At 52.4% G+C, this 103,456-nt stretch carries 95 protein-coding genes and 1 riboswitch; of the genes, 60 read left to right on the forward strand and 35 right to left on the reverse strand.

What is annotated here, in order from left to right:
- Positions 1–79 precede the first annotated feature (79 nt).
- A complete protein-coding gene (locus Q1A69_RS09580; protein WP_299584555.1) occupies positions 80–355 on the forward strand; it encodes a hypothetical protein in 276 nt (91 codons plus the stop codon).
- A gap of 1,248 nt (positions 356–1,603) precedes the next feature.
- On the opposite strand, the gene Q1A69_RS09585 is transcribed toward Q1A69_RS09580, so the two are convergent.
- Positions 1,604–5,944: a CapA family protein gene (locus tag Q1A69_RS09585; RefSeq protein WP_299584558.1), complete on the reverse strand. Its 4,341-nt coding sequence runs from the start codon at positions 5,942–5,944 to the stop codon at positions 1,604–1,606.
- 575 nt (positions 5,945–6,519) lie between these two features.
- On the opposite strand from Q1A69_RS09585, the gene Q1A69_RS09590 reads away from it, so the two are divergent.
- Positions 6,520–7,788, forward strand: coding sequence for an MFS transporter (locus Q1A69_RS09590; protein ID WP_299584560.1), 1,269 nt, complete (start codon positions 6,520–6,522; stop codon positions 7,786–7,788).
- A 159-nt stretch (positions 7,789–7,947) separates the two neighbouring features.
- On the opposite strand, the gene Q1A69_RS09595 is transcribed toward Q1A69_RS09590, so the two are convergent.
- A complete protein-coding gene (locus Q1A69_RS09595; RefSeq protein ID WP_299584563.1) occupies positions 7,948–9,984 on the reverse strand; it encodes an NADPH-dependent 2,4-dienoyl-CoA reductase in 2,037 nt (678 codons plus the stop codon).
- A 228-nt stretch (positions 9,985–10,212) separates the two neighbouring features.
- Entirely contained in the window at positions 10,213–11,106 is an 894-nt protein-coding gene (locus Q1A69_RS09600) for a LysR family transcriptional regulator (RefSeq protein WP_299584566.1), read from the reverse strand.
- Between the two features lie 111 nt (positions 11,107–11,217).
- Here Q1A69_RS09600 and Q1A69_RS09605 point away from each other — a divergent pair, with 111 nt between their 5' ends.
- From Q1A69_RS09605 to Q1A69_RS09625, 5 genes are all read left to right on the forward strand, one after another.
- Entirely contained in the window at positions 11,218–11,895 is a 678-nt protein-coding gene (locus tag Q1A69_RS09605) for a histidine phosphatase family protein (RefSeq protein WP_299584569.1), read from the forward strand.
- Positions 11,896–11,924: 29 nt separating this feature from the next.
- Positions 11,925–13,157 carry an acyl-CoA dehydrogenase family protein gene (locus Q1A69_RS09610; RefSeq protein WP_299584572.1) on the forward strand — a complete coding sequence of 411 codons (1,233 nt, stop codon included), beginning with the start codon at positions 11,925–11,927 and terminating at the stop codon, positions 13,155–13,157.
- Positions 13,150–14,205 (forward strand): phosphotransferase, encoded by a 1,056-nt coding sequence (locus Q1A69_RS09615; RefSeq protein WP_299584575.1) that lies wholly within the window; start codon positions 13,150–13,152, stop codon positions 14,203–14,205. Before Q1A69_RS09610 ends, Q1A69_RS09615 begins: the two co-directional genes overlap by 8 nt.
- A 54-nt stretch (positions 14,206–14,259) precedes the next feature.
- Positions 14,260–15,036: an SDR family oxidoreductase gene (locus Q1A69_RS09620; RefSeq protein ID WP_299584578.1), complete on the forward strand. Its 777-nt coding sequence runs from the start codon at positions 14,260–14,262 to the stop codon at positions 15,034–15,036.
- Positions 15,037–15,124: 88 nt separating this feature from the next.
- On the forward strand, positions 15,125–15,814 hold the full coding sequence (locus Q1A69_RS09625; RefSeq protein WP_299584581.1) for an SDR family oxidoreductase: 690 nt from the start codon (positions 15,125–15,127) through the stop codon (positions 15,812–15,814).
- 159 nt (positions 15,815–15,973) lie between these two features.
- On the opposite strand, the gene Q1A69_RS09630 is transcribed toward Q1A69_RS09625, so the two are convergent.
- The 5 genes from Q1A69_RS09630 to dinB form a co-directional block, all read right to left on the reverse strand.
- Complete coding sequence (locus Q1A69_RS09630) at positions 15,974–16,732, reverse strand: ABC transporter substrate-binding protein (RefSeq protein WP_299584584.1); 759 nt, start codon at positions 16,730–16,732, stop codon at positions 15,974–15,976.
- 139 nt (positions 16,733–16,871) lie between these two features.
- A complete protein-coding gene (locus Q1A69_RS09635) occupies positions 16,872–17,450 on the reverse strand; it encodes a hypothetical protein (protein WP_299584587.1) in 579 nt (192 codons plus the stop codon).
- 123 nt (positions 17,451–17,573) lie between these two features.
- The gene (locus Q1A69_RS09640) at positions 17,574–18,023 is read right to left on the reverse strand and encodes a hypothetical protein (protein WP_299584590.1); all 450 of its coding nucleotides are present in this window, start codon (positions 18,021–18,023) and stop codon (positions 17,574–17,576) included.
- Between the two features lie 13 nt (positions 18,024–18,036).
- A complete protein-coding gene (locus Q1A69_RS09645) occupies positions 18,037–18,564 on the reverse strand; it encodes a sigma factor-like helix-turn-helix DNA-binding protein (protein WP_299584593.1) in 528 nt (175 codons plus the stop codon).
- 375 nt (positions 18,565–18,939) lie between these two features.
- Positions 18,940–20,016 carry a DNA polymerase IV gene (gene dinB, locus Q1A69_RS09650; protein WP_299584596.1) on the reverse strand — a complete coding sequence of 359 codons (1,077 nt, stop codon included), beginning with the start codon at positions 20,014–20,016 and terminating at the stop codon, positions 18,940–18,942.
- Positions 20,017–20,101: 85 nt separating this feature from the next.
- On the opposite strand from dinB, the gene Q1A69_RS09655 reads away from it, so the two are divergent.
- The gene (locus Q1A69_RS09655) at positions 20,102–20,644 is read left to right on the forward strand and encodes a carboxymuconolactone decarboxylase family protein (RefSeq protein ID WP_299584599.1); all 543 of its coding nucleotides are present in this window, start codon (positions 20,102–20,104) and stop codon (positions 20,642–20,644) included.
- A 74-nt stretch (positions 20,645–20,718) separates the two neighbouring features.
- On the opposite strand, the gene Q1A69_RS09660 is transcribed toward Q1A69_RS09655, so the two are convergent.
- The 4 genes from Q1A69_RS09660 to mutS all read right to left on the reverse strand — a co-directional run bounded on the left by Q1A69_RS09660 (position 20,719) and on the right by mutS (position 24,825).
- Positions 20,719–20,886, reverse strand: coding sequence for a DUF1328 domain-containing protein (locus Q1A69_RS09660; RefSeq protein WP_299584602.1), 168 nt, complete (start codon positions 20,884–20,886; stop codon positions 20,719–20,721).
- A 92-nt stretch (positions 20,887–20,978) separates the two neighbouring features.
- On the reverse strand, positions 20,979–21,656 hold the full coding sequence (locus tag Q1A69_RS09665; protein ID WP_366525568.1) for a polysaccharide deacetylase family protein: 678 nt from the start codon (positions 21,654–21,656) through the stop codon (positions 20,979–20,981).
- A gap of 56 nt (positions 21,657–21,712) precedes the next feature.
- Positions 21,713–22,036, reverse strand: a complete 324-nt coding sequence (gene fdxA, locus Q1A69_RS09670) for a ferredoxin FdxA (protein WP_020411359.1) — start codon at positions 22,034–22,036, stop codon at positions 21,713–21,715.
- Between the two features lie 137 nt (positions 22,037–22,173).
- Positions 22,174–24,825, reverse strand: a complete 2,652-nt coding sequence (gene mutS / locus Q1A69_RS09675; RefSeq protein WP_299584608.1) for a DNA mismatch repair protein MutS — start codon at positions 24,823–24,825, stop codon at positions 22,174–22,176.
- Between the two features lie 1,992 nt (positions 24,826–26,817).
- On the opposite strand from mutS, the gene Q1A69_RS09680 reads away from it, so the two are divergent.
- From Q1A69_RS09680 to Q1A69_RS09725, 10 genes are all read left to right on the forward strand, one after another.
- The gene (locus Q1A69_RS09680) at positions 26,818–27,252 is read left to right on the forward strand and encodes a hypothetical protein (RefSeq protein ID WP_299584611.1); all 435 of its coding nucleotides are present in this window, start codon (positions 26,818–26,820) and stop codon (positions 27,250–27,252) included.
- A 142-nt stretch (positions 27,253–27,394) separates the two neighbouring features.
- Positions 27,395–27,874: an SIMPL domain-containing protein gene (locus Q1A69_RS09685; protein ID WP_299584614.1), complete on the forward strand. Its 480-nt coding sequence runs from the start codon at positions 27,395–27,397 to the stop codon at positions 27,872–27,874.
- Positions 27,875–27,893: 19 nt separating this feature from the next.
- Positions 27,894–28,061, forward strand: coding sequence for a hypothetical protein (locus tag Q1A69_RS09690; RefSeq protein ID WP_299584617.1), 168 nt, complete (start codon positions 27,894–27,896; stop codon positions 28,059–28,061).
- 104 nt (positions 28,062–28,165) lie between these two features.
- Entirely contained in the window at positions 28,166–28,741 is a 576-nt protein-coding gene (locus Q1A69_RS09695) for a hypothetical protein (protein ID WP_299584620.1), read from the forward strand.
- Positions 28,742–28,862: 121 nt separating this feature from the next.
- Positions 28,863–29,366 (forward strand): hypothetical protein, encoded by a 504-nt coding sequence (locus Q1A69_RS09700; RefSeq protein WP_299584623.1) that lies wholly within the window; start codon positions 28,863–28,865, stop codon positions 29,364–29,366.
- 433 nt (positions 29,367–29,799) lie between these two features.
- The gene (locus tag Q1A69_RS09705) at positions 29,800–30,108 is read left to right on the forward strand and encodes an alpha/beta fold hydrolase (protein WP_299584801.1); all 309 of its coding nucleotides are present in this window, start codon (positions 29,800–29,802) and stop codon (positions 30,106–30,108) included.
- A 471-nt stretch (positions 30,109–30,579) separates the two neighbouring features.
- A complete protein-coding gene (locus Q1A69_RS09710; protein WP_299584626.1) occupies positions 30,580–31,119 on the forward strand; it encodes a hypothetical protein in 540 nt (179 codons plus the stop codon).
- 73 nt (positions 31,120–31,192) lie between these two features.
- Positions 31,193–31,552 (forward strand): 2OG-Fe(II) oxygenase, encoded by a 360-nt coding sequence (locus Q1A69_RS09715; protein ID WP_299584629.1) that lies wholly within the window; start codon positions 31,193–31,195, stop codon positions 31,550–31,552.
- Between the two features lie 140 nt (positions 31,553–31,692).
- Positions 31,693–31,866: a hypothetical protein gene (locus Q1A69_RS09720; RefSeq protein WP_299584632.1), complete on the forward strand. Its 174-nt coding sequence runs from the start codon at positions 31,693–31,695 to the stop codon at positions 31,864–31,866.
- A gap of 569 nt (positions 31,867–32,435) precedes the next feature.
- On the forward strand, positions 32,436–33,179 hold the full coding sequence (locus Q1A69_RS09725; protein ID WP_299584635.1) for a sporulation protein: 744 nt from the start codon (positions 32,436–32,438) through the stop codon (positions 33,177–33,179).
- Positions 33,180–33,410: 231 nt separating this feature from the next.
- Here the strand turns inward: Q1A69_RS09725 and Q1A69_RS09730 are convergent, their stop codons facing one another.
- From Q1A69_RS09730 to Q1A69_RS09740, 3 genes are all read right to left on the reverse strand, one after another.
- On the reverse strand, positions 33,411–34,463 hold the full coding sequence (locus Q1A69_RS09730) for a nitronate monooxygenase (protein ID WP_299584637.1): 1,053 nt from the start codon (positions 34,461–34,463) through the stop codon (positions 33,411–33,413).
- A 113-nt stretch (positions 34,464–34,576) separates the two neighbouring features.
- The gene (locus Q1A69_RS09735) at positions 34,577–35,314 is read right to left on the reverse strand and encodes a TIGR04219 family outer membrane beta-barrel protein (protein ID WP_299584640.1); all 738 of its coding nucleotides are present in this window, start codon (positions 35,312–35,314) and stop codon (positions 34,577–34,579) included.
- Between the two features lie 227 nt (positions 35,315–35,541).
- Complete coding sequence (locus tag Q1A69_RS09740) at positions 35,542–36,414, reverse strand: LysR family transcriptional regulator (RefSeq protein ID WP_299584643.1); 873 nt, start codon at positions 36,412–36,414, stop codon at positions 35,542–35,544.
- Positions 36,415–36,555: 141 nt separating this feature from the next.
- Here Q1A69_RS09740 and leuC point away from each other — a divergent pair, with 141 nt between their 5' ends.
- The 21 genes from leuC to Q1A69_RS09845 all read left to right on the forward strand — a co-directional run bounded on the left by leuC (position 36,556) and on the right by Q1A69_RS09845 (position 62,195).
- Positions 36,556–38,004 (forward strand): 3-isopropylmalate dehydratase large subunit, encoded by a 1,449-nt coding sequence (leuC, locus tag Q1A69_RS09745; RefSeq protein WP_299584646.1) that lies wholly within the window; start codon positions 36,556–36,558, stop codon positions 38,002–38,004.
- Positions 38,004–38,651, forward strand: coding sequence for a 3-isopropylmalate dehydratase small subunit (gene leuD / locus Q1A69_RS09750; RefSeq protein ID WP_299584649.1), 648 nt, complete (start codon positions 38,004–38,006; stop codon positions 38,649–38,651). Before leuC ends, leuD begins: the two co-directional genes overlap by 1 nt.
- A gap of 13 nt (positions 38,652–38,664) precedes the next feature.
- Positions 38,665–39,738, forward strand: a complete 1,074-nt coding sequence (leuB, locus tag Q1A69_RS09755; RefSeq protein WP_299584652.1) for a 3-isopropylmalate dehydrogenase — start codon at positions 38,665–38,667, stop codon at positions 39,736–39,738.
- A gap of 107 nt (positions 39,739–39,845) precedes the next feature.
- Positions 39,846–40,961 carry an aspartate-semialdehyde dehydrogenase gene (gene asd, locus Q1A69_RS09760; RefSeq protein ID WP_299584655.1) on the forward strand — a complete coding sequence of 372 codons (1,116 nt, stop codon included), beginning with the start codon at positions 39,846–39,848 and terminating at the stop codon, positions 40,959–40,961.
- A gap of 191 nt (positions 40,962–41,152) precedes the next feature.
- Complete coding sequence (locus Q1A69_RS09765; protein ID WP_299584658.1) at positions 41,153–42,148, forward strand: Asd/ArgC dimerization domain-containing protein; 996 nt, start codon at positions 41,153–41,155, stop codon at positions 42,146–42,148.
- A gap of 197 nt (positions 42,149–42,345) precedes the next feature.
- Positions 42,346–45,636, forward strand: a complete 3,291-nt coding sequence (locus Q1A69_RS09770; protein WP_299584661.1) for a FimV/HubP family polar landmark protein — start codon at positions 42,346–42,348, stop codon at positions 45,634–45,636.
- A 169-nt stretch (positions 45,637–45,805) separates the two neighbouring features.
- Positions 45,806–46,699 (forward strand): tRNA pseudouridine(38-40) synthase TruA, encoded by an 894-nt coding sequence (truA, locus tag Q1A69_RS09775; RefSeq protein WP_299584803.1) that lies wholly within the window; start codon positions 45,806–45,808, stop codon positions 46,697–46,699.
- A 141-nt stretch (positions 46,700–46,840) separates the two neighbouring features.
- Positions 46,841–47,452, forward strand: coding sequence for a phosphoribosylanthranilate isomerase (locus tag Q1A69_RS09780; RefSeq protein WP_299584664.1), 612 nt, complete (start codon positions 46,841–46,843; stop codon positions 47,450–47,452).
- 310 nt (positions 47,453–47,762) lie between these two features.
- Positions 47,763–48,986: a tryptophan synthase subunit beta gene (gene trpB / locus Q1A69_RS09785; RefSeq protein ID WP_299584667.1), complete on the forward strand. Its 1,224-nt coding sequence runs from the start codon at positions 47,763–47,765 to the stop codon at positions 48,984–48,986.
- Positions 48,987–49,078: 92 nt separating this feature from the next.
- Positions 49,079–49,888, forward strand: coding sequence for a tryptophan synthase subunit alpha (trpA, locus tag Q1A69_RS09790; RefSeq protein ID WP_299584670.1), 810 nt, complete (start codon positions 49,079–49,081; stop codon positions 49,886–49,888).
- A 158-nt stretch (positions 49,889–50,046) separates the two neighbouring features.
- Positions 50,047–50,901 carry an acetyl-CoA carboxylase, carboxyltransferase subunit beta gene (gene accD, locus Q1A69_RS09795; RefSeq protein ID WP_299584673.1) on the forward strand — a complete coding sequence of 285 codons (855 nt, stop codon included), beginning with the start codon at positions 50,047–50,049 and terminating at the stop codon, positions 50,899–50,901.
- A gap of 95 nt (positions 50,902–50,996) precedes the next feature.
- On the forward strand, positions 50,997–52,256 hold the full coding sequence (gene folC, locus Q1A69_RS09800; protein ID WP_299584675.1) for a bifunctional tetrahydrofolate synthase/dihydrofolate synthase: 1,260 nt from the start codon (positions 50,997–50,999) through the stop codon (positions 52,254–52,256).
- Positions 52,249–52,902 carry an SPOR domain-containing protein gene (locus Q1A69_RS09805; RefSeq protein WP_299584677.1) on the forward strand — a complete coding sequence of 218 codons (654 nt, stop codon included), beginning with the start codon at positions 52,249–52,251 and terminating at the stop codon, positions 52,900–52,902. Before folC ends, Q1A69_RS09805 begins: the two co-directional genes overlap by 8 nt.
- A 291-nt stretch (positions 52,903–53,193) precedes the next feature.
- On the forward strand, positions 53,194–53,688 hold the full coding sequence (locus tag Q1A69_RS09810) for a CvpA family protein (protein WP_299584679.1): 495 nt from the start codon (positions 53,194–53,196) through the stop codon (positions 53,686–53,688).
- Between the two features lie 42 nt (positions 53,689–53,730).
- Positions 53,731–55,218 carry an amidophosphoribosyltransferase gene (gene purF / locus Q1A69_RS09815; RefSeq protein ID WP_299584682.1) on the forward strand — a complete coding sequence of 496 codons (1,488 nt, stop codon included), beginning with the start codon at positions 53,731–53,733 and terminating at the stop codon, positions 55,216–55,218.
- A gap of 101 nt (positions 55,219–55,319) precedes the next feature.
- Positions 55,320–56,501 carry an O-succinylhomoserine sulfhydrylase gene (locus tag Q1A69_RS09820; RefSeq protein ID WP_299584685.1) on the forward strand — a complete coding sequence of 394 codons (1,182 nt, stop codon included), beginning with the start codon at positions 55,320–55,322 and terminating at the stop codon, positions 56,499–56,501.
- A 177-nt stretch (positions 56,502–56,678) separates the two neighbouring features.
- Positions 56,679–57,590 (forward strand): AAA family ATPase, encoded by a 912-nt coding sequence (locus Q1A69_RS09825; RefSeq protein WP_299584805.1) that lies wholly within the window; start codon positions 56,679–56,681, stop codon positions 57,588–57,590.
- A 4-nt stretch (positions 57,591–57,594) separates the two neighbouring features.
- Positions 57,595–58,596, forward strand: a complete 1,002-nt coding sequence (locus tag Q1A69_RS09830) for a DUF58 domain-containing protein (protein ID WP_299584688.1) — start codon at positions 57,595–57,597, stop codon at positions 58,594–58,596.
- Entirely contained in the window at positions 58,596–60,620 is a 2,025-nt protein-coding gene (locus tag Q1A69_RS09835; RefSeq protein WP_299584691.1) for a DUF3488 and transglutaminase-like domain-containing protein, read from the forward strand. Before Q1A69_RS09830 ends, Q1A69_RS09835 begins: the two co-directional genes overlap by 1 nt.
- A 36-nt stretch (positions 60,621–60,656) precedes the next feature.
- Positions 60,657–61,865 (forward strand): MFS transporter, encoded by a 1,209-nt coding sequence (locus tag Q1A69_RS09840; protein WP_299584694.1) that lies wholly within the window; start codon positions 60,657–60,659, stop codon positions 61,863–61,865.
- Between the two features lie 72 nt (positions 61,866–61,937).
- Positions 61,938–62,195: a DUF3175 domain-containing protein gene (locus Q1A69_RS09845; RefSeq protein WP_299584697.1), complete on the forward strand. Its 258-nt coding sequence runs from the start codon at positions 61,938–61,940 to the stop codon at positions 62,193–62,195.
- 40 nt (positions 62,196–62,235) lie between these two features.
- Here Q1A69_RS09845 and sppA read toward each other — a convergent pair whose 3' ends face one another.
- From sppA to arsC, 4 genes are all read right to left on the reverse strand, one after another.
- A complete protein-coding gene (gene sppA / locus Q1A69_RS09850) occupies positions 62,236–64,104 on the reverse strand; it encodes a signal peptide peptidase SppA (RefSeq protein ID WP_299584700.1) in 1,869 nt (622 codons plus the stop codon).
- Positions 64,105–64,185: 81 nt separating this feature from the next.
- A complete protein-coding gene (locus tag Q1A69_RS09855) occupies positions 64,186–64,533 on the reverse strand; it encodes a DUF2069 domain-containing protein (protein ID WP_299584703.1) in 348 nt (115 codons plus the stop codon).
- Between the two features lie 10 nt (positions 64,534–64,543).
- The gene (gene wrbA, locus Q1A69_RS09860) at positions 64,544–65,164 is read right to left on the reverse strand and encodes an NAD(P)H:quinone oxidoreductase (RefSeq protein WP_299584706.1); all 621 of its coding nucleotides are present in this window, start codon (positions 65,162–65,164) and stop codon (positions 64,544–64,546) included.
- Positions 65,165–65,509, reverse strand: coding sequence for an arsenate reductase (glutaredoxin) (arsC, locus tag Q1A69_RS09865; RefSeq protein ID WP_299584709.1), 345 nt, complete (start codon positions 65,507–65,509; stop codon positions 65,165–65,167).
- Between the two features lie 126 nt (positions 65,510–65,635).
- Here arsC and Q1A69_RS09870 point away from each other — a divergent pair, with 126 nt between their 5' ends.
- The 7 genes from Q1A69_RS09870 to Q1A69_RS09900 all read left to right on the forward strand — a co-directional run bounded on the left by Q1A69_RS09870 (position 65,636) and on the right by Q1A69_RS09900 (position 72,351).
- Positions 65,636–67,024 carry a YihY family inner membrane protein gene (locus Q1A69_RS09870; protein ID WP_299584712.1) on the forward strand — a complete coding sequence of 463 codons (1,389 nt, stop codon included), beginning with the start codon at positions 65,636–65,638 and terminating at the stop codon, positions 67,022–67,024.
- Positions 66,999–67,400 (forward strand): TlpA disulfide reductase family protein, encoded by a 402-nt coding sequence (locus Q1A69_RS09875; protein WP_299584715.1) that lies wholly within the window; start codon positions 66,999–67,001, stop codon positions 67,398–67,400. Before Q1A69_RS09870 ends, Q1A69_RS09875 begins: the two co-directional genes overlap by 26 nt.
- A 145-nt stretch (positions 67,401–67,545) precedes the next feature.
- Positions 67,546–68,910: a cation:dicarboxylase symporter family transporter gene (locus Q1A69_RS09880; protein ID WP_299584718.1), complete on the forward strand. Its 1,365-nt coding sequence runs from the start codon at positions 67,546–67,548 to the stop codon at positions 68,908–68,910.
- Positions 68,911–69,274: 364 nt separating this feature from the next.
- Positions 69,275–69,847, forward strand: a complete 573-nt coding sequence (locus Q1A69_RS09885; protein WP_299584721.1) for a glycine zipper 2TM domain-containing protein — start codon at positions 69,275–69,277, stop codon at positions 69,845–69,847.
- Between the two features lie 65 nt (positions 69,848–69,912).
- Entirely contained in the window at positions 69,913–70,230 is a 318-nt protein-coding gene (locus tag Q1A69_RS09890) for a PepSY domain-containing protein (RefSeq protein ID WP_299584724.1), read from the forward strand.
- A gap of 83 nt (positions 70,231–70,313) precedes the next feature.
- Complete coding sequence (locus Q1A69_RS09895; protein WP_299584726.1) at positions 70,314–70,988, forward strand: response regulator transcription factor; 675 nt, start codon at positions 70,314–70,316, stop codon at positions 70,986–70,988.
- A gap of 10 nt (positions 70,989–70,998) precedes the next feature.
- Complete coding sequence (locus Q1A69_RS09900) at positions 70,999–72,351, forward strand: ATP-binding protein (protein ID WP_299584729.1); 1,353 nt, start codon at positions 70,999–71,001, stop codon at positions 72,349–72,351.
- Between the two features lie 34 nt (positions 72,352–72,385).
- Here Q1A69_RS09900 and Q1A69_RS09905 read toward each other — a convergent pair whose 3' ends face one another.
- From Q1A69_RS09905 to Q1A69_RS09930, 6 genes are all read right to left on the reverse strand, one after another.
- Complete coding sequence (locus Q1A69_RS09905; protein WP_299584731.1) at positions 72,386–74,188, reverse strand: acyl-CoA dehydrogenase; 1,803 nt, start codon at positions 74,186–74,188, stop codon at positions 72,386–72,388.
- Positions 74,189–74,474: 286 nt separating this feature from the next.
- A complete protein-coding gene (locus tag Q1A69_RS09910; protein WP_299584734.1) occupies positions 74,475–75,548 on the reverse strand; it encodes an MJ1255/VC2487 family glycosyltransferase in 1,074 nt (357 codons plus the stop codon).
- On the reverse strand, positions 75,545–76,051 hold the full coding sequence (locus Q1A69_RS09915; protein ID WP_299584737.1) for a phosphatase PAP2 family protein: 507 nt from the start codon (positions 76,049–76,051) through the stop codon (positions 75,545–75,547). Before Q1A69_RS09915 ends, Q1A69_RS09910 begins: the two co-directional genes overlap by 4 nt.
- Before the next feature lie 255 nt (positions 76,052–76,306).
- Positions 76,307–77,374 carry a saccharopine dehydrogenase NADP-binding domain-containing protein gene (locus Q1A69_RS09920; RefSeq protein ID WP_299584740.1) on the reverse strand — a complete coding sequence of 356 codons (1,068 nt, stop codon included), beginning with the start codon at positions 77,372–77,374 and terminating at the stop codon, positions 76,307–76,309.
- A 137-nt stretch (positions 77,375–77,511) separates the two neighbouring features.
- Positions 77,512–77,721, reverse strand: a complete 210-nt coding sequence (locus Q1A69_RS09925) for a DUF1653 domain-containing protein (protein WP_299584743.1) — start codon at positions 77,719–77,721, stop codon at positions 77,512–77,514.
- A gap of 9 nt (positions 77,722–77,730) precedes the next feature.
- Positions 77,731–78,051, reverse strand: coding sequence for a DUF3301 domain-containing protein (locus Q1A69_RS09930; protein WP_299584746.1), 321 nt, complete (start codon positions 78,049–78,051; stop codon positions 77,731–77,733).
- A 54-nt stretch (positions 78,052–78,105) separates the two neighbouring features.
- On the opposite strand from Q1A69_RS09930, the gene Q1A69_RS09935 reads away from it, so the two are divergent.
- The 3 genes from Q1A69_RS09935 to tmpT all read left to right on the forward strand — a co-directional run bounded on the left by Q1A69_RS09935 (position 78,106) and on the right by tmpT (position 80,491).
- Positions 78,106–78,801, forward strand: a complete 696-nt coding sequence (locus tag Q1A69_RS09935) for an SDR family oxidoreductase (protein WP_299584749.1) — start codon at positions 78,106–78,108, stop codon at positions 78,799–78,801.
- A 279-nt stretch (positions 78,802–79,080) separates the two neighbouring features.
- Positions 79,081–79,593 (forward strand): DUF1097 domain-containing protein, encoded by a 513-nt coding sequence (locus Q1A69_RS09940; RefSeq protein WP_299584752.1) that lies wholly within the window; start codon positions 79,081–79,083, stop codon positions 79,591–79,593.
- Between the two features lie 259 nt (positions 79,594–79,852).
- Positions 79,853–80,491, forward strand: a complete 639-nt coding sequence (gene tmpT, locus Q1A69_RS09945; RefSeq protein ID WP_299584755.1) for a thiopurine S-methyltransferase — start codon at positions 79,853–79,855, stop codon at positions 80,489–80,491.
- Positions 80,492–80,530: 39 nt separating this feature from the next.
- Here tmpT and Q1A69_RS09950 read toward each other — a convergent pair whose 3' ends face one another.
- The 3 genes from Q1A69_RS09950 to Q1A69_RS09960 all read right to left on the reverse strand — a co-directional run bounded on the left by Q1A69_RS09950 (position 80,531) and on the right by Q1A69_RS09960 (position 82,620).
- Complete coding sequence (locus tag Q1A69_RS09950) at positions 80,531–80,809, reverse strand: GIY-YIG nuclease family protein (RefSeq protein ID WP_299584758.1); 279 nt, start codon at positions 80,807–80,809, stop codon at positions 80,531–80,533.
- Positions 80,810–80,852: 43 nt separating this feature from the next.
- A complete protein-coding gene (locus tag Q1A69_RS09955) occupies positions 80,853–81,941 on the reverse strand; it encodes a PA0069 family radical SAM protein (protein WP_299584761.1) in 1,089 nt (362 codons plus the stop codon).
- 223 nt (positions 81,942–82,164) lie between these two features.
- Positions 82,165–82,620, reverse strand: a complete 456-nt coding sequence (locus Q1A69_RS09960; protein ID WP_299584764.1) for a hypothetical protein — start codon at positions 82,618–82,620, stop codon at positions 82,165–82,167.
- A 695-nt stretch (positions 82,621–83,315) separates the two neighbouring features.
- On the opposite strand from Q1A69_RS09960, the gene Q1A69_RS09965 reads away from it, so the two are divergent.
- The 4 genes from Q1A69_RS09965 (at position 83,316) to Q1A69_RS09980 (ending at position 88,434) form a co-directional block, all read left to right on the forward strand.
- The gene (locus tag Q1A69_RS09965) at positions 83,316–83,918 is read left to right on the forward strand and encodes a LysE family translocator (RefSeq protein WP_299584766.1); all 603 of its coding nucleotides are present in this window, start codon (positions 83,316–83,318) and stop codon (positions 83,916–83,918) included.
- A gap of 133 nt (positions 83,919–84,051) precedes the next feature.
- Positions 84,052–85,335, forward strand: coding sequence for a hypothetical protein (locus Q1A69_RS09970; RefSeq protein ID WP_299584768.1), 1,284 nt, complete (start codon positions 84,052–84,054; stop codon positions 85,333–85,335).
- A 75-nt stretch (positions 85,336–85,410) separates the two neighbouring features.
- A complete protein-coding gene (locus Q1A69_RS09975; protein ID WP_299584770.1) occupies positions 85,411–86,697 on the forward strand; it encodes a hypothetical protein in 1,287 nt (428 codons plus the stop codon).
- Between the two features lie 492 nt (positions 86,698–87,189).
- Positions 87,190–88,434 carry a sodium:proton antiporter gene (locus Q1A69_RS09980; protein ID WP_299584772.1) on the forward strand — a complete coding sequence of 415 codons (1,245 nt, stop codon included), beginning with the start codon at positions 87,190–87,192 and terminating at the stop codon, positions 88,432–88,434.
- 166 nt (positions 88,435–88,600) lie between these two features.
- Here the strand turns inward: Q1A69_RS09980 and Q1A69_RS09985 are convergent, their stop codons facing one another.
- From Q1A69_RS09985 to Q1A69_RS10015, 7 genes are all read right to left on the reverse strand, one after another.
- Positions 88,601–89,224: a LysE family translocator gene (locus Q1A69_RS09985; protein ID WP_299584774.1), complete on the reverse strand. Its 624-nt coding sequence runs from the start codon at positions 89,222–89,224 to the stop codon at positions 88,601–88,603.
- Between the two features lie 257 nt (positions 89,225–89,481).
- Positions 89,482–90,300, reverse strand: a complete 819-nt coding sequence (locus Q1A69_RS09990) for an AraC family transcriptional regulator (protein WP_299584776.1) — start codon at positions 90,298–90,300, stop codon at positions 89,482–89,484.
- 192 nt (positions 90,301–90,492) lie between these two features.
- On the reverse strand, positions 90,493–91,518 hold the full coding sequence (gene tdh / locus Q1A69_RS09995) for an L-threonine 3-dehydrogenase (protein ID WP_299584778.1): 1,026 nt from the start codon (positions 91,516–91,518) through the stop codon (positions 90,493–90,495).
- Positions 91,519–91,595: 77 nt separating this feature from the next.
- Entirely contained in the window at positions 91,596–92,795 is a 1,200-nt protein-coding gene (gene kbl / locus Q1A69_RS10000) for a glycine C-acetyltransferase (RefSeq protein WP_299584780.1), read from the reverse strand.
- 81 nt (positions 92,796–92,876) lie between these two features.
- The gene (locus Q1A69_RS10005) at positions 92,877–93,092 is read right to left on the reverse strand and encodes a hypothetical protein (RefSeq protein ID WP_299584782.1); all 216 of its coding nucleotides are present in this window, start codon (positions 93,090–93,092) and stop codon (positions 92,877–92,879) included.
- Positions 93,093–93,150: 58 nt separating this feature from the next.
- Positions 93,151–93,279, reverse strand: a riboswitch (SAM-I-IV-variant riboswitch).
- 65 nt (positions 93,280–93,344) lie between these two features.
- Positions 93,345–94,778 carry an aldehyde dehydrogenase family protein gene (locus Q1A69_RS10010; RefSeq protein ID WP_299584784.1) on the reverse strand — a complete coding sequence of 478 codons (1,434 nt, stop codon included), beginning with the start codon at positions 94,776–94,778 and terminating at the stop codon, positions 93,345–93,347.
- 14 nt (positions 94,779–94,792) lie between these two features.
- Positions 94,793–96,409: a 5-guanidino-2-oxopentanoate decarboxylase gene (locus tag Q1A69_RS10015; RefSeq protein WP_299584786.1), complete on the reverse strand. Its 1,617-nt coding sequence runs from the start codon at positions 96,407–96,409 to the stop codon at positions 94,793–94,795.
- A 287-nt stretch (positions 96,410–96,696) separates the two neighbouring features.
- On the opposite strand from Q1A69_RS10015, the gene pdxH reads away from it, so the two are divergent.
- The 7 genes from pdxH (at position 96,697) to Q1A69_RS10050 (ending at position 102,795) form a co-directional block, all read left to right on the forward strand.
- Positions 96,697–97,335, forward strand: a complete 639-nt coding sequence (gene pdxH, locus Q1A69_RS10020) for a pyridoxamine 5'-phosphate oxidase (RefSeq protein WP_299584788.1) — start codon at positions 96,697–96,699, stop codon at positions 97,333–97,335.
- 248 nt (positions 97,336–97,583) lie between these two features.
- Positions 97,584–99,275, forward strand: a complete 1,692-nt coding sequence (locus tag Q1A69_RS10025; protein ID WP_299584790.1) for a molecular chaperone HscC — start codon at positions 97,584–97,586, stop codon at positions 99,273–99,275.
- Positions 99,275–100,690 (forward strand): RDD family protein, encoded by a 1,416-nt coding sequence (locus Q1A69_RS10030; RefSeq protein ID WP_299584792.1) that lies wholly within the window; start codon positions 99,275–99,277, stop codon positions 100,688–100,690. Before Q1A69_RS10025 ends, Q1A69_RS10030 begins: the two co-directional genes overlap by 1 nt.
- Positions 100,690–101,031, forward strand: a complete 342-nt coding sequence (locus Q1A69_RS10035) for a cupin domain-containing protein (protein WP_299584794.1) — start codon at positions 100,690–100,692, stop codon at positions 101,029–101,031. Before Q1A69_RS10030 ends, Q1A69_RS10035 begins: the two co-directional genes overlap by 1 nt.
- 76 nt (positions 101,032–101,107) lie before the next feature.
- The gene (locus Q1A69_RS10040) at positions 101,108–101,476 is read left to right on the forward strand and encodes a hypothetical protein (protein ID WP_299584796.1); all 369 of its coding nucleotides are present in this window, start codon (positions 101,108–101,110) and stop codon (positions 101,474–101,476) included.
- Positions 101,477–101,836: 360 nt separating this feature from the next.
- Positions 101,837–102,265 (forward strand): hypothetical protein, encoded by a 429-nt coding sequence (locus Q1A69_RS10045; RefSeq protein WP_299584798.1) that lies wholly within the window; start codon positions 101,837–101,839, stop codon positions 102,263–102,265.
- Positions 102,266–102,624: 359 nt separating this feature from the next.
- Positions 102,625–102,795, forward strand: a complete 171-nt coding sequence (locus Q1A69_RS10050) for a hypothetical protein (protein WP_299584799.1) — start codon at positions 102,625–102,627, stop codon at positions 102,793–102,795.
- Positions 102,796–103,456: the final 661 nt, after the last annotated feature.

The raw sequence follows: 103,456 nt of genomic DNA on the forward strand, positions 1-103,456 counted from the left end.
AAGTCCTAGTCAGATATTGGGAGAATATACGGCTGAGGCAGCAACCTAAAGGGTGATGCACTTCAGAGTTGAATGCAAGTTGTTTATAAACGGTAACGTCAAAGATTTTGATATGTGGCATAAGGTTTTTATAAAGTTCAAGCCTAGACTAAAAGAAATGGGGGTAACCGTTACTTCTATTTATCGGGAGATTGACAATCATCAGAGTTTGACTGTGGTGCATGAGTTTTTATTAAAAGAGGATGCGATAAAATATGTCAATAATGCGGAAATGAAAGAGGTCCGAAAACAAGCGGGGGTACTTGCAGCTCCAAAGATTTGGTATACAGAAATGCTGTCATCAGAAAGATGGTAGCTTCCGCTAGGGTGGAGAATTATCAAATAACCATGAGCGTTTGAGGATCTTAGTGTGGTGGTTTAATACTTTCGAAAATTTAGCTTAGATGATAAAGCTGCTAAGCGAGATAAAATCTGAGGTAGAAAGTAAACGTCTGTGTTTCGAGGTTGAGCTCAAGAAAGAAGTGGTGTTCGACTAAATTTCGGTGAGTACACCGAGTTAGTTCAGTTTCGGCGAGGAGTTAAACAGCTGAGGATGGAGAAGGAAATCCTAAAAAAGGTTGGCGCCTTGTTTGGAAAAGAAGTGAAGTAAGCTATAGATTAATTAATATTTAGGAATACAGGTTTTCTATCATAGTATTCTACTGGTTAATGCATTCAGAAAAAGTAATTATTACGATTGGTTCTGCCGCAGTAATGGCTCTGCGGAGGGTTGAGTATTAATATTTTAAGGTTTTATTTGCGTAATCCTGACAAGGCCTTGGTGGTTTTCAGTTGATGAGTTTTCTGTATGTAGAAGACCTTAATGTTGGATGATGTCGAGCTCTCAAAACAATGAAAATCTTTGTTTGGTTGTAATATGCGAAAAATATTTCAGCCTGAGGATTAACTGTAAGCTTCAGTTGCCAGTCCGAGGAAATGTTTTAAAATGGAATTTTTTACTGGCTGCTAAAGCCAAGTTTGGACTGCCGATATTTAGTACATTTGGAATTTACAATGCCGGTTATACCTGGCGGTGCGTATCGACCTCTACTCGTGCCGGCTTGTCGGATCGAGTTTGGACCGCCTGATGGAAATCGCACAGGTGATGCGTTTATTGAGACAGCCATCAATTTACGTGCGCTAACAAAAGAACATATACATCATTCTGATCGGCATGGCCTGTCAGCCATACTTGGCAAGCACTCTTAAATCAGAGAGGGAAGGTGTGCTCAATGATACGAAAGGGAAAGCTCACTCACTGAGTATTTTCTAGTTACCAAAACGGGAGTGGTTTATCGGAACTGTTTATCCAGCAGGTGAAGATGCTTTAGCGAATGTAAGGACTTTACAGCTCACTTCGAGGCCATGCGATGCTGGGGTAGCAGCACTCATGAAATTTTAGAAATAAGCTTTATTGGGTATTCGAATGGACTGGATGGCAATAGCTTTAAGGTCATATTTTCTTTTAGCTTATAGTCTAAACGGTGAGTTTCTTTGGTAATGACCTAGCTGTGATTTTCTAGTGCTCATTTCTAGTATTGATTGATTGTTATTTTAGGATGAGTTAGGTGTTGTAGGTGGCCTGATTCAGACTGATTTCTCCCAAGCGCCTAGCCGCTTCATCTATATTTCCATTCAGTGCATAGACTACAGCAATTGCAGAAACCGCATTGTGTAACATGCTGATACTTGGTGCTGGTATCCTTATCATTATTTTCCGATTTGACAATTTTAATGAAACTTGACTCCCAAATTCATCCGTATGTATTTTGGTTATACGAATTTCAGCTTGTGGGCTTTCACCAAAGCGGATGACCCTTCTAGCATACTTTTTTGCCTCTTTTAAAACATAATCAAAGCAGTGAAGGTGTTCTCCCACAATGGCAATGGCAGATCCCGACAGTCCATTATAAATGCGAGACTTACACTTGGCCGTATCTTCGATACTTTTTTCCATTTGACTGGTCTGAGAAATGTCGATATCGGTAATCAGAGAGATTGTTGGTTTTATACGGTGTGTAATGGGGTTCGATTTTATACGGAGAGCACTTTGCGCGATTTCAATGATAGCAATTTCATGATCCTTGTTAAGGTTGGCTAATATAGAAGTGGCGTTAACACGAGAATTGTAATTTTTAGGACTGGTGAGTACTTTTTCCCTGGGGTCAAGCATTTCGCCTATCATCTTTAATGTAGCGGATTTCCCCGCTGTACCGGTTATAGCGATTACTTCACCGTCAAAACGCTCTCTAGCTGCGAAACCTAACTCCATAATGGCTTTGATGGGGTCATCAACCTTCAATACAGGCAGATTTTTTGGGAGTCCTTCGACAGGGCGGGAGACTATTACGCCAGCAAGTTGGTGGGCAAAGGTAGGTACCTCTTTATGGGAATCCCAAAATTTTGCCGAAACATTTTCGCTCCGTTCATGATGGGAGCGATCCAGGTTTGTATGGGCTGCAAAGAGAATCGGCCCTGACGATTGCTCTATAAAACGACTATCAGAAATCACATTGCGGACAAACCAATTATTGGGTGGTGGTACAAGCCAAGTACCACCAGTAATATCTGTTAGTTGTGTCGCATTCCAGGTTTGTCCCGGCGGATGATGATAAATGCTGGAAGGGAATACTGTTCTGTATTCTGGAATCCTACGATTTTGGCGTTTTTTATACGTCGAAAAATCCTGCCGAGTTATCATTCCTATAACTGGAATTGGCTTGATTTGGGTTTGGTTGGAGATTAGGCCAATGTGCAATTGTAGATCGGTTTCAATGAGGTCCTGACTAGCGGGGGCTCTGAGCCCATAGAGGTCACGATAGATAATGCCAGGATTCCATTCACTAGTAGGTAGCTGCCAGTCACAGGGATCATGATCCATGAACCTCCCCCAAGTTGGCATCGAAGTCGGAGTGTCCGGTATTGCTTGAAAATCCAATCTAAAATCTTCATGAACTTTATTTTCAGCAGACCAGAAAGACTCGACCCACAGTGTCTGACGAGATTTGAGTTCTCGAGGATAAAATCGAACACCCAGTAACACAAGGGGGCCAATTTTTAGTGGTGCGATACGAGCATCGGCGGGCACACTTGCTACCTGCCACTGTGGCTTTGGCGGACGTTTAGCCAGTATCCTATCTTGTTGGTGGGTTGTTGGACTTAAAGTGGGAAGTTTTTCTGTTGTGCGTTCAGGAGGTGTGAGCCTTAGCGTAGCGCTACCATCCCTGTGTAAATGAAGCCTTGTCCCCAAAGATAAGCAGATATTGGAAAATTTTTCACTGAGTTCTCCAGCGACTCTGCCACTTAGTTGCCGGCTAAAGCCGAATCCTACTCCAACGGGCACAAAGGTGATTTGTTCAATCCCGCTTGTACTGAGTTGTAAACGAAAAATACCACTGTCTGCCAGGCTGTTGCGCACGGCATCGAAAAGCAGGTCTCCAGCATCGTGAATTATGGGTCGCTCGCGGTAAATTTCTATGCCTTGTAGATTGTGGGTGCTTGAGCCGAGAACGCCATCAGCGCCGGCCTCAATGATTCGGTGAGCAACGGCGATCTGCTTAGAACTGGGATAGAGTTCCCGGTTGGCTTCCCAGTGTACAGCTACCAATATGACATGAGCTTTCTTTCGTGCCGCTGCAATTCGGGGTTTCAGTGTATCGATCCAGAGATCCGGTATCGACAGGGGAAGGTACGCACACCCGGCATTGGTGGGGCCGGCAGCAAAGCGAGGTTGGCTGGCATCTAGGGAAAAGATAGCCACATTGATGTTTCCGGCAGGTCGGATAATGGGAGTAAGTGCTTCTTCAAAGGTTTCCCCAGAACCTGTATAGCCGATTCCTGTCGTGTTAAGCCAAAACTCCTGCTCCAGCAGAGCGGTTGCTCCATAATCACCACAATGATTATTGGCGGTGGTAACGATATCGACACCGGCGTTAAAAAGTACAGATAACATCTCTGGTCTAGCGCGGTAATAACTGGGTGATGCTTCCCCCTTTGGGATTCCTTGCTCGCCATCTGTTGCAACTACACACTCCAGGTTGACAACACTGAGGTCGGCATTATTTAGCGCTGGGATTTCTCCCAAGACCTTTTTTATTCCCAGTTGTGCTGTGCGGTAATGTTGTCGGCGACCAAGATTAACACCGCCACCCCAAGCGAGAACCGATTTAATCTGCAAATCTTTGGAGGTTACGGTTTTATCGCCAGGATCTTCATCCACGTGGTAGGGTAGTTTCAATACAATCTGTTGCCCTTTCGCCTTGTTTGTGACTAGATATTCCCTGTAAGCGATCAATCCTGAAAGGTAGTGTTCGACGTCATCTATACGAATTCTAAAAGCGAGGTGCCGAATAAAAAAACTTCCCAGAATCTTTGCCGGATTTTTGAAGAACATGGCAAATTCTGGCCAGAAATAACCATTAAAAAGGTAGTTGGCCCGCTTATGCAGAGCACGATAGAAGTGCTCAAGATCAATTTGATCCAGTAGATACTGGAATTTCCCTTGCGAATGGATTTTCGAGATGAGTTTCTCCGCGGCCATCATTAATTGGAGTAGTGTGGGAAATGTAACGATGTTTCTTTCCACAAAATTTAGGTGGTTTGCAAAATTTCGAATACCAAACTGATAATATTTTTCTTCTGGGCGATAGATAGTGAGTTCGTTCACAGAGTGGCTGAGCCAATAGTCGTGGGCACGCCAGTGCTCGGACACAATAAAGTACTCGAAAGCTGTTTCGACTATTGCTAACCAGCGCGGATTTTTGTTCCAGCCATAAAGGCGTATAAGCGCGAAAGCGGCCTCACCGTCGTGGCAGAGGATACGGCGTTGCACTTTCTTGTTGAGCGATGGGTATTCGAGTACATGGCAAAATTGTCCGCTATCCGGGTTTTGCATATACTCTATGCCTCTGCCTAGCTGCTCTGTGAGTTCTGTATAAGTTCTGCTCTGCACAACCTCTGAATACTTAACCAAAGCCAATAGGCTCATTGCATTGCTGCCAAGTTTGATTTCGTTACTTGACTCCACTAAAAATGCAGCAGTTTCACCGGATTCGAGTGTTGCGATCTTGATTGATTTTTTCGCTAGGTATTTCAGTGTTTGCTGAATAGCTTTGAGTAGATCGGGGTCTTTACTGACTTCCCAGGCCTCTATCATGGAGTAGGTGCTACTGGCGTGATGAAGGTTATTGTAAGTTTCAATTTCCCGGTCAAAGCAGCTATGCCAGCCATATTGAAAACGGCCATTGGATTTAACCTGCTTAGCCAGATAACGACTGCTGCTTAGTATTAGCCTGGTTATCTGTGTGCTATCGCTTTCTTTAATCGCCCGACGACCTGCATCCAGACCCGACGGGTAAAGGTGAATAGGATCCTGCGCATTTTCACAGAAAATACCCTCTGTGGAGAGGATTACAATATTTTTGTCTTCGGGAAAATCCAGCTTTACTTGGGGGCCAAATCGGATTTGGCTATAAGATGTAAAGTTCTTTTCGTTGAGGATGGCATGGTCTATACGATTACCACCGTCGAGCATGGCGTTGCCGTTAAGCTCTTGCTCCAGAAATGCAATTTTACAATCTAAATCAAGCGCTAAACCGTAGCGGAAGTAACCTCGTTTGGTGTTGGCAAGTATTTCATGAAACCCGGCGAGGGTCGTGGCACTTTTGCTGGTGACCCAGTCTACCCGTAACCAGCAGGGCTCGATTTTAGAGCGCTGAGCGGCCTCGTACGCACTGACAGAGAGAGCCTGCCAGGCTTTGGGGAAATCCGCAGAGTTAGTGTGTCGCACAGTAGCGCGTTGTTTGGCATCACTAATGGAAAAAAAAAGCGTATATGGCGGGCATATAGTGCTTAAAGCCCGCTCTACCAGAGGGCGTGCCCGCTTAAGCATGCTGGATAGGGACATGTCGCTGTGGTTCTCTCTGGGTGTCTAAGTTGGCAGAATTTTCAGTATTTATTTTTTTGATAACTACAGGAGGACTTTCCTGCTGGAGTATAGACTTGCGTACGGATCCTGCTGGCAAAGGATAAAATACAGAGTGTGAAATTTTTTTAATAAAACTATCAATGAAAAAGTGCAATTGGGTTTTCAAAACTTATCCACTTGGATAGTATTGGAAATACTGCATTGACGAATGAAAGACGCGCAAACTCTCAAAGATTCTCTCAGTAAATCCCAGGGCGCTATTGAGGGGTTAGTCCCAGGTTGAGTGATTTTGTAGGCTAAAGGTCTGCCAGTCCCAAAAACCCGAAAGGCGATCCTTTCGGGTTTTTTGTCTGAACATGGTTAACCAATCCATTTAATGTTGGTCTTCCCGGTTGATTATCCTATCGGCGATTAAAGTGGCGCACTTACTTTGGGATTGTGCGTGGGATAGATCCTCCCTGGAGATTGCAGCGTTTTCATTGTCTGGCGCAGAGTTCAAATAGCCTTATTGGCCGTTTGAGAACAAGGAAGAGAAAGTTGTGGAGTAATGGAAGATGAGATGGCGTTGGTGGCAGAGGCTCAGGAGTTTTCCTCCTCTGGTCTGGATCGTTTTAATTGGCAGTTTTTTTAGCCGTGGCACCTACTTTATGGTTTGGCCTTTTCTGGCCATTCTTTTATTTAAAAAATTTGAGTTGGGCACCGCGGAGATTGGGCTGATTCTCAGCGCATCGGCAATTGGCGCGGCCCTTCTGGGTTTCTTTGTGGGCGCTTTGTCAGACCGCTATGGTCGCCGCAACATCCTGTTGCTGGGTTCGGCGATTAACTTGTTTTCTTTTGCGCTGTTAGCAATAAGCCAAACATTACCGGGATTTATTCTGGCAATGACGCTCTGTTCCATTGGTCGAGCGGTTTGGGAGCCGCCGGCTAGTGCGTTGATTGGTGATGTGATCGATAACCAGGCAAACCGCGAGTTGGCCCTACAATTACGCTATTTTCTGATTAATGCGGGGGCGGCACTGGGGCCTATTGTCGGTGTTTGGGCGGGGCTCAGTGCGCAGCAGTCTACCTTTGGCTTAACCTCGCTCAGTTATCTGCTATTGGCACTGGCCTTTGTTTGGGGTTTTGCGAAAACAGAGGCGGGTCTGCGGGTAAAGGCTAGGGAAGATGGCACTGTGGCCCTGAGTAATACCTTGTCGGTATTGCGCAAGGACCATGTGTTTATGGTAGTGATTGTCGCCAATATCCTTACGATGTTTATCTATGCCCATATGGACTCCAGCTTGGTGCAGTATCTGACTCGATCAGGGGCGCCGCGACTGATTGAATTAATTTCCAGCATGATCTTTGTCAATGCAATAACCATTGTACTGTTGCAATTTCCGCTAATGCAGTTAATGCGTAAACTGGAGATTAGAGAGCGAATTATGATTGGGCTGGTAATATTGGCCGCCGCACAAGTGTGGTTTGCCCTAAATCCGATGTACTGGTTTTGGGGTTGGATGGGAGCGACTTTTGTCCTCAGCCTGGCGGAGGCGATTCTCTTTCCTACCATGAGCGTGCAGATTGACCGCCTGGCGCCTGAGCATTTGCGAGGTACTTATTTTGGCGCCTCTTCCTTCTATGCATTGGGGTGGGCCCTGGCACCCCTGGCGGGTGGCTTGATTCTGGAGTCCTGGGATGGGCCAGTGCTCTACTGGTGCCTGCTGGTACTTTGTGGGGTGGTATTCGTTCTTTATCGTACTACGGCTTACCTATCCCGCCCGCAGTGGCCCGATTTAAAGGGCGAGGCGTTTGCACCGGAGAGAGATGCCAAAGTTACTTAATGGTTAAAATTGACGAATGCAGTGATGTTATACGAATGTATAAAATGAAAAGGGTCTATGGGAAAAAAAAACGGGAAGCTTAGCGAGCTGTAAGCTGAAGCTTCCCGTTCTAGCCGACCCAAATAAGATCCTCTAACAAGAGTATTGTCAGGGGATTTTTTAGATCTCTGCGGCGAGACGTGAGCCTTGGTCAATTGCACGTTTAGCGTCGAGCTCTGCGGCTTCGTCAGCACCACCAATCAGGTGGGTCTTTACACCGCGCTCCTGCAGCGCTTCATACAATTTGCGTGCAGGCTCCTGGCCAGCGCAGACAATGATGTTATCCACTTCCAGCAGCCGCTCTTCTTCACCTACACGAACGTGCAGTCCTTTATCGTCAATTTTTTCGTAAAGAGCACCGGCAATCATCTCTACGTTGCGGTGTTGCAGGCTGCCACGGTGAATCCAACCCGTCGTTTTACCCAGCCCGGCGCCCACTTTGGTGGTTTTACGCTGCAGCAGGTAAACCTGGCGCGGAGTGCTCACGGCTTCGCGGGGCTTCAGGCCGGAGCGTTGCTCCAGCTCAATATCCACACCCCATTCGCTGAAGAACTCCTCCTTGTCACTGGCGACCACGACCTCTTCGTTGGAGTGCGGGCCGTCGTGGGTCAGATATTCCGCCACATCGAAGCCGATACCACCGGCGCCGATAATCGCGACTTTTTCACCCACGGGTTTCTTGTGTTTGAGAACGTCCAGATAACCCATCACTTTATCGCTTTCGATACCTGGAATCGGCGGGGTGCGCGGCTCGATACCGGTGGCAATAATGACTTCATCAAAAGCTTGCAGGTTTTCTGCGGTCGCGATGGTTTCGAGTTTGACTTCAACACCGGTTACTTCCAGTCGGCGCTTGAAGTAGCGCAGGGTTTCCTGAAATTCCGCTTTGCCGGGGATCTGCTTGGCGATATTGAACTGGCCGCCGACCTTGTTGCTGCCTTCAAACAGGGTTACTTGGTGTCCGCGCTCGGCGGCGACGGTGGATGCGGCCAAACCGGCGGGACCGGCGCCGATCACGGCAACTTTCTTCACGTTGTCGGTGGGCAGGTAGTTCAGCTCGGTCTCGTGACAAGCGCGCGGGTTTACCAGACAGGAAGTGAGCTTCAGCTGGAAGGTGTGGTCCAGGCAGGCCTGGTTACAGCCGATACAGGTGTTGATTTCATCGGCGCGATCCTCTGCGGCCTTGTTGACGAAGTCGGAATCCGCGAGGAACGGACGCGCCATAGAGATCATGTCGGCCTGACCGGAGGAAAGTATGTCCTCGGCCACTTCCGGCACATTGATACGATTGCTCGCCACTACCGGGATGGACAGGTGTTTTTTCACCTTCGCGGTAATATCGGTAAATGCCGCGCGGGGAACATTGGTGGCAATAGTGGGAACGCGTGCCTCATGCCAGCCGATGCCGGTATTAATAATAGTGGCGCCGGCTTTTTCGATTGCCTGGCCGAGGGCGACGACTTCCTCAAAATCACTGCCGTCTTCCACCAGATCCAGCATGGACAGGCGATAAATAATAATAAAGTCTTCGCCAACAGCCTCGCGCACACGGCGTACGACTTCAATCGGCAGACGAATGCGGTTTTCGAAGCTGCCGCCCCATGCATCGGTGCGTTTGTTGGTGCGCTTCACGATGAACTGGTTAATGAAATAGCCCTCGGAGCCCATGATTTCCACGCCGTCGTAGCCGGCCTCGCGGGCCAGGGTGGCGCAGCGAACGTAGTCGTCGATCTGGCCTTCGATTTCCTCGCTGGTCAGTTCACGAGGTGTGAAGGGGTTAATCGGGGCCTGAATGGGGGAGGGTGCGATCAGGTTTTCATTGTAGGCGTAGCGACCGGTGTGCAGAATCTGCATACAGATCTTGCCGCCTTCGGCGTGAACGGCTTCGGTGACTTCCCGGTGTTGCTGGGCTTCTTCCGGGGTGTTCATTTTTGAAGCACCCTTGAATACGCCGCTCTCTTCGTTGGGTGCTATGCCACCGGTTACAATCAGGCCAACGCCACCGCGGGCGCGCTCGGCATAAAAGGCCGCCAAACGGGTAAAGCCACCGGGGTGTTCTTCCAGGTTGGTGTGCATGGAGCCCATCAGCACCCGGTTTTTCAGGGTGGTGAAGCCCAGATCCAGGGGGGCAAGCATATTAGGGTAGGCTTGGGACATGGCAAAATTCTCTTTTTGTAACCTTTAGGGTTCGTCTTTATCTGCAAAGAGCTAATATGCAAAGAGTTGCATATCGTTACCCGCCAGGATAACAAGAGCCCCTGGCGTGAAACAGTGACCTTTCCGGTCGAATTCAGTGATCATTTCCCGAGGGTTTATTAACCTACTTGCGTCCCATTCTCATTTGGCGGAACTGCCTGTTTTTAAAGGACTTTCTGCGCTGTTTATTTATGCCGCGAGTACCGCCAGGAGCTGCTCCCGCAGCCAGTGGTTCGCGGGGTCATCGTGTTGGTTTTTGTGCCACAGCAGATGCCAGTCCATCAGTGGGATTTGAAAGGGCAACTCGAATAATCGCGCCGAATACTGACCGGCCAGACTGGCCGGCACCGTTAAGGCCAAGTCGGTGCGCAAGACTACTAAGGGCGCTACCCGATAGTGCTGTACACGCAACTTGATATTGCGCCGCCGGCCGAGCTTATTCAGCGCAATATCTGCCAGGCCGGGGCCAGTGCGCCTGCTGGAGACGTGAATGTGTTCCAGTTGCAGGTATTGCTCCAGGGTCAGGCTCGATTCACTGGCCAGGGGATGCTCGTTGCGCAACATGCAGAGGTAGCGGTCCTGGTGTAGCCGCTGCTGTTGCAGCTGGGGTGCGGTAACCAGGGGGATATCCAGGGCAAAATCCAAAGTATTGGCTGCCAATTCCCTGGTCAACTGGTCCCTGGGTACATGAAATGACTCTACTGTCACTCCGGGCGCTTCTTTTTCCAGGCGCTCCAGCAGGCGCGGTAGTAACAGGGTTTCTGCCATATCGTTCATGGACAGGCGCAATGTCTTGCGCGCCAGGGCGGGTTTGAATTGTCGGTATTCGTTCAGGCTGGTACCCAGCAGGGAAAGGGCCTGTTGCACCCTGGGCATAATGGATTCCGTCAGGGGGGTGGGGGTCATTCCGGAAGGACCGCGAATAAATAGCGGGTCATCCAGAGTGCGACGCAGACGTGCCAGGGCGTTGCTTACCGCCGGTTGGGTGATATGCAGTTGTTCGGCGGCCCGGGTGAGATTGCGCGCGTTGTAAATGGCCTCCAGAACCATAAACAGATTCATATCCATTTTTTGCAGCTGCATAGATATCTCAGTCATAACCTATGTGAATGATTGCATATTCGCACAATAAACTTTGATGATTCAATCGTGAGGGCTAGGGTTGGGGGAACTATAAAAAAAGAGGAGTGCGCTGTGGGTGAATCCATTGTGGTGCGCCATGGGCAGGCGTCCTTCGGCGCTGATGACTACGATAATCTCTCTGACGTCGGCTGGCAGCAGTCGCGTTGGTTGGGGGATTACTGGCGCCAGACCGGACAGCAATTCGACCGAATTCTTTGCGGTAACCTGCGCCGGCACCGGCAGACCACCGAGGGCATTGGAGAAGGTCTTGGTATTGATATAGGGAATCGCTTGACGGTAATTCCGCAACTGGATGAGTTCGATTTTCTTGAAGTGGCGCGTCTCTACAGCGAGAGAAATCCCACCGCCGCGCCTGGTGCCACGGCTCCCCGTGCCGATTTTTACCGCTTTTTAATGCAGGGAATGCTGGCCTGGTCATTAGGGGAAATCGCACCGGCAGAGAGTTGGCGGGAATTCGAAGACCGCATTCGTGAAGTTCTAGATTTCATCGGTGACAGCCCCAAGGGCAGCAAAACTCTGGTGGTCAGCTCTGGTGGTGTTATTGCCATGATGGTGCGGCAAGTATTGGGTGGCCCTCCCGAATCGGTAATCAAACTCAATATGCAAATCCAGAATACCGGCACCAGTCGTTTTTTCTCTAGTGCTGGGCGGGGCCTCAGCCTGAATAGCTTCAATCATGTGCCTCATCTGGAGAGGGATGAGCGCCATACATCTGTTACCTACAGTTAAACCTACAGCTTAATCCGGGGTGGAAAAACATGGAGTTTGAATATTCAGAAAAGGTGCAGGGCCTGCTGCAGCGACTCAAAGATTTTATGCGGGCACATGTCATTCCCGCTGAGAGTATCTATCTGCAGCAGCTGCAGGAAGACCGCTGGGGTGAGCCCCCCATTATGGAGGGCTTAAAAGAAAAGGCCCGTGAAGCAGAACTTTGGAATTTGTTCTTGCCCGATTCACGTTATGGTGCCGGCCTTACCAACCTGGAATATGCGCCATTGGCGGAAGAGATGGGCAAGGTTCTGTTCGCTTCCGAAATTTTTAATTGCAGCGCGCCGGATACCGGCAATATGGAAGTGTTGGCTCAGTACGGATCACAAGCACAGCGCGAAGCTTGGCTGCGGCCACTGCTAGAAGGCCGCATTCGCTCGGCATTTGCTATGACCGAGCCCAAGGTGGCTTCCTCCGATGCCACGAATATTGAAACCTCCATCGTGCGCGATGGCGATAACTATGTCATTAATGGTCACAAGTTTTATATCAGTGGTCTGATGAACAAGCGCTGCAAAGTCATGATTGTGATGGGCAAGACCGATCCCAGCAATCATGATCGTCATTGCCAACAGTCGCAAATCCTGGTCCCCACGGATACTGCCGGGGTGAAAATAATTCGGCCCATGCAGGTATTTGGCTACGACGATGCCCCGGAGGGGCATGCCGAAGTTATTTTTGAGAATGTGCGGGTGCCAACCTCAAACTTGATCCTTGGAGAGGGGCGCGGTTTTGAAATTGCTCAGGGGCGTTTGGGTCCGGGCAGAATCCATCACTGTATGCGGTTAATTGGTCAGGCTCAGCGCGCGCTGGAAACAATGGCGAGCCGTGCGGAAACCCGTGTTGTCTTTGGGCGCCCAATGAGTAAGCAGGGTTCTGTACGTGAGGATATTGCCAAGTCCGCCTGTGAAATTGAACAGGCGCGTTTACTAACTTTAAAAGCCGCCGCACAAATGGATCGGTTTGGCAATAAAGCGGCCAAAGACCTGATTGCGATGATCAAAATTGTTGCGCCGCAAATGGCCTGCAACGTGATTGACCGTGCGATCCAGATTCATGGCGCGGCGGGGTTAAGCCAGGACTATAGCCTGGCTCATCACTACGCTTATGCACGCACTATCCGTTTGGCGGATGGTCCCGATCAGGTGCATATGATGCAGTTGGGGCGCAATCTGGCGGCTCGTTACGCTGCGGAGACAGCACAGGGAGAGGAGCATGTCTGAAACCGTCAAGGCATCGCGTAGTTCGGTGGAGGCTTTACCTCTGGAAAAGCTGCAGAGGTATCTCAGTGCAAAGGTTGAAGGTTTTTCCGGGCCGCTAAAAATAAGTAAGTTTTCCGGTGGCCAATCGAACCCAACGTTTAAGTTGGAAACGCCTTCGAATACTTATGTGCTGCGTCGGCAGCCACCGGGAAAACTGCTTAAATCTGCGCACGCCGTGGATCGTGAGTACCGTGTTATGTCAGTTTTGGCCAGTACTGCTGTACCGGTGCCCAAGGTTTTTCATTTATGTGAAGACCGGGATTTGATCGGCTCGATGTTTTACCTGATGGAATATTGCGAGGGGCGTATTTTCTGGAATGCGGCAATTCCTGAAGTGGACTCTCCTGTGCGCAGTGCCATGTACGATGAAATGAATCGGGTACTCGCCGCTCTACATAGTCTTGACATCGATTCCCTGGGGCTATCCGATTACGGCCGCCCCGGAAATTATTTCCAACGGCAACTCGAGCGCTGGACGGGCCAATATCGTGCTTCTGAGACCCAGCCTATTGCGGCGATGGAGGAGTTGATGGAATGGCTGGGCACTACGCTACCCGAAGACGATGATCGAGTGGCCCTGGTACATGGCGATTACCGCCTCGACAATATGATTTTCCACCCCGAAGAACCTAAAATTATTGCCCTGCTGGACTGGGAGCTCTCGACACTGGGTCATCCGTTTGCGGACCTTGCCTATCAGTGTATGCAAATGCGGATGCCCGCTGGGAGCGACAAAATGTCTGGTCTGTTGGGGCTGGATCTTGCATCGCTGGGTATCCCTTCCGAGCAGGCCTATGTGGCGAAATATTGCCAGCGTATGGGGATCGAGGGAATTGATCACTGGCCCTTCTATCTGGCGTTTAGCTTTTTCCGCCTGGCGGCGATCGTTCAAGGGGTGGCCAAGCGCGCACAGGAGGGCAATGCCTCCAACCGCAATGCGGCAAGTCTCGGCGCTCTGGTGGCACCCCTGGCGCAAACGGCAATGTGTATTGCTACCGAAGCGGATTAGAAACACCGCTCAATAAAATATATTACGCTCAAGAGAGAATAATAAGGATAAAAAATGATAAAAAATCTTTTTGATCTCACAGGTAAAATTGCCCTGGTAACGGGTGCGAGCCGCGGCATTGGCGAGGCAATTGCGAAGTTACTGGCTGAGCAGGGCGCCCACGTACTGGTCTCCAGCCGGAAACTGGAAGGTTGTCAGGCTGTTGCCGATGCGATCGTCGATGCCGGCGGTAAAGCGGAAGCTATGCCTTGCCATATTGGTAATATGGAGGACATCCAGAAAATATTTGCTGATATACGCGAGCGCTTTGGTCGCCTGGATATTTTGGTAAATAACGCGGCCACCAACCCCTATTTTGGGCATGTTCTCGATACAGATCTCGCCGCATTTGAGAAAACGGTTGAAGTAAATATTCGCGGTTATTTCTTTATGTCTGTGGAAGCGGGAAAATTGATGCGAGAGCAGGGCGGTGGTGTGATTGTGAATACCGCCTCAGTGAATGCCCTGCAGCCCGGCGTTGGCCAAGGAATTTATTCCATTACCAAGGCGGCGGTAGTGAATATGACCAAGGCTTTCGCCAAGGAGTGTGCCCAGTTTAATATTCGCGTTAATGCCCTGCTGCCGGGGCTGACTAAAACCAAGTTTGCCGGGGCACTTTTCACTCACGAGGATATTTATAAAACAGCAATCGGCCATATCCCCATGCACCGTCATGCCGAGCCGGAAGAAATGGCGGGTACCGTACTCTATCTGGTTTCCGATGCTTCCAGTTACACCACTGGCGAGTGTGTCGTGGTGGATGGTGGAATGACTTCCTGCGGGGGGATTTAGTATGCATGATCCAATATTGGACTTCAGTGATCAGGTTGCATTGATTACCGGCGCGGCCAGTGGTTTTGGCAAACTTTTGGCCTAAGAATTGGGTTCTCGTGGAGCGCGGTTGGTGCTTGGGGATATCAATGTAGAGGGGTTGATGCAACTCGCCGATGCGCTGGGCAGTGATGGTATCCAGGTCCGAGCGCAGCGCTGTGATGTCTCTAGCGAGGCGGATTGCGTTGCCCTGGTGCAATTGGCCCAATCTGAATTTGGTGGCTTAAGTATGGCGATTAATAACGCCGGTATCGCCCCGCCGATGATGTCTCTCAAGCAGACGGACGAAGCGATCATGGACAATCAGTACAATGTAAATCTGAAGGGGGTTTTTTTGGGTTTGAAACATCAGCTGCCACTGATGAAAGATCGCGGAGGTGTCGTCCTGAATGTCTCCTCCATGGCCGGCCTGGGCGGCGCGCCGAAAATAGCTTCCTACGCGGCGGCCAAGCACGGGGTAATTGGATTGACTAAAACGGCAGCTATGGAAAATGCCAAGTATGGTATTCGTGTTAATGCGATCTGCCCTTTCTACTGTCTGACTCCCATGGTGACTGCTGTAGAAGCTCCCGGGGCCAGTCCGGAAGAGGTGCAAGAATTTCTTGCTCTAGGTTGCCCGATGAAACGCCTTGGAAATCCCGAAGAAGTGGTCGCTGCTATGTTGATGTTGCTCTCGCCTAAGATGACCTATGTGACCGGGCAGGCGTTGGCTGTGGATGGTGGATTATCGGCTTATTAATGTCGTAAGTTTAATAATACCGGTTTGTGATTGGGTTCTGAATAATCTAACGATTGCCTCGTTGACGATCTCAGCCCGAAAAACCTCTAATGTTGGGGGGTAATCGGGCTGGTTTTCTGTGATTTTGGTTGAACCATTTAATCTTTGAATCTAACAATTTTATTCGCAGATATTTGCCTCTTGTGAGACCTTATATTTTTTAAGCAGAGATACATAAGTGCCGGTTTCGCAAAGTCGGGACAGGCCATGGTTGAACGCATCTCTTATGGCTTCTTCCTTAAATGCCATCTTAAACTTTGAAACTGGATCGAATATCCTGTGGATATCGACTTCATCCATCGTGTGTCCTTGTTTGTTTGATAGATAAGAAAAAATAGCCCTATCAATAATGGCTACAGAGTTGTCTCTCTGCCAGAACTCCTGAACCTGTTTCCTTGAGTCGCCGATTTCCACATAGTATTTGTGGAGGGGTTTTCCAGGGTGGAATAGAGCTGCAAACTGCGTTCCCAGATCTGAGTGGGCGCCCTGCCAGGCTATGATGTGGTGTCCTGCCAGGTCGGAGATTTTTTCGATTTTGATGTTGTCCTTTTTTTTGCTGATGGCAGAGTTCACAAACCCAATATAGTTGTTGGAATAATAAATCTTGCCATTTTGACCTAGAACATTTGTCTCGGCATCAGCAATACCGTGTGCAATGGCGCCTTGAATTTCTGCCCAGCCCATTTGTAAAAAAGACACGGTGTGGCCTGGGAGGGATTGAAGAATAATGTCTACTTCTAGTCCACTTTGTGCATGATTAATTATATAGGGTGGCGCATCGTGAGATATGGCAACTTTTAACTCCTTTGAATGGCAGGGAAAAATAAAGCAAAGCAGAAGAAAGAATAAGGATAGAGAAGATATTACTTTCAGTGACATATTGGTGGTATCTGCTATGTAGATGGCCCAAATTCTGAAGGGATTGCACTGGGATCGGTCAATTCGATTGATCCATCGTTGTCATTGGTCCTAGTATTTTTCCGAGTGTTAAGTATACCCAAACGTACCATTTCTCGGGTTAAAGTGATGCCAGGGATTGGCGAACGATGTTTAGATGGGAAACCGGGATGCCATTTTTAAAATAGGCCCCCGTAAAATCCACTTGCTGCACCTCGATATAACTTGAGAGTAGAGGGCATCCCCAATAGGGATTAGCCCCCCACCAGCCATATTTCCCTGCCGTCCTCGGGTTTCTTTGGAAAAAATTATGTGCCTGGCGGACATTGTCATATCTTAATCTAAAGGTTCTATTGTCGAACACACTGTGTGCATCGAAAATTACGAGGTGGCTTAGGGTAATACCCATACGCCCAAGAATATTCGCCAGTTTGATTGCAGAGTTTCCCCCCCGGCTATAACCAAAAAGCAGAAGGAATTTTCCCTGTGCGGCCCCCTGCATTAGGTAGCGCCGTACCCGGCGCTTTGCAACGGGGCTGAACATGGCTCCGCCCATTTGGTTGACCCAGGTGCGCAGCGCCTGATTGTCTCCCGCATTTGGGCCCCCTGCGCCATAGATGCCGGCTACGGCCAGTGTCTTTCTCGATACCAGGTCTCTGTCTGGGTGAGCAGTGGGAATCCCATTGTTGATTAGGGTCATTAAGATACTGCCGAATTACCCTTGGATACTTTATTCTGCCCTCTAGCCAAGCTTAAGAGGGGATTCTGTAAGCGGTGTGGGATCTCAAACAATAGCGACAAAAAGACCAATGGAATTTCGGCACTAGGGCAGCAGGCGACAGCGCTTCTGCGCAGCCTTGCGCAGTTCGCGAGGCAATGCCTGTTCCTCTGTCGCTTTTTGCTGGTATCGCCATTCCTGGCAGAGGGCAGCATAATTTTGAGCGCTGACTTGATCCTTTAGACGCTGCCATGGGTCTGGGATCGCTTCAGGCTCCGGTGGAGGGGGTTGCCATTGAGAAAACTCCTGGGTCGTTAACTGAAGCTCACTACCCGATGTCATACCGGGGGTTCTGGCGCCCAGGTGCTGTGCAGGGTGAATCAACATTAAAAGTGCTGTCACTAATGCACAGCTCAAGGACGCTCCGGACAACATCCGCGCTATATCCTTTTTCGGCTGATAACCACTGGCTTGCAGCAGGACTTCATTGTCCAACTGTTGCGGGGAGGTAAAAGCTGACACCTCTTCGCGGTATTGGTGTTCCCAGTTACTCATGCTTCTACCTCTATCACTCTTTTATGGCCTCCACTTGCCAGGGTTTTGCTTCTGATCCGTAAATCAAGGTTTCTACTTGTTGTCTTGCTAGCTGGTAGTACTCTCGGCATTTTTTTAGAGACATCTTTTCAATATCAGCGACTGTGGCAAGAGAAAGCTTGCATTCCATGTGCAGTAACAACACATTGCGTTGCAGTAACGGGAGTTTTTGTATGGCAGCGATAACCTTATTTTGTTCGGACATCATTTGCGACGAAGTTTGACCGGTTGGACTTGAGTATTCCCGCAGAGCTTTGTTGACTTGAATAAACAGCCAATTGCGAAATAGCCGGCCGTGAAGTTGTGGAGGGTCTTCCAATACGTTTTGCCAAAGGGTCTGCAGCAGTTGTGTCGTAGAAGTAGATGCCATTTGAACACAATAACGGTATAGAGCATCTTTGTGACGGGCGTAAAGAGGCCTGAAAACAGCCAGGCTGCGCGTTTCTCGGTAATGTTCGAGAAGCGATTCATCGGAGTAATGTTGGAATGCTTTACGAGACAAGGTGTCGTGCCTCCATACGCCGATAATCCGGGCTCTAGAAGTTGTTTGGCCAGGATTTATGCGGCGTTGATCCTAAAAATTGTAGTATGTTTAAGCGGCAAAATTATTATCCTCAGAGCGGGCCAGCGAAGTTATTCGTGGGCCGACCTAGACTCTTTGGGCCTGCGAAGTATAGATGGCCCAGTCCTGCCAGGTTTTACATCGGGTAACGGGTAACGCCATATTTTGATGAACGGTCGTTTGACGCGCTATCCCTCTTTTAGCGGTCAAAATGGCACAAAATGTATTTATTTGGCTGAATTCATATTTATTGGTGAGATCACTGTTCTTCAGGCAGAGGTGCATACAGCTCAAGTGCTGCGCCCAAAAGTAGTGTCAGTGGATAGGTAAATCCGGCAGGGGGAGAGGTAACTGCAATGGCCCATGCTCGGCGCGGAGGTCCTTTAATCGCAGCCCCACACCCAATAGTCGAATGGGAGCCGCACGTTTATCCCAGCACTCCTGTAAAAGCTGCCGGAACTCAGAAATCCGTCCCGCGCGGCTGTTGCGTTCATGGGTACTTTGAGAAAAGTCTGCATACTTAACTTTCACAGTGGCGCCATTTACTTCGTAGCGATCACCGAGTTTCTCCAGGCGTTCAAGTAGGCGCACATACAAGCTAGTCATTTCTTCCAGCCAGTCGTCAAATGCACGGAGATCTCTGTTGAACGTGCGCTCCACACTGACACTTTTTCGGGAGCCATCCCCAGTCACCGGGCGCTCATCAATGCCGCGGCTCAATTCGTACAGTCGGTGTCCAAATTTACCAAATGATTGACTCAGTTCTACCTGAGAATACAGCCTTAAGTCTGCACAAGTATGAATGCCAATACGGTGCATTTTCTCTGCGGTGACACGCCCGACTCCATGAATCTTATTGACTGGCAAGCGCAACACGAACTGGTCGACCTCATCGGGAGTAATAACGGTGAGCCCATCAGGCTTGCGCCAATCACTGGCTATCTTGGCCAGGAACTTATTCGGGGCGACTCCGGCAGAGATCGTGATACCCAGAGTTTCCCTAACTCTCTGGCGGATCTCCTCGGCTATTAGTGTGGCGCTGCCGTGGCAGCGCCCACTATCGCTAACATCAAGGAAGGCCTCATCGAGTGATAGGGGCTCAATATCATCAGAGTAATCGAGGAATATCTCGCGAATCTGGCCGCTGACTTCCCGGTACTTGGCCATGTTACCGGGTACTACAATCAAGTCAGGACAGAGTTTCTTGGCCTGGGCGGTGGGCATGGCGGAGCGTACCCCATAGCGGCGCGCTTCATAATTGCAGGTAGAGATCACTCCGCGGCGATCGCTACTGCCGCCCACTGCGAGGGGGCGCCCACGTAGGTTGGGATCGTCACGCATTTCGACCGAGGCGTAGAAGCAATCGCAATCACAGTGAATAATCTTCCGCATGCTGTGATTATATACAGTGTTTTATCGTGCCAGGAAGTTATTTATGCCAGTGGTCTAACCCGGCTGGAAAACAGGTAGGTGAATGATGAGTAGTATTCCCTTAGTGGAGACCCCTGATTCGGATGAAGCCTCCAGAGTGTTCGCAGAAATCCAGGACGAACTGGGCGGGATTCCCAGCTTATTTCGGATTTACGCCCACCATAAAGAGCTGCTATTGGCCAATTGGCATAAATTCAAGGCGTTGATGCTGCACGGTTGCCTCTCGGCGCAACTGAAAGAGGCTATCGGTCTTGCCGTCTCTGCCGATAATCACTGTGACTATGGTATCTACCACCACAGCACCTCGCTGCAAATGCTCGGGGTTACCCCCGATGAGATTATGCGTATTCGTACGGAGCCAAAGAAAGTGCACTTCTCGGACAAAGAGCATGCCCTATTCGACCTGGCCCGCAATGCCAATAAATCCCCGGATGATCACCGTCAGCACTTGATTGCTGAAGCGCGTAAGCTGGGTGCGGGGGATGATGAATTATTGGAAGCGCTGGGGGTCATGGAGCTGGTTATGGGGTTTAATCATTTGGCAGAGGTCTTGAGCCTGGTGCCGACCAGATTGCCTCATAAGAAGTAACCCCGACGGAATGGCGGGGTTACTCATAGGATTTTTACAGACCTCAAAGCTTTCGGGGTCACTTCCCCAGATTTTTACTTGGGTGGTCGACCCCTGCCGAAGATCAGGGCTAATACGAATAGCACGATAAAGATAAAGAAGAGAATTTTGGCTATTCCTGTCGCCGTGGTGGCAATACCGCTGAAGCCAAAAAAGGCAGAAATCAGCGCAATAATCAGGAAGATAACGGCCCAACGCAACATAGTGGTCTCCATCGTATGATGTAGCGGGAACCGGTGATTGTGCTCAGGGCCCGACTCCCTACGGCTATATTGGTAGTGTATTGAGGCGGTAATTACAAACTTTCATTACTGTCAGCATCAATGATCTGCGCTAGGCGCACAAAATGAAATCCCTGTTCCTTTAATTGAACACTGATCAAGGGCAGGGCTGTGACCACTTCCGCGCCGTGTTCATGCATGGGGTGTAACATAACCACGCTGCCATCTTTGGCATTCTGGACTATATAGTCGGCTATGGCCTCAGGTTTGCTCATATCTACATGCCGTCGCGGCTCTAAATCCCACTGAGCTACCTGGAACTTCTGTTCCGCCAGCAGGTTGCCAAGTTCTTTAGAGATATTTCCGAATGGCGGCAGGATCGTCGGCCGCTCCCGGTAGCCATGATGCTGTAGCAATTTACAGGTTTTCTTAATTTCTGCTTTAGCGCTGCTAAGTGGAAGGTTTGCCAGGCTGACGTGAGAGTAACCATGATTTCCCAGTTGGTGACCGGCATTGATAATGGCACGGGTTTGCTTGGGGAAGCGCTCCATTTCCTGGCCTACCAGAAAAAAAGTCGCATCGATTTGCAGTGTGTCCAACTGTTTCAGTAATAACTCGGTCACACCTGGCACCGGCCCATCTCCAAAGGCCAGGGCAATCCGTTTGCCTTCACTGGGTTGGGCAATGACTGTTAGTGAAAAGCATAAAAATATATTCGAAATCGCAGTTATTATTATTCTCATTTGCTGCATCAGCTTTACTAGTTGCCAAAATGAAAAAAGCCGTCGATGACGGCTTTTGTGATTTGCTATCGCTCGAGCAGTTCGAGCTTGCCTTTCTTCCCATCCCACTCCTCGGCATCGGGTAGCGGGTCTTTTTTCTCGGTGATATTGGGCCAGACTTCGGCGAGCTCTGCGTTCAGCTCAATGTATTCCTGCTGGTCGTCGGGTACTTCATCCTCGGAGAAAATCGCGTTGGCGGGGCACTCCGGCTCACACAGGGCGCAATCGATACACTCGTCAGGGTGGATAACCAGGAAGTTGGGGCCTTCGTAAAAACAGTCTACCGGGCAAACCTCTACACAGTCGGTGTATTTGCACTTAATGCAGTTTTCCCCAATTACGAATGTCATGATTGTCCCTCAATAGTGCGCTGATTCTTTCGAGCACGGATTTTATCAATTACTGGCGCGAATTGTAGTGGCTTTTCAGTCGATTTAGTTCACTGTTTATAACAAGATGCATTGGGCGGCGGTTGCCGCCCAGCCTTTTACTTCAATAACTTGCGTAAAGAATAGAGTGCTTCCAGAGCTTGACGTGGCGTCATATCGTCTGGGTCCAGCTCCTCTAAGGCGTCCACCGCCGGGTGGCCGGGGCTGCCAAACAGGTCAACCTGCTGGGGAGAACCGGGGGCTGTAGCCTCTGGAGTAGCGATTGTTTCTGGTGCTTGTTTGGAAACTGGTGCGGGATTCGAGATAGGCGCTGGCACATCCACGGATTGAGCTCCGGCCTCCAGTGCCGCCAAGCGAGCGCGGGCCTCGGTGAGCACATCTGCGGGGATGCCCGCCAGCTTGGCCACCTGTAAACCGTAACTCTTAGAGGCGGGGCCTTCCTGGATACGGTGCAGGAAGACAATTCCCTCACCGTGTTCGGTAGCATCCAGGTGAATATTGGCCGCTTCCGCACACTGGTTGGGCAGATCGGTCAATTCAAAGTAATGGGTGGCGAACAGGGTGAAGGCGCGCACTTCACCGGCCAGGTAGTGCGCGCAAGCCCAGGCCAGGGAGAGCCCGTCGTAAGTACTGGTACCGCGGCCGATCTCATCCATAAGAACTAGGCTGTGCTCGCTGGCATTGCGCAGGATATTGGCAGTCTCGGTCATCTCCACCATAAAGGTCGAGCGGCCACCGGCCAGGTCATCGGCGCTGCCGATGCGGGTGAAGATGCGGTCGAGCAAGCCGATTTGAGCCTTGTCTGCGGGTACATAACTACCGCAGTGCGCCAGCAGGGCGATCAATGCGGTTTGGCGCATATAGGTAGATTTACCACCCATATTCGGGCCAGTAATCACCAACATGCGGCGGTTGTCGCGCAATTCGATATCGTTGGCCACAAAGGGTTCGTCCAACACCTGCTCCACCACTGGGTGGCGTCCGCCGCTGATATGCAGGCCCGGCTCAGTGCCCAGCTCGGGGCGGCAGAGGCGCAGATTGTCGGCGCGCTCCGCCAAACAGGCCAATACGTCCAGCTCAGAGATGCCCGCGGCGGCGGCTTGCAACTGGGCCAGGGAGGCATTTAGTTGACTGATGAGCTCTTCATAGAGCGCCTTTTCCCGCGCTAGGGCGCGGCTCTTGGCGGAGAGCGCCTTGTCTTCAAACTCCTTAAGTTCCGGAGTGATAAAGCGTTCGGCATTCTTCAGGGTCTGACGGCGAATATAATCCGCTGGTGCCTTGTCGCTCTGCCCACGGCTGATTTCAATAAAGTAGCCGTGCACCCGGTTGTAACCCACTTTCAGGGTGGGAATACCGGTGCGCTCTTTCTCCCTTACTTCCAGTTGCACCAGGTAGTCCCCGGCGTTTTCGCTAATAGCGCGCAGCTCGTCCAGCTCTTCGTCGTAGCCGGTGGCGATAACGCCACCATCGCGTATTACGACGGGTGGATTCTCAATAATGGCGCTCTGCAGTAACTCTACAGTCTCAGGCCACTCACCGACCTGGCCGCACAGTTCTTTTAATAGCGCGGCGTCTGACTCCGCCAGCTGCTGCTGGATTTCTGGGAACTGTGCTAGGGACTGGCCCAGTCGTGCCAAGTCACGGGGGCGCGCGGAACGCAGTGCCAAGCGGCCCAGGATTCGCTCCATATCGCCCACGGGTTTGAGGGCATCGCGTAGGGGCTCAAAGCCATAATCGGCAATCAGTGCAGCAATGGCATCCTGGCGCCTGCGTAGGATAGTGAGCTGGCGCAGCGGATTGTTCAGCCAGCGGCGCAATAGGCGACTCCCCATGGCGGTTTTACAGCTATCAAAAACTGACAACAGGGTGTTGTCATCACCGCCATTCAGGTTTAGATCGATTTCCAGGTTGCGGCGACTGGCGCCATCCAGAGCGACCGTTTCATCGCCACTTTCGGTCAGCAGGCCGCGAATATGGGGCAATTCGGTGCGCTGGGTGTCCCGCGCGTATTGCAGCAGGCAACCGGCGGCCACCACAGCGCCATGCATATGGCTGCACCCGAAGGCTTCCAGGTTCATGGTGCCAAACTGCTGGTTGAGTAAGCGCAGCGCGGTTTCCAGTTCGAACTCCCAGGGCGCGCGGCGGCGCACACCGGCACGGCGCTCGATTTCCACTGGCAGGGCAAGATCCTCCGGCGCTAACAACTCCGCCGGATTGTGGCGCAGAACCTGTTCGGCCAGTGCTTCCAGGGTATCCGTTTCCTGTATCACAAAGCGGCCGGTGGCCAGATCCAATAACGCTAAGCCGAATACATCACCCAGGTGCGAGATGGCTGCCAGCAGGTTATCGCGACGGTCGTTAAGCAGCGCCTCATCGGTAACTGTACCGGGGGTCACAATACGAACCACCTGTCGCTCAACAGGCCCCTTGCTGGTGGCCGGATCACCAATTTGCTCACAGATTGCTACAGATACGCCAGCCTTAAGCAAACGCGCCAAATAGCCCTCTGCCGCGTGATAGGGAATGCCTGCCATCGGGATTGGCTCCCCGCCGGATTTGCCCCGAGCGGTGAGGGTGACATCCAGCAGTTCTGACGCCTTCTTGGCATCGTCAAAGAACAGCTCGTAGAAATCTCCCATGCGGTAGAACACCAGCTCTTGTGGATGCTGTGCCTTGATGCGTAAAAACTGCTGCATCATAGGAGTATGTTCGGGTTTATCGGCTTTGGTCTTATTTGCGGTTCTTGGCATTTTATTCAATAAAATCAATAAGTTACAAAAAAATTTGCAACCCCGAGAGCCCCGCAGGAAACGCGGCTGGCTCAGATCGGGGTAGGGGGCAGGCTTGTTTGCGGGCTTAATATGCAGAAGCGTTCGATCAAATATTGAACGGAAAGCCCAAACCTGATGTTCCTGAAGCGCGCAATTACAGCAGGTCTGGGCAGAGAGGCCCAGCCCAAAGTTCGGAGGGCTTCTTTACAGGGGGCGCAGAATAGCAGAGTGAGGGGCAAACCACTATGGATGGCCGGCGTGGAGGTTGTGGGTTGTTGTAACATGGAGTTTCTGTTGTGGGTTAGTGATGTTGCTTCTTGCTTTTTGCTTTTAAGCTCAAGCCGTCAATATTCCCCATTTAAATACTTTTTTGAAGAAAAATCTCCCGTGATAGTCACCCTTAAAGTTGGGTAAAAAGATCCATTAAATCAGAAAATTTTTCTTCTAATGAATACGCTGGCGCATCAAAATTGTGAATAAATGGAAAAAAAGGGGTTCTGTCCTGCTTCGTGTGTCAGAGATTGAGAGGCGCTTCTTATTTTTCTGGGAAAAATTTCCTAACTTATTGATATTTATGGGAATCAAAAAATGATATATGGCAGAGAAAGCCCAGAAATATAATGCATCGGCTATATATCTACTTGTATAATTTTGCGCCAACAGAGAAAAGCCGCTGATAATATTGATTTTTTCAGGGTTTTATGGGTGGATGCGGAAAAACTATATAAAAGGGTGATATATAGACGCTTCTTTTGAATTAACTGTTATGTGTCATCGAGTTTATGAGTATCGAGATAGGTAAAGTCAGAAAATTGGAGCAGAGAAGGCAACTTCTCTTACTTCCAGTCGCGATCGCACTTACGTGTGTCTGGGTGGCGCTGTATGTATTTCATGTAAGAAATGACATCCAAGTGTCAGGCATTCACCTTTGGGGTATTTCAAAGTACATTTGATTTAATACCATTATAGTTTTTGCTGGTCTTTCTACTTGCAGTTTATTTTCCTTTTTCTCTAGATTACTAATATGGTCTCGTTTAAAAAGCGTGCCGAATTTTCGGGTGAAAAGAGGAATCGCTGTAGCTCAGCTGGTGAAGTGCATGTTAATTGCAATTATCTCTTTGGTTATCTTCATGATTTTGCATCAGCTAATCTTAGGTAATGTGCAATGGATCAATCGCCAACTATCAGTCTATTCAGTTGCAGTGGAGTTGGTCTCTTTTTGTATGTGGTTTGTCGGTACAATACTTATCCTGGGAGCGTATGGTGGCTACTTGGTTTCATCAATTAAGGCACCGTTCCAGTTCGTAAAAAACAATGAGATCCACATTGACTTCAGTGCCAACGATGGTGGGACCACATAACAAGCAGCGGCAGAGCGACAACCAACGCTACGCACCTTTTGTGTTACTCGCTGGCACTCAAACATTAACACGAAATGCGCTCCGCGCTGGCTGCGCTGGGCGTTAACTGTTCAAAGTATGAATCGCATAAGAAATTTTTTCTATGAGTTTCAGTATTCTAAGTATGTGAGAGGACTGCCTTTCTATGTCGTGCGACATTCTGGGATCAAGAAATCTTACTCGGCCAAAGACATAGATCGAGCGATTGAGAAATATGGGTTTAATTGCAGGTATTCACCAATCGGCTATGCGATACTGTGGAAACAGGAATAAGTATAAGTTGAAGGCGAAAGCCTATTCACCACATCCCTCACGTGAATATATTCGAGATAGAATCTCCAAGAGGTACTTTAAAAGGGAAGGATTTCGGGTTAATGAGCTAATGAAACTTTCCCTTTTCAAGTTCACAGCTAAAGGAGAGCTTTTTGTTGATCCTAATGAATATTGGGAGTGTCTGGCTAAGATCGAGGAGCAAACAGTTAATAAGTAAAGGCGCCCAACGTCAAAACCTCCGCTGCACTTTGGTTTGGCTCAGGTGCTTTAGGTGTTATGCAATGGTACTAGATTAGTTATGAAAATAATTGAAGAATACACAATCCAAGAGCTGCAAGAAGCAATCGTAGGAATAGACAAGGAAGCTAACCCCGAAAGATATGCGGAGATAAAATCTGAGTTCTCTAAAAAGAAGATAAAAGTTCAAGAGTTGCATTATAAGATTTTAGAACTGTCAGGTGCTAACCCCATACAAAGAGCAGCCAGTGAGAACGTAAATTCGTTTACTTTTAAGCGCTGTTTTCTTGCTAGCTGCTGCAGTATAGGTCTGCTGTGGCTGTTTCTTGGAGTTTTGGGTCTATTAGGGCTGGGTACGGTCACGGCAAACGGTGAGCAAGTACATGGTGTTAGTGCACTAGTTACAGCTGCACTTGGTGGTGGGTTGAGTTGTCTAATCGTAGCTTTTTCGGTCTGGGTAGGTGAGAAATTACTCCAGGTCTTCGAAAATGCATAACAATCACAGGCCGTATGCTACGGCCCTGCTTGCTTCCGCGGGACGTCTTACCTTTGGCGCTACAACCCAATGAGAGATCAGATATGAGAATTGGATTTTTCTATCAATCATAATGTTTGCCTTTCCTGCTTGGGCAAATCCTGTGCCGGACTTCCCTTTTGTAATTGTTACGGAGAGACTCGATAAAAAAGCGAAACCGGATTACGTGAAAATTCAGTTTAACTTGTTGGTATATGAAGGCTCCTCAGAAAAGGCTGTCGAATCACTTTCGAGATCAGCTATTCAAATGCTTGAAGTTCTTGAAAAATATGAAATCTCCGCCAAGAAGATAAAATCAACAAAAATCGATAAGAATGCTAAGAGGGCCAGAAAGGATGGATTTTTTAATCTAGATATTCTGGACTACGAAGTAACGCAGGATTTTAGCGTGGAAGTTGAAAATCTATCCAAATATCCAGAAATAATGAATGGCCTTTTCGAGTTGGATGGTGTTCAAAACTTGGATGCGCTCTTCGAAACTAAAAAGAAGAAAGAGTATCAAGATGAAATGATCGCAGAGTTCAGTCAAAAAAGTGCGAGAAAAGGAAGAAACTCTTGCAGAAGTTCAAGCACGAAAAGTTAAGTCTGTATATGGAGTCACAATGGAAGGAAGATTCGGACAAGCTTACGCAGTATTTGCATTAGAATTCGGGCCTAGTGAAATAATGACGGCTTATGATGTCGGCAAGTCCGGTATGGGTTTAATTATGTCAGTGCCTGAGTATATTGAAGTCAATCAGCATATTACTGCTATATGTGAGTTGAAATAGGTGTTGTGCAAAAAAAGTAGTGGCAGGGTCATCAGTTTGACGGCCTTACGCGGCGCTTCAGGCGGTATTAGAGAAAGTTTTATTCATAGAAGAAGGAAAGATAGATGTTTAATAGGTTGATGATTGTATTTCTTGGGGTTTTGTTTTTTTCAGGCTGTGCGACCCAAAGTAATCATATGACAAAAGTTACACCGGAATCCGTTATAACAAAACCCGAAGAAGGTAAGGCGTTGATTCATTTTATGAGACCTTCCAATTATGGCGGAGCAGTTCAGTCGACGATTTACAACGAATCTAATTATCTAGGTACAGTGTCAGCGCAAACAAGAGTTGCCTACCAAGCGGACCCTGGCAAGCATATGTTTATGGTTATTGGAGAAAATGCAGATTTCCTTGAAGCGAATCTCTTGGAAAATAAAACCTACTATGTTTTGGTGTCGCCCAGAATGGGAGTATGGAAGGCTAGGTTTAGTTTAAATCCCGCAAGTGGAGGTGTATCTCAACAGCAGATTGATAGCTGGTACAATAGCACAACCGAAGTTGTGCCTAATGAGGCTGGTTTAGATTGGGCAAAAAGCAAAGCAAGTGAAATTGAAAAATTGAAATCTAAGTATCTGCCTAAATGGCAACAGAAAGCTGAAGGTGATAAACAGAGATTAAAGCCAGAAAGCGGCATATGATATTTCCAACAAAGTGTTGAGTGTGGACCTAGCTACGCTCCACCAGCATGTGGTTCACTCGCATTACCACGTGCTGGTTCCTCTGCACTGGGCCAGTTAACACGACGTTAAAGAGCTAATTATGTATCGAGTAGTATTCGTGGTTTTTACAGTCTTGCTTCTATCTAGTTGTGTTGGCTTAGCTGTTGGCACTTATGGGAAAAAAGAGTGGGCTAGAGCCGATTTTCGTCTAGCCAAAGAGCGAAATCAGTTTGCCTTTGAGAAAAAAGATGAACCGTATACGGAAGAGGGGATAATCGAATATTGGGGGCAGCCAGACTCTGTAGGTGCATTCAAAGAGTGTAAAGTTTTAATTTATAAAGATGGAGCCTCTTGGGCAGGTGGTGGAGCATTTGTAGGGGTCGTACCAGTACCGCTTCTAGTTCCAACGGGCACATACAAAAATCGGTTTTACCTACAGAACAATTCTGCAATAGGTCTTGTCCAAGAGCATGGTGAGGTAGACCGTGCAGTTGGTTATACTTGTGGTGGCAACGAATGCATAACAAGCTCTGGTGAAAAAGTAAATGAGCCTGAAATTAATGCTCAGGAGGCGGTTGACCAGTGGTGTGCTAAATCCCCTTAACAAGCCAGTCAAAACGACATTCTTTCCGTTGCTTGAATTTGTGCTTTTATGCTACTACAAACCCATTAACTAGAAAGCTGTTCTTGCTGGTGCTGGCGTTTAAGGAAATTACGTAAAATCTGGATGGTTGCTTTTAATAGCTTTGTTTGCTTTTAGTGCTGTGGCTGAAATCAGTCTTTTGAAAGTAAAAGGCTACAATGTTGAATATGAGGTAAAGGAAATGGGCAGCACACTGTTCTCCTCGTGGCTGGTGGCTCTGCTCTTTTATCAGACTGGGACCCAGTCTTTGAAGATTTAGCAAAAAAGCAAAAGTGGTTCGCTATTCAAGAATTTGAAATGGAGGTTCTGAGAAGATCAGGAAAAACTATACCTCCCTGCATTCAACTCTGAAGAATATGCTCAAGAGGCATCTTTTTTTCTTGATGCTTTAAAAATAGAACAACCTGTCGTTTATGTGGCTCACTCTTATGGGGCGTATATAACAAGAAGATTCGCTTCAATGTACCCTGATAAAATCTTGGTTTTAATGCTGATAGAGCCTGCTTCAGAGTATGACGTTGATATAATGCGTAAAATTGATTTAGAGTTAGCTGGAAAACAAATAGCCCAAGTAAAGCTAGATGATCTTGCCAGTGGTATGTCTAATCAGTATCTAGACTTTTGGTCAAAAGGTCCATTACCAGATTACCCCCCAAATACCAGGTATTCCAGTAACTGTAATAGCGTCAACAAAAAAATTTGAAGACTCACCACTTTTATTTTTCACGGATCCAACTCGCGATATGTGAGGGCAATTGCACTCGGGCTGGGTACATTCTTTTCCGCAGGGCAAAGCAGTTTCTACAGATAAAAGCTATCGTTATCCACAAAGTTAGGAAGGTAAGCTTTCGTACAATTTTTGATCGCTGCGACAGGGCTGTTTTGGGTCAGTTTCTATTTATATTGATTGCAATTGTCTTCTTTTTAATTTATATCGCGCATAGCAAATTCGTGGTGTTCCAGTGGTTCTTCTACTGCCTCTCTCAATAATGTTATCATTCATTGTGTTTATAGTTGCTTGGATAAAGAGGTGTTCCGTAATTTATAACTATTAAACCAACCAGCTTCTCTTCGGCCCTATAGGCCTCCATCGGACAGCCTGCTCCGCTTCGGCTGCCGGTTGTTGCGACGTTAGATTAGTAATTAAATATAACCGATGAAAAAGGAAGGATAAATGAGTTCCTATAAAACAATAAAGCCACTTCTTATGATAGTGGTGTTCTCCATATTGTATGGTTGCGGCTCTGCGCATGTGAAAACTGATATTCAATCCCAAAATATTGGGAGTTACAGAAATATATTAATTCAAGATGTAAGAGTATATTCTAATGAGCAAGCAGCGAAGAGTAATGCTCCACTTCAAGAAAAATTGAAGAGGTGGGAGTCATATTCTCGTACTCAACTTGAACAATATGTCAACGGCAGTAAATACACGCTAATCAACTCGCTAGATGAAGCAGAAGGGAATACATTGCTAGTAGATCTTGATGTCAATGTTCAATATGGCAACAGGGCATTGCGCTGGGTTGTCGGTTTTGGCGCTGGAAAAGGTGGTGTGGACTCAGTATTGACCGTTAAGGACTCTGAAACTGGCGAGGTTATGTATAAGGCTAATGCAGATAGTGACTTATCCATGGGAGGAGCCGGCGGAGATATAGGCGATGTCCTTGAGGAAAATATAAAAGAACTTATTAAGCAGTATAGTGACGCATAAATCTAACAGTTCAAGTAAGAGGGGCGTGCCAAAGCGCGCCTCTTCTTGATGTGTTAAGCGTCTGAGTAACTGAATGATCGAGATTAAAAAATTGAAAGTATGGAGATGGGAAAAGGGTAGGCAGGAAACTGGTTATGAGAAGTTCTTTTTGATCGGTTCTAAATGGCCAATTCCTTTTGATTTTTATATTCTTCGGTTCAGGGAAGGCGCTGAAATTCCGCCTCACACAGATAAAGTTACGGAAGGTAATCACTACCGCTTAAATGTAGTTATAAAGAAAGCAAAAACTGGTGGTGAATTTTTATGCAGGTCACCGATCTTTGAAAGTTCCCGGGTGAAATACTTCCGTCCAGACCTTTCAGAGCATTCTGTCTCAAAGGTGGTTTCGGGTACTCGCTATGTACTTAGTCTTGGGTGGGTGTGGCAGGTATAATAAGTTGTTGTATCCGATCACCTACACTTCGCCCGCTTTGTGCATTGCGCTACGCTAGCAAAAAGTGATTCCATTCCATTCCGGTGCGGTTGTATAAAACTATAAAACGTGATGTGGACGCAAAAAAAATGGGGAAAAACATGATTAAGATCGTTCTGATAGGTTTCACTGTTGGGGCACTTGTCTCAATCCTCTATAGCTTTCTTACTGTATCCGCGATTGGCAGGAATATGATGACTGGTGAGCCCATGCGCTTTAGAGGATTCCAAGCGATCTATGTCTTCATCAATGAGAATGGGCTGGCTATTTGGTAAATTTTCTGCCCGTGTTCATAATCGCTATTTTGGCTGCTTGTGCCTTTGGCTGCGTAGTCCATAACAAGTGATTATGGTCCTTCGTCTAGTGTTTAAGCCATGTTTTTGTCCCGGTAGGTGTTGTTTTTCACCACCATGTTCTGGATGGTAAGTTGTTTTCTCATACGAGTGATGAAGGCTGCATTCTAAGTTTTGCCAGCATTGACTAGGCGTTTATGTATTGGTTTTTGCTTACAGTTATATTTCTCTATCAGAGAAAAATTATGTTTTTTCTTAGTTCACTGTCAGGTTCTCTCTCTCAGCGCTATAAAGCCTCTGGCTGAGTAAATTATCTGTGAGATAGCCGATACGCGTGATGATACTTTGATCTACACGCCAGTTACCTCTTATTGTCTAGTGTCGGTCAGTATGGTTCGCCTATTTAAAATGTTGTCATTTTTCATTACGGCTAAATCTAAATAAGAGCTTGGTTGTTTTTATGTAATCTATATTTTTAATATTCTGAGCCTGATAGTTTGATAGTTTGATAGTTTGATAGTTTTTGATAGTTTGGTAGATGAGTAGGTGTAATGTTTCAGAAGTTAAAGGCTTCTTTGGGAATCGGTGCCGCGAAGGTGGATACGGTGCTGGAGAGTAGTAGCGTATTTCAGGGTGAGATTATCCGCGGAGATATTCATATTTTGGGTGGTGACGTTGAGCAGGCTATTGAGGCGATCAGTGTAAAGGTATGTACTGAAGTAAAAGTTGAAACCGATAATGGGATTAATTATAGCGATTTTGTGCTGGATGCTGTTCAGGTTGTCGATACATTCACCATTGGTGTTGGTGAGAATAGGAAGCTCCGCTTTGAGATCAAGCTAAATGACGAGGTGCCGATTACTGTGCTGAGGGCGCGGAAAAATCAATGCAGGGTTTGGCTGGAAACCGCTCTCGATATCGATTTTGCATTAGATCCAAAGGACAGAGACTACCTCGAAGTTAAACCATTGCCTGTTGTAGCAGATATTATTGCGATGATAGAGCAGAGCGGTTTTAGCTTGGTGAAAACCGATGTGGAAAAAGGGTACCTTCGAGGGGGCTCATTTTCCTCACGCTCAGGCTGTTACCAAGAAATTGAGTTTAAAGGTGGCAGCTTTTTAGGGGCTAAAGAAATTGAACTTTCCTTTACCTTAGATGCGGGCACCATTCACTGCCTTGCGGAGATAGACCGTAAATTTGGCGTGCGGGGTGATGAATATCTCTCCTTTTCACTCGGCATGAATGCCTGTGAGAGGGAAATTGAGTTTGCGGTTGCGTCTACTCTTTCTCGCTAGTGGGTCTGTTGATCCGCTTCATTCGCTAAGTAGGATTTATCTGTAACGCATTGAAATGGGCTGTTGCCCGGCTTTTTAATGCGTTTGGGGGTTGGTAGGTAGAATTTACTGGAGCCCTGCGCCTATCCGCTGCACTACTTTACGCGTTTGGTTCAAGTCCGGGGATCTCCCTGCCTTTCTAAAAGCCTTCCATCGCCTTTAATTTATCTACTGAGGTTTTCTGTGGATGTTTTACTGGGTGGCTTCCAGTTCGGCTACGAGGGTGGTTATCAACTCTTTCGCGGGTAGCGCTCGGCTTAGGGGGGCTCCCTGTCCTGCCCATTGCACCACAAAGTCGTCGCTATCTGCGACAGTTGAGGCGCTGGCGAGCGCTTTGCCGGCGCTATAACAAATTGGGTAGTCCGGTAAGGCGGGGGCGTTCTTGTCCAGTTCCCGGTAGAAGCGATTGGCGAGGCCGCGGGCTGGCCGCCCGGAGATATTGGCGGTGATAGCGGTGTTGTACACCCGCTCACTTTTTAACGCTTTGCGATAGTTTTCATTGGCGGCGGATTCAGGGCTAAGAATAAAGGCGGTGCCCATCTGTACGGCACTGGCGCCGAGGGAGAGGGCGGCGTGTATGCCAGCGCCGTCCATAATACCGCCGGCGGCAATAACGGGGAGGTTGCTCTGGCAGCAGAGTAGTCGCACTAAAGTGAAGGTGCCTATTTCGCGATCCTCCTCGGGTACAAATACACCCCGGTGGCCTCCGGCCTCCACGCCTTGGGCCACCAGAGCATCCATTCCCGCATCTTCAGCAAGCTGTGCTTCTTCGGGATTGGTGGCGGTGGCGATCAAGGTGATGCCTGCCTCTTTGAGGGCGGAGATAGCGGCTTGCTCAGGTAGGCCAAAATGAAAGCTCACAACTGCGGGCTTTTCTTCCAGCAATACAGCTAGCATATTCTCGTTGCCTATAAAGCTCGGATAGGGTTCGTGTAGCTCTTGTGGGGGGAGGGTATCGAACTCTTTAAAATAAGGTGCCAGGTGATTGAGCCAGGCGGCTTCGCGATCGGTATTCGCAATGGCGGGCCGATGACAAAAGACATTGACGTTAAAGGGGTGCCCGGTGAGTTCGCGGGTTTGCCGGATTGTTTCAGCGGCTTTTTGCGGAGAGTAAGCGCCAAGGCCGATAGCGCCGAGCCCGCCGGCATTTGAGACTGCCGCGGCGAGTTCTGGGGTGGAAACACCGACCATGGGTGCTTGAAGGATGGGGTGAGAAATTCCCAGAGTTTGCAGAAGTGGTTGCACTGCCCCGTTTGCCTCGCTGTCCTTTTGTTTAGTCCACCTTAGGGGAATTCCAGCACGCTAGCTATAGCGTGCCGGTGGTTTTTGCGAATTGAGGGCAGGTTTAGGACAGGACCTTATAGGTGCAGATTGAGACCAATATAAGGGCCTTTGATCTCGATATCGCTGTGCAGATCGTCCAGTTCATCCAGGTCCAGGCTCATTATGCGGTAGCCTCCTTCAATAGCCAGATCTACGGCGGGTACAAATTTCCAGCGTACTTTGGCTGTGAAGTCGGTGAGCGTATCCCCGCGATAGGCGGTGCCATTGCCTTGGGCAATTACAGACCAGCCGCTAAATGGAAGGTCAAAACGCGCCATTGCATAGGCCATGGGCAGGTAGCCATCCAGTTTAATGGTTTCGGAGCGCTCTTCGCTGATGGCGGTAAATTCTCCGTCATACATACGTGCAGTGAGGCCGAGATCCAGGTTGACCCAATTGTCCAGTACTTCGTAGTAGAAGGTGGCATCGGTATGGGTGAGATCTAGGTCGGAGTTGATTGTCGCTCCAGTCTGAAAAGTTTCATCGTCGAAAGTTACGCTGCTTTGCAGTTCGGCACTGCCATCGGTATCGATCTTGCTGTGTGCGAGCAGGAGATTGGGTACCAGGGGGATTGGGTGTTCCAGTGCGGCCTGAATAAAAGTGATGTTGTCTTCGCTGAGGGAGAGCTTGTCCACATTGAAGTCATCTTTACCAATATTACCGCTGTAATTTGGCAGCCAGGCACCGACGCTCGCATCAAAACCGAGAATCGTATCAGCGCTGGCGACACTGCTGGTGAGTAGGGCGCACAGGGCAATAGCGGATTTATTCATGAGTTTTTCTCCGTGATAAATTTTTCGCGGAGTGTACAGGGTTATTTTTTATGTGCTGCTGTAAGTTGCACATTTTTACACATCACTTTGCGAATGAAGTGAAAATGGCGCGTGAAATCATTGTGTATTGCCGTTAAGTCGAATGGAGATGAGTTTTGCCATTCAGCCGACATCACTTTAAGTACTTTTGGAGCCGGTAGGCTGTTGTGTGGGCGCCGTGCCGCGGCTCAAGGGTTTGCCTCGAATAGCATTCGCTGCAGGGCACTGGCGGCGTTGCTCAGGGTGCGACCACGGTGGCTGATTACGCCAAGGTTGCGCAATACCTGCAGTTTTTTCACCGGCAAAATCGCCAGGCTCTCATCTACCAGTGTGTGCGGCAATACACTCCAGCCGAGGCCGACACAGGCCATCATCTTGATGGTTTCTAGAAAATTGGTGGCGAGTTTGGCGCTGAGCTTCAATTTCTGCGCGTCGAATTCCCGTTTGATCAGGCGCCCGGTGTAGGTATTGAGGTCCGGCAATATAGCGGGGTAGTTGGCCAGGTCAGCCAGTTCCAATTCAGGGATTTTGGTGAGAGGGTGGCCGGGTGCGGCCACCACCACACAGGGATCCGGCCAAATAACCTGTGCATTGAGATGTGGGTACTCTTTTAGGGCCAGGGTAACCACGGCCAGCTCATATTTGGCCGCCATAAGGGCTTCATAGGCCTGTTCCGAGTCCACAAAATCAATATCCAGAACTACTTGCGGATAGCGGTTGCTGAATTGCTTGAGCACTGGGGGCAAGTGGTGCAAGCCCACATGGTGGCTGGTGGCGATACGCAGGCTGCCGCTTACCGTGTCGCCAAGGGCGCGCAATTCTTGCTCGGTATCGCTGATTTCATTGAGGATATGGCGGGCGCGGGGCAGCAGCGCGCGTCCGGCATCGGTAAGCTGCAGCCGTCGGCCTATGCGGTCAAATAGGGGCGCCTGTAACTGCTGCTCCAGAGCCGCGAGGCGTTTGCTGGCGGCGGGCTGGGTCAAATGCAGATGCTCTGCCGCCCCGGACACCGAGCCGCGCTCGGCGATGGCCAGAAAAGCCTTTAACCACTGAATCTCCAATCGCCATACCTCCTGCCTGGGAACTCTTCGCTCAATGGTAACTCAAATTCCATATTGGAATACATTTAATAATAAATATAAATTGGTGTTATTTTGGGGCTCTGGGTAGACTCGAGTCCTTAACTATTGAGAGGAATCGTTGTGGCAGGGCAAACACTCTACGACAAACTTTGGCAGGATCACCTGATCAAGACTCGAGAAGACGGCTCTGCGCTGATCTATATCGATCGCCATTTGATTCATGAGGTAACCTCGCCCCAAGCCTTTGAAGGGTTGCGGCTGGCCGGGCGCAAACCCTGGCGCAGGGACTCCTTGGTCGCTACTCCGGACCACAATGTGCCCTCCGAGGCAGTAGAGCGCGCTGCCGGTGTTGCCGGCATTCGAGATGATGTTTCCCGTATCCAGGTACAGACCCTGGATGAGAACTGCCGGGATTTCGATGTGGTGCAATTCGGTATCAACGAGCCCGGGCAGGGCATTGTGCATGTGATTGGCCCGGAAACCGGCGCCACCTTGCCGGGTATGACCGTGGTGTGTGGCGACTCCCACACCTCCACCCACGGCGCTCTGGGCGCGCTGGCGCACGGTATTGGTACCTCCGAGGTGGAGCACGTGATGGCCACCCAGTGCCTGATCCAGCGCAAAATGAAGAATATGCTGGTGCGTGTGGATGGCGAGTTACTCCCCGGCGTTACCGCCAAAGATGTGGTGCTGGCGATAATCGGCACAATCGGCACCGCCGGTGGCACCGGCTACGCCATTGAGTTCGGAGGTGCAGTCATTCATAGCATGTCCTTGGAAGGCCGTATGACCGTGTGCAATATGGCCATCGAAGCCGGTGCCCGTGCGGGCATGGTGGCGGTGGACCAGATCACTCTCGATTATGTGCAGGGTAAGCCCTATGCACCGAAGGGGGAGCATTGGCAGCGGGCTGTTGAGGCCTGGAGTCATCTGCACTCGGATGATGATGCGGTGTTCGACGACGTGGTAGTGCTGCGCGGCGAGGAAATTGAGCCCCAGGTGAGCTGGGGGACCTCCCCAGAGATGGTGGCGCCGATCAATGCCTATGTGCCCGATCCCTCCGCTGAAAGTGACGCGACCAAGCGCACGGGTATGCAGCGGGCACTGGACTATATGGGGCTGAGGGCTGGACAGAAGATCAGTGATATCCACCTGGATCGTGTATTTATCGGTTCCTGCACCAATTCCCGTATTGAAGACCTGCGCGCCGCTGCGGCTGTGGCCAAGGGGCGCAGCAAAGCTGACAGTGTTAAACAGGTTTTAGTTGTGCCCGGTTCTCAGGCCGTCAAGGCCCAGGCGGAGCGCGAGGGGCTGCACAAGGTTTTTATTGAGGCGGGCTTCGAGTGGCGCGAACCCTCCTGCTCTATGTGTTTGGCGATGAACGCGGATAAGTTGGGGGCCGGTGAGCACTGTGCCTCTACCTCTAATCGCAATTTTGAAGGGCGTCAGGGTTACGGCGGTCGCACCCATTTAGTGAGCCCCGCCATGGCGGTGGCCGCGGCGATTGCCGGACATTTTGTCGATGTGCGCGAGATGGCGCCGCTGCAAGCGGAAGAGGAGATGGCCTGATGAAAGCATTTACCCAGCATGCGGGTCTCGTGGTACCAATGGATCGCGCCAATGTGGATACCGATCTGATTATTCCCAAGCAGTTTTTGAAATCTATCAAGCGCACGGGTTTCGGCCCCAACCTGTTTGATGAGCTGCGCTATCTGGATGAGGGCTTTCCCGGCCAGGATTGCGCCGACCGACCGATCAACCCGGATTTCCCGTTGAATTTCCCCCGCTATCTGGGTGGCTCGGTGCTGCTGGCGCGGAAGAATTTCGGTTGTGGTTCCAGTCGTGAACACGCGCCTTGGGCGCTGGAAGATCACGGCTTCCGCGCAATTATTGCGCCGAGTTTTGCCGATATCTTTTTTAATAACTGCTTTAAAAATGGGCTGCTGCCGATCGTATTGCACGAAGAGATAGTGCATAGCCTCTTCGAGGAAACCCATACGCAGGAAGGCTACACACTTACCATCGATCTGGAGCGTCAACATATTCTAAAACCCTGTGGCGAAGTGATCCCCTTCGAGGTGGATGCGTTCCACAAGCACTGCTTAATCAACGGGCTCGACCATATCGACCTGACTCTGGAACATGCCGAAGATATCCGCGCCTATGAAGAAGCGCGGCGAGAAAAAGCTCCCTGGCTTTTCGATGCGGTTCAGTAAAAAGGAAATTCCTGTGACGAAAAAAGTAATGATTCTGCCGGGCGACGGTATTGGTCCGGAAATTGTCGAGCAGGCGATGGCGGTGTTGGAGGTCGCGGCGGAAAAATACAAGCTGGCGTTGAGCTTGCAGCAGGGCTTGATTGGCGGCGCCAGCCTAGATGCCCACGGTGAACCTCTCACCGATGACACACTCAGAGCCGCGGGTGACTGCGATGCGGTGTTGCTCGGCGCTGTCGGGGGCCCACAGTGGGATACCCTAGAGCGGGAAATCCGCCCGGAGAAGGGCCTGCTGAAAATCCGCAGCGGTCTCGGTCTCTATGCCAACTTGCGCCCGGCGATTCTCTACCCGCAGCTGGCCGAAGCCTCCTCGCTCAAACCGGAGGTGGTCGCCGGGCTGGATATTTTGATTGTGCGTGAACTCACCGGCGGTATTTATTTCGGCGAACCCCGCGGCATCCGCACCCTGGAGAATGGTGAGCGGCAGGGCTTCAACACCTACGTGTACAGCGAATCGGAGATTGAGCGTATCGCGCGCTCGGCCTTCGAGGCGGCGCAAAAGCGCAATGGCAAGCTCTGCTCGGTCGATAAGGCCAACGTATTGGAGGTGACGGTGCTCTGGCGCGAAGTACTGGATCGCCTAGCGCCGGAATATCCGGATGTAGAATTGACCCATATGTATGTCGACAATGCCGCCATGCAGCTGGTGCGCGCACCCAAGCAGTTCGATGTGATAGTGACCGGCAATATGTTTGGCGACATCCTCTCCGATGCCGCCGCCATGCTCACCGGTTCTATCGGTATGCTGCCGTCCGCCTCCCTGAATGAAAATGGTTTCGGCCTCTACGAACCCTGCCACGGCTCCGCGCCGGATATTGCCGGGCAGGGGATTGCCAACCCGCTTGCCACTATTTTGTCCGCGGCCATGATGCTGCGCTATTCCCTAAATATGGGAGAGGCGGCAGATGCCATTGAGGCGGCGGTGAGCAAAGTGTTGGAGCAGGGGCTGCGCACTGCGGATATTTACACCGATGGCTGCCGCAAAGTCTCGACCAAGGAGATGGGTGCGGCCGTTGTCGCTGCTCTCTAAGCGGCGACAACGGCCGCTATATTCACCATTACATCAAATTCGCTATTACGCTATCGCGCCGCTTTCCCGGTGGCGCACTCTAATCACATCATAAATAGGACAAGGCAATGCAAAAGATAGGTTTTATCGGCTGGCGGGGTATGGTCGGCTCGGTATTACTGGAACGCATGCGCGCAGAGGGTGACTTTGCGCATATCGCTGAACCGATCTTCTTCTCCACTTCCAATGCCGGCGGTAAGGCGCCGGATATCGGTTGTGAATTGCCGCCCCTCGGCGACGCTTATGATATCGATGCGTTAGCGACGCTGGATGCGATTGTCAGTTGCCAGGGGGGCGACTACACCAAAGAGGTTTTCCCCCGGCTGCGCGAAGCCGGCTGGCAGGGCCATTGGATCGATGCGGCATCCAGCCTGCGCATGCAGGAAGATGCGGTGATCGTGCTGGACCCGGTCAACCGCGACGTTATTGATCGCGCGATCGCTGCGGGGCAAAAGAATTTTATCGGCGGCAACTGTACGGTAAGCCTGATGCTGATGGCCCTGGGTGGGCTGTTCAAAGCGGACCTTGTCGAGTGGGTCAGTGCCATGACCTACCAAGCCGCCAGTGGTGCCGGTGCGCAGAATATGCGCGAGCTGATTGCGCAGATGGGCGCGATTCGTGACGGTGTGGCCCCTGAACTGGAAAACCCAGCCAGCGCTATTTTGGATATCGATCGCAAGGTGGTTGCGGATATGCGCTCGGCAGAATTCCCCACCGCGCAGTTTGGCGCTCCACTGGCTGGCAGTCTGCTGCCCTGGATCGATACCCAGCTGGAGAGCGGCCAGAGTCGCGAAGAGTGGAAGGCCGAGGTGGAGGCCAACAAGATTCTGCAGACGCAGAGCCCGATCCCGGTGGATGGTACCTGTGTGCGTATCGGCGCTATGCGCTGCCACAGCCAGGCGTTCACGGTAAAACTGAAAAAAGATCTGCCACTTGCCGATATCGAGCAACGGCTGAATAGTGCCAATGACTGGGTCAATGTTGTACCCAATACGCGCGAGGCCACTTTGCAACAGCTGACGCCGACGGCGGTAACCGGCAAACTGGATATTCCAGTGGGGCGCCTGCGTAAGCTGAGTATGGGACCTGAGTACTTGAACGCCTTTACCGTGGGGGATCAGTTGCTCTGGGGGGCGGCCGAGCCGCTGCGCCGCATCCTGCTGATTTTGCTCGGTAAGCTGTAACTGGTACGGCTTGGCATAAGTCCTCTGGCGGCGCATATTTCAGTGCTTGTTAATAGAGGACATTTTGCCAAGCTGTGAACCCGATCAACTAAAAAGCTGCTACTGGTTGTCATAGCGGCTTTTTCGATTTTCCCCCATGGGTATAATCGCCCCCTCATTTTTTCCTTTCCAACTCAACGAAGTGAATAGTCATGTCCGAATCCACCCGCGAACTGGTCATTGTCGGTGTCGATAACGCCGCCTTTGCCCCTCTGCTGGAAATCCTGGAGGAGCGGGAAATCATCACCGCTGAGCAGCTGCGTTTGCTGGAGAGCGAGGAGCGCGAGGTGGACCCGCAGGTATTTGCCAATCGCAGTATCTCTGTGCAGCCCCTGGAAAAATTCACCTTTGCCGAGGGGCAGGTAGTAATACTGTTGGAAGCCAGTGATGCGATCGCCGCGGCGATGGGCAGCGCTGAAAGCAGTGGCGCCTGGGTTGTGGATGCGGCAAACAATACCCGCGGGGATGAAAGCGTCGCTTTAATCCATCCCGCCTTCAATAGTGCGGAACTCTCCAGTGTGGAACGCCGTATCGTAGCACTGCCCAGTGCTGGTGCGGCCATGGTGGCCGAAGTTCTATTGCCCTTGGCAGAACAGCTGCAAGGGGTTGAGGTTCAGCTCAACCAGCCGGTATCAGCCTTGGGTAAAGCCGCCATTGACTCTACAGCGGCGCAGACCGCGCGTATGTTCAGTGGCCAGGATGCAGAAGTTGATCCGGCCATCGGCCATCGACTCGCCTTTAATCAACTCAGCGCCAGTGAAGCCCTGCTCGCCAGCGGTCACACCCTCGGAGAGCTGACCCTGATTCACGACCTGCGTCGCCTACTCGGTGAAAATGTTGCCGTGGATGCCGGTATTAACACGGTTTCCGTCTTCCACGGTCAGTTAGCCAATCTGGGTATCGTTTTGCGCGAAGAGGTCGACCTGGGGAAAGTACGCGCGCTGCTGGCGAATGGTACGCGCCTGAAGTTGGCGGAGCAGCCCTCGGCGGAAAATGCCGTGGGAAGTGACGTGACGATCATCGGCCGTTTGCGTCAAAGTCTCCTCAGCAAGCGACAGTTAAACCTCAGTGCAGTGTCCGACAACCTGCGCAAGGATGTTGCTATCAACTGTGCGCAAATTGCTCACTTGTTGCTAAAAAACTACTGATATTTAATACTTAGCCGCCATAGTGAAGGTGTAATCTTAACTTTGGTCCGGCTGTGAGTGGCGAGATATTCGTCGCAGTTGGTGGCCGTCGCTACGGCGGTCAAATAGTCGAACGATTACCGTTCAGTAATGGGGATTTTCTGAAGGCGCGCTTTTCGGAAGCCCTGGGAAGATTCTAACAATAAAGGGAATCGGATATGCGTGTGCGTAAGTTGGCACTTGCAGTTGGTCTAGTCGGTGCAATGGGAAGCAACGCGACTCTGGCGCTCGGACTGGGGGAGATCAAACTCAACTCCACCCTTAATCAGCCGCTCAATGCGGAAATTGGCCTGCTGCAAACACGCGGCCTGGATGATAGTGAGATCAAAGTACGCCTGGCGGGGCCGGATGAATTTGATCGCGCGGGTGTGGAGCGCTCCTACCTACTCACCTCACTGCGTTTTGATGTGGATTACTCGAGCGGCAAGCCGGTGGTCCGTATCACCAGCCGTGAACCGATCCGCGAACCTTTTCTGAACTTCCTGGTGGAAACCCGCTGGCCCAGTGGGCGCCTGCTCAGGGAATACACCTTGCTGATGGATTTGCCGGCGTTCTCACCGAGCGCTGCCCCACAGCCGGTGCGCGCTGCCGAGCGCGAGCGCCAACAAGTGCGCCGCGATACCCAGACGCAAAGGCCTGCGCCGCGCCCGGCACAGCCCGTAGAGCAGCCGGTTGCCCAGCCCGAGGTGGAGCAGCCCAGCGAGCCCCCGGCTGTAGAACAGCCCGAGCCGGTGCGCCGTCAGCCCCAGCGCGCCTCTGCGGATAACCGTAATAGCAGCCAGGTGTACGGCCCGGTTTCTTCCGCCGACACTCTCTGGGCAATTGCCCTGCAAAATCGTGCCAACGGCGAATTTTCCGTGCAGCAGACCATGCTGGCAATTCAGCGTCTGAACCCCGAAGCCTTTATCAACGGCAATATCAACCTGCTGAAGAAAGGTGCGGTGCTACGCCTGCCCAATAGCGATGATCTGCGCAGCTTGAGTCTCACCGACGCAATTTCCGAGGTGGCCCAGCAAAATGACTCCTGGCGCCAGCGCAATGGCGCCGAAGAGGTCGCCACGGCTGCGCCCTTGGATGCGCGCCCCGTGGAAGAAGAGCGCGTTGCCAGCAGTGAGATTGAAGGCCGTGTAAGCCTGGCGGCCCCCGGCGACAATGAATCGGTAACGTCAGGTTCCGGTAGCGGTGCCGAGGACAGTGAGGCGCTGGAAGGTGATCTGACCGTAGCCGAGGAAGAGCTGGATAAAACCGAGCTGGAAAACACCGAGCTGCGCGAGCGCATCGCCGAACTCGATGAGCAGATCGATACCATGGAGTCTCTGGTTGAGGTCTCCAGTGAAGAGATGCGGGCGGTTCAGCTCGCCGCAGAGATGTCCGCCGAGAGTACCGATGTCGATAGTGCGGAAATGGCCCCTGGGCTGGATGACTCCCTTGCCGACGAGTCTCTGGACGACGCAGTTGATGAGCTCGAAACGGAGACTGTCGCCGAAGAGCCGGAATCGCGCAATCGCGTAGTCTCTGTACAGACTCAGCCCGAGCCCACTTTGATGGAAAAGCTCGGCGATAATCTGCAGTTAATCGGTATTGGCGCTGGCGGTTTGCTGGTGGGGCTGTTTGGCTTCTTTACCTGGCGCCGCCGCAAGGCCGAGCAGGAGGCTGAGCAGCAGTTGGAGCAGCAGATGGCAGCGGAGGCATCGCCACTGCATCTGCCCGAGGAGAGCGCTGCAGAGGATGAAACCCTCGCTGCAGTGGAGAGTATGGAAGCCAATGATGCTTTCGATCTCAGTGATTTGGGCGATGTGGGCACCGACGACCCTATTTCCGAGGCGGAAATCCACCTGTCTCTGGGGCAGTACGAAGAAGCTGAAAGTAAGCTGCTGCTGGGGCTGGAAAAAGACCCCCAGGTAGTGGATGCGCGCCTGATGCTCATGGAGGTTTACGCCCACAACCAGGATATTGAGAAGTTCGACGATCACTATATTCAGCTGCTCGCTATTAGTGACGGTCCCGTCGCAGACCGTGCTGCACGCCTGCGCGAAACCATAGCCGGCGCACCGGATTTCGAGGCGCCGTCAATGGATTTCTCCAGTGAATCCCTGGAGGCCGCTCAACTTGATGATATCGGTGCTTCTCTGGAGGAGGATTTCTCCATTGTGGAACCGGTCCACTCACCGGTGGAAGCGCTGGACGGTGACAATTCGTTGCTCGACGACCTCACAATGAATTTGACCCTGGACGATGAGAAAGCCGATGGCGATGTCGCTCAGGACCTATCGCTCGACCTGGACGATGCTTTTATAGAGCCGGCTCTGGATTCGGCTGACGCTGTCGATCTGGATAGTGAATTCAATCTCGATGACCTGGACCTCAACAGCGCTCTGGATACCGATGCGCTGCAGGATCCGTCACAGGCCGACGGTGAATTGAACCTCGATGATCTCGACCTGGGAGAGCTGGATCTCGGCGATCTCAATAGCGGCGAAACCGATGAGTTTTCCCTGCAGGAGTCGGCGGTAGAAGACCTCTCTGAAGGCACCGGTGAGGCGGAAGGGGGGCTGGCGCCGATCGATTACGATACCTCTGAGCTGGACCTGGACACTCTGGAAATGAGTGCTGCCGGCAGCGATGAGGCCTCAGACGATGCGTTTGTGGCCGAGCCTGAACCGGCGGAAAAGAGCCGTTCTGGCGGCACAATTGGCGGTTTAGACTTCGAGTTGGATCTCTCCATGATGGAAGAGAGCGCTCAGGCGTTGCAGGCTGAGGGGGTCGCTGCGGTCGAGGGTGATCTTCAGGCCCAGGACGAACTGTCATTGGAGGCATTCTCCGACAGCGATCTGGATATGATTGGCTCCGGGCTGGACGACGAGTTGGATCTCGATAGTATCGATCTCGATGATATTGCCGGTGATCTGGCCGCGCCAGACTCCCTGGAAGTCGATACCGCGGTCTCCGCGGCAGAGAACCCCGAGATCGCAGGGTTGCCATTAGAAGACGACCTCGACTTTGATCTGGCTTCTCTGGAAGCTTCGGGAGAGGCCCTGTCTATGGGGGAGGGCGCTGTTGACGAAGCTTTTTCTCTCGAAGATGAGCTGGCTCTGATCGATGAATCCACTGACGGCGACCTTGCGGTGACAGCCGAGTTGGGCGTCGATACGGAACTCGAGCTGGAAACGGCCGTAACTCAGGCCCAAGCTGTAGAGGCGACCGTTGCCCAGCAGCAGGTTGCCGAGTCGGAGTTTGCCGGCCTCGATTTCAATCTGGAGAGTGATCTCAATTCCGAACTGAGTCTGCTGGAAGGCGGTGACGAAATGGGGACCAAGCTGGAGCTGGCTCAGGCCTACATGGATATGGGTGACACAGAGGGGGCCAGGGATATCCTCAAAGAAGTGACCCAGGATGGCAGTGGCGAACACAAGAGCCGTGCCGAAGAAATGCTGGAGCGCATGGTGTAAGTACCCTGCTCACTCCGCTAAAAAAACCTCGCACTGGCTGCGAGGTTTTTTTATGTTGTCGGGCAATCCCCGGCGCACCCCTGGTCGACAGTGACGTGGCTGGGTTACAGGTTTTATTGGCGTGGGCCACTGGGTATTGTGGCGGCGCACATTGAGTGATCTTGCTGATATGACGCAGGCGACAGAGCGCGAATATATTTACAAAGCCAACGGTGAGGTCCCTCCCGGTGAACAGTTGCCCGAGGGATTGCGCCGCATTGCCCTCGGTATTGAATATTGTGGTGCGCGGCTGCACGGCTTTCAGAAACAGAAGTCTGCAGCGGAAACCGTGCAGGCGCACCTTGAGCGGGCCCTGTCGGCCATCGCCGTGGAGCCTGTTACTCTGGTTTGTGCGGGGCGCACCGACGCGGGGGTACATGCGACCAACCAGGTTATTCATTTTGATACCTATGCCCAGCGCCCTGGCCGCGCCTGGGTTCAAGGGGTAAATACCAAGTTGCCGGATTCGGTGCGGGTGCGTTGGGCCCAGGAGATGCCCGCGCAGTTTCACGCGCGCTTTTCCGCTTTTGCGCGCAGCTACCGCTACCTGATTCACAGCGCGCCAACCCGCTCGGCACACAGTGCAGCAGAAGTAACCTGGACCCAGCACCCGCTGGACCTAGAGGCTATGCGCGCGGGGGCGAAGCACCTGTTTGGTCGTCACGATTTCAGCAGCTTTCGCGCTTCACAGTGCCAGGCGAAAAGCCCAGTGCGAGAGATCACTCGCCTGGATATCGCCCCTGTGGGCCCGCTAATTGTGCTGGAGGTGAGCGCCAATGCTTTTTTGCATCACATGGTGCGCAATATCACCGGTGCGCTGATGGCGGTGGGGCGCGGAGAGCGTCGCCCCGGCTGGGTACAGGAGGTGTTGGCACAGCGCGATCGCTCTGCTGCCGGGGTCACTGCGCCGCCATTTGGACTGTACCTGGTGGATGTGCAGTATCCGCCGGAGTTTACATTGCCGGTGAAGGAACCGGGGCCCCTGTTAGTGCCCCTGCCTCTCGGTTCGCTAGCGGTGAGCTGAAGGCTGCTGGCGTACTTTCTCCGCCAGGCTTTGGATTCGGCTTTCACTGGGGTGACGCGCGTTTCGTACCAGGTATCAATCTGCTAGTATCCTGGGTTCCCTCATTTTTTGTTGGCCGCTCGGCTGGCTCCAGGTTAAGCGATGCAAGTGAAGATTTGCGGCATCACCCGTATTGAAGATGCCCTTATGGCCGTTGAAGCAGGCGCGGATGCGCTGGGACTGGTGTTTTATAAGGCGAGTCCGCGCGCGATCGACCCACAGGCTGCCGCGGCTATCGCGGCGGCGATTTCCCCCTTCGTGACCCTTACCGGCCTGTTTGTGGATGCCGCCCAAGGTGAAGTGGATCAAGTGTTGGAATCCGTGCCTCTCAACCTTTTGCAGTTTCACGGTGAGGAGGGGGCTCGCTATTGTGAGCAGTTCCGCAGACCCTATATCAAAGCCCTGCGTATGAAAGAGGGGCTGGATGTTATTGCCGCCATGGAGGCACATCCCAAGTCGCGCGGCTTTCTGCTGGATGCCTATCGCCCCGGAGTGCCCGGTGGCACCGGAGAGACTTTTGATTGGGATAGGGTGCCACAAAATAGTGGCCGCCCCATTGTCTTGGCGGGAGGTTTGACAGCCGCTAATGTGGCTGGCGCTATCGAGGCTGCGCGTCCCCAGAGCGTGGATGTCAGCGGTGGTGTGGAGCAAGGGCGGGGCGTTAAAGATCCGCAAAAAGTGGCTGCCTTTATTCGCGCGGCGAAGAGCAGCTAGTCCGGGAGATTAAATAAAAGAAGCGACACAATGAGGTGCCGCTTGCCGGCAGGTCCGGCGCGAATCGGTGAATGCCAGCAGATCCGTGTATCTGTGCCAATATTGACCGGTGACGTTTAAAGTGTTCAGAAGAACACATTCATTCAGATTATTTGCGGCACATGGATGTGTCGCCCGCCGGTAGGCCCGGCGCGAACCGTTCAATACCAGCAGATCCACGTATCTTCGCCGGTATTGGCCGGTGATGTTTAAGGGGTTCAAGAGGAACACCTTAAACGGTAGGAAAAGAAACCCTTGTGATCGACGGAGTATGAGTGTGAGTAAGCCAGGTGCTATTGATTTTTCCACCTTCCCGGATGCCAGCGGGCATTTCGGTCCGTACGGCGGTCGCTTTGTATCGGAGACGCTGATTGGCGCATTGGATGAACTGCAGGCGATGTATAGCCGCCTGAAAGATAATCCAGAATTTGTCGCTGCCTTTGACTACGATCTTGCGCACTACGTCGGGCGGCCATCGCCGCTGTATCTTGCTGAACGTCTTACCCAGCAGGCCGGTGGAGCGCGTATCTGGCTTAAGCGCGAAGATCTCAATCACACCGGTGCGCACAAGGTAAACAACACTGTGGGGCAGGCCCTGCTGGCCAAGCACAGTGGCAAAAGGCGTGTTATCGCCGAAACCGGTGCAGGTCAGCACGGCGTGGCCACAGCGACAGTGGCCGCGCGCTTGGGACTACAGTGCACTGTTTATATGGGTGCGGAGGATGTTAAGCGTCAGTCCCCGAATGTTTATCGAATGAAATTACTGGGTGCTGAAGTGGTGCCGGTACAGTCCGGTTCCAAGACATTGAAAGACGCCATGAACGAAGCCATGCGCGACTGGGTGACCAATGTCGACAACACTTTCTACATCATTGGTACTGTGGCCGGCCCCCATCCGTATCCGCAACTGGTGCGCGACTTCAACTCTATTATTGGCCGTGAGGCGCGCCGCCAGAGTCTGGAGCAGTTCGGCCAGTTACCCGATGCCCTGGTGGCCTGTGTCGGTGGTGGTTCCAATGCTATCGGCTTGTTTCACCCCTTCCTCAATGATTCTGAAGTGCAGATGTTTGGTGTAGAGGCCGGTGGTGAAGGCCTGTCCACGGGTAGACATGCTGCTCCATTAAACGATGGTATTCCCGGTGTCCTGCACGGCAACCGCACCTATCTGATGGAAGATGAGGATGGTCAGATAATCGAGACTCACTCGGTATCGGCGGGGCTTGATTACCCGGGTGTAGGCCCGGAGCACGCCTGGCTCAAGGACATCGGTCGTGTCCAGTATGTCACCGCCGATGACAAGGAGGCCCTGGAAGCTTTCCGTCGCCTCACCCGTACCGAGGGGATTCTGCCGGCGCTGGAATCCAGCCATGCGGTTGCCTATGCGATGAAGCTCGCGGCGGAAATGGCACCGGAGCAGAATATCGTGGTGAACCTGTCCGGTCGTGGAGACAAGGATATTTTCACCGTTGCCGCAATCGACGGTATTGAGGTTTAGTGTGGCGGCGCCCGCTCTCGGCGCGGGCGAGCTGCAAAAAATACGGACCAAGTGAGCTGGCACAACGCCAGGAGTAGCTCAGGGAACACACAGTGACTGAACAAAACAGAATTGACTGCCGCTTTGCCAGACTGCGCGGCGAGGGCCGCAAGGCCTTGGTGACTTATATTGTTGCCGGTGATGGCGGCCTGGAAAATACCGTGGCGCTGATGCATCAGCTGGTGGCCAGTGGTGCCGATATTATCGAGTTGGGCGTGCCTTTTTCAGATCCTATGGCGGAGGGCCCGGTAATCCAGAAAGGGCATGAACGCGCTCTGGCCAATGGGGCCTCCCTGCGCAAGTGCCTGGGATTGGTACGGGACTTTCGCCAGGTAGATGCGGAGACTCCGGTTATCCTGATGGGTTATGCCAATCCAATTCAGCGTATGGGCGAGCGCGCCTTCGCCGATGCGGCTCTTGAGGCGGGTGTTGACGGTGCGCTTACGGTGGATCTGCCCGCGGAAGAGGCGGGCCCTCTGAGTGCGCTGTTGGCGGAACGCAATCTGCGCAATATTTTCCTGTTGACACCCACAACCAGCGAAGAGCGTATTCGTGAGATTACCGGGCTGGCCAGTGGTTTTGTCTACTACGTCTCCCTGAAAGGAGTTACCGGCGCGGGGCACCTGGACCTCGACTCTGTACGCGATAACCTCGAACATATCCGCACTTTTACCGATCTGCCGCTGTGTGTGGGCTTTGGTATCAAAGATGGTACTTCGGCGCGCTCGGTCAGTGCGCATGGCGATGGCGCAATCGTGGGTAGCGTATTGGTCTCTGCGGTGGATGAAGCCGCAGATCTGGCCGCAGCCAAGGCGAGTCTTGGGGAGATTGTCAGCGAGATGCGCCAGGCCCTGGATCGCTAGCGCCTCTCTTGCCGCAGACGCGAAACTGGCCAGAAAGACAAAAATAGCGGCTGATCTGGCTGGGTTTGACGTTCAGCTTAGTGTTTTAATTCGTAGTCTGAAACTCACCGGTCGGTAAAATGGACCGGCCTATAAAAGCATCCGGATTTGGAAACGAGATGAGCTGGTTAGAAAAAATTGTTCCCGCAGTGATTCGCACAGAGCGCCGCGCCGGCAACAGCAAGGTTCCTGAGGGCGTGTGGAAGAAGTGCGTCAAATGTGACGCCATGCTTTACCGCCCAGAGCTGGAGCGCAACCTGGATGTGTGCCCCAAGTGCGATCACCACATACGCATTGGCGCGCGCCGTCGGCTGGATATTTTCCTCGACGAGGAGGGACGCGAAGAGCTGGCCACCGATGTATTGCCGGTGGATCGCCTAAAGTTCAAGGACGTCAAGAAATACAAGGACCGCCTGGTACAGGCGCAAAAATCCACTGGCGAAAAAGATGCGCTGGTGGCTATGCAGGGCACCCTAAACGGGGCGCCGCTGGTGGCTGTGGCCTTTGAATTCGCTTTTCACGGCGGTTCTATGGGCTATGTGGTGGGTGAGCGCTTTACCCGCGCGGCCCAGCGTGCCCTGGAGCAGCGGATCCCGCTGGTCTGTTTCTCCGCTACTGGCGGGGCGCGCATGCAGGAAGCCCTGATATCCCTGATGCAGATGGCCAAGACCTCGGCCGTCCTGGAAAAAATGAAGATGGCGGGTGTGCCCTATATCTCCATTATGACGGACCCGGTGTACGGCGGTGTCTCGGCCTCTTTGGCTCTGCTCGGCGATATCAATGCTGCGGAGCCAGGGGCTCGCGCGGGGTTTGCCGGCCCCAATATTATCGAGCAGACCATCCGGCAGAAATTGCCCAAAGGTTTCCAGCGCAGTGAGTTCCTACTGGAGCACGGTGCTATTGATATGATTATTCCGCGCAGAAATATGCGCTCTACGGTCTCCCGTCTGTTGGGTAAACTGAGCGGTAATTAATTTCCCCATTCCCCGGAGGCACCATAGCAGCCAGTAAAGACACTGGCTGCTGTCTCTCACCAGCGATCTATCCAACTATGTCTGCATTGCAACCTATGTCCTCATTGCAAGATTGGCTCATCCGCCTGGAGCGGTTGCACCCGACTGAAATTGAACTCGGCCTGGAGCGTGTTTCTTCCGTCGCTGAGACCCTGGGGGTGCAGAAGCCTGCTCCCCAGGTCATCACCGTGGCGGGCACGAATGGCAAGGGTTCCTGTGTTGCCGTTATGGAGGCGCTTTTGTGCCGTGCCGGGCGCTCTGTGGGTGCCTACAGTTCTCCCCATTTACTGCGCTTTAATGAGCGGATGCGTATCAATGGTGATGAGGTATCCGATCGGGAGCTGGTGGATGCTTTTATCGCGGTGGAGGCTGCCCGTGGCGACACTAGCCTGACCTATTTTGAATTCACCACCCTGGCAGCACTGTGGCTGTATCAGCGTGCAGGCGTGGAGTTCGCCCTGTTGGAGGTCGGCCTCGGTGGGCGCCTGGATGCGGTCAACCTGGTGGATGCGGATCTGGCCATTATCACCAGTGTGGCGGTTGATCACGAGGATTGGCTGGGCAGCGATCGGGAAGTGATCGGTCGCGAGAAGGCCGGTATTTTGCGCCCCGGAGCGCCTTTCGTCTGCGCCGATAGTGCGCCACCGCAATCGGTGTTGTCGGCGGCAGAGAAGCAGGCCAGTTCCAGCTATTTTATTGGACAGGATTTCAGTATCTCCCCGAGCGGGAGCCGTGAGACCTATCATTTTGGCGAGCTGGCACTGCCGATCCCGGAGATCAGCCTGCCGCGCCCCAGTATTGCGGCAGGACTTACCGCTCTGGCACTGCTGGATGCCCTGCCGGGGGCGGGCGCAGAGACTGCCTTGGCTCAAATAGCACTGCCAGGGCGCTGCCAGCAAGTGCATTGGCATGCGCGAAACTTACTGCTCGATGTTGGACACAACCCGGCGGCGGCAGAGCATTTGGCCCGCTGGTTGGCGTCTCATCCGGTGGCGGGGCAGACCCACGCCCTGGTGGCGGTTATGCAGGATAAGGATCTGCCCGGTCTGTTCGCCCCTCTTGGCGGCGTTGTTGACCGCTGGCACCCGGCCTTGCTGCCGGAAAATACCCGCGCCGCAGAGACTGAGGCGCTGCTCACAGGTTTGGAGCAGGCCGGTATTGCGGAGACGAATGTGGATCAGCGCTGTCCAACTGTTGCCGATGGGTTGCAATTACTGCTGCCGACCCTCGGTCCACAGGACAGGTTGCTTGTATTTGGATCCTTCTTTACTGTGGCGGAAGTTCTGCAGCAGGTGCGAGACGAGGGTAATGGATAATTGCGAGGATAAGTCCCCCGGCAGGGGACGGCTGAACGACGGTTTCAAACAGCGTATTGTCGGAGCGCTGGTTCTGGTTGCGCTCGCCGTAATTTTCCTGCCGAGTCTGTTGGACCAGGAGTCCAAAGGGCATATCAATGCAGTGAGTCAAATCCCCGCGGAGCCGGATATTCGCCCGATCGAAATTGCCAAGCCGCAGCCTGTCGCCGATGTAGCGCCTGCGCCAGCGGCCGATGAGATTTTCCAGCCGGAAGTGCCAGAGAAGTTCTCCAACCCCGCCGAGGGCGCGGCAAAGTTCGCCACCGCAGATGCTCCAGTGCAGCATGCCAATGCTGAGGGCGCTACGGAGTCGGCACCGGGTGCGGCGAAAAAAGAAGCCTCCCCCCTGGTGGATGCACAGGGGCAGCCCGTGGCCTGGGTGGTGCAGGTAGCTTCCTATAAAGATGACTCCCGTGCTCAACAGTTGCGTATGCGCCTGATGGACGAAGGTTTCCGCGCCTACACCCGTGCCGTGGAAACCAAGAAAGGGCGCTTTGTCAGGGTCTTTGTTGGCCCCCAGGTCAGCAAAGCCGATGCGCAGACTCTCAAGCGGGAGCTCGATACTCTGCTGCAGGCGCAGACTCTGGTACTTCGCTTCAAGGCCTGAAGGGTTATTAGCCGGCCAAATCCCAGCAGATTCGCGTATCTGCGCCAGTATTGCATAGTCAGGCTAACCACCCGTCCCCACAGGCTCGCTCCGAGAGGCGCAGTACGGGTAGACGGGTGTTCCGCCGGTACTTTTTTCGGTATCACCCCATTGCTGTATGGCGATTTGCCCAAGGAATTTTGCCGTTCAGGTCTGAAATTCCAATCGGTTCGTCTACGGCTTCACGCGCCTAGCCCCTTAAGTTAGAATGCGCGCTCTTCGCGGCAGCAGCCGCCACGCAGGTAGGGTTGAATGAATTGGGCTGACTGGACCATCGTGGCTATTGTGGGTATTTCCACACTTATCGGCCTTAGTCGAGGTTTCGTGCGCGAAACCCTGTCGCTGCTCACCTGGATTGCCGCTTTTATTGTTGCGATGATGTTTCGCGAACAGCTGGCGCCACTGCTCTCCAATCTTGTCGACACTCCTTCTGTCCAGGCGATCGCCGCCTTTGCCATTTTGTTCTTCGGTACGCTCCTGGCCGGAGCCGCCCTGAATATGATGCTCTCCGCTTTTGTCGAAGCCACCGGTTTATCCGGCACCGATCGGGTGTTGGGTATGGTATTTGGCTTGGCGCGGGGCGCCATTGTGGTGATGGCATTACTGATCCTGGCACCGGCACTGATACCGGTGGAGCAGGACAGTTGGTGGAATCAGTCGGTGTTGATTCCCCATTTCCTCGAGTTTGAGGATAGTGCGCGGGAGCTGGCCAAGTCTGTGAAGGGCTTTTTCGTAGAGTTATTTTAATCGGGCGCTAGCGCCGCTTTTTCGATCAATAGGGTCAAATATATGTGTGGTATCGTCGGTATCGTCGGTAAGAGTGATGTCAATTTGCAGCTCTATGATGCGCTCACTCTGTTGCAACACAGGGGACAGGATGCCGCGGGCATCGTGACCTGTGACGATGATCGCCTGAACCAGCAAAAAGCCAATGGCCTGGTACGCGATGTGTTCCGCGCTCGCCATATGGAGCGTTTGAAAGGTAACTTTGGCATCGGCCACGTGCGCTACCCCACTGCGGGTAGCTCCGGTCCCGCTCTGGCGCAGCCGTTCTATGTGAACTCTCCTTACGGCATCGCCATGGCGCACAACGGTAACCTCACCAACGTGGGTAATGTGGTGGAGGAGATCTTCCAGCAGGACCTGCGCCACATCAATACCGATTCAGACTCCGAAGTACTGCTCAATGTGTTCGCCCACGAGCTGCACAAACTGCACAAGTTGCAGCCCAAGGCGGAAGATATCTTTACCGCCATGCGCGGTGTGCACAAACGTGTGCGCGGTGCCTATGCCTGTGTGGCCCTGATTGTCGGTTACGGTATCGTCGCTTTCCGCGACCCCAACGGCATTCGCCCGCTGGTGTACGGCAAGCGCGAAACGGAGAGGGGCACCGAGTATATGGTGGCCTCTGAGTCTGTGGCCCTGGATGTTCTGGGCTACACCCTGGTGCGCGATGTGGCGCCGGGTGAAGCGCTGTATATCGAGCTGGACGGCACGGTTCACTCCGAGCGGTGTGCGGAGCACTCGACCCTCACTCCCTGTATTTTCGAGCATGTGTACTTTGCCCGCCCGGATTCCATTATGGATGGCGTTTCCGTACACAAGGCCCGCCTGCGCCAGGGCGAGCATCTGGCGGACAAAATCCTGCGCCTGCGCCCGGACCACGATATTGATGTGGTGATTCCCATTCCCGATTCCGCCCGTACCGCTGGCCAGACCGTGGCACATCGCCTGGGGGTGAAATTCCGTGAGGGCATGGTGAAGAACCGCTATATCGGCCGTACCTTTATCATGCCGGGACAGAAGCAGCGCAAAAAATCTGTGCGTCAGAAGCTGAACGCCATTGAGTTGGAATTTCGCGGTAAAAATGTGTTGTTGGTGGATGACTCCATCGTGCGCGGTACGACGTGTAAGCAGATTATCCAGATGGCTCGCGATGCTGGCGCCGCCAAGGTGTATTTCGCCAGTGCGGCGCCCGCAGTGAAATACCCGAACGTGTACGGTATCGATATGCCTTCGGTCACCGAACTGGTTGCGCACGATCGCACCACCGAGGAAGTTTGTGAGGAGATCGGTGCAGACTGGTTGGTCTATCAGGACCTGGAAGATCTGGTGCTAAGCTCCAGCGGCGGCAAGCAGAAGATCGATCGATTCGATTGCTCCGTGTTCGACGGTAACTATATTACCGGTGACGTGGATGACGAATACCTTGAGAGTTTGCACGCGGCACGCAACGACGACGCCAAGCGCAAAAAGGCCAACACCAGCGCCCTGTAAGTAGTCTGAAGTGGCGCGCTCTTCACGGCAGAAGAGGGCGCCACGCACGGCCGTTTCGGTTAAGATTAGCGCTTCCGTAAATACTGACCAGGAAGCGGTATATGTTTGAAGACGACGGTTACGCACTGGAAACCCTGGCGGTACGCGCCGGGCAGGTCCGCTCAGAGGAGGGCGAGCACTCCGAAGCCCTCTATCTCACCTCCAGCTATGTTTTTCCCTCTGCCGCTGAAGCCGCCGCGCGCTTTTCTGGGGAAACTTCCGGCAACGTCTATTCCCGCTATACCAATCCCACCGTGCGTATGTTCGAGCAACGCATTGCCGCCCTCGAAGGTGGTGAAGCGGCGGTGGCCACCGCCAGTGGCATGGCTGCGATTCTCAGTATTTGCATGGCTCTGCTGAAAAGCGGCGATCGGGTGATCTGCTCCCGCAGTGTGTTTGGCACCACCACCGCGCTATTCGGGCGCTATATGGAAAAGTTCGGTGTGCGTGTGAGCTATGTCGATCTCACCGATATGGACGCCTGGAGGCAGGCGGTCGACGGTTCCACCAAACTACTATTTATGGAAACCCCTTCCAACCCCTTATGTGAAGTGGCGGATATTAGCGCCCTGGCAGAAATTGCCCACAGTGCCGGCGCCCAGCTGGTGGTGGACAACTGTTTCTGTACCCCGGCGCTGCAGCGCCCTCTGGCACTCGGTGCCGATATTGTTGTGCATTCCGCGACAAAATTTCTCGATGGTCAGGGCCGCGCACTGGGTGGTGTCGCCGTGGGGCGCAAAGAGGTTATGGATGAGCTGGTCGTGTTCCTGCGCACCGCCGGCCCCAGCATGAGCCCGTTCAACGCCTGGATTTTCCTCAAGGGTTTGGAGACACTGAAGTTGCGCATGCAGGCCCACTGCACCAATGCCCTCGATCTGGCCTGGTGGCTGGATGAGCAGGAAATGGTGGAGAGGGTCAACTACACCGGGCTACCCAAACATCCCCAACACCGACTGGCCCGTGCACAACAGGATGCCTTTGGTGCTGTGTTGAGTTTCACCGTGCGCGGTGGTCGCGTCGGGGCCTGGAAAGTGATCGACAACTGCAGAATCCTATCCTGCACCGCCAATCTCGGCGATGCTAAAAGCACGATTGTGCACCCAGCCACGACCACCCATGGCCGTCTCAGTGAGGAAGATAAGTCCCGCGCTGGAATTACTGAGAATCTGATTCGCATCTCGGTGGGGCTGGAAAATGCCGAGGATCTTAAGCGCGACCTGATGCGTGGATTGTCCCAGCTGTAATCGCCGCGATTGTCCCGCGCGAGTCTGGGGTAGGTTCGATCTACCTATGATTAATACCGGGTGCCGGCTCTGTATTGAAAGAAATTTGGCACCATGGCGCCTGTTGTTGAGAGTTGGCGGGCGCTCACACCGGGCCTCATTCGTGGCCTGAGAAAAATGAGCAGTAATGGATTTACCGTGCAAAAAATAGTTTCCGCCATTGTTTCCGATATCGGCAGTGTTCTGCTGGGTAAAGAGCGCCAGGTAAAATTGGCCTTGGCCTGCCTCCTGTCCAAGGGGCATCTGTTGATCGAGGACCTGCCGGGTATGGGCAAGACCACCCTGGCGCACGCTCTGGCCCAGGTGCTGGGTCTCTCTTACAAACGCGTGCAATTTACCAGCGATATGCTGCCGGCAGATATTCTCGGCGTATCGATTTTTGAGCGGGAGTCGGGACAATTTCATTTTCACGAGGGGCCGGTATTTAGCCAGGTGTTGTTGGCCGATGAAATCAACCGCTCATCGCCCAAAACCCAAAGTGCCCTGCTGGAGGCCATGGAAGAGCGCCAGGTCAGTGTGGATGGAGAGACCCGTCCCCTGCCGCAGCCATTTTTTGTGATTGCTACCCAAAATCCACTACAGCAGTCCGGCACTTTCGCCCTGCCGGAATCGCAGCTGGATCGCTTTCTGATGCGAATCAGCCTCGGCTATCCCACCCGCGAGGCGGAGCGGGCCCTGTTTTTGGGCGCCGATCCGCGCCTGCAGCTGGCCAAGTTAAAACCGCGCATCGATCTTTCTACGCTGAAAAAAATGCAAAGCCTGGTGGGCCAGGTAAAAGCCTCCGACAGCCTGCTGGACTATTTGGAACGGCTGGTGCTGCATACCCGTCAGAGCTCCGATTGCGCCCTGGGTTTGTCGCCACGCGGTGCTCTGGCGTTGCTGCGCGCTGCCAAAGCCTGGGCCCTGATTCACCATCGCGGTCATGTGCTTCCGGAGGACATTCAAGCGGTGTTGCCCTCAGTGGCGGGACATCGCCTGCAGAGTGATGGCGGCAGCGGCGACCAGCTGGTAGAGCGCCTGATGCGCCAGGTGGATATTATCGCGGCCTGAACCAATGAAAGTGACCCGCGAGAGTGCCCAGCAGGCTCAACCGAAAACCCTTCGCCATTTTTTTCGTCGGTTGGGTGAGCGCTGGCTCAGCCGCCGCGCGCCGCGCGCACGCGCGATTACCCTCAATCACAGCCGCTTATTTATCCTGCCCACCCGCGCGGGACTTGGCTATTTGTTAGTGGTCGCTGTGTTGTGGCTGCTCGCTACCAACTATGAGAACAACCTAGTATTTGCCCTGACTTTTTTGTTGATCAGTGTCTTCGTTATTTTGCCGGTGCACACCTTCGCCAATTTGAGTGGTCTGCGCCTGCAGTTACTGAGTACGGAGCCGGCTTTTGCCGGCGATTTCGCCGAGGCAAAGATCAACTTAAGCCGCGAGGACAAGCGCGAGCGGGAGTGGATACAGGTCCACTGGCCGACCGAGGAGGGGGCTTATGTGGATCTCTGCGAAGAGCGCAGTGCGGACTTTCGCGTCGCTCTGCCGGTACTGGAGCGGGGCCGTGTTCAGGCACCGCGTTTAAGGGTGGAGAGCCGCTTTCCATTGGGGCTATTTCGCTGTTGGAGTCGAATCGATCTGGATGTGGAATTTTTGGTGTACCCGCGGCCACTCGCCGGTGGCCCCCTACCTCTGGGGGAGGCCCTGGTGGAGGGCGAGTCCGGTCCGGTGCGCCGCGGCGGAGATGACTATGCCTCGCTCAAGCCCTACCAGCCCGGCGACTCTCTGCGGCATTTGGCCTGGAAGCAGTACGCGGCCGGTCGCGATCTCTACAGCAAAGAGTACGAGAGCCGCACGGATACCCGTTTATGGCTCGACTGGGCGCTGCTCGATGGCCGCGATGTGGAGACGCGCTTGAGCAATCTGTGCCACTGGGCGCTACAAGCTGAGAAACAGGGTATTGCCTATGGCCTGCGAGTACCCGGCACGACCCTGCCGCCATCGCTGGGGATGGAGCACCAGCAGCGGGTGCTCGGCGCACTGGCCCTGTTTCCCAAGTGGGATGGGTGATGTCGAATAACCGGGATCTTTTGCCCCGCGAGAGCCTGCTGTGGATTTTTGCCGCGCAGTTTGTCGCGCTGTTGCCCCAGTTGGCCCAATTGCCACTGTGGATCGCTTTTGCCTGGGCTTTTGCGGTGTATTGGCGCCTGGAGGTTTTCCGCGGCCGCCGCGACCTGCCTGGCCGCCCCTTAAAATTCCTGGTGATACTGTTGACGGTGGCGGGGCTCGCGCTGTCCTACCAGCGCTGGTTTGCTTTGGAGCCGATGGTGGCGCTGCTGGCGCTGTCGTTTACCTTGAAAAATCTGGAGCTGGTGAGCCGCCGCGATGCCTTTGTGAGCCTGCTGCTGGCCTATTTTGTCGCGGCGACCCTGTTCGTGCGGGAGCAGTCGATCCCCTATGCCCTCTATGGTTTGATCAGTGTCTTGGTGATTACCGCGGCGCTGGCGGCACAGTTGGGCAGTTTCAGTGCGCGTCCGCGCCGGGCTCTGGGGCTATCAGTGCGCCTGTTGGCGCAGGCAACACCGCTGATGTTGTTGTTGTTTGTGGTGATGCCGCGCCTGGGGCCGCTGTGGAATGTGCCTCAGGATACCTCCGCCGGGCGCACTGGGGTGAGTGATTCCATGGCGCCGGGAGACTTTACCCGCCTGTCAAAGTCCGCTGAGCCGGCGCTGCGTATCGCTTTCGATGGACCCATACCACCACCGGAGCAGCGCTATTGGCGCGGGCTGGTGTACTCCGAGTTTGATGGACGCACCTGGCGCCAGGGCTTTGGTGTCGATCCGCGCAACGGAGGTCAGGTGTATTGGAAAAGCGGCGAGCGCCCACTGCCGCAGGTCGGTCCGCGCTATCGCTATCGGGTGATACAGGAGGCCAGCCGCAGTCCCTGGTTGTTTGCCCTGGCAAGGCCCGCTTCGGATAGCGCCGGAGTGGGAGAGACCCTGGACGATCGACTGGTGAAACGCACCCCGCTGTACAGCCGTTTTGCCTATGACGTGCGCTCCTGGCCGCGCGACCCTCAAGCTGTTCCGATACCGCTAAGCAGCGCCGAACGCCGCCGCAATTTGCAGTTGCCCGCGGATGGCAACGAGCGCACCCGCGCGTGGGTGGAGCGTTTGCGCCGCAAAGGTTTGGGTGCAGAGGCGATTTCCTCACAGCTTTTGGCGCGCTATCACCGCGAATTTACTTATACCCTGAGTCCACCGGCGCTGGGCAGAGACAGCGTGGACGCGTTCCTGTTCGATAGCCAGAAAGGCTTTTGCGAGCACTTTGCCGGTAGCTATGTTTTCACGATGCGCGCGGCCGGGGTGCCGGCGCGGGTTGTGGCGGGTTATCAGGGCGGCGAATGGGTCAGTGGCGAAAAATATTTGTTGGTGCGCGAATACGATGCCCACGCCTGGGCCGAAATCTGGCTCGATGGACGCGGCTGGCAGCGTGTGGACCCCACGGCGGCGGTGTCTCCAGAGCGAGTGCGGAATGGCCTGGAGAGCGCTGCGGGCGAGGAATTTATGCGCGACTCACTGCTGCCGGTGCACCGCATCGATGCCCTGGTAAAGTTGCGTCTGCAATGGGACATGATCAACTACCGTTGGTACCAGACCGTAGTGAGCTTCGATAGCGAAAAGCAGCGCGATACCCTGCAGCGTCTTCTGGGGGATATTTCCCCACTGCGTATGGCCCTGTTTTTTGCCGCACCGGTCGCCGTTGTTTTACTGGCGATGTTGCTCTGGACGCGCTTGGGAAGCCGGGGGCGGAGGCGACCGGCGGTGGAGCGCCTGTACGGGGTATTCTGCCGGCGCATGGCCAGAGCGGGTATTGCCCGCCGTGCCGGAGAGGCGCCGCGGGATTATGCTGAGCGTATCTCCGCCGCAAAGCCGCATCTTGCCGAGTTTGCCGAACGGGTGACCCAGACCTTTGAGCGCGCTGCCTACGGCGGCGAAGCCAGTGCGCTAAAGGAACTGCGCTATCTGCTGCGCTGGCGTTTGCTGCTATTGCCGCGAGTGCCGATTAATAAAAACAAACTGGCAGGTCAATAACTCTTGGACGGTATATCAGTCAAGATGCCACTCAGGTTGCAAAAGTTTCTGCTGGGCTACAGTGGCACTTCTCTGGCCACTGGCCTACAGGTGATCCTTCTGCCCTGGATCGCGCTAACGGTGGTAGATCTGCCGGCGCTGCAACTGGGCTGGGTACAGGCTTCGGTGCTGTTACCAAACTTGGTGCTTCTACTCTTTGGCGGGGCGCTGGCAGATAGGCGCGACCCGGCCGCAGTCGCCGCGCTGGCCTGTATCGGCCTTGCCCTTTGCCATGGGGCGCTACTCGGAATCTACAACTTATTTTTGATCTCCCTGCCGATACTTTTGCTCTACGGGATCTGTTTGGGGATTTGCAGTGCTTTTCTACAGCCGGCCAGGGACAACCTGGTACAGCGTGGGGCGCGCAATCGCGGGGTGCAGACCTCGGAGCGCCGCGTGCAGAAAACCGTCACCTGGATGATGTTGGCCCAGTACGGAGGCCAGGCAGTAGGGATGTTGCTGGCGAGTCGCTTTGAGTACTGGGGATTGCAGGCATTGCTGGGGGTGCAGGTTGGCGTGTTGCTGCTAGCTGCCGCGGCTCTGGTGAGCTTGCGCGAACAGGGCGCGGGCCGAGCCGCGACAGAAAAGCTGCCCCACACTCTGATCCTCGACGGGCTGTCCCAGGCCTGGCGCCACCCGGTGCTGCGTGAGTTAACCGCGCTGATGGCCTTCAATGGGCTTGTACATATCGGTGTATTCCTGGTGGTACTGCCACTGTTGGCCGAGGGTTACGGCCGTGGTGCGGGGTATTACGCGACTCTGCAGTTGGCTTTTGTCGCGGGGACGGTGATCGCCACCGTGACTATGCTGCGTCGCGGTCAGGGGGCGGAGCCGGGGCGGGGTATTCTTATGTGCTTGCTCTACAGTGCGGCACTGTTGGTAGCGATCAGCCTCGGCCCCACTGAGCTGGGCCTGATCGTGCTGTGCCTGTGTTGGGGGGCGGTAGCGGCGGCTTCGGCGGGGCTCGGACGCGGTATCGTACAGCTGCTCGCTCCGGCGGAATACCGCAGTCGGATTATCTCTATCTACCAGTTTGCCCTGTTTGGCTCCGCCGCCCTGGGCGCTCTCGCCGCCGGAGTCTTGAGTGAATATGCAGCCCCTCTCACCACATTACTGTGGGCGGGAATCCTGAGCCTAGTCGCCTTTGCCCTGGTGGCTTTCAGCGGTGCACTGCGCCGGGTAAAAATCACCGATAGTGATGTGTGAAACGCTCCGCGCAACCCGTTTGCCCACCGCCACGATATAGTTCCACTGGTATCCCTCTTTGTGGAGCCATCGGTGAGTCCTGTGAAAAAAGCTGACTGGTCGAAGGCGGTGACACGCCACAGCCATGCATTGAATCTGCGCGAGGGGCTTTTTTGCCAGAGGGACCCGAAAGCCATCGCTCGTTCACGGCAAGCGGCGGCGGAATCGAGCCAGCAGTGCAAGTCGGACCCCTATCGCGCTGGGAAGTGGCTATTGAGAGAAGGGCGCCGGGCACTGGAGGTGGCCAAGGAGGCGTTGCGCGGGTTCTATAGGGGTCCGCGCCGGCACTGAGCCGGCGGCGGAGTTTCTGGTGAGAGTGCGATGAAAGGTCTCAGGGTGCTTGGCAGGGCAGGCAGCGCACATAGAGCGCGCGGGGGTCGCGATAGCTCTGCAACTCGGCGATTGGCGCGAGTGCCGGTTGTACACTGTTTAACCAGGCGCCGAGTGGTAAGTTGGCCTCAAGGCTCGCGGCAATTTTCGCGTCTACATTATCGCTTAATGCGCGCAGGAATTTCTCGCCGGGGGTCAGTTCACGCTGGATCTCCACTACGTCGTATTCTTCGACTTCAGCAAGCTGCGCGGCGTCGGCGATGGCGTCGCTGAGATTGCCGAGATCATCCACCAGTCCCAACTTCTTGGCGGCGCGGCCGGTCCAAACCTGCCCCTGGGCAATTTTGTGCACTTCTTTTGGGGTGCTGCCACGGGCTTCGGCGACTATGCGAAGGAAGCGCGCATAGGTGTTATTCACCCCCTGTTGCAGGATACTGGCAGCAGCTGGCGGCAGGGCGCGGTCGAGACGCATACTGCCGGCCAAGTCGGAGGTGCCCACACCGTCGGTATAGACCCCGATATGTTCGAGGGAATCCTCAAAGGTGGGGAAGGCGCCGAAAACGCCGATGGAACCGGTGAGGGTGGCCGGTGAGGCCCAGATACGGTCGCCGCCGGTGGCGATCCAGTAGCCACCGGAAGCCGCGAGGCTGCCCATAGAAATAACCACCGGAATTTTCGCCTCGCGGGTGGCCAGCAACTCCTGGCGAATCGCCTCGGATGCAAAAGCGGAGCCGCCGCCACTGTCAATACGCAGCACCAGGGCGTCGACTTCTTTCTCACGGGCACGCGCGATTAATTTGCCCAGGCTTTCGCTGCCGATACGTCCGGCGGGCGCTTGACCATCGACAATCGCCCCGCTGGCGGTGATCAGCCCAATTTTGTTGGATTCCTTGATCGGCTTGGCGGCTTCGGCAATCTTGTGGCCGCGCAAGTAGGCGAGTGCATCGATGGATTTGTATTTGCGCTCTTTACTTTCGTCCTCACCGATGGCTTTTTTCAGCGCTTCCATGGCCTCGATTCGGCTGGCGAGGTGATCTACCAGTTTATTGGCCAGGGCGGCTTCAGCCCAGCTGCCCTCGTGTTGCTGCAGTTTTTGCGGCAACTCGTTGATAAACAGATCGATACTCTCGGCGGGCAGGTTGCGCAACCCGGTGACCTGCTCACTGTACTCACTCCAGAGTTCGTTCAGCCAGCGCTGGTTGTTTTCCCGTGAGGCGGGGGACATGTCGTCGCGGGTGTAGGGCTCAATAAAGTCCTTGTAATCCCCCACGCGGAAGACGTGGAAATTTACCTTGAGCTTGTCCAGTGCACTCTTGTAATAGTTGCGATATACGCCGAAGCCGGTGAGCATCACGGAACCCATGGGGTTCAGGTATACCTGATCGGCGTGGCTGGCGAGAAAGTACTGCGCCTGGGTGTAATTATCGCCCACTGCGTAGATGGGTTTATCGACGGCTTTAAAGCGCTGAAGTGCTGCGCCTATTTCATCTAGCTTGCTGAGACTGCCCCCCACCATATGATCCAGTTCCAACACCAAGGAGGAGATACGCTTGTCATTGGCGGCCTCGTCGATGGCGTCAACGAGGTCTTTGACCCTGACTTCAGTCGGCCCGCGGTTGCCGCCCAGGAAAATAGGCAGGGTGGCGGGTTGGCTGAGCTCATCCACGAGAAAGCCGCTTGGGGCTACGCGAAGGGCCGCGCCCTGAGGGACCACCAGGCGCTCGTCCTTACTGAAGATGGCGATGCCGAGAAATAGCAATATCAGCAGGAACACAATATTGGTGAACACGCGCCTCAGCCAGGTGATGGCGCCGCCAATTGCAGCTAAAAAGCCTCGGGCAAATCCTTTTTTCTGGGGTGAATCAGTCAAACCTCAAAACTCCTAAGTGTGTGGAAGGTCTCTATTTCCACGCCTGTGTGTCTGGAACCAATGCGGATAGCCGCAATGGAATTACTGCATGCGATGCCAGCGACTGCTCATCATTGCAGAAAAGAATAGGATAAGGCTCAAAACCACCATGACGCCATCCTGCCAGCCGCGTGTAGGCATCATTACATCGACAATGCTGGTGGTGATATAGAGCAACAAAATAAAGCAGAGCCAAAGGTAGCTGCGGGGGCGCTGTTTGATAAGGCCTGGCAATACCAGCAAAAGCGGTACTGTCTGGATTAGCCAAAGGGCGAGGGAGCCACCCGGTACAAACAGGTTCCAGACTACAAACAGGACCAGTAGGCCGATATAACAGAACCAATTGATTCGGAGCGCAATGCGTAATTTGCGCCGGATAGTGTCGTTCATGCGGAATCCTCTACTTGGCCGTTGTTGCCGGTTGGCTCAGGGTCTGGGCTAGTTGGCCGATGCGTACACCGAGCGCTCTACACAGGGTGATTTCATCTTCACTCAGCTCGCTGCTGTGGCCCTTGTTCCAATGGGAGGCACCGTAGGGTGTGCCACCGGTGCTGGTGCGCATCAGGGCAGCTTCGGAATAGGGAATGCCGGCGATCAACATGCCGTGGTGTAAAAGCGGTAGCATCATGGAAGTGAGGGTGGTTTCCTGACCGCCGTGCAGGCTACCGGTTGCGGTAAACACCGCGGCCGGTTTTCCGGTCAGGCTGCCCTCCAGCCAAATATCGCTGGTTTGGTCGAGGAAGTAGCGCAGCGGCGACGCCATATTGCCAAAGCGGGTGGGGCTGCCCAACAAAAGCCCGGCGCATTCGCGCAGGTCATCGAGGGTGCAGTAGGGCGCGCCCTTGCTGGGTACCGGCGCTAAGCTGGCCTCCGTGTCGGGGGAGACGGCGGGCACGGTGCGCAGGCGCGCGGCAATCCCGCTCGATTCGACACCGCGGGCCAATTCTGCGGCCATTCGCTCGGTGGCGCCGCTGCGGCTGTAATAGAGAACCAACACATAGGCTTCGCATTCGGGTGCCATTTATAGCAGCTCCAGAGCATTTTCGGGCGGGCGGCCAATGGTGGCTCTGTCATCTTTTGCAACGATCGGGCGCTGGATCAGGATGGGGTTTTCAACCATGGCCTCGATCAGTTGAGCGTCACTCAAGTTTTTGTCTTTCAGGTTGAGCTGTTTGTAGGGCTCCTCACCCGTGCGCAAAAGGTCGCGCGCGGGCATGCCGAGTTTTTGCAGGATGTGTTTCAGATCATCTGCCGTGGGTGGGGTTTGCAGGTAGAGAATCACTTCCGGTTCCACGCCATTGTCCTGCAACAGTTGCAGGGTTTGACGGGATTTTGAGCAGCGCGGGTTGTGGTAGATCATCCACATTATGTCGGTATCCTGTTACTGTTTGGCGTATTCTAACCGAATACCGTAGCGAAATTCTAAGGCGTGAGTCGAGTACTCGCCGCTTTTGCCAGAGGTCGCACACAGGGAATGAAACTGGAATCAAGCATGAAGGATTGGGTGGTTCAATGGCGGCGCTTCGCCACTTCACTGTGGTCGCTTTTTGTAGAGAAAGATTGTCAGAAGAGCGCCGCGGCGCTCACTTATATGACGCTTTTCGCCATAGTGCCATTGGTGACGGTGAGCTATGCAATGTTGTCGCTGTTCCCAGATTTTGCTGGTTTACAGACCCGTTTACAGGAGCAGATCTTTTCTCACTTCGTGCCACAAAGTGGGCGTGAGGTGCAGGAATATATCAGCAGTTTTTCCGCCCAGGCCCAGCGGCTCACCGGCCTCGGTATTGCCATGCTCGTAGTGACCTCGGGGCTCACACTGCGCAGTATAGAAGGTACCTTTAATTCGATTTGGGACGTGTCCCGAGGGCGCAGTGGGGTTTCGAGTTTTCTCCTGTACTGGGCCATTCTCAGTTTAGGGCCAATTCTATTGGGCGCCGGGCTCGCCGCCAGTACTTTTTTGCTTTCGCAGAAATTGTTTTTAGGGGGTGAGGAAGGGATCGGCATGATGGCGGTTGTGCTGCGGGTATTGCCGTTTATTTTTACCAGTATTGTTTTCACTCTGCTTTTTGTCGCCGTGCCCAATTGCTATGTGTCACTGCGCCATGGCATTGAGGGTGGGGTGGTCACCTCCATCGCCTTTGAAATTATGAAGTACCTGTTTGGCGCTATTGTTGCGCGCAGTTCGGTACAGGCCATCTACGGAGCCTTTGCTTTTGTACCCCTGTTTCTGCTGTGGATTTATATGATGTGGATGTTGGTGCTGGCGGGTTGTGTACTGGTACGCACCTTGTCGGTATACCGCGCTGCAACCCAGGGGCGCCAGCACTCGGATTTGGTCGCTACTTTGGTTGTTCTCTGGCAAATGTTTAAAGGTGGGCGACACGGCAAACCTCTTCGGGAGAGAGATATTTCTCTGCTTGGGATTAAGTTTATTCAGTGGCGGCGCCTGCGCGATATTTTACAGGGGCACCGGGTGATCGCTCAGACCGATGGAAGTGATTACGTCCTGTTGCGCGATCTGAATTCAGTGTCGTTGATGGAGCTGGCGGGCTGGTTGAGTCCGCAGTGGATTCCCGCGGGGATTCCCGACGACCTGAAAGGATTTGAATGGTACGGTGAGGTGGAATGCCGTTTTGCCAATGCGCGCAGTACAGTGAGTGAGCAGCTCGGTGTAACGATCGGGTCTCTTTTTGAGACGGCCCTGAATAAGGACGATGAAAAGTATCGATACGCGCAGGGTGCGCTAGAACATCAAAAGACAGATCAAGAAATTGCGGGACCAGCTGAGGAAGACGATGTTGCAAATAGCGATAACAAAAAAAACGAAGAAAACTCTGGGGGTAATCTCTCTATTCTTGGCAAGCGCAATAAGCGGCTGTGATGGCGAACCTACCCTGCAAACCACGAGCGGCAATCCCGTTGCGATTGAAGGGAAAACGATCCTGGTTAACTATTGGGCGGAGTGGTGCCAACCCTGCCGTGAAGAAGTGCCGGTGCTCAATGCGCTTGCCCAGAACAACAGCGACCTGGTGGTAGTGGGTGTGAACTTTGATGGTTTGCCGAAATCCACCGTTATCGAGCAGGCGCAAAAACTCGGCATAGAATTTCCCCTGTTGGCGGGAGAGCCTGAGGGCCGTTGGGGGCAACCCTGGCCGGAAGTACTACCTACCACTTTTGTAATTGGAGCCGACGGCCGCTGGAAGAAAACACTGGTGGGTCCGCAAACTGCCGAGGACTTCAGGGCCGCTCTGCAGTAAGCCTAACCAGCGAATGGAATTTATAAAACGATAACTAATGTAACCAGAATTAAAGTAACTATAACCAAAGTATCTATAGGGCGCGGGCGTAACGCTGCTAGCATGCCGCCACTTTTCCGTTTGCCCAGGGTGGGATTTTCATAACATGCACATCGGCGCTTTTGTTCTGCTTACAGGTTTTGTGGTTCTGTTGTTTGGCCTATACCGCTGGCAGCGGGGTAGAGCTACGCTCGCCCCCGGTGTTTTTGCCGGGTTGTTACTCGGTGTGGGGTTCGGAGCGCTATTACAAATTTCGCGTAACTGGGGTGTAGCGCCCGATGAGGTTTTGCCCTGGATTCAAATGCTGGGCAATGGCTATGTAAACCTGCTGTATATGCTGGTTATGCCTCTGGTGCTCACTTCTATTCTGGTGGCGGTGGTAAAGGTGAGCCACACTCAGGCGCTGGGTAAAATCAGTGTTTCTGTATTGGGGGTTTTGCTCGGCACCACGGCGATAGCGGCCCTGATTGGTGTGGCTATGGCGGAGTTGTTTGGACTCTCTGCTGCGGGGCTTGTTGAGGGAACCCGTGAGGCGGCGCGGGTGGAAGTACTGAATGAACGTATCGGGCGGGTGAGTGGCCTTTCCCTTCCGGAAATTATTACTTCCTTTATCCCGAGGAATATTTTCCTGGATTTAACCGGAGCCCGTTCCACTTCAGTGATTGCTGTGGTGATTTTTGCCGTATTGCTTGGGCTCGCTGCCCTGGCTGTGCGTCGCGAGTTTCCCAAAGAAGGCGCCGCGATTGAGCGCTTTGTGCATGTTGCGCAAGTTTGGATTATGAAACTGGTGCGCCTGGTGATGGCGTTTACGCCCTATGGGGTGATGGCCCTGGTCGCGGGCCTGATTGCCAAGTCCAGCTGGGCAGATATCGCCAATTTGTTCGGTTTTGTGGTGGCTTCCTTCTGTGCCATTGGTCTGATGTTTGTCGTGCACGGGCTGCTGCTGCTGGTGAATGGGGTCAACCCCCTGCAGTATTTCTTCAAAGTCTGGCCGGTGTTGGTATTTGCTTTTAGCTCACGTTCCAGCGCCGCCACTATTCCTCTCAATGTGGAAACCCAGGTCGATGCGCTGCGCAACTCTCCAGCCATCGCTAATTTTTCCGCATCTTTCGGCGCCACTATCGGCCAAAATGGCTGCGCAGGTATCTATCCCGCCATGCTTGCCACTATGGTGGCGGTGCCTATGGGGATCAATGTGTGGGACCCCCTGTGGTTGGCCACTCTGCTTGCGGTGGTGGTAATCAGTTCTTTTGGTATTGCCGGGGTGGGCGGTGGAGCAACTTTTGCCGCTCTGGTGGTACTGCCAGCGATGGGCCTGCCAGTGACTATCGCGGCACTGTTGATTTCCGTCGAACCGCTGATCGATATGGCGCGCACTGCCCTCAATGTGAATGGCGCTATGACCGCTGGCACCCTTACTCAGCGTTGGCTCGGCGATGAGGTACCGGGCGCGGAAGTTGTGGAGGGGTGAGGCCCGCAAACATTGACGGGACGTTATTTCTTATCCGTCCCGCCGGGGCCGGCAATGTCTGTTGGTTGTGTGATCGGGGTTTCGGATAGGGCGGCGAGGGGGCAGAGGTGCCTGCGCAGCGGCTGTACGATTTTGTGGAGCTCTGGTCATGGTAGTGCGGTGATGGCTGCTGGCAACGCTATTCGGTGCCAGGCCACGCTCCGACTGGGGCTCTGAGTAGAGCTGGCAGGCCCTACGGGCTGTGGGTTGAGTGGAAAAGCTCTTATGAAGCCCGATACTCTTGGCGATCGCAGGTGTAATTCAGCGTCTATTCAGATCAATTTGACTAATCTGGCCCCCGTTGATGAATAACGGGAGATCGATTGTGCAACTTTTCAAGCAGTTTATCGCTGGCGCGGCAGTTGCCGCGCTGGTGGCATTGAGTGCTACCGCCAAAGCGGGGCCTCAGGGCTACGCAGACCCCTACGGTGCCGACAATTACGATTTCGCCCGTGTCACCGAGGTGACTCCCGTCTACACCGAAGTAGAAGTACGCTCTCCACGCACCTACTGCCGGGATGAACAGGTGGCCTATCGGGAGCCGACCTCTCCGGCAGGTACACTGGTTGGTGGATTGATCGGCGCAGCGGTGGGCAATAGCCTGGGCCGAAGTGGCCATCGGGGTCGCTATCATCACCACGGTGGCAATCGCGGTGGGGCTACAGTGGCTGGAGCCTTAGTTGGTGCTCTGGTGGGCAACCAGGTCAGCCGCGCCAACTCCCGGACCTATTACGCCACAGAATCCCGCTGTCAGGTTGTCGACGAGTTCAGCTCGCGTAGGGAATTAGTCGGATACGATGTCCGCTATCGGTATAATGGTCAGGTTTATCTGACTCGCACCGATTACCATCCGGGCGATAGAATCCGGGTTCGTGTCGCAGTCTCGCCGGCGCCTTGAGCGGGTGAGAGGGCGGTCGAAGATCGTTAAAGGTGGAAAACCAGGACATCCACAGGAGCCGCACCGTGAAATCCAGCCGCACTTTTTTACGGCATTTTATTCTCCTACTCGCTCTGTTACCGGGGCTATGTGCCGCCTCCTGGCAGGGGGGGATTGCCTCCGAGAGGGAAGCCTACCGGCATGACTTCCGCTGGGCACAGGACGGGGGGGTCTCCAGGGAGAAGGCCGCCTCAATGGTGAAGCGGCGTTACGGCGGCAAAATCCTGTCGGTTTCTGAAACCCGCAGGAAGGGCCAGGCGGTCTACCGGGTGAAGGGGTTGTCTGACAAGAGTCAGGTCTATGTGGTCTTTGTGGACAAGCGCAGCGGGCGTATCTCCCGTTAATTGTCTGCTGCTTTGGATATAGAGTACAAAGATTGGTCCACAGCAGATAGATCCGCAGTACTAGCCGTACAAAGGAAAAGAATATGCGCGCACTATTGGTCGAAGACGAAGTTCTACTGCGACAGCAACTGGCGGACTCACTGCGCGATGCCGGTTATACCGTAGATGAGGCCCCAGATGGGGAGGAGGCGCTCTATCTAGGGCGCGAATACCCCTACGATATAGCGGTGATGGATCTGGGCCTGCCCAAAATGGACGGCATCCAGGTTATTCAAACCCTGCGCAGGGAAGACAAACATTTCCCCATTCTGATTCTCACTGCCCGAGGCCACTGGCAGGAGCGTGTGGCGGGATTGGAAGCTGGTGGCGACGACTACCTAGTAAAACCCTTCCACACCGAAGAACTGCTGGCGCGCCTGAATGCCCTGGTGCGCCGCTCCGCCGGTTTCTCCTCTCCGACTATTAAAGCGGGGCCGATTCTACTGGATACCAGTTCTCAGCGGGTCACCGTCAATGACGCTGAATTGGAGCTGACCTCTTTTGAATATAAGGTTCTCGAATACCTGATGCTGCACCCGGATGAAGTGGTGTCGAAGACCACCCTCACCGAACATATCTATGAGCAGGATCGTGATCGCGATAGCAATGTGATCGAAGTGTTTATCGGGCGTCTACGCAAGAAATTTGATGCAGCGGCGCAGCTGAAGCCCATCGAAACTTTGCGCGGACGCGGATACCGCTTCGTCGCACCACGTTAGCTAATCTGAGATGCGCCTGTTTTCCTTTTGGCTGAACTCCCTCAAGGGCCGCCTGGCACTGGTGACCAGCTTGGTACTGGTGGCTTTTATGCTGCTTATTTCCGGTGTTTTGGAGCACGCCTACCGCACCTCCCTAGATGAGGCTAAGCAGCGCGAATTGCAGCTGTACATTTACACGTTACTGGCACTGGCTGAGCCTGAGGGTGATAGTTTGGTGCTGCCGCCGGAGCTGCCCGAGCAGCGCTTTAATCAGCCGGACTCCGGTCTGATTGGGGCGGTATTGGATGGTGAGGGCCGGGTTATCTGGCGCTCCGAGTCGGCTTTGGCCATGCCGGAGATAGAGTTTTCCCCACTGCCCCAAGGGCAGCAATCCTTTATGCCGGTTTCCCTACCGGGCGGCGATGCCAATTACAGCAGTTTTCGCCAGGGCGTAGCCTGGGGCCTGGAAGGTGAAAACCCTTTTACTTTTGTGGTACTGGAAGATGCTGCGCCGTTACAGGCGCAGGTGGGGCAGTTTCGCTCCACCATCTGGAACTGGCTGGGGGTCGTCGCACTGCTGCTGATTCTGGCTCAGTGGCTGGTGCTGCGCTGGGGTTTTGCCCCCTTGCGGGCGCTGGCCCAGGCCCTGCGCGATATGCAGCAGGGCGGCAGCGACCACCTGGAGGGGGATTTTCCCCAAGAGCTGCGCCCGCTGACCGACAATTTAAATCTATTGATTGAAAACGAGCGGCGACAGCGAGAAAAAACCCGCCACACCCTGGCCGATCTAGCCCACAGTTTGAAAACCCCTTTGGCGGTGCTCAAGGGGCTGAGCCTGGAAAAAGACCCTCTGGCTGCCGGTAAAACCCTGGCGGACCAGGTACAGCGCATGGATAGCATTATCAGTTACCAGTTGCAGCGCGCGGTAACCAGCTCACCAAAATCGATTTTGCGCGGCACCCCGGTGGCGCCGCTGTTGGAAAAGATCCTGGACGCCCTGGAGAAGGTGTATCGCAGCCGACCCAGTGAGGTACACAAGGATTGCGCCAAGCACGCCCTATTTTATGGCGATGAGGGCGATTTGATGGAGCTGCTCGGCAACCTGTTGGACAACGCCTACAAGTACGGCGCAGGTGAGGTATACGTGACTATCGACAATCCCGATGATGGGCGCAAGCTGTCGATTTGTGTTGCCGACAATGGACCAGGCCTCGACGGCAATAAGTGGCGGGAAGTGACCCAGCGCGGTGTGCGCGCCGATCAGCAACAACCGGGCCAGGGGATAGGCCTGGCTGTTGTGATGGATATTGTCGAGAGCTATCAGGGGCGAATCAGCGCTGAACCTCTGTCCCAGGGGGGGACGGCAATTACCGTACAGCTGTAATTGCCCCTAAGCGATCACCTTCAACCCGCTCTAATTAGAACCAACTTTCCTGCATATCGAATGGCAAGCTGTTGCCACTTTGCAGCAGCGCGATCCAGGGCTGGATATTGGGAAGTTCCCACTCATGGTAAAAGCGGGCGGTGTGTATCTTGCCGCGGTAGAAATTTGCATCCTCTTCGCTTACTGTCCCATCCAGGGCTTTCGCAGCAATGATTGCCTGACGCAGCCAAGTCCAGGCGACCAGAATACAGCCAAAGACATCCAGATATAGGGTGGCATTGCTGAGGCCGCGATCGACATTTTCCTGAAGCTGGGTAAACAGGGCCATACCAGTTTCGTCGAGCTTCTCCAGGGCTGCTTCCAGAGCATTGGCCATGGCAACCAAACATTCCTTGTCACGCGCCTGCATTACCGTATTGCGGATTTCTGCCTGTAGCAGCTGGTAGGCCTGGAAATTTTTGCTCGGCACCTTGCGCGCGAGCAGGTCCAGAGCGTGGATACCTTCGGTGCCTTCGTGAATCGCATTGAGGCGGTTGTCGCGGTATAGCTGCTCGAGGGGGAACTCGCGGATATAACCGGCTCCTCCAAGTACTTGGATTGCCAGCTCATTGGCCTTGAGGCAGTACTTGGATGGCCACGATTTCACTACAGGAGTGATCAGGTCTAACAGAGTCGCGGCGTGTTGGCGCTGCTCTTCGGTAGGTGCACTGTGCTGGTCTTCATACAGTGAGGTCGCGTAAACACTCAGGCCCAGGCCGCCCTCGGCATAGGCCTTTTGCATCAGCAGCATACGGCGCACGTCGGCGTGCTGGATAATCGGAATTTGCTTTGAGGCGGGGTCGCGGTTGGAGGGTAGGCGACCCTGGGGGCGCTCCCTGGCGTATTGCAGAGAATAAACATAGCCTTGATAGCCTAAAACCGAGGCGCCGGCGCCAACGCTGATACGTGCCTCGTTCATCATCTGGAACATGTACTTGAGCCCTTGGTGGGGCTCGCCAATCAAATAGCCTATGGCACCCTGATCTTCTCCGAAGCTCAATACCGTAGAGGTGGTATTGCGATAGCCCATTTTGTGCAGTAACCCGGCCAGCTTGACATCGTTGCGCTCACCCACTTGGCCGTGTTCGTCAAGGAGGAATTTGGGAACCAGAAAAAGGGATATTCCTTTGACCCCGGTGGGTGCACCTTTAATTTTTGCCAGTACTAGGTGAACGATATTTTCAGTCAGGGACTGGTCGCCACCGGAAATATACATTTTTTGTCCGCGAATTCGGTAGCTGCCGTCTCCCGTAGGTTCCGCGCTCGTGCGAATATCGGCGAGGGCGGAGCCCTGATCGGGCTCGGTCAGAGCCATGGTGCCGGCGAAGCGGCCATCCATCATTTGGGGTAAGAACTGCCCCTTGAGCGTCTCACTGCCAAATGAGCGAAGCAGATTGGCGGCGCCAATGGTGAGGAAGGGGTAGCTGGCACTGGCGATATTGGCCGCACTGACATAGGCGAGGGCAGTGCGCATGATGATTTCGGGAAGCTGTAAGCCGCCCTCTTCGAAATCGCAGTGGGCCGCGAGAAATCCAGCCTCGGAAAATGCGTCCCAAGACTGTTTGGTCTCCTCGATCAACAGTACCTTTTCCCCATCAAAACTGGGTTCATTGGCATCCCCTTTGGCATTGTGATTGGCGAAAAATTTCTCGGCAATCGTACGCGCGGTTTTCAGTGTTGCATCAAAAATTTCGCGAGAGTGTTCGCTGTAGCGCGGCCTTTGCAGCAGCGCTTCGGTATCGAGAAATTCATAGAGAAAAAATTCGGTATCGCGCTCGTTGAGCAATGGATGGGCCATGCCTACCTCGTAATTTATTTTTATTCAAAATTTACTGACCCGGTAATGGAGACGATGGATTCTTATCGATTTCATTCGGCCAGTGATCGATCCTGTCACATCTATGAGTCGTACTTGTTCGTTAACTGGGTTGCATGCCAGGTCAGTTCACAAGTAAACGCGCCCAGATGTGAAGGGGCAATGACTTTTTGTGTGATCGCACTTGGCGATATGGTGGGAGAGGGTATTCAGGTGTACGGGGTATGCGGTTTAAGCCCTATATTAATGACCTGTTGAGATAGCAGGTTTAATCCGTAGCGTTTTGGTAGGCCGGTGCAGCCCCCTCCGTAGGGCGGGGGATTACTTGATTCCACAGTCCGCGGGCGAGTTCCGAGGGATTCTTTCTACAGCCATCGGCAATCCAGGCCGCAATGGCTTGCGCCACATCAGGCCACTGGATACGCAGAGGAGGGGGGTGGTTTTTAAGCCATGAGCGGATACTGTTGGCGTTGATTGAGCTTACAATCTTGGCTAGGCGCAATTGCGCCAATGCTTTTGCATTGGCCTCCTGCTCAAACTGGTAGGCGAGTGGGCGGCTTAGTATCGGTTTGCCCAAGGATAACGCCTCTGCCAATAATTCAAATCCACTGTTGCAAATCACTGCCCTGGCATTGGCCAAATCTCTCTGGAAGCCTTCAGTGGATGGTGCTTTTATTTCGATATTTTCGGCGGTGGGCAAATTTTCCGGTACGCCGTACACAACAAATTGCCGTTCGATCCTGGATAATTCTTCGAGCATTGGGGTGGGGTGCTCAAATGGCAGGTAAACGAGAATATAGTTTGCGGTGTCGTTTTCAGGTTTGGGTTGTGGGGGGACAATCGGGGGGAGTATAGGATTGCCGAAATGGTGCCAGTGCAGGCCCAGACTCTTATTTGTCGGTGCAAAAATGCGCAGAACGGTATGAAACAGCCAATTAAATCTGGGCATAGGGATAGGGTAGAGAAAAGCGTATTGGTGACCAATTCCTACGCTGGGTTTTTTACGCATTTTGGCCGCCCAGGCAGTAACGGGTTCGTAGTCGCTAATCACCAGATCAAACTCGTTGAGGGGGAGTTCACGAACATCTTTAATGAAGCGGCGAATCTTCAGTTGGGCAAGAGTGGTAAAACTTTTTAGGCGGCCTTCGCTGTGTACAATGGTCATTCCCTCGCGCCACCAAAACTGCCCAAACAACTCCATGCCAAATAAGTTTTCCTTTGGCCGCCCAGAAAATAACCACTGGATTTTGATTTCTGGATACTGCTGTAATGCTTTGGCCAGGGTGCGTGAGCGGGCAATGTGTCCATTACCTGTAGCCTGCACGCCGTAAAGTATTTTCATAAAAAAACTGCGCCCATGGCTAATGCAACACAGCTACCGAGGATGGCCCCGGCAAAAATATCAGAGGGAAAATGAACCCCAAGACCTACTCTTGCAGCACCGACACCTGTGGCCCAGATGAACCCCAGTCCCCATATTGGGCTGACTTGATGAGTCATATATGTAATGAAAAGAAAGGCTGCTGAGGTATGCCCAGACGGCAGGCTGAAGCGGTCGTGGGCGATTATAATTGGACGCATGCCGGGAATAGCCTGGGGTGGGCGTCTGCGACGGGTAGTGTTTTTAATGGTCCAATACAGAGAGCGTTCCACTGCCAGCGCAGAACAAGCGACAATAAAAAGCTGGATGGCCGCATTGGCAATGACATAACTGACCAGAACCACGACCGTGAGCCAGCCGTCGCCAGACTTGGATAGCCACAGATACCTTTTTCGTGAAGTCGGGCGTGCCGCCCGTTCCGTCAGGTACAGGACCAGGGACACATCAATACTCTTCAGGTTCATGGATAAGTCTCGCATCCCGCAAACTTAAGAATTGATTATTGCACGGAGTTGACCAAATGATGTCGCAATTGTGAAATCTCCAAATAGAGATTTTTTACGACGTTTAAGCGATTTATTAAAATTTGGCAGAAAATTCTTAATGGCGAGTTTCTAGTGGGAGTGGGAGACAGGTTTGGTCAGTGAGACAAAAGGAGCAACTTAGTTGCTCCTTGCGCCACGGCAAAATAGAAATACAGGAAACAGGGGAATTATCGATTAAGCGATTTTGATGTCGATCGCACTGGAGCCCGGCAAACTTTCTACAAGTTTGGGGCCGCAGAGTTTGGATGGAGTGAAATAGCCGCCTTCGCCTCGGTAGTCGAGCAGGTATTGCATGACCGAGAGAGAGCCGGAGACGGTAACATCGTAGCCATTCGCCGTTGTGACGCGCCCCACTTTGCGCTCACCGCGTCGGTCATTGCGGACCTCCCCCCAGACCCAGGTCTTTTGACCTGCGCGAAGCTCTTCAGTGGGCCCCTGAACAGACCTGCCTACCTTGGACTTCAGCCAATTTTGCAACCAGCGGCTACGCAGGAGCCAGCGAAATCCATTCAGGTGTTTTAGCTTCTTGGCCCGCGCCGGACTCATTGGAATATAGGCCTCTATATTTTGGATACCGGTTGAATGGTAAGCCGTGGAAATATCGCCCCAGGGAATCGCCACGGCAAACTTGTCGCCCCTGCCAAAGTCGATGCGACGGGTTAGCTGGCCATGGCCGATAGTCTCAATTTTACCGTTGCGCCGAATGGCACCGCCTATCCCCAGGCTTTCGATAGAAGTCTTGGCTGTACCGGGACTCAACTTGGAGTCTGAATCAAAGCCTAGAGTCAGGTGCGTAGCCGATGGCAGGGCGTTGTGTAATGCCGCCGCCAAGCAGTCCGTGGGAATTACATCAAAACCTGTGCCTGGGCACAGCACTATCCCGGCCGTTTTGGCCGCGCCGTCCAGCCTTTGAGCAGCTTCGTAAACGTCGATTTCGCCGGTGATGTCCTGGTAGTGAGTGCGGCTGTTGAGGCAGGCCCGCATCATGGGTTCGGCTGTCGTAGAAAATGGGCCGGCACAGTGGATGACCAGATATATATCCTGCAGGCTGCGCTCCAGGATTTCTGCAGTATCCAGGTCAATGGCCATGGCTGGCAGGTTCAATGCATCCGCCAGGGGCTGTAGCTTTTGGGCATTGCGCCCCGCCAGAATTGGGCGGAACCCCTGGGCTACGGCCTGGCGCGCGATCAGCTCGCCGGTGTAGCCATAGGCGCCATAGATCATAATGTTTTTATTGTTCACCGGAGGTCCTTGTGCAGTCTAGGGCTGATGGATTGTGCAGGACGCGCCTGTTCCTCTACCCGATGTTTTTTATACTTGCCGATGGAGCTTTACCGGGGTTTATTGCCCAGGGGTACAGCGGGTCGGGTTTATATCGGCTAGAAGGCTTTTTCGAGTTTGAAGCGGGGTAGGGTGCAGCCATTCTGATCCAGAGTTTCGGTAAACATGCTTAATGGCCTCGCCGATAGTACATACTCACCATAAAGGGCGCGGTATATAACTAGCTGTTCATCGGTCTCGCTGTGGGTAGCCGTGTGCAGGACTTCGTAAAGATTGCCTTTGTAGTGACGATATAGGCCGGGTTTCATGGCTAAAAATTAACTCAAGTGGTGCGGGGATAGCTGCAGCTGTTCGACTCGTCGGCCGTGGAGAACTGCCACACCGGAATAGCGGTGTTCCCCGGTGGAAGTAAATTCAAATTCATAGTGACGCTGCAGGCTGATCTGGCCTCGCCGGTCACGTTTCAAGCGTGTGCGTATTAGCAAGACGGTATCGTCGAGCAGCTGCACGCCCAATTGTTTGCAGTGATTGGACGCTGCGCGCTTTACCTGTTCTTTTGCCGCCATATTCGCCCAGATATACCAAGCCGCGGCTGCTAATAACAGGAACCAAAGAAGATCGCCAGGTGAGTAGTACATTGTTCTACAGTTGCTATGATCGCGTTGCGCAAGAATAACATTGAAGGGGTAGGGATGTCTGGCACCATAATGATTACAGGCTGTAATCGTGGCATAGGTCTCGAGTTAGCCAGCCAATTTGCCCAGGATGGGTGGCGTGTATTTGCCTGCTGTAGGGATCTCAAGAAAGCAGAGGATCTCCAGTCACTACAGGCGGAGTTTCCTCGGGTACAGCCACTTCAACTGGATGTGACCGACTATGACCAAATGATCTCGCTCGGCAAGGCTTTGCATGGGGAGCCAATCGATATTCTCCTCAATAATGCCGGTTATTACGGTCCAAAGGGCACCAGCTTTGGACAGGTGGATCGCGAGGAATGGCGCCGTGTGCTGGAGTCGAACACGATCGCCCCCTACATGATGGCGGAAACCTTCTGTGACAATGTGGCGGCCAGTGAGTACAAGCTGATGGCCATGATGAGTAGCAAGGTGGGCAGCATTGCCGATAACCGCTCTGGTGGCGGCTATATCTATCGAAGCTCAAAGACGGCTCTCAATCAGGTTGTTAAAAGCCTATCGATCGATCTTAAAGAGCGGGGAATTGCGGTGTTGGCCCTGCACCCCGGCTGGGTGCAAACTGCGATGGGGGGCCCCGGAGCCTTGATCTCAGCGGCGCAAAGTACAAAAGCGCTGAAAAAAATTCTAGTTGGTGCGGATCTGGGGAAAAGCGGTCATTTTTACAACTATGATGGCAGCGAAATTCCCTGGTAACTCGGCAGTCGATACTTCAATGCAGATATTCTAGGAGACTCATTTAACAAGACGCTATTTCCCGGAGGGGAGAGGGGGCGCTCCACCTTTTGCAAGATTGGGCAAGGATATGGAAGAAGTCTAATACCTGCTGATCACCTAGCCGCGGGAAAATACATCCATTGCTAGGGTAACTCCCTAGGTCTATCCCCCCGTTCATGGTCTTAAGTGTGGCGAAAAAACATTTGAGGCGAGGAATGGTTGGTCAGTATCAAGTGCAGTGGAGACAGGCTGAAATCAATGAGCGGTGAAATAAAAGGCTATAGAAACCAAAGTGTGCCCTCCCAGCAACGCTTTATAACCGGTTCCCGTATGGTGCTGAGTGGGTTTCTGGCGGTTGCTGTGGCCTCTCTGGTGGATCTACCCGCTTGGGTGGCGGTACTGGGCGCTACTGCCTATTTTGCCAGGGGATCGAGCCTGCGTGCGGGCAGTTATAATCTGGCCTGTACGGTGACCGGTCTTGGACTCGGTTTCGTTGTTCAGGCGGTGATTGCAAAGTGGCCGTTAGAGCTGACCTTGCTGTCTCTGCCACTGGCTCTTTTGTTTTCAGCGGTTGGGGCCTGGGCAATGGGATTGGTGACAGGGATAAGTAATATTGCCAGCTATGCAATTGGTATCCTGATTGCTTTTGCAGCGCCACTGCCAATCTCTCTGGATAGTTATTTCTTACTTATCGCCGCTTCTGCAGTAGGTGCCATTTCGGCTGGTCTGGCTGATTATTTCTGGCCAGGGAGGTCGGCTATCTCCTGCTAATTTGAGGTGGAATACACCGGGCAAATAACGTTCTCCGTATTATCTTTGCGTGAAATATTTCTTAGGGGTATCAGTCATGTTTAAGCGCATCTTGTTCTTAGGGGCTTTGGCATTTGTAAGTGCACTGGCATTTACCGATCCAGTGGTTCCAAATTCTGGCGAGGATTCTGAGCTGGAGTACCTTTTGTATTCTGCGACACTCTAAATTTATGGTTTAGCTGGTCGGTAATTTTCGCAACAATGCACATGGGGGTGCGGTATGGAAACAACATATTGGCATGAGAAATGGAAGAGAAATGATATTGGTTTTCATGAGGCCAGCGGAAATTCCCTGCTGTCGGAATTTTTTGCCGAGCTCTCTTTGTCAAAAGGTGACCGGGTGTTTATCCCGCTCTGTGGCAAGACTCGGGATATTGCCTGGTTATTATCTCGTGGCTATGGCGTTGTTGGTGCCGAATTAAGCGAGCTGGCGGTACAGCAGCTTTTCATGGAGCTGGAATTAATACCCGAAATTGAGCAGGCCGGAGAGCTTAAGCGCTATTGGGCGAAAAATATTGAAATTTTTGTCGGCGACATTTTTGACTTAACTGAGAAACATTTGCGCGATGTCTCTGCCATTTATGACCGGGCAGCCTTGGTCGCATTGCCTGCGGATATTCGTCAACGGTATACACAGCACCTTATGGCGGTCACTAAAGTGGTTCCGCAGCTACTGATATCCTTTGAATATGAGCAGTCCCAGTTAAGCGGCCCACCCTTTTCGATCAGTTCCCGCGAAATTTATGATCATTACAATGCAAATTACCATGTGAAAAAGTTGGCTTCCCGAGATGTGCTCGGTGGTTTGAAAGGCCTGGTACCCGCTCAGGAAGTAGCCTGGTTACTCTCTAGGCGATAAGTGATTGAAGTTCATGGTGAACTATAGCGCAGAGACCGGTTAGCTGGGGAGTTGCGGTAACGCTTGAGTCCCGGCGATAAGCGCTTCCTTTTTTTGCTTAGGCCACTTCTTGATCGCTATTTCCAGCTTCAATGCCGTTGATTTGTTTTGCGTTTGTGCTTGGTATTCCAAGGTGAGGGGCCCTTTTCCGCGAAGGGCCTTGGCGGCCTTGGGGCCACCGGTACTGTGCTCGGCAAAGCGTCGTTGAATGTCTCTGGTAATTCCGGTGTAGAGGGAGCCATTTGCGGTGCGGATTAAATAAACAAACCAAGTATTCATTAAATTATGTTCAGATGACAACTTGCCGAGGTGTTATAGCTCATTAAAAAAGACACTGCTGCTCTCCAGCCTGAGGTGGTGGATCAAATTGGCTGCAATCTAAAAGTAGGCGTCGGTGATTTAAGCCCAGTTTCCTGATGGCGACAATAAAACGTTGGCGCAGCAGTTGGGCGAAAACCCCAGTACCCTGGCGCCGCTGGGAAAAATCACTTTGATAATCCTGCCCGCCTCGGCTCTGCTGTATCAAACTCATGACATGGTCAGCTCTGTGCGGGTAGTGTATCGCGAGCCACTCGCGAAAAAGTGGTGCTACTTCATGGGGGAGGCGTAGCAATATATAGGCCGCCCGTTCGGCACCCGATTCTCTCCCGGATTTTAAGATGGCCTCTAGTTCACAGTCATTGAGAGCTGGAATCATCGGCGCGGCAAGTACCGCCGTGGGTATCCCGTTTTCACTCAATGCTCCAATCGTGCGCAGACGCGCCTTGGGCCCGGCGGTACGTGGCTCCAGCTTCCTTTTTAAGTCATTGTCTAATGTTGTCACACTCACTGCTACTTGAGCGAGGTTATCCTGGGCCATTTCAGCAAGGATAGGGAGATCCCGTAAAATTAACTGGCTTTTAGTGATAATGGTTACTGGTTGGCGAAACTTTTGCATCACCTCTAGCAGTGTACGAGTTATCCCCTTTTCTTTTTCTAGGGGCTGGTAGGGGTCGGTATTCGCTCCCAAGGCGATAGGGCTGCAGACATAGTTCGGCTTGCGCAGGGCCTTCTCCAGCAATTCTGCCGCGTTTGGTTTAAAAAAGATCTTGGTTTCAAAATCCAGGCCAGGAGATAGGTCCATATAAGCGTGGGCCGGCCTGGCATAGCAATAAACACAACCGTGCTCACAACCCCGATAGGGATTGATAGACTGGGTAAAGGGGATATCTGGTGACTGATTGGTTGCGATAATTGACTTTGCTTTTTCTTCAATTGAAGTCGTCAGCAGTTGTTCCAGAGGTTCTGCTTCAGTTTGCCAGCCATCGCTTTCACGAGTGCTCGAGTATTCGGCAAAGCGGCCGGTGATATTACTGGCTGCGCCGCGTCCCTTGTAAAAGGGTTGTGGTTTGTCGGGCTCTCTACGTTTCATTGCGACTTAATGGGCTGTATGTTTGTACAGTTTACGATTTCATCTCGATACAAAGCAATGGGCTAGTCATCTTTATGATGGTCTGGACTGGGTAGTCATTGGCAGGCAGATTACGCCGAGCGACAGAGTACTTGCTTCCAGTGTTCGGCATACGGCCTTACGGACCCCTCAATAGGACTGGCTGCCAGCGGTTGGCTAGCGGTGTGTATGCCCTAGGTTCAGCTTATAAGGCGGCTACGGAATTGTATTTGGGGGGTATTGTGAGACCTGGTCGTTCATCATCCCAGATCATATTAACGATCTTCCAGGAGCGACCGTCATTGTAGAGCTGGATACTGTTGATTCCTCTCTTGATAAACTGGGTTTTATCGCTATCTCTCCAGGCCTCATACGTACTAAAGGCGTGGGCAATATTGCCAAAAGATTCGATGACACTGTGAGTCTCGACCTCATAGAAAGCCGCTCCTTGTACCAACTGCTGAAAATTTTCAGGGTAATCCTGAATATCCATAACCAGTGCCTGAGGATTACCTTGACGGTCCACTGAAGTGCGGATCATCTTGGCATAGGGAGTAAATAATTCCAGTTGCTCCTGCCAGTTACGCTTAAAATATTCTGGGCCAGAGACTAAATCATAAAGCTGCGTGAGGAGTGCCTTTATTTTCTTTTCTGAATTCATAGAGAGTCCCTTGTCGTGGTGAATTTGTGATTCGCAAAAGCTTTACAAAGTAAATATCAGGGCTTTAAATAGCCTGTCTCGTTAAATTTTATTGTTTCTATTAACGCGTTGAGCCGAATTGATCGGCTCATAGGAAAGCCTGGATGGAATTTTACCGCTCCCACGGATTTTTTGCCAGTGAGCAGATGTATCGTTGATGGTCCAAGAATGGACTTTAGAGGTCTTATGTTTAAGGGGTACAGAGGTTTCTGACATCTGCTCACTTTGGGACGGTGTCTCAAATCCTATGCTCTCAGGATGAGCAGAATCTTTTTTTGAAGCATTGCGTATATCGGATAGTACCTTTTCAATCCCCCTGTTATTCTCGGAGGTAAGTATGTGGGGGCAAAGGTTAAGTGAGGCTGCTTACAAAAATTTTAGGTGTGATATCTACGATATTGTTCGATGAAAATTTGTTAGTGAATTTTGTGGTGTGTTTTTCCGTTTGGGTTTTTTGATGAAGGTGAAAGCTGGTACAGAATATTAAGTTTGATGGCTGATCAATTCCTTCAGTTTGACTTCCTTACTGGTCATTGTTGGCGGTATTGTTGTCAGGGGTTAAAGTTGCTGAAAATTTATATTCATTTTTTTTAGAGTTAATCGCCCTGTAGCGGTATCCTATTTTTCTGAAATATTAAAAACTATAAGGGTTAAGTATGTCTTTGCTATTAGCTATGTTTGGTTTCTCTTTGACGATGTCAATCACGCCGGGACCTGTTAATATGGTTATCATCTCATCGGGTGTACAGCATGGTTTTGCTCGTACTATTCCATTTGTATCTGGGGCAACAATAGGTTTCACTTTGTTGCTTGCTGCCATTGGTTTTGGTTTTTATCAGTTGTTGGATAGCTACCCCCAAATTTTGCACTTCCTCGCAGTTGCTGGGTGCGCGTATGTCATCTATATGGGTTATAAGATAGCCTCTGCGCCCACGGATAAGATTGATGTTGCTGAAAGATCGCTACCCCGCTTCTATGAGGGTTTTCTCTTGCAGTGGTTAAACCCAAAAGCTTGGGTAGCCTGCGTATCTGGGGTTGCCTTATTCTCCAGTCCGCATAATCAGTCAAGCCTTCTTTACTTTGTGCTTATATACTTTTTTGTTTGTTATCTGTCCCTGGCTCTTTGGGCTTTTGCTGGAGATAAAATTCGCCTGTTTTTGAATGGTGAGTTCTCACTCAAAGTATTTAATCTGGCGATGGGGCTACTGCTAATATTGTGTGCTGCTTACCTGATGTATTCACATGTTTTAGGGGCCTAAACGTTTCTGCTGTTAATAATTTTTAGGTGTTTAATGACTGGCTATCACACCAGGTTCAGTTTGCATGCTTTGATGTTCTTGTCATTGTCAGTAATGTTGTCTGTGTGATGTGTCATCATGTGTGGTTGTTTCTGTGAAATTCATGCCGTTCACACGAGAAGTTGGCAGAAATGAGGCTCTATCCATTGAATTGACTGATAGGTCTAATGGCGCTGTTCAGGGGGTTGCATTTTTTCGAGTATGTATGCCTGTTAATGTGAGTTTAATAAAGCAGGCGTTTTCATTTGTGCATCAATTACACCCGATGCTCCGGGCGCGTGTAGAAAGGGGGGGGCATCTACAGTGGCGGTGTGACGTTGATTTTAGCTCGATAGAATTTGATGTCCGTATTCTCGATGGCACTTTGGACTTCGAAAGGGAGTTCTATCTCCAGGGAATCCACCCAGTAATTCTGGAGAAAATGTCGTACAGAGTTACTATCTATGTAAACTCTTCGGGGCAAGTGGCCTGGATAGCTGTCACTGTTAATCATGCTGCAATGGATGCAATATCTATTGTGATTTTGTTTCGTTATCTAGATGATTACTTAAAGGGTAAGCTTTGCACACCCTCTAAATCACTTCCGTTTCTGCAGGCAGTCGAGCAATATTTGTATAAAGGTGGGCAAGAAAAAAAGATACCCCTCCCTGTTGCAGAAGAAGTTCCTGTGCCGTGGTTAGTTGAAAAGCCTGCTGCTGCACCTCAACGGGTGGGGATGGCAACTTATAGGAAAATACCTGCTGAGTCGATCGTAAGGTTACATGATCTCGCAAAAAAACATAGGGTAAAACTTGCAGCCCTGTATAGCGCCGTGGCGATTTATGCTGGAAAATGTCTTCCTAATAGTGGTCTTTGGAATGATATTTTATTGCCGGTAAATATACGTAGCCTCTGTAATCCGCCCATCAGTTTTGATGTTATTGGCGAATATATTTCTTTCGTAGACTTGGTGGTGTCACCCGATCTGTGTTGTAAAAGTGTGATGTCACTAGCTTCATTGTTGCAAGATAAATTATCTTTTATTTTAAGGCGAGAGAGCTTGCGCTTGGCTGAGCAAAGGCCTGAATATAAGTTGGCTGAAATCATAGAAAAAGCAGATTTTTACGCAGCTAAAAAACCAAATTTTGTCTCCGGGATATGTATTTCTGATGTTGGTTGTTTAGAATCTCTGGTGGGTGAGCTTACTTTTTTCGATTTAAGAGTCGCTATGACGGTTCAAACTCATGGCGCACATCCAATGATGATAGCTACGGAGACTACAAAAAGTGAAAGCATTTTTTCTTTTGGCTATTGTGAACCACTCACCAGTAGAGAAAGTGCTTTGTGTTTTATAAGTCACTTTATGGGAATGCTAAATTCGCTCCAATTTGACAGTTAGTCTCGTTGGTTCGGTTAGCTCTCTCTATACTATTTAATTCGTTGTCGATACCTGAAAACACGGCAAAGAAAACTTATGCAGTACAAGCCCTTTTCACGTCCTCTGGGATACCAGGAGGCATTATTTACTGAGTTGACTAGATGGTCTTGCGGTGGGGTTCAGTTGCTCTCCTTTGTCAGGATCTGTGAGCCCCTGAAGGTCGAGGTATTGCAAAGGGCTTTTGCGCTACTGCATGGTATGCATCCGATGCTGCAGGCGCGCGTTGTAAGGGGGGATTCTCTTTTTTGGCGCTGTGATGTAGATTTTGCAAGCGTTCCATTTGAGGTTCAGGTGCTAAAAAAGCCGTTTAATTTTGGAAAAGAATATTCTCTACTTGGTAATAAAAAAATTCAGGTGGATAAATATTCTTATCGAGTTCGTCTTTTTAGTAATAGCGATGGTTTAGTGGAGTGGGCGGCCGTGTTGACTAATCATGCCGCAATTGATGGGCGCTCCATTATGACAATGTTTTGTTATTTAGATTTTTTTATCCAAGATGGATTTAAGACTAAGTTGAACCCCTTGCCTATGTACAGCGGGGTCACTGATCACTTGAAGGCAGCCGGACAAATTGGCCGGGAGGTTTTACTATACCATAAACAGGGGCTGACCTTGTGGCCAGTGGAATCCCCGGCCCCCGCATCTAAACGTCGTAGTCAGGCGACTTATCGAGAACGGTCACCTGCGCTGTTGCAGTCGCTATCCTTATATGGAAAAGCTCATGAAATTAACTTGAGTGCGTTGCTCTGTGCAGTGGCTGTAAAGGCCTCGAGGGTATTGCCGGTCTATCATCCCTGGGTTGAAGTTGTATTTCCCGTTGATGCCCGGAAATTGTGCCAGCCAAAAGTTGGCTTGGATACGGTGGGCTGCTTTTCTGCAGTCATGACGCTGGAGCTAGCCCCAGAGATATTACAGGTTGACTTAATTGTGCTAGCCAAATGGATTCAGCAACAGCTGAACAAGCGAGTTATGGAAAGGGAATCACATGCCTTTGATTTGAAGATAGATTATAAGCTGCAAACCATTACTGATATGGCAAAAGAGTATGCGAAAAAGAAAGCGTATTTCCCTTCGGGGATTTGCGTTTCAAATGTGGGGAGTATGCGTACTCTTGCCAGTGATCTAAAGTATTTTGAGATTGAGGCAGGTATGTTGATTCAAAATCATGGGACGCATCCGATAATGGTGATTACTTATTCAACCACTCGTCGTTCAGTATTTGTGTTTGGTTATTGCGAGCCCTTAATGAGTAAAAAAAGCGCTCTGCTTTATGTGGAGCGCTATATGGATTTATTGAAGTCTCTGCTGGGTGATGTTTCATAAGGTGCTTGATTGGATCTCTCCGAATTCATAGAAAGCGCGCAGTAAGCCTGAAAGCTTACCTGGTGGCATTTTCAGTGGGAGTCATGCTTGATTTTTTATGAGCCGAGCTGAACTAAATTGATCATTTGGTCATGTTGGCCACTGCTTTATTGCCGTGCAAATCCTCTTTGTTTCCTATACTGATTCTGTAGCCAGTCAGCCCTACTGACTGGCCCTGATAGGCGCCTCAACTTTTGACCAAAGGTCCGACGAGGCAAATGCTTGAGCCCCAAGAGAAACATTATGATCAGTTGGCCACATATAGGTTCTTGGAAAACTGTAGTACCTGATTTGAACTACCGTAGAGTGTGCATTGACGGCTCGGGTTGCGAATTTTAAACACGTTTTTTGGGATAAGATATTGAGAGATGCTGAGGAGAAAGGGGCGGCGGGTCCGGTAGTTCTAATTTCCAGGATATAGAAATTTCCTGGTCATTGTCTGGGAGCATATTAGTGCACGAAGTAGTCACTACTGTAGGTCAGGCGCTTTACCTAGCGGTGGCGGCAGTGTTGGGGCTGGGCATCGCTCGGATACTACGGATCGATAATACCCTCGGCTGCCTGTTAGCGGGTGTTCTGGCTGCTTTCCTGCTCCCAGTGATTGACTATGACACGGGTTTACGTGCGAATAGTCTGAGGGATTTGGTCTTTTTTGTGATTCTCCCGGTTTTGATTTTTGAGTCAGCCTGGCAATTGGAACCAAAAATCTTAAAGCGCTGGATAGGGGCGATCACACTGTTTTCCACTTTGGGATTGGTGGTTTGTGCTTTTCTAATCGCCGCAATTACTTATTATGGCATTGGTCATCCAGAGGGGTTTCCCTGGTTGGCGGCACTGTTGACCGGGGCAATATTGGCTGCGACCGATCCAGTATCGGTGGTCAATAAGCTACGCCAGGAAAAGACAGGTGACGATCTACTGACTCTGGTGGAGGGCGAAAGCCTTTTCAATGATGCGGCGGCAGTAGTGGTCTATTCGCTGGTTTTGGGGTTGGCTACTTACTCGATCGTGGAGGGCTCAGCTGCCAGTGGCGAGGCTCCAGCATTGGGTGTCGTTGCGATTACTGTATATTTTTGCAAAATATTTTTTGGTGGCGTTGCGGTTGGCTTGGTCCTTGGGCTAATTACCACTTTGATTATTTTATTTCTACGCTCTCCCAGTGCGGCATTAATGACACTGGTACTTGCTGCTTTTGGTAGTTTTTACCTGGCGGAGAGTGTTCTACAAGTATCCGGTATTATCTCTGTCATGATTTGTGCCATAGTAACTCGCACCTGCCTGCGCAAGCAAAGCAAAACCTATCTGGCTGATGCGGAACCTACCTGGGAATGGCTCGGATTACTATTCACCGCCATTATCTTTGTCATCATGGGCTTGGTCATTACCTTTGAGATGTTTACGCATCAATGGCTGGCTATGTTGATTGCCACAGCTGCTGCACTCGGCGCACGAGCTCTGTCGGTGGTGCTGGTAGCCCCACTAACCCGATTTGTTGGTCCGCCAATACCGAAGTCCTGGCGGCTCCTGATGAGCTGGGGCGGTTTGCGCGGCGTTATCGCTGTGGCCTTGGTACTCTCTCTTCCGGTTGAACTGCCTTATTGGTGGACGATTCAATCTATGGTGTTTGGTGTTGTACTCTTTTCCCTGTTAGTGCAAGGGACTACCAGCGGACGTCTGATCAGAAAATTAGAGCTTTAAGGTTTACTAATTGACTCTGGGTAGTGATACACGAACCGTGAGGTGAAACGCCATCGAATAGGGAGCCTTTCTTTTCTGCCTAGCACTGCGGCTACGATTCAGAGGTTCTTTAAACGGTTACGGCTGGTTAGTCCCCCCTTAAAATCACACATGAAGCACGGCTAAATTACTGATTGGCAATAATTACGGGGTTGTCCAGTGCCAGCCATATGGCTACAGAGAGCAAGCTTATAGAGAAAAATGTACTCTGTATTTTCTGGCTGGTTGTATTGGTGGCTAGCTTTGCAAGGGTGCCACCAAATACTATCCATCCGAGGTGTGTGGATATATTCAGGGCAGTCATCATTCCGATAAGAATTAAAATCGTTGTGCTAGATTCGTGCTCAAGATTCGGTGCAAATATCGAAAACATTGTGAAGACAATGATCCATCCCTTCACGTTCAAGACTTGAATGAGTATTCCATTCCAGATGGAAATTGTTGGTTTTTTGGTGTGGTTTTTTAGGGGAGAAGGTCTGGCGAAATGATAAGCCAAATAGAGTAAGTAAATGACGCCACCAATCTGGAGTATACGCAGGGCGATTGGGTAATGGGCAAGCCATCCCATTAAGCCAAATCCCACGAGGAATCCTTTTAAAACAAATACCAGATCAATACCTGCCAATAAGGGCAGGGATCTTTTAACACCAAGACTGGCGCCGGCGGCGGCGAAGGTGACGTTAGCGGGACCAGGGCTAAAGATAAGGGGAAACATCACTGCTAGCCAAGTTAGTACAAACTCCAAATTCATAAGATTTTCCTGTGCGACGTCATTGGAGAGGGCCAGACTGCGTGATTGATACTGGATCCCCCTTGTGGCGTTAATTATTCATGCAATAAACCACTAGGTTATTGGGTCAATTTGGCACAAGAGTGTCTTGTGCCCATTTTGGACCGGTGTTAATGAAGTCACTGAGGTTTCACCGACTTCTTTGTAAATTTAATAACCTGGGCGTGGAGAAGAAAATCTTAAGTCGTCGAGGGAGAAGGGTCTTGTATAAAATTGCACTACATCGATTGGATATAGCGGCCTGGAGTGATACCGAAGGCTTTCTTGAAGTTACGAGTCAAATGGCTCTGGTCAAAGAAACCACAGTCAATGGCCACTTCGGCGGAGTTTCCGCCGGCCTGAAATAGAGTACGGGCTTGTTGGGTTTTTAATAGGATCAAGAACTGGTGAGGCGTGATGCCAAATTGCCGGTTAAAGCTTCGAATCAGTTGGTAGCGACTCACATCGGTGTAATGGCACAATTCATCGAGTGTGACATTGCGTTGCCAGTTCTCTCGTAAGTAAGCCTTAGCTAGTGAGGGAGCCCGCTTATCCTTTACACTTTTAGGCTGAAATTTTTGATCGCCGTGTCGGGTAAAAATCTGGGTGATAGCGATAGTTAACAAGCTGTCCGATGCAAGGGCAAGTGACTCTTCCTCCAGGCTGCGGTGCAGTTGATCAAATAGCGAAAAGAGTTGGGGATCATAAATATTTGGTCCCCTTAAAAATGGAGCGGGGGCCAGACCGAAACCGTTGTGCTCCTGCAATATCTGTTCAATGAGCCCTGTATCGAAATAAAACATTCGATAGTGCCAGCCGTGATCACTGCCAGAGAAGCCGGTATGAACTTCGCTGGGATTGATCGCAACGATGCTTCCCTGGGGCAGGATCGCGGTTTCACCGCGATAATCCAATTGTTCCGCTCCGGCCTGGATAATGCCGATGGCAAGTTCGTCGTGCCAATGCTTACCGAAGCAGAACTGGTGAAAATAGGCATGGAAAAGCTCAATACCTGGGTAATCAACGCTTCGCCAGACTTTGGAAAACTCCTTTTGCACCTTAACTCCTGTACATCCCTGAGGCGTGGGGCCTTGAATGAGGGTGTTAAAAGATACCGTTAAGTAATGTAGAAACGCAAAAACTTTAGATTCGCTTGCTCTAGGGGGAATGGCGTGAGGGTGGAGAGGGAGTGGAGAATGCGCAGAGAAAATAAGAAGAGAGCTGCGAGTTGCCCCGCAGCTTAGGCCGGATTATTTCCAGTTAAGAATCACCTTGCCGGATTCCCCTGAGCCCATGGTATCGAAGCCCTTCTGGAAGTCATCGATAGGGAATTGATGGGTGATGATTGGGGTCAGGTCTAGGCCAGACTGAATTAGGCTGGCCATTTTGTACCAGGTCTCGAACATTTCACGTCCGTAGATTCCCTTAATAATCAGGCCTTTGAAGATCACCTGGCTCCAGTCGATGGCCATTTCACCGGCAGGAATGCCGAGCATGGCGATCTTGCCTCCGTGGTTCATGGCGCCGAGCATATCGCGGAAGGCAACCGGCACACCGGACATTTCCAGTCCCACATCGAAGCCTTCGCTCATACCCAGCTCGGCCATCACATCGCCAAGGCTTTCCTTGGCCACATTGACGGCGCGGGTAGCGCCCATCTTACGCGCCAAGTCTAGGCGGTATTCGTTGATATCGGTAATTACCACATGGCGCGCCCCCACATGTTTGGCCACCGCGGCGGCCATAATGCCGATGGGGCCGGCGCCGGTAATCAGTACGTCTTCGCCCACCAGGTCGAAAGAGAGCGCGGTATGCACGGCATTACCGAGGGGGTCGAAGATGGAGGCCAGCTCGTCAGAGATATTGTCTGGGATCTTGAAGGCGTTTAATGCGGGAATAACCAGATATTCGGCAAAGGCGCCCTGGCGGTCCACACCCACACCGTACGTGTTGCGGCATAGATGGCGGCGTCCGGCGCGGCAGTTGCGGCAGTGGCCACAGGTGATATGGCCTTCGCCGGAAACGCGATCGCCCACTTTGAAGCCGGCGACTTCCTGCCCCATACCAACCACCTCACCTACATATTCGTGCCCCACCACCATAGGGACCGGGATGGTTTTTTGTGACCACTCATCCCAATTATAAATATGCATATCGGTGCCGCAGATAGCGGTTTTATGGATTTTGATCAACAGGTCGTTGTGGCCCGGTTCGGGCACTTCTACATCGGTGAGCCAGATGCCCACTTCGGACTTTAGTTTTGAGAGTGCTTTCATTGTCATTCAAACTGCAAATGCAAGGACGCCCTTAACAGAGAACCCTGTCGTCAGGCATCTATGCGATCAATTGGGGATTAAATAATATTCAGTTCGCGGCCCACTTCGATAAAGGCGTCGATGCATTGATCGAGCTGCTCGCGGGTGTGGGCTGCGGACATCTGGGTGCGGATGCGGGCCTGGCCTTTAGGCACTACGGGGTAGAAGAAGCCCACAACGTAGATACCGCGCTCCAGCATCTTGTCAGCCATCTTCTGTGCCAGGGCGGCCTCACCGATCATCACCGGAATAATCGGGTGATCCGCGCCGGCCAGGGTGAAGCCGGCCGCAGTCATACGTTCGCGGAAGTAGGCGGAATTATCGCGCAGCTTCTGTCGCAACTCGGCGCCGTCCATCAGCATATCCAGCACTCTCAGTGAGGCGGTAACGATAGCGGGAGCTACGGAATTGGAGAACAGGTAGGGGCGTGAGCGCTGGCGCAGGAGATCGATAATCTCTTTGCGCCCGGAGGTGAAGCCCCCGGAAGCGCCACCCAGGGCCTTGCCCAGCGTGCCGGTAATAATATCGATGCGATCGATCACGCCACAGTATTCATGGGTGCCGCGGCCATTCTGGCCGAGGAAGCCCACTGCGTGGGAGTCGTCCACCATCACCAGGGCGTTGTAGCGGTCGGCCAGGTCGCACAGGGCTTCCAGGTTGGCGATCACACCGTCCATGGAGAAGACGCCATCGGTGGCGATCAGCTTGGTCTTGGCACCTGCGGCATCGGCCGCCTGCAACTGTTTCTCAAGATCCGCCATGTTGTTGTTGGCGTAGCGATAGCGCTTGGCCTTGCAAAGGCGCACGCCGTCGATAATGGAGGCGTGATTGAGGGCGTCGGAGATAATCGCATCTTCCGGGCCGAGCAGGGTTTCGAACAGGCCGCCATTGGCATCGAAGCAGGAGGTGTAGAGGATGGTGTCTTCGGTATGAAGGAATTCCGACAGGCGTGATTCCAGAGCCTTGTGAATGTCCTGAGTACCGCAGATAAAGCGCACCGAGGCCATGCCGAAGCCGTATTGGTCCAGGCCTTCTTTGGCGGCTTTGATCAGGTCCGGGTGGTTGGCCAGCCCCAAGTAGTTATTGGCGCAAAAGTTCAATACCTGGGTGTCGTTGTTCACCTGGATCTCGGCGGCCTGCTGGGAGGTAATAATTCGCTCGCGCTTGTAGAGGCCGTCGGCGTCGATTTGTTTCAGCTCATCGCGCAGGTGCTCAAAGAATTGTTCTGGCTTGGACATGATGTTGTTTTTAGCTCCTGTCGGGTGCTCGTGGCACTGGTGTATCTGGCGCGAAACAAAGTGGCGCCATTGGATTCTTGTTTATCCCGCCAGCTCGCAGGCCTTATGGGCCGTGATCGGCTGCTCACTGGCACGGCAGCTGGTGGCGAATTTTAAAGCCTCTTCCGCGGTGTCGAACAGTAGTTGCCACAATAATTGCCGGTCCGCCCGTCTCACGGCTCTGACTGCTGTGCGGTTTCGCTGGTTGGCAATTTGAATTTCTATAATGTCTTTACTGGAATACGGTAATTCGGACATGGTCCCTCCAAGGGTAAAACTTTGGAGGACTGACGTGGAAGCGGCGAAAGGGTATTCGCTATTCCGGTTGGATTGCTCTGGTAGAGCCCCATCCTCCCCGCAGGCTTTGGTGTGCCGGCAGAGAGAGAACCACCTTGCCCCGGTCGGCAGGTTGGCGTTGGCGTCAGCCACTCTCGTGATGTGCGGGCAAAGATAGCGGGGAGGGGATTGGCAGTCAACTGTACCGCCCCCGTTTGGCGGCGGTGCAGAAGTTTATGCCGGCAGCTGCACAGATTTTAGTTCGATAAACTCACCGAGCCCGGCCTCACCAAATTCACGCCCGTTGCCGGAACGCTTGTAGCCGCCGAAGGGAGCTTCGTAATTGAACTCGCCGCCATTGACAAAACACAGGCCCGCCTGGATACGGCGCACCAGGGGCATGGCGCTCTCCGCGTCCTTGGCCCAGACGCCGCTGGACAGGCCGTACTCGGTGTCATTGGCGATGGTAATTGCCTCATCCATATCCTTGTAAGGGATCAGACAGGTCACAGGGCCAAAGATCTCCTCGCGGGCGATGCTCATATCGTTGTGTACATCGGCAAAGACCGTGGGCTTCACATAAAAGCCCTTCTCCAGCCCGGCGGGTACTTCGGCGCCGCCGGTAACCAGGCGCGCGCCCTCGTCGATACCTTTCTGGATATAGCCGCGTACAATTTCGCGCTGGCGCGTGGAGGAGAGGGGCCCCATAAACGCGTTTTCGCCGGTGCCCATGGCGATACCCTCGGCCACTTGGCGGGCGATTTCCACCGCCTCCTCGTAGCGATCGGCGGGCACGAGCATACGGGTGAGCGCGGTGCAGGTCTGGCCACTGTTGATAAAGACATCTTCACAGCCCCAGCGCACGGCGGCTTCCAGGTCGGCATCGGGAGTGATAATCAGCGGTGATTTGCCGCCGAGTTCCTGGGTTACGCGTTTTACCGTAGGCGCCGCAGCTTTGGCTACCTCCACGCCGGCGCGGGTGGAGCCGGTGAAGGAGACCATATCGATACCTGGGTGGGCCGACAGCGCCGCACCCACCTCCGAGCCGGCGCCCGGCACCAGGTTGAAGACGCCGGCGGGTACACCGGCCTCTTCAATAATTTCCGCCATCACAAAATCCTGTAGCGGCGTGATTTCGGCGGGCTTGGTAATCATGGTGCAGCCGGCCGCCAGTGCCGGGGCCACCTTGCCGACAAACTGGTGCAGGGGGTAGTTCCACGGGGTGATAAATCCGCACACACCCACGGGTTCGCGGAATAGTATGGAGTGGCCGGCCTTTTCCGTTTTCTCCATTTCCACAGTGCGCTCGGCGTAGTAGCGCATGGCGTAGATGGGGCCATCTACATGCAGCCAGCGGCTGATATGTTCGGGGCAACCGAGCGCCTGGGAGACGGCCTGAACCAAGTCTTCCTTGCGTTTTTCCATGCCGTCGGCGATGGCGTTGAGCAATTCGCGACGCATTTGTGCGGTGCTGTTGCGCCAGCTGAGGAAGGCTTGGCGCGCGGCTTCCACGGCGAGATCCACATCTTCCGCGGAGCCCTCGGCCACCTTACAGATTATTTCTTCGGTGGCCGGGTTGATCACCGTGTGGGTACCGGTGCCCAGGGGCTCGCGCCATTCGCCGTTAATAAACAACTTGCCGGTAGGCAGTTTACTGAGGTCTGTCATGTCACACTTCCATTTTATTCTGCGCCTGAAGGCGCGCTGATTTCAATCAGGGTTGGAGTCTGTCTGCCCAGTGCAGCAGTTACCGCTTCCGCCAACTGGCCTGGCTTGTCAATGCGACAGCCCTCGGCACCAAAGGCCTTGGCCAGAGCGACAAAATCCGGGGTGTGCAGATTTACCCCTTCCTGGGGCACTTCCGCGTCATCCATAAAGTCGCGGATTTCGCCGTAGCCGGCGTTATTCCATACCAAAATTGGCAACGGCAGTTGTTGTTCCACAGCCACGGCCAGCTCCCCCAATGTAAACATCAGACCGCCGTCGCCAATTAGGGCGATCACATCCCGATCACTGGATAGTTTGGCACCAACCGCGGCGGGCAGGGCGAAGCCCAGGGTACCGTAGCCGGTGGTGCAGGTCAGGTGACTGCGCGGGTGATACAGTGGCAGCGCGTGGTTGGTGTTATAGGCCAGCTGGGTGGAGTCTGTCACCAGGATACCGTTTTCCGGCAGGGCTTCGCGCAGGGCCTCCACCCAGGGGAAGCGCTCCTCGGAACCATCCCACCACTCCTTGCGGCAATCTCTCAGTAACTGGGCCATCTCTTGCTCGGAGTGCTCTCTTGCCTGGCCTCCGCGTGGAACCAGGGCAGCCTCTAATTGCTGCAGGCTCTCACTGGCGTCGGCACAGATAGCCAGGTCTGGTTGGGCGTTGCATACCAGCTGTGCAGCATCTATATCGATACGAATCAGTTTTCCGGAGAAGGTGTAATCATCCCGTACCAGGTTGCGGTCGGTCTCGGAAAGCTCGGTGCCCACGGCCAGCACCACATCCGCGTTTTCTACGCGGCTGCGCACGCAATCGAAACTCAGGTTCGCGCCGCCACACAGTGGGTGGCGCTCATCAACCACGCCCTTAGCGGCCAGTGATAGAAAAACCGGGGCGGCAATTTTTTCTGCCACCAGGCTGGCCGCTTTGCCCGCGTTTTGGGCACCCCCGCCCAGGAGGATTACCGGGCGCTGGGCAGATTGCAGCCAGTTGGTGGCGGTGGCGATAGCGGATGCACTCGCCGCCGCGGCCATAGCGGCCGGTGCAGCGCGGTAGTCCTCGAGTTGGCCGGGCATGGGGGCCGGGAAAAGATCGATGGGTATTTCGATATGTACAGGGCCGGGGCGGCTCGATTGCAGCAGCTGGAAAGCCCGCGCTAACACTTCCGGCAGCTGCTCTGCTTGGGTAAGGGTGTGTTGCCAGATACAAAAACCGCGACTGGCATCACTCTGGCATGGCAGTTCGTGCAGGCGTCCGCGCCCCATACCGAGGTCTTCGCGGCGGTTGATCGCGGAAATCACCAGCATGGGAATTGAGTCGGAATAGGCCTGGGCCATAGCGGTGGCGGCGTTGGTGAGGCCTGGGCCGGTGATCAGAAAGCAGACACCGGGCTTACCGCTGGCGCGGGCGTAGCCATCCGCCATAAAAGCGGCGCCCTGTTCGTGGCGTGGAGTGATATGCATCAGGTCACTGCCGGGTAGGCCGCGGTAAAGTTCGATGGTGTGGACGCCGGGAATGCCGAAGACCTTTTCCACCTGGTAATCGCGTAACAGACGCATAAGCACCTGGGCACATGTGGGCGCAGAGGACATAGCCACCATTTTCCTTATTTGTGTAAAAATGCAGTGAGCCTAGCGGCCCGCCAAAAGCCACGCAAGCGTCCGCAGAGTCTGCACCTGCGAGGGGAAAATCGCAGGAAAATTGAGATTCACCCTGCAGCGCGACAGGAAAGTTTGTACGCAAGTCACCGGATTCCCGCCTTCACGGGAGCTGGGCGCGGGGGAACAACAGGGAAGGTTTGACAAGCGGCTTCGGCAAAAATAGCGTTGCCGTAGTGGCTGGATATATTTTGAGCTTGAATAACTTAGGAAGTAACACCATGGAAATCGATCAATGGCGCCGAGATTACGTGCTTGGCAGTTTGCACCGCTCTGAGTTGAAGCCCACCCCGGCAAAGCAATTTAGCCAATGGTTGGAAGAGATCCTGGCGGCGGGTCTGGATGACCCCACCGCAATGTCTCTCGCTACGGTAGGTACTTCAGGTCAGCCCTCTCAGCGTATCGTCCAGTTAAAAGGCTTCGACGAATCCGGTTTTGTGTTTTACACCAACCTGCACAGCAAAAAAGCGCGGGATATGGAGGTTAACCCCCAGGTTTCTCTGTTATTTCCCTGGCATCCCCTGGAGCGTCAGGTCATTGTCTACGGCAAGGTGCAGCCAGTGGCCCGCGAGGACGCCGTTACTTATTTCCAGTCCCGCCCGCTGAATAGCCAGCTGGCGGCCTGGGCCTCTCGCCAAAGTCAGCCGGTTTCCTCCCGAGAGGAATTGCAAAAACAATTTGACCTGGAGAGGTCCCGCTTTGCCGGTGGAGAAGTGCCGTTGCCAGATTTTTGGGGGGGTTACCGGGTTATGCCCCACGCAGTGGAATTTTGGCAGGGTGGCGCCTATCGCCTACACGACCGATTTATGTACCAGATTGATGACGGCGGCCTGTGGACAGTGGAACGGCTGTCTCCATAGTGTTTTGTTAACCCCCGATCCTTGCCGAGGAGGGGCTGGTTCCCCTCCTTGGTTGCCGGTGTTTTTTCTCGCTTTTCTTCTTTTCCTCCTCTCTCACCTTTTACCTTTCGCGCGCTTGCACTCACTGGCTATTGGCGTATCGGGGCGCTTAGAATATTGCGCCATGAACACCGCGGGAATGTTGATCAATAAGCCCGGTGGAAACGACAAGCGTTAGTTGAGCCTTAGAAAAATAGGTAGAGGGGATTATGGCGATTATTGGTATCGATCTGGGCACCACCAATAGTGCCTGTGGGGTAATGACGGACGAAGGGGTAACGCTGATCCCCAACCGCCTGGGAGAGGCGCTGACGCCCTCGGTGGTTGGCCTGGACGATGATGGCAAGCTGGTAGTGGGGAAAACAGCCAAAGAGCGTCTGATTAACCACAGCGACACCACGGTGGCCGCCTTTAAACGTTTAATGGGCACAGACCATAAGATCAAACTGGGTCGCCAGCAATTCAGCGCACCTGAACTCTCGGCGCTGGTGCTGCGCTCGCTCAAAGAGGATGCCGAGGCTTATCTCAAGGAGGAAGTCACCGAAGCGGTAATCAGCGTTCCCGCCTATTTTAATGATAACCAGCGCCAAGCGACAAAATTGGCTGGAGAGCTGGCAGGCCTCAAGGTAGAACGCCTGATCAACGAGCCTACCGCTGCGGCAATTGCCTACGGCCTGCACGATAAGCGGGAGGGGAATTTCCTGGTGCTCGACCTGGGCGGCGGCACTTTTGATGTCTCTATCCTGGAATTTTTCGACGGCATTATGGAGGTGCATGCCAGTGCGGGTGACAACTTCCTCGGCGGTGAGGATTTTGTCGAGGCCATGATTGACAGCACCTTGGAAGAGTTGGCACTGAAAAAATCTTCACTCAAACCGCACGAACTGCAAAATCTGTATATGCAGATGGAGACCGCTAAGCGCCGTATCAGTCAGCAGTCGGAGCAGCTTCTCACATTAAAAATCGGTGGGCGTGAGCTGGAGTGGCGGGTTACCCCCGAATGGTTTGAAAAGCTCAGTACCCCGTTGTTACTGCGCGCCAAGCGTCCGATTGAGCGCGCTATGCGCGATGCCGACTTGCCGCCGAGTAAAATTGATGAGGTGATATTGGTGGGCGGCTCAACCCGCCTAGCTTTATTCCGCTCTATGGTGGGACGTATGTTTGGTCGCCTGCCTTCCTGTCATCTGGACCCGGATACCGTGGTGGCCATGGGAGCGGCGATCCAGGCCGGCCTCAAGGCTAAAAATTCTGCGCTGGATGATATTGTCCTTACCGATGTTTGCCCCTACACCCTGGGCACCGGCATCGTGAATGAAGACAGCCCGCAGCTGGGCAATTACTTCCTGCCGATTATTGAGCGCAACACCGTGGTGCCGGTGAGTATCGTGCGCAGCGTCTGCACTGCCCGCGATGATCAGAACGAAGTTTGTATCGATATTTACCAGGGGGAAAATCGCCTGGTAAAGAAAAATGTTTATCTGGGTGAACTCACTGTACCGGTACCCAAGAAACCCAGGGGCGAGGAAGTAGTGGAAGTGCGCTATAGCTACGATATGAATGGTCTGCTGGAAGTGGATGTCACCGTGGCTTCAACCGGTAAGACATTTAACAAACTGGTGGAGTTTACGCCGGGCGCCCTGAGTGCGCAGGACAAAGCCCAGGCACTGGTAAAACTGGCCAAACTCAAATTCCACCCCCGTGAAGACGAAGAAAACCAAGCTTTACTCGCCCGCGGTGAGCGTTTGTATGAAGCGGGCCTCGGCGAGCAGCGCGATTATATTTCCAAATTGCTCGCTAGTTTTGACCGGGTATTGGATAAGCAAAACCTGGTGGAAATTGGCAAGGTGCGCGCCGAAATCACGGAGATTTTCGATAAGCTCGACGGTGAGGACTGGATTTAATGAGCCCCTGGGAGATTCTCGAGTTAGAGCCCTGTAATGACGCGCGCGCGATCAAGCGCGCCTACGCAAAAAAACTGAAGCAAACCCGTCCGGATGAAAAGCCCGAAGAGTTTCAGCAATTACACAGCGCCTATAAGTGGGCGCTGAAAGCCGCCGAGGAGCTTAAAGAAGAAAAAAAGGAAGGTGAGGAACCGCACAGTACTGAGGTGCTTGCGGAAGTTGCCAGTGCTGAGCAGGCTGCACTTTCCACTGAGGCCGCGCAATTACAGGGGCAGGCAGAGACGCCGGTGCAACAAAGAAGTGAGCTGAATCATCAAGATCAGTCCCCAGTAACTCATGAAGCTATTGAGCAGGCCCCACCAGAAGTATCTCTTGACCAGGGGCAGGAAACTGAGGGGGAAAGACAGCGGGAGGCCTCTACAGAGAAACCTGTTGAAGAGCAACATTCTAAAGATAAGAACGCACATGAAGATATTGTGCAAGAAAATCCTATTGAAGAGGATGACACTGAACAAGACCCACAGCGAGCACTGCGAATTGCCGAGTACCATCGGGTGTTGGAGCAAGTGGATAGGCTGCTGCAAGAACCCAGTAATTTCAATGTAAAAGAGAATTGGCGTTTTCTCACCGATACACCCTATATGCTCGATGAGGAATATAATTGGAATCTGGGCCTCTCAATCTTCGAACGTTTTGCCAGAATAAATTTTCAGGCTAGTGAAACTACCTCGAAAGGTAAAAAACAAGCTCAGATTTCTAACAATATTCTTCAGTACTGCAATAGCTTGTTCGACTGGGATGGTAATGCCTCCTATTTATACGGCGCCTTGGACGAGTCCCTTTGTGATTGCATTTTTAATTCGCTGCAAAGCGAAGAAGTTACTGTAGACCCCGCCCAAGGGCTCCGAGGTGGGCGCAAGCTGATCCGGCAGAAAATCACCCAGCCGGAAGAAACCTATGATCAATACTACTTTGGCCACTTGCTGGCCCGGGGCGTTGCGGTCTTACTGGATGTATTGTTGTTGTACGTCGCGGTTGGCTTTATCGCCTCCATTGTGATGATGAAGGTTTACGATATGTCAGAAGGTGCGGCGACAACCATTACTTTGGGGATCTGCGGTCTGGCCTATCTGCTGGTGGCCTGGATTGCAGAGAGCTCCCGCTTTCAGGCGACGCCGGGTAAATATCTGATGGGCTATAAGGTCACCAACAAAAAATTTGAGCGAATAGGCTATGGCCACGGCCTTTGGCGTCTACTGAGCTTCACTCTCACCCTACCGTTGGGAAAGATCGGTTGGTTGATTAACTGCTTCTTAGGTGGAAACCTGATACACGACCGCCTCAGCGCAAGCCATGTTATCAACATGCGTAAATCCCGCGAGGAGTATTTGCGTAGATTGCGGGGGGAGGGGTGATGCCAGTAGTCTCAAAAGAGAATGTCGAGCACTACTCCTGGGGAGAGGGCTGCGATGGATGGCACTTGGTACGAACCGATTCTCTCAGTGTGATTCAGGAGAGAGTGCCTACTGGCTGCTCAGAAGTTCGACACCTGCACCGGCAATCTGAACAGTTTTTCTTTGTACTACAGGGCACGGCCACGATTGAATGTGGTGATGAAGAGTATTTACTCTCTCCTGGCCAGGGTTTGCATATAGCCGCAGGAATTCCTCATCAGTTGTTAAATAAGGCTGATGTAGACTTGATTTTTACCGTTACCTCAACACCGCCTAGCCATGGGGATAGGGTGGAGTTGTAGAGTTAATGTATTAGTGCAATAAAAATTGGATTTGCTGCCTGTCATTTTGAGGCAGTTTTGCTTTTCTAGAGGTTATATGACATTTAAAGCAGATGTTCTTGCGGCTGCCAAGCTGAAGGCGGAAGAACTTGAAGATTGGAAGTTTGTATCTAAACGGTATCAATCTCGCCCGGTAAAATTTTGTGACCTCATAATTGATCCTTTTTGGTTTTTTTATGGTTCTCCCGCCGCAGCAATGATACAGCCTGCGGTAGGTGTTTATATTAAGGAGGTCGAAGTTATAGTATCTGATTTGTCAGGTCTTCCAGTTGGTAAAATTGCTACTTTTCCAAAAAGATTCATAGGAAAGAGTTGGGGTATCCTCTGGAATTTACCGTCTATGTTAAAGATTTTGGCAGTCAGCAAGAGGCAGTGGAACAAGTTTTTTATAATTTGGGTGGCATAATTCAGTTTGGCAAGGAGTATATAGATGAGCAGTATTGCTTAGATACTAAGGAAAAATTATACCTAAGTGTTCCTGAAGTAACGCGAGGAATGCGATGCGTACATTATTGTGTTGTACGTGGGTTGCTTGGCGATACGGATTATATAAAAAGGGTGCTAAACAGAGAGATTGATTCTGAAGGTTATCAGGACCTAGAACTTATAGGTAAGATATTTGATTATTTTTCCTGAAAATTAGTTGTAAGGCTGGGAGAGTTCACTTTTTGTAGTGGGTTGTTATTTTTTTGATATGTATTTTTTGGTGAATTTTCTTTTCTAGGCTTTTTTTGTGCGGCTGTAGATAACAGAGTTGAGATTTAATATGAATGTTTTGTTAATAGTTGGGGCTGTTGCTATATTGATTGCACTTTATCGTGCAGCAGCCAGTAAGAATATACCGCAAAGCCCGGCGGCATGTGGTATAGCATTCTTTACCGTTACTGCCGGTTTGGCTTCTTGGTTGTATCTATTATCTGCTATTCCTTTCCATTCCCTGTACTTGCTGGTAAGTATTATCTCACTACCCCTGACATTGTTGTTGGGTGGTGCTATGGCGGCGCGTACAAGTGAGGATACTGCCTCAATGAATGCCAAAATTGTATTGGCTGTTGCGGCGCCCCCCTATTTTCTGATTACTTTTATTGCTTTTATGAATTCTTCCGGGTGGGCCATTGTTTATGCATTAATAATATATATTCCCTGTATTATTGGTGGGCGATATATTGGCAGTAAATATTTGCAAGTAAAATGATATGGGGTGAGTGGTTTTGTCGATTCTACTGTGATACCAGACTGGTAAGCGTGGCCATACAGCTTGGTGTTTGAGGTTAAGTGAATTTTTTTGGGGAATATAGCCAGTGAAAATTTATCCTCCTTTTTTTGATGGGCAACCTAAAGGTCGCAGATAGAAGAATAGATGTAATCAAAAAGAATGGCGCCTATTTTCTGTATTCAGAGCTGGATGAAGGCGTGATTTTGCGTGATTTTGCATGATTTTTTCCAGGCTTGGGACTCCTTACCCTAGGTAGGGGGCTATCTATTGATAAAAAGAAAGGTCTTCTTCATAAGTTTATAATTAATTACGCTGTCTATGATGTGCTCAGTGGAGACTTGAAGGATAAATATCAAGGTGATGCTTATTTTAAAGAGGTGGGTATTGAGTCTCTAAGAAGTAATTATGCGATGGCCGGTGGGCATATTGTAACGACAGATCGGAAAGAAGGGGTAGTTGGGGCCTTTAATACCACCACCCACAAATTTGATTGGGTGCACAAAGAATAAGTTGTCAGCTTTCCACCTTCACCTCCTATTATTTATAGAGGTCCTTATTTGCTAGTCTATGATTACTCGGGGACGTTGCATATCTTTGAGAGGGTGGTCGAGTAAGGTTTTAAAGGGGGAGGCATTATTTTTTAGTGTTTCTGGCAGTGGGTGGTTTTGTATTTTTGGGGTTGGTAGTTATGTAAGTATATTTACCATTCGAAGTGGTGATTTCTTATAGGGTAGTTTGAAATTGGGTGGAGATCCATGATCATAAGGCAAGCTGCTCAGTGACCACTTAGAAATTAAGAACAATTTTTTAGGTGTGTCAGAAATAGCTCTCACTTGAAGTTAAGTAATGTTAAATGCTTTTGTTTGATCCCGTCTTCTTTTATCCTTGCCTCAAGGTTAGTGTTCTACTTATTTTTTTGTAATAAAAGGATGAGGTTCTTTGTTGTTGCCCTCAAGGCCATTAGCCATGTGGTGAGAGTTTGGAGCCCTATAATAATTGCAAATTGGTGAGGATATGTTTAATGTAGGGTGGTGAAAATTTTTCCTTTTGAGTTTTGCAATGATTTTTTTCAGGTGCTGCCTTTGCGAGGCAGGTTATTAACCCGGCGATCCTATAGTTCTATATAATATCCAAATGGATATTATTGATGCAAGAAAATTACCCGCTTCC

Origin of the sequence: uncultured Microbulbifer sp. (assembly GCF_947498635.1) — a bacterium.
Lineage (GTDB): Bacteria > Pseudomonadota > Gammaproteobacteria > Pseudomonadales > Cellvibrionaceae > Microbulbifer > Microbulbifer echini.

Excerpts from the sequence above, each read along its gene's own strand:
- Q1A69_RS09725 (WP_299584635.1), top strand. The coding sequence starts at position 32,436 with ATGTTTCAGAAGTTAAAGGCTTCTTTGGGAATCGGTGCCGCGAAGGTG.
- Q1A69_RS09935 (WP_299584749.1), top strand. The coding sequence starts at position 78,106 with ATGTCTGGCACCATAATGATTACAGGCTGTAATCGTGGCATAGGTCTC.
- tdh (WP_299584778.1), bottom strand. The coding sequence starts at position 91,518 with ATGAAAGCACTCTCAAAACTAAAGTCCGAAGTGGGCATCTGGCTCACC.
- Q1A69_RS09855 (WP_299584703.1), bottom strand. The coding sequence starts at position 64,533 with ATGAACGACACTATCCGGCGCAAATTACGCATTGCGCTCCGAATCAAT.
- truA (WP_299584803.1), top strand. The coding sequence starts at position 45,806 with ATGACGCAGGCGACAGAGCGCGAATATATTTACAAAGCCAACGGTGAG.
- Q1A69_RS09975 (WP_299584770.1), top strand. The coding sequence starts at position 85,411 with ATGCAGTACAAGCCCTTTTCACGTCCTCTGGGATACCAGGAGGCATTA.
- Q1A69_RS09895 (WP_299584726.1), top strand. The coding sequence starts at position 70,314 with ATGCGCGCACTATTGGTCGAAGACGAAGTTCTACTGCGACAGCAACTG.
- Q1A69_RS09830 (WP_299584688.1), top strand. The coding sequence starts at position 57,595 with ATGAAAGTGACCCGCGAGAGTGCCCAGCAGGCTCAACCGAAAACCCTT.
- Q1A69_RS10040 (WP_299584796.1), top strand. The coding sequence starts at position 101,108 with ATGACATTTAAAGCAGATGTTCTTGCGGCTGCCAAGCTGAAGGCGGAA.
- Q1A69_RS09710 (WP_299584626.1), top strand. The coding sequence starts at position 30,580 with ATGAGTTCCTATAAAACAATAAAGCCACTTCTTATGATAGTGGTGTTC.
- Q1A69_RS09925 (WP_299584743.1), bottom strand. The coding sequence starts at position 77,721 with ATGAAACCCGGCCTATATCGTCACTACAAAGGCAATCTTTACGAAGTC.
- Q1A69_RS09835 (WP_299584691.1), top strand. The coding sequence starts at position 58,596 with ATGTCGAATAACCGGGATCTTTTGCCCCGCGAGAGCCTGCTGTGGATT.
- Q1A69_RS10025 (WP_299584790.1), top strand. The coding sequence starts at position 97,584 with ATGGCGATTATTGGTATCGATCTGGGCACCACCAATAGTGCCTGTGGG.
- fdxA (WP_020411359.1), bottom strand. The coding sequence starts at position 22,036 with ATGACATTCGTAATTGGGGAAAACTGCATTAAGTGCAAATACACCGAC.
- Q1A69_RS09585 (WP_299584558.1), bottom strand. The coding sequence starts at position 5,944 with ATGTCCCTATCCAGCATGCTTAAGCGGGCACGCCCTCTGGTAGAGCGG.
- Q1A69_RS09930 (WP_299584746.1), bottom strand. The coding sequence starts at position 78,051 with ATGTACTACTCACCTGGCGATCTTCTTTGGTTCCTGTTATTAGCAGCC.
- Q1A69_RS09870 (WP_299584712.1), top strand. The coding sequence starts at position 65,636 with ATGAAGGATTGGGTGGTTCAATGGCGGCGCTTCGCCACTTCACTGTGG.
- Q1A69_RS09715 (WP_299584629.1), top strand. The coding sequence starts at position 31,193 with ATGATCGAGATTAAAAAATTGAAAGTATGGAGATGGGAAAAGGGTAGG.
- Q1A69_RS09610 (WP_299584572.1), top strand. The coding sequence starts at position 11,925 with ATGGAGTTTGAATATTCAGAAAAGGTGCAGGGCCTGCTGCAGCGACTC.
- Q1A69_RS09960 (WP_299584764.1), bottom strand. The coding sequence starts at position 82,620 with ATGAATTCAGAAAAGAAAATAAAGGCACTCCTCACGCAGCTTTATGAT.
- Q1A69_RS09620 (WP_299584578.1), top strand. The coding sequence starts at position 14,260 with ATGATAAAAAATCTTTTTGATCTCACAGGTAAAATTGCCCTGGTAACG.
- Q1A69_RS09965 (WP_299584766.1), top strand. The coding sequence starts at position 83,316 with ATGTCTTTGCTATTAGCTATGTTTGGTTTCTCTTTGACGATGTCAATC.
- Q1A69_RS09880 (WP_299584718.1), top strand. The coding sequence starts at position 67,546 with ATGCACATCGGCGCTTTTGTTCTGCTTACAGGTTTTGTGGTTCTGTTG.
- Q1A69_RS09690 (WP_299584617.1), top strand. The coding sequence starts at position 27,894 with ATGGAAGGAAGATTCGGACAAGCTTACGCAGTATTTGCATTAGAATTC.
- Q1A69_RS09700 (WP_299584623.1), top strand. The coding sequence starts at position 28,863 with ATGTATCGAGTAGTATTCGTGGTTTTTACAGTCTTGCTTCTATCTAGT.
- Q1A69_RS09765 (WP_299584658.1), top strand. The coding sequence starts at position 41,153 with ATGTCCGAATCCACCCGCGAACTGGTCATTGTCGGTGTCGATAACGCC.
- Q1A69_RS09985 (WP_299584774.1), bottom strand. The coding sequence starts at position 89,224 with ATGAATTTGGAGTTTGTACTAACTTGGCTAGCAGTGATGTTTCCCCTT.
- Q1A69_RS09615 (WP_299584575.1), top strand. The coding sequence starts at position 13,150 with ATGTCTGAAACCGTCAAGGCATCGCGTAGTTCGGTGGAGGCTTTACCT.
- Q1A69_RS09630 (WP_299584584.1), bottom strand. The coding sequence starts at position 16,732 with ATGTCACTGAAAGTAATATCTTCTCTATCCTTATTCTTTCTTCTGCTT.
- Q1A69_RS09910 (WP_299584734.1), bottom strand. The coding sequence starts at position 75,548 with ATGAAAATACTTTACGGCGTGCAGGCTACAGGTAATGGACACATTGCC.
- Q1A69_RS09640 (WP_299584590.1), bottom strand. The coding sequence starts at position 18,023 with ATGAGTAACTGGGAACACCAATACCGCGAAGAGGTGTCAGCTTTTACC.
- tmpT (WP_299584755.1), top strand. The coding sequence starts at position 79,853 with ATGGAAACAACATATTGGCATGAGAAATGGAAGAGAAATGATATTGGT.
- dinB (WP_299584596.1), bottom strand. The coding sequence starts at position 20,016 with ATGCGGAAGATTATTCACTGTGATTGCGATTGCTTCTACGCCTCGGTC.
- asd (WP_299584655.1), top strand. The coding sequence starts at position 39,846 with ATGCAAAAGATAGGTTTTATCGGCTGGCGGGGTATGGTCGGCTCGGTA.
- pdxH (WP_299584788.1), top strand. The coding sequence starts at position 96,697 with ATGGAAATCGATCAATGGCGCCGAGATTACGTGCTTGGCAGTTTGCAC.
- Q1A69_RS09900 (WP_299584729.1), top strand. The coding sequence starts at position 70,999 with ATGCGCCTGTTTTCCTTTTGGCTGAACTCCCTCAAGGGCCGCCTGGCA.
- leuD (WP_299584649.1), top strand. The coding sequence starts at position 38,004 with ATGAAAGCATTTACCCAGCATGCGGGTCTCGTGGTACCAATGGATCGC.
- Q1A69_RS10010 (WP_299584784.1), bottom strand. The coding sequence starts at position 94,778 with ATGACAGACCTCAGTAAACTGCCTACCGGCAAGTTGTTTATTAACGGC.
- Q1A69_RS09655 (WP_299584599.1), top strand. The coding sequence starts at position 20,102 with ATGAGTAGTATTCCCTTAGTGGAGACCCCTGATTCGGATGAAGCCTCC.
- Q1A69_RS10005 (WP_299584782.1), bottom strand. The coding sequence starts at position 93,092 with ATGTCCGAATTACCGTATTCCAGTAAAGACATTATAGAAATTCAAATT.
- purF (WP_299584682.1), top strand. The coding sequence starts at position 53,731 with ATGTGTGGTATCGTCGGTATCGTCGGTAAGAGTGATGTCAATTTGCAG.
- Q1A69_RS09810 (WP_299584679.1), top strand. The coding sequence starts at position 53,194 with ATGAATTGGGCTGACTGGACCATCGTGGCTATTGTGGGTATTTCCACA.
- Q1A69_RS09820 (WP_299584685.1), top strand. The coding sequence starts at position 55,320 with ATGTTTGAAGACGACGGTTACGCACTGGAAACCCTGGCGGTACGCGCC.
- wrbA (WP_299584706.1), bottom strand. The coding sequence starts at position 65,164 with ATGGCACCCGAATGCGAAGCCTATGTGTTGGTTCTCTATTACAGCCGC.
- kbl (WP_299584780.1), bottom strand. The coding sequence starts at position 92,795 with ATGTCCAAGCCAGAACAATTCTTTGAGCACCTGCGCGATGAGCTGAAA.
- Q1A69_RS09770 (WP_299584661.1), top strand. The coding sequence starts at position 42,346 with ATGCGTGTGCGTAAGTTGGCACTTGCAGTTGGTCTAGTCGGTGCAATG.
- Q1A69_RS09660 (WP_299584602.1), bottom strand. The coding sequence starts at position 20,886 with ATGTTGCGTTGGGCCGTTATCTTCCTGATTATTGCGCTGATTTCTGCC.
- Q1A69_RS09735 (WP_299584640.1), bottom strand. The coding sequence starts at position 35,314 with ATGAATAAATCCGCTATTGCCCTGTGCGCCCTACTCACCAGCAGTGTC.
- Q1A69_RS09940 (WP_299584752.1), top strand. The coding sequence starts at position 79,081 with ATGAGCGGTGAAATAAAAGGCTATAGAAACCAAAGTGTGCCCTCCCAG.
- Q1A69_RS10015 (WP_299584786.1), bottom strand. The coding sequence starts at position 96,409 with ATGTCCTCTGCGCCCACATGTGCCCAGGTGCTTATGCGTCTGTTACGC.
- accD (WP_299584673.1), top strand. The coding sequence starts at position 50,047 with ATGAGCTGGTTAGAAAAAATTGTTCCCGCAGTGATTCGCACAGAGCGC.
- Q1A69_RS09635 (WP_299584587.1), bottom strand. The coding sequence starts at position 17,450 with ATGACCCTAATCAACAATGGGATTCCCACTGCTCACCCAGACAGAGAC.
- arsC (WP_299584709.1), bottom strand. The coding sequence starts at position 65,509 with ATGTGGATGATCTACCACAACCCGCGCTGCTCAAAATCCCGTCAAACC.
- Q1A69_RS09695 (WP_299584620.1), top strand. The coding sequence starts at position 28,166 with ATGTTTAATAGGTTGATGATTGTATTTCTTGGGGTTTTGTTTTTTTCA.
- folC (WP_299584675.1), top strand. The coding sequence starts at position 50,997 with ATGTCCTCATTGCAAGATTGGCTCATCCGCCTGGAGCGGTTGCACCCG.
- Q1A69_RS10030 (WP_299584792.1), top strand. The coding sequence starts at position 99,275 with ATGAGCCCCTGGGAGATTCTCGAGTTAGAGCCCTGTAATGACGCGCGC.
- Q1A69_RS09595 (WP_299584563.1), bottom strand. The coding sequence starts at position 9,984 with ATGTCCCAAGCCTACCCTAATATGCTTGCCCCCCTGGATCTGGGCTTC.
- Q1A69_RS09590 (WP_299584560.1), top strand. The coding sequence starts at position 6,520 with ATGAGATGGCGTTGGTGGCAGAGGCTCAGGAGTTTTCCTCCTCTGGTC.
- Q1A69_RS09950 (WP_299584758.1), bottom strand. The coding sequence starts at position 80,809 with ATGAATACTTGGTTTGTTTATTTAATCCGCACCGCAAATGGCTCCCTC.
- Q1A69_RS09805 (WP_299584677.1), top strand. The coding sequence starts at position 52,249 with ATGGATAATTGCGAGGATAAGTCCCCCGGCAGGGGACGGCTGAACGAC.
- Q1A69_RS09665 (WP_366525568.1), bottom strand. The coding sequence starts at position 21,656 with ATGCAGCAAATGAGAATAATAATAACTGCGATTTCGAATATATTTTTA.
- Q1A69_RS10035 (WP_299584794.1), top strand. The coding sequence starts at position 100,690 with ATGCCAGTAGTCTCAAAAGAGAATGTCGAGCACTACTCCTGGGGAGAG.
- Q1A69_RS09600 (WP_299584566.1), bottom strand. The coding sequence starts at position 11,106 with ATGCAGCTGCAAAAAATGGATATGAATCTGTTTATGGTTCTGGAGGCC.
- Q1A69_RS09915 (WP_299584737.1), bottom strand. The coding sequence starts at position 76,051 with ATGAACCTGAAGAGTATTGATGTGTCCCTGGTCCTGTACCTGACGGAA.
- mutS (WP_299584608.1), bottom strand. The coding sequence starts at position 24,825 with ATGCCAAGAACCGCAAATAAGACCAAAGCCGATAAACCCGAACATACT.
- Q1A69_RS09780 (WP_299584664.1), top strand. The coding sequence starts at position 46,841 with ATGCAAGTGAAGATTTGCGGCATCACCCGTATTGAAGATGCCCTTATG.
- Q1A69_RS09680 (WP_299584611.1), top strand. The coding sequence starts at position 26,818 with ATGAAAATAATTGAAGAATACACAATCCAAGAGCTGCAAGAAGCAATC.
- Q1A69_RS09905 (WP_299584731.1), bottom strand. The coding sequence starts at position 74,188 with ATGGCCCATCCATTGCTCAACGAGCGCGATACCGAATTTTTTCTCTAT.
- Q1A69_RS09955 (WP_299584761.1), bottom strand. The coding sequence starts at position 81,941 with ATGAAACGTAGAGAGCCCGACAAACCACAACCCTTTTACAAGGGACGC.
- Q1A69_RS10045 (WP_299584798.1), top strand. The coding sequence starts at position 101,837 with ATGAATGTTTTGTTAATAGTTGGGGCTGTTGCTATATTGATTGCACTT.
- Q1A69_RS09720 (WP_299584632.1), top strand. The coding sequence starts at position 31,693 with ATGATTAAGATCGTTCTGATAGGTTTCACTGTTGGGGCACTTGTCTCA.
- trpB (WP_299584667.1), top strand. The coding sequence starts at position 47,763 with ATGAGTGTGAGTAAGCCAGGTGCTATTGATTTTTCCACCTTCCCGGAT.